The organism is Vreelandella gomseomensis (assembly GCF_031451645.1).
Taxonomy (GTDB): Bacteria; Pseudomonadota; Gammaproteobacteria; order Pseudomonadales; family Halomonadaceae; genus Vreelandella; species Vreelandella gomseomensis.
Genome location: NZ_JARWAI010000002.1, coordinates 115344 through 228717 on the forward strand (window position 1 = coordinate 115344; position 113374 = coordinate 228717).

Below are 113374 nucleotides of genomic sequence, written 5' to 3' on the forward strand. Positions count from 1 at the left end.
CTCGACCGAGCCGAGGGTAAACCCGCCGCCGTGGATAAACAGCACGTAGCCGGGGAGTGGCGACGCCGGCATAAAGCGGCGTACGCCAACGCCCTCGATGATGCTGTTTGCCACCCGCATCCCGGCCGGGTCGGGCGGGGCGAACCCCCGGCAGAGCCTGTCGTAGGCACAGCGGGCCTGGGCCAAGGGCCGGGCTTCCATGGCGGCAAGCCCGGCGTCAAAGCGTCGAATGAAGTCTTCTACGCGCATGGTGTGGGCAGCGCTCAGCGGCGGATGCCGATGGTGCGGCCCGCAAGCTCTGGCCAGGCGTCTTTATCCGCCTGGGGAAGAGTGGCAACCCGATGGGCCACCGGGGAAGGCAGCGGGCTTGGCCGGCCGGTGGTTGGCTGCATGCCCATCAGCATTTGTTCGCTGGTGGCCAGCAGGTTGCCCTCGGCATCGCGCATGGCGAAAAACACGTGCAGGCGCTTGGCATCGCTATCCAGTAGCGTCAGGTCGACGCTAAGCGACTGGCCCTGGTGTGCTTCCCGGCGATAGCAGAGATGGGTTTCCAGCGTATAGAGGGTGTAGCCGAAGTGCTCGCGGCCTGCTTCATCCAGCCCGATGTGGTTGATCAGCGCCTCACAGGCCAGGGAGAAGACGCGGGCATACGCCGCGTCGTTCATGTGACCGTTATAGTCGACCCACTCAGCGGCTACCTGCGTCGCATAGATGTTCATTAGATGCGTCCTTTTAGGCCTTCGGCTTCCGGCCAATATTTATGCACGACGTCGAGCAGTTCAACCAGGAAGTCGTCCCGTCGCCGGTCCAGCGCCGCGACGGAACGTCCCGCCGCCTGATGCTCACAGCCTTCGACGACCTTGTCGATCAGTTCGTCGGTGAGTTCGGGCGCCTCCAGCTTGGTCCAGGGCAGTTTCAGCGCGGGGCCGAACTGCTCCAGCATATGGCGCATGCCTTGATCGCCACCGGCCAGGTGAAAGGTCAGGAAGGTACCCATCAATGACCAGCGCAGCCCGCAGCCGTAAACCACCGCCGCGTCGATCTCTTCGGTGGTTGCCACGCCATCGTTGACCAGGTGCAGGGCTTCCCGCCATAGCGCTTCCATCAGGCGGTCGGCGATGTGGCCCTCGATTTCGCGGCGCACCAGCAGCGGGCGCATGGCGAGCGCCTGATACAGCGCCTGCGCGCTGGCAAGCTGCTCGGGCTGGGTGACGTCACCGCCGACAAGCTCCACCAGCGGCAGCAAGTAGACCGGGTTAAAGGGATGCGCGACGATCACGCGCCTGGGCGCCTGCTGGCAGTGCTTTTGCAGGTCGGTGGGTTTGAAGCCTGAGGTAGACGAGCCAATGATGACGCCGGGTGCGGCAGCAGCGTCAATGGCCGCCAGAATATCCTGCTTGAGGGCCAGGCGCTCGGGAACGTTTTCTTGAATCAGGTCAGCGTCGTTCACCGCCTCTTCCAGCGTATTCGCAAAGGTTAATCGCTCAGGGCTGGCACCGGTGGCTAGCCCCAGCTGGGTCAGCGATGGCCAGGCGTTGTCGACAAACGCGCGTGTGCGGGCAGGGGCGTTGAGGTCTGGGTCGAAGGCAACGACGTGCCAGCCCTGGGCGAGGGCGCGGGCAATCCAGCCGTTGCCGATTACGCCGGTGCCAATCACGGCCAAGCGGTTCATTGATCACCTCCTGCGTCGTGACCCATGAGGTTGCCGGACGCCGGGTCGCGCAGTTTCAGGTGCGCGCGGGTTTCGGCGGGCGTCATCACGCGGGCGCCAAGGTGCTCGATCAGGGTCGAGGCTTTTTCCACCAGCTGGCCGTTGTTGGCCAACACGCCTTTCTCCAGAAACAGGTTGTCTTCCAGTCCGACCCGGGCGTGCCCGCCGAGCAATACCGCCTGCGCCACCATGGGCATCTGGTGGCGGCCAATGCCGAAGGCGGCCCAGTTGGCGTTGCTGGGTAATTTGTTGCGCATGGCCAGCATGGTCTCGGTGTCGGCTTCGGCGCCCCAGGGAATGCCCAGGCAGAGCTGATAGAGCGGGTCGCCGTCGATCAAGCCTTCTTGCTCGAGCTTTCGAGCAAACCAGACGTGGCCCAGGTCAAAGCACTCGAGCTCCGGCTTGACGCCTGCCGCCTGAACCAGGCGAGCGTGTTCGCGCAGCCAGTCGGCGGGGTTGACGTAGACCATGTCGCCAAAGTTGAGGCTGCCGCAATCCAGTGTGCACAGCTCGGGGAGCAGCTCACCGACCGGCGCATGGCGCTCGGCCGGCGTTTGAATATCGGTGCCCGGGCCGCCGCGGGTAGGATCGTTTACATCGGGTATCCAGTCGCCGCCGCCGCCGGCGGTGATGTTCATGACGATATCCACATCCGCCTCGCGAACACGTTCCATCACTTCGCGGAAATGGTCTGCCGAATGGCTGACGCCGCCGGTTTCCGGGTCGCGCACGTGGATATGCGCGATGCTGGCCCCGGCGCGCGCGGCGTCAATACAGGAGGCCGCGATGGCCTTGGGTGTGACGGGCACATTGGGGTTCTTGGCGGTGGTATCGCCCGCGCCGGTGACGGCACAGGTGAGGATGACAGGGCGGTTCATGGCGTGCTCTCCAGCAAGCAGTTTATTCGCCGACCAGTGTGTCGTGATGAGTAGACAAAAGTTGTCACAAGGCGTCACTCGCTATACGCAAGATGCTATTGCGCGTGTCTCTACCCCCGACTTCTGTCGGTGTATTGCCTTTGATGGCCTTTGTGACTGGGTAAAAAGGGTGATTATCAGCGACCAAAGTATAAGCCATCAGGGCTTTCTCCTTTCTGAACTAACTACCATACTAGTCTTGTCAGAGGCGGTTGCGACCTGCCTCATCGATTTGGATCGGGACTCGTTGCTATGCACACCACATTACAGACGCTATGGCAGGAAACGCGTGAAACGGAGGCTGTCCGCCAGCGGCTATTCCAGGTGCTGAGGCAGTCGATCATCCAGATGGTGCTGGCCCCGGGGCAGGCGCTATCGGAAAAGGAGATCGCGGAGACGTTCATGGTCAGCCGCCAGCCGGTAAGGGAAGCCTTCATCCGGTTGTCAGAAGCCGGGCTGGTGGAGGTAAGGCCGCAGCGTGGCACCTATGTCGTCAAGATATCCCAGCAGGCGGTGCTCGAAGCGCGCTTTGTCCGTGAGGCAGTGGAAGTGGCGATCGTCAAGCAGGCCGCTGAGCAGGGACTCGCCCCGGGCATCCTGACGGATCTGCATGATTTATTGGCGCGGCAGCGCCGCTGTGTCGAGCCAAATGATTACGACCGGTTCTACCGCCTCGATGAAGCATTCCATCGGACCCTGTCGCTTGGCGTCAAGCAGCAGGTCGCCTGGAAAGTGATTGAAGAAGTCAGGGCGCAGCTTGATCGCGTCCGCTATCTCAGCGTGCCGGACAGCACGCCGTTATCCCGGCTGGTCGATCAGCATACCCGCATCGTGGCGGCCATTGAGGCGCGCGATGCCGCCCAGGCCGAGCAGGCGATGTCGGTGCATTTGCGCGAGATTCTGGTCTCGATGCCGGATCTGATGCGTCGCTTCCCCGACCTGTTCGACGTACAAGACAAACAACCCATGATGCAGGAGGCGATGCCATGAAGATTGAGCGTGCGTACACCATCGTGACCTCGCCGGGGCGCAACTTTGTGACGCTTAAAATCGTGACCGATCAGGGCGAGTACGGCATTGGTGATGCGACGCTCAATGGTCGTGAAATGGCCGTTGTCGCTTATCTCGAAGAGCACGTGATTCCCGCGTTGATCGGCCGCGACCCTCAACGTATTGAAGATATCTGGCACTTCCTCTATCGCGGCGCTTACTGGCGGCGTGGGCCCGTCACCATGACGGCCATTGCCGCCGTCGACATGGCACTGTGGGATATCAAGGCCAAGCTGGCGGGCATGCCGCTTTACCAGCTGTTGGGCGGTAAGAGTCGCGACCGGGTGATGGTCTACGGGCATGCCACCGGCCGCGATATCGATGCCTGCCTGGAAGAGGTCGCCCGTCATGTGGACGAGGGCTACAAAGCCGTTCGCGTTCAGGCGGGGGTGCCGGGCATTGCCAGCATCTACGGCGTCGCCAAGAAGGACGGTGAGCCCTACGAGCCCGCCGATGCCGACCTGCCCGCCGAACACGTCTGGAGCACCAGCAAATACCTCAACCATGTGCCCAAGCTGTTCGCCGCCGTGCGGGAGCGCTTCGGCGATGACCTGCACGTGCTGCACGATGTGCACCATCGACTGACACCCATCGAGGCGGCCCGGCTAGGCAAGGACGTCGAGCCCTACCGCCTCTTCTGGCTCGAGGACTGCGTGCCGGCTGAAAACCAGGAGGCGTTTGGCCTTATCCGCCAGCACACCACCACACCGCTGGCGGTGGGCGAGGTGTTCAACAGCCTGTTTGACGCCAAGGCGCTGATCGAAAATCAATGGATCGACTATATCCGCGCCACCCTGACCCACGCCGGGGGCATTACCCATGTGCGCCGGATCGCCGATCTGGCCGGGCTTTATCACGTGCGTACCGGCTTTCACGGGCCGACGGATCTTTCCCCGGTCTGCCTGGGCGCCGCGATTCATTTTGACACCTGGGTGCCCAACTTCGGCATTCAGGAATACATGCCGCATACCCAGGCGACGGATGAGGTCTTCCCCCACGATTATCGCTTTGAGGATGGCCATTTCATCGTCGGCGAAACGCCGGGGCACGGTGTCGATATCGACGAACAGCTCGCCAAGCAATATCCCTACAAGCGCGCCAGCCTGCCGGTTAACCGGCTGGAAGACGGCACGCTATGGCATTGGTGAATTCCTGGTACAGGTGAGGAGATTGAAGTCCATGAAGGCATTTCAGGTAAAGGCGCCGCACGACTACCAGGTGGCGGATGTTGAACCGCCCAGGGCGGCTCCCGGTGAAGCGCTTGTCAGGGTGGCCTTTGCCGGCATCTGCGGCTCGGATATGCACATTATCCATGGTGATAACGCCTTCGTGCGCTTTCCACGCGTCACCGGCCACGAGTTTGCCGGTGTCGTGGAGTCGGTGGGGGAAGGCGCGCTCGGCGTCGCCGTTGGCGACCGCGTCTGCATCGATCCGGTCATCAGCTGCGGTCAGTGCTATCCCTGCCGTATTGGTCGCCCCAATGTGTGCAGCTCGCTTGAGGTCATCGGCGTGCACCGTAACGGCGGCTTTGAAGAATTCGTCACCGTTCCCGTGGAGAACCTGCACCACCTGCCCGAGCACATAGGGCTGGATGCGGCGGCGCTTGTCGAGCCCTACACCATCGCCGCCAACGTGCTCGATCGCATGCAGCCCCACCCGGGTGACCGCTTGTTGATACTGGGGGCCGGTGTGATTGGCCTGACGATCCTGCAGATGGCGCTGGCCAAGGGGATCAAGGACGTCATCGTCACCGACGTCATTGACGAGCGCCTGGCGGCGGCAAGGCAGCTCGGGGCGACGCAGGTCTTCAACAGTCGCGAGCAGGAGGTGGAAACAGCGCTGCTTGACTTGACCGGAGGCGAGGGCGTGCCGCTGATTGCCGACGCGGCCTGCGTGCCGGCGCTGCTGCCGCAAATGCTGCGGCTGGCGTCGCCGGCAGGGCGCATTGGGCTGCTGGGCTTCAGCGTGCAGCCCAGCGAGCTCGTGCAGCTGGAGGTGATCAAGAAAGAGCTGACCCTGGTCGGGTCACGACTCAACAACCGCAAGTTTCCGGAGGTGCTCGAGCTCATGGCAAGCGGGCAGCTGGATCCGTTGGCGCTGGTCAGCCATCGGTTGCCGTTAAGTGACATGCCCAGTGCTATCGACATGCTTGATCACCGACCAGAAGAGGCCCGCAAGGTACTGATTCAGATCGGTACTCGAGGGTAACCACGCCAACCCACGCGCGTTAACAATCAACAATACGAAGTGCAGGAGAAAGACAATGATCAAACAGCTTATCACCAGCGCCGTACTGGGCGCCGCCCTCGTCGGCAGCCATTCGGTCATGGCGGCCGACATCACCCTGAAGTTTGGCCATCTGGCGAACGAGGAGAACATCTGGCACCAGGCCGCCGAGAAGTTCAAGGAAGAGGTCGAAGCGAACTCCGACGGGCAGATCGAGGTGCGCCTTTACCCGAGTGAGCAGCTCGGCAACGAAATGGACGTGATCAACAGCATCCAGTTGGGCACTGCGGACATGACAATCACCGGGGAAAGCCTGCAGAACTGGGCACCCAAGGCGGCCATGATGGCGGTGCCCTATGCGTTCAGGGATTCCGAGCATCTGCATGCCGCCGTTAATGGGGAGGTAGGCGACGAGATCGAGGCGCAGATCACCGAGCGAACCAATCTGGTGCCGCTGGCCTGGTTCGAACGCGGGCCGCGCGAGCTGACATCCAATCGACCCATCCGCACGCCCGATGATCTGGATGGTCTGCGCTTGCGCGTGCCTAACGTGCCGCTGTTCGTCGATACCTGGGAAGCGCTGGGCGCCCGTCCTACCCCGATGGCGTTCAGCGAAGTGTTCACTGCCCTTCAGCAAAACACGCTGGAAGGCCAGGAAAACCCGCTGAGCCTGATTGAAAGCGCCAGCTTCAATGAGGTGCAGGACTACGTGAACATGACCGGGCACGTGCGTAGCTGGATCTATGTGGTGATTGGCCGTAATCAGCTGGAGAGCATGCCCGAAGCGCTTCAGCAGGTCGTGCTCGATGCGGCGCAAACCATGCAAACCTACCAGGCCGAGCTGTTCGAAGATGACCAGGCGCGCCTCGAAGATTCGTTGCGGGAGCGCGGCATGGAATTCGTTGACGTCGATGTCGATGCCTTTGCCGAGAAGGCGCGTCCTGCGGTGCTCGAAGCACTTACCGACGAGCAGCGTGAACTCTTCGACGCCATCCAGGACTTGTAAGTTCGTGGATAAGGCGTTTGACGTGCATGGCTGATGAGGTGGGCCGGCCGGGTGTCGGCCCATCGTCTGAAGGCACAGGCAGTTTGCCGATGAGGATACGGTTATGAACGCGGATCACAAAGCGTTGGAACAGCAGGCGCTGGAAAGTCTGGATTCAATGTCGGCGGTGCCCAAGCTGCGGGGTGTCATCGGGCGCCTGATCGGCTGGGTGGATACCTGCTTTCTGAGCCTGGCCGTCGTGGCGCTTGTGGCGATTGCCGGTACGGTGCTGCTGCAAATTTGTTCGCGGCTTTTTTTACCGTTCTCCATTGCCTGGACGGAAGAGCTATCCCGCTACCTGTTCATTTACATGGTGGCGCTGTCGGTCGGCGTGGTGTTGCGCCAGCACCGCAACATCAGCGTCGAGCTTTTTCATCACCTGCTGGGGTTACGCATGAAAGCAGTAATTCACGTCGTGATCTGCTTTTTGATTGGCCTGTTTGCGTTGCTGGTGCTGCCCTACGCCTGGCAATACGCTCAAAATGGCACCTGGCAGACGTCGCCCACGCTGCATATTCCCATGCTGTATATCTTCTTTTCGACGGTCGTCACCTTTGCGCTACTCCTGATTTACAGCGTGCTCGGGTGTCTTGAAGGACTTCTCGCGCTCTGTCGCCCCTCAGCCGCCCGTGAGCAGGAGTCGTAAGCATGGACGTCATTATTCTCTTCAGCGTTTTCCTGGGGCTGCTACTGGTGGGGATGCCGATTGCGTTCTCCCTGGGGCTGGCCTCGCTTTCCTACCTGTTGCTTGCGGACATTTCGCTGACTATCGTGCCGCAGCGCATGTATGCGGGCATCGATACCTTTGTGCTGCTGTGCATTCCCGGCTTTGTGCTGGCCGGTAATCTGATGAACGTGGGCAATATCACGGAGCATATCGTGCGCTTTGCCAACGCCCTGTTGGGCCATATCCGCGGCGGGCTGGGGCTGGCCAATGTGGGCGGCTCGATGATTTTTGGCGGTATCTCCGGCACCGCCGTGGCCGATTCGGCCAGCATCGGTTCGGTGATGATTCCCGGTATGGCGCGCTCCGGCTACGACAAACCCTTCGCTGCTGCGGTAACCGCCGCGTCCTCGACCATCGGCCCCATTATCCCGCCCAGCGTGCCCATGATCATAGCCGGCTCGCTGAGCGGGATCTCGGTCGGGCGCATGTTCCTGGCAGGCGCGGTGCCCGGCCTGCTACTGGGCCTTGCCATGATGGTCACGGTGTATATCCTGGCCGTTCGCCGCGGCTACCCCAAAGAGGAACGGGTGCCTTTCCTGCAGCTGCTACGCGAAGCAAGGACGGCCTTCTGGGCGCTGCTGATGACGGTGATCATTCTTTACGGCATCATCGGCGGCTTTTTTACGCCCACTGAAGCCTCCATCGTTGCCAGCCTGTATGCCCTGGTCGTCGGCATGTATGTCTATAAAGGCCTGACCTGGAAAAAGCTCCCCGCGATCTTGTCGGATACCGTCTTGACCTCGTCGGCACTGCTGCTGATGGTGGGGTTGGCGAACCTGTTTGGCTGGATTCTCACCAGCGAGCAGATTCCCCAGATGATTGCTTCAGTGATTCTCTCGATCAGTGACAATCCCCTGGTCGTGCTGCTTATTCTCAACCTTATCCTGTTGTTTGTCGGCGCCTTCATGGAAACCATCGCCGCGCTGATCATTCTTTTTCCTGCCCTGGTAGGGGTCGCCACTGGCGTCGGTGTCGATCCGGTTCACTTTGCGGTGATCGCGGTGTTGAACCTGATGATTGGGCTGACCACGCCGCCGGTCGGGGTGTGCCTGTTCGTGGTGGCGGGGATTGGCAAGCTGCCGATGCTGACGGTGGCAAGGGCCATCGTGCCGTTCTTGCTGTGCAATCTGGCGGTGCTGATGCTGGTGACCTACGTTCCGGCCATTTCGCTCTGGCTACCCAACCTGCTGATGGGAGAGTAACGACGATGGATCTGCAACGTATTGAAGCCTCAACAAAAAGTGGCCAGATCGGGGTGGTCCATCTGGGCCTGGGCGCTTTTCACCGCGCCCACCAGGCCGTGTATCTGGAGCGCTATCGCCAACGCAGCGGCGATCGTGGGTGGGGTGTCTGCAGCGCGAATTTACGCTCGAGCGTTGCTCTCGTCGACGGGCTACGCGCGGCGCAGCATCGCTATCACGTGGCCGAGTACGCCGACAGCGACACCCTGACGCTGCGGGAAATCGGCGTGATCGAAGAGACGCTGTTTTCAGGCCGTGATGCGGCGGGCCGCTGGGGGCGTGATCGAGACGCGCTGCTGGCGCGGATGGCCGCTGCCGAGACGCGTCTTGTCACCCTGACGGTGACCGAGAAGGGCTACTTTTTGAACCCGGCGAGCGGTGATTTGATGCGTGATGACGCGATGATCATCGGCGATATTGCCGCCCCCCGGCAGCCGCGTACGGCACCGGGGTTGCTGGTGGAGGCGCTAGCCCGCCGGCGAGACGCTGGCATTGCCCCCTTCACCGTGCTGTCCTGCGACAACATGCCGGATAACGGCAAGCGAACCCGCCAGGCCGTGGTGCAACTGGCCGAGCAGCGTGACACTGCCCTGGCTGGCTGGATCGCCGATGAGGTGGCGTTTCCCTGCAGCATGGTGGATCGCATCGTGCCTGCCATGACCGACGCTGACTTCGAGCGTTTAGCGGCGCTGGGCGTTACCGATGCAAACGCGGTGGTGTGTGAAGCATTCACCCAGTGGGTGGTCGAAGACAACTTTCCGCTGGGGCGGCCGGACTGGAAAGCTGATGGCGTCGAGATGGTCGCCGACGTGGCGCCCTTTGAAACCATGAAGCTGCGCATGCTCAACGGCAGTCATTCCCTGCTGGCGTACCTGGGCGCGTTAGCGGGAATTGAAACGGTGTTTGACGGCGTCAATCACGTCGGGCTGCGCGCTGCCTTGCGCCGCTATATGCGCGAGGAGGCGACGCCCACCCTCGAGATGCCCGAGGGCGTCGACCTGGACGCCTACGCGGACTCGCTATTGGCCCGTTTTGCCAACGACAGCCTGCGCCATCGCCTGCACCAGATCGCCATGGACGGCAGCCAAAAGCTCCCCCAGCGCTGGCTCTCCGGCGCCCTGAAGCGCGCAGGCGCCGGGCAGTCATCGCCGTGCGTGGCGTTGGGCATGGCGGCGTGGATTCGCTATACCTCGGGTGTGGATCTGATGGGCAAGCGCCACCCCGTCGACGATCCTCTCGCCCAGCGCTTCGAGTCGGTACATCAAGCCCATGGTCGCGATGCTGGCGCGCTGGTGGCGGCGTATCTGGCCATGGACGATGTGGTGCCAAGCGAACTCGCAACGGATGACGGGTTTGCCCAGGCCGTGGTGTCTGCGTACCAGACGTTGACCCAGGACGGTCTGGAGGAGGCGCTTGCAGCGCTGACGCATAGTTAGAGGCTGACAAAAAAGGAGCTCACCATGGAACATACCTGGCGCTGGTTTGGCCCGAACGATGCGATTCGTCTGGACGAGATTCGCCAGACGGGCGCCACCGGCATCGTGACCGCACTGCATGAGGTGCCCAACGATCAGGTCTGGTCGGTTGAGGCGATCCGTGAGCGTCAGCGGATGATCGAAGCGGCTGGCCTTACGTGGTCGGTGGTGGAGAGCGTGCCGGTTCATGAGTCGATCAAGCAAGGCCTGCCCGAACGCGATGCGCTGATCGCCACCTACTGCCAGACACTACGCAACCTGGCGGCCTGCGGTATCGACACCGTTTGCTACAACTTCATGCCGGTGCTGGACTGGACGCGTACCGACCTGGCCTACGCCTTACCCGATGGCGCCTTGGCGCTGCGCTTCGACCAGGTGGCCTTCGCAGCCTTTGATCTTTACCTGCTTCAGCGTCCCGGCGCCGACGCGGAATACCGCGCCGAAGAGAAAAGAAAGGCGCACCGCTATCTCGACGGGTTGGATAGCGCCGGCCGTGACCAATTGGTCAATACGTTGATCGCCGGGCTGCCCGGGGCCGAGGAGCACTACACCCTCGAGCAGTTTCGTGCGGTATTGGACGAGTACGCTGATATTGATGCCTCCCGGTTGCGGGAAAATCTTGGCTACTTTCTGCAGGCGGTGATTCCGGTCGCGGAAGAGGTAGGCATCCGCATGGCCATCCACCCGGATGACCCACCCCGACCGCTACTCGGACTGCCGCGTGTGGTCTCGACCCGTGAGGATGCCCAGTGGATCGTGGACTGTATGCCCAGCCCCGCCAACGGCCTGACGTTTTGCACGGGCTCTTACGGCGTGCGACAAGACAATGAATTGGTGGCCATGACCCGCCACTTTGCCCCGCATATTCACTTCATTCATTTACGTGCCACCCGCCGCGAAGCGGATGGCCTTTCCTTCCACGAGGCGCCGCATCTGGCCGGCGATGTGGATATGGTGGGCGTGATCCACGCCCTGGTCGACGAAGAGCGGCGCCGCGAGCGTGAGGGCGGGGCGCGTTTACCGCTACGCCCTGACCACGGCCACCAACTGCTCGATGACCGGCAGCGCAATACGGCGCCCGGTTACTCGCTGTATGGGCGCATGCGCGGCCTGGCCGAGCTACGCGGGGTGGAGCTGGCCGTGCGGCAGTTGAGCGAGAGCACGTCGCGACCGTCTGGAGCCTAAAAGCGCGCTGACGCCCGCCTTTTAACGGGCGAGCCAGCCACCGTCCACGGCCAGGGTGTGGCCATGCACGTAGCGGGCGGCGTCGGAGTATAGATATATGGCCGCACCGGCCAGATCCTCGGGGGTGCCCCAGCGTCCGGCGGGAATGCGGCCAAGTATTTCATCATGGCGCTTGGGATCGTCGCGTAGCGCTTGGGTGTTATCGGTGACCATATACCCTGGGGCGATGGCATTGACGTTGATGTCGTGCGCGGCCCACTCGTTGGCAAGCAGCCGGGTAAGGCCGACGATGCCACTTTTGCTGGCGGTGTAAGAGGGGACGCGAATGCCGCCTTGAAACGAGAGTAGCGAGGCGATATTGACGATCTTGCCCGGTGCCTTGCGTTCAGTGAGGTGCTTGGCAACCTGCTGTGCCAGAAAGAACGCCGCCTTCAAGTTGACGTCGATCACCGCATCCCAGTCCCCCTCGGAGAACTCGAGGGCCGGCACTCGCCTCGGCGAGTGCCAGGGCAATCTCCTGACCCAAGCCTTTGTTGCAGCCGGTGCCCATGGCCACCTGGCCTTGCAGTGAAAATAACCTCATCGACATCTCCTTAACGTTATGCTGAGCCCATCATCGCTATACGGCTGCTTTCTGGTTTAACCGAGCTGGGCAATAGCCGCAGGTAGTTCATCGGCGTGGTGAATGCCGATAGCGCCTTCGGGGGTGGTCTCTTCGTCCGGGAAGTGGTTGAGATGTATTACCTGCATGCCCGCTGCCAAGCCGGCTTCTACGCCCACTGCCGCGTCATCGATCACAATACAGGCATGGGATGCATAGCCCATGGCAGCCGCTGCCTTGCGGTATAGTTCAGGGTCGGGCTTCCATACGTTGAGGGTGTAAGCGCTGAATAACTTACCTGCAAAGTGGTGACCCAATTGGGTGCTTTCCAGCGCACAGCGGATTTTGCGCTCAGGGCCGTTAGAAACCACGGCCATGGCATGATGGCTTAACTGGTCAAGTGCGGCGGGTATGCCCGGGATCGCCTTAAGCTGGCTTCGCATGTGGGCCTCCATTCGTGCCCGCATGCCCGCCTCAAGCTGTGTGAAAGCGTCTTCTTCTAACGCCTGAAAACGCGCTTCCAGTGTTTGCACGATGGTCTGGAAACGTACGCCGCGAAACTCATCCATATATTGTCGCGCGGAGAATGGCAGGCCGAATTCGGGGAGAATAGCGCCCATGACGTCGGCGAGCAGGATCTCGCTGTCGACCAGGGTGCCATCGCAGTCGAAGAGTAAGCACCGCAAAGCGGATGACTGGGCAACGCTCATTTCCACAGTTCCTCATTCACCAGGCTGATGGGGCGCTCGCCCTGCAGTGCCAGGCGAATATTATCGACCGCCCGTTGGGCCATGGCGTCGCGGGTTTCGTGGGTGGCAGAGCCAATATGGGGCAGGGCGACCACATTGGGCATCTTCGGCAACGGCGACGATACCGACAGCGGCTCCTGCTCGAATACGTCCAGCCCTGCCGCGTGGATGACGCCGTTTTCCAGGGCGTGTATCAGGGCGTGTTCATCGACCACTTTGCCACGGGCGATATTGATGAAAATGCCCGAGGGCTTCATCCGGGCGAACTCCCGGGCGCCGATCAGCCGCTCGGTGTCGGCGGTGAGGGGCACCGTGACACACACGAAATCGGCTTCGGCCAGCAGCTCGTCGAGCTCGCGGCGCTGGGCGCCCAGTTCGTTTTCAAGCGCAGGTTTGGGCGAGGCGTTCGAGTAGAGCACCTGCATGCCAAACCCTAGAGCACCACGCCTGGCGACGGCCTGACCGATCCGGCCGAAGCCCACCATGCCCAAGGTCTTGCCATGGATATCGCTACCGAACCGATCGGGGCCAATGCTTGCCTGCCAGTGTCCGGCTTTCACCCACTCGGCTAATTCAACGGCGCGCCTGGCCGTGGCCATGATCAGGGTAAAGCCTGTGTCGGCGGTGGTTTCGGTAAGCACGTCGGGGGTGTTGCACAACATGATGCCGCGCCGGGTCAGTTCCTCAACCGGGATGTTGTCGTAGCCCACCGAGATGGTCGCGATGACTTCCAGCTCGGGCGCGGCGTCCAATAACGTCGGGGTAATCGCCAGGCCGGAACCGATGATGCCTTGCGCCCCCGCCAGTACTGCGCGATTTTCAGGCGCATCCAGTGCGGTAGGTTTTGGCAGTACGTCTACCTTGAACAAGTCGTTGAGTGTGTCGAGCTGAGCGTCGCTGAGTCGTCCTTGAACTACCAAACGTTTCTTCACGGTTATCTCCTTGATAAAAGCCTTTTAACGTATCGCCAAGCGTCAGGCATCGGGGTGGTTGGCTTCAAGCGCCTGGAGTTGCTGGCGATTGGGTAGCCCTTCCATATCGCCTATCACCTGAACGGCCTGGGCGCCCACCAGGTTGCCCCGGTTGAGTGCTTGCTTAGGTGACAGGCCGTCGAGTAGCGCGCTGATCAACCCCACGGCGAAGCCGTCACCGGCGCCGACCGTATCCACCACCTTGGCCACGGGCTGACCCGGCACGGTAAAACTCTCCAGTTTGCCGGTAAGCATTCCCCGATAGTAGCTGCCTTCTGGCCCCAGTTTAATCACTACCGCCTTGGCGCCGCGCGCCAGGTAAGCGTCGGCGATGGCGTCCGGGGTCTCCTGCTGGGTTAGTAACTGCCCTTCGGCAAGGCCGGGCAGCACCCAGTCGGCGTGGCTGGCAAGCGCATTCAGGGTGTCGCGCATGGCGTCTTCACTCGGCCAAAGCGAGGGGCGCAGGTTAGGGTCAAAGGAGATGCTGGCGCCTTGGGCACGGGCCTGCTGCATTAAATGGCGCGTTAACTGGCAGGCGCTTTCAGAGAGCGCAGGGGTAATCCCAGTGGCGTGTAGATGGGTGAGCGACGAGAAGTCGATGGTTGATGCGTCGTCGACGGACAGATAACTCGCAGCACTGCCGCGTCGGAAATACTCCGCGCGAGGATCGGCGCCTTCCTCGGCCCGCTCTTTGAACATCAGCCCTGTTGGATGCTGCGTATCGGTATGGAGGTAACGGTCATCGATACCTTCAGCGCTCAAGGCATGCTGGATAAAACGGCCGAGGCTGTCGGTACCGATACGACTCAACCAGCCTACATGAAACCCGAGGCGGGACAGTCCAATCGCCACGTTATTGTCGGCACCGGCCAGCCGGCGATGGAAGTGCTCAATCGCTGACAGGTCACCTTGGTCATCGGCAACGAACATGGCCATTGCTTCGCCGAAAGTAAGCACCTGAGGGGAAGAAGAGCGCCTGTTTTCCATGGGAGTAGTCTCTAGCAAGTGGAATAGGTAACGGTCACGGAGCGGTACTGCCCCGGACGAGCAGTTGAGGTGAGTGACGGCTGTGAAAAGTCAGCGGCGTCGCGCGTCGTTCAAGTTGGTTAACCAGACAGGCGACGGCATCACGGCCGATGCTGTCGGTGGGCTGGGCAAGCGTGGTAATGCCCGGTGTCATCAGTTCGCACCATTCGAGTTCGTCGATGCCCATCAATCCCACGGGGCCCATCGCGACGCCGAGCCGCTTGAAACAGCGCGCCATGGCCAGCGTGGCGTTGCCATTGGCGCACAGCACCGCGCAATGGCCGGGCGCATACGGTTCCACGAACGTGGCCAAGTTTGCACAGGGCGCGTCGATGTCCCAATGGCTGAGCATCAGCGTCTGGTGGGTGAACCCCATTGCGTCTGCCTGTTGCTGAAAACGCTCCAGTCGCGCCTGGCGAGTGCTGGTGTGCTCGGGCGTTTCGCTGACATACAGAATCGAGCGATAGCCCTGCTGCGCCAGGTGCGCCAGGGCCATATCGATCGCCAGGGCATTGTCGAGACCGATCACCTCAGCGTTGAGATGCTTGATGTCACGATCGAGCAGAACCCGGGGCACGCCGCTGTCCAGCAATGTCTGCCCCGACTGCCCGACGGCATTGATAATCAGCCCTTCGACCTGATAGGCCGCGAGCGTCGCCAGGTGGTGTTGTTCGAGCGCCGGGTCGTTATCGGTATTGCAGACGATCAACGAATAACCGAAGTCGCGGCATGCGATCTCCACGCCATGCATTACGGCCACCGAAAAAGGGTTGCGTATATCCGCCACCATCATCCCCAGCAGGCGGGAGCCGCCGCCTTTGAGTCCCCGGGCCATCTGGTTGGGCTGATAGCCCAATGCCGCCGCAGCCTCGGCAACACGCTGCTGCAGCGATTGAGAAAGCTTGTCGCGTTCGGGGCCAAAGAAGCGTGAAACGCTGGACTTGGAGGTGCCCGCTCGCTTGGCAACTTCGATCAAGGTGGCCCGGGTAGGCGGCGAAGGCATAGGTGTCGGTGCGCTGTAATTAAAATGGGAACGTTCCCAACGCTAGTCGGTTTCTATGCGAAAGGCAATGCCAAATGAGCATATAAGGAAGCGGCTACCCGCCAGGCCAGCGGTGGCATTGGTCAAGCCCCAGTACCGATGATCGGGCGACGGCAGGCGTTTCACCTATAAGCAAGGTAAACTAGCCAGCTTTGAGACGACAACTGGCTTGAGGCATGCAGCGAATTGAAGAATTAAGCGAGGAAGGCGATCGGTACTTCGATGGCCTGGTCGACAAGTTTGCCCGCTCGCTTTACCAGGCGCCGCGGGGTGAGCTACGCCTGGCGATGCTCGACCATTTACTGCCGCAAATGCTGGACTTGAGCCAGCAGGCGGTGCTGGACGTTGGCGGTGGGCTAGGTCAGCAAGCCGCATGGTTTGCCAAGCGAGGGCACGCCGTCACCATGACCGAGCCCTCCGCCGACATGCTGGCCTATGCGCAGCACTGGCATGCGGCGTGCGACGAACTTTCCTCGCAGGTGATCACTTATGGGCAGGCCCCGTTGCAGCATTTGGCCGATGAGCACCCCGGCCCCTGGCCGCTGATTACCTGCCATGCCGTGCTGGAATGGCTGGGCGATCCGCGCGCAGCGCTGGCGTCACTGGCGGCGCTTTTGGCGCCGGGGGGGCAGTTGAGTCTGATGGTCTTCAATCGTGATGCGCTGCGTTTTTCCAACGCGCTGAAGGGCAACGTGGACAAGGCGCTGAACGACCGGCTGGAAGGGCAGGGCAAGCGCCAGCGCCTGACCCCAATCTCGCCGGTGACCCACGACCAGATAGCGCAGTGGAGTGCGGATCATCATCTGACGATCGAATCAGTAGCCGGGATTCGTATCTTTCAGGATTATCTTCAGCACCCGCCAACCAGTGACGCCGAGCGTGACAAACTGCTGGCACTCGAAAAGCAGTATTGCCAATACGACCCCCATTGGCGGCTGGGCCGCTACCTGCTTTATACCCTGCGCAAACCGGAGACCGTCATATGAGTGCGCAAGTACCCGCGTGCCAACTGCTTGAGCGGCAATCGCGCCATTCACCCTTCTGGGTAGTGGGGCCGCCTTTGGATCCCTGGCTGGTGGCGCAATCCGCCGGCGTGGTGAGCGCTGACCTGACCGCGCTCGACGCCTGGGCCGCTGGCGGTAAGCCGGCGCGCACCCCGTTTGAGGAGCAAGGCGGCGCGCCTTTGTCCGGCGAGGTGGTGCTGTTCTGGCCCAAAGCCCATCAGTTGGGGCTTTGGTGGCTGCAGTGGCTCTGTGAGGTGCTGCCCGCTGATACCCCTCTGGAGATTGTCGGTGAGCACAACGGCGGCATCAAGCGGGTGCCTAAGGTGCTGGCGGAGCGGGGGATGGAATGCGACAAGCTGGATAACGCTCGCCGCTGCTCGCTGTTTGCGACGCGCACGGTAAAAGAGGCCGCCACGGACGAAGCGTGGCAGCGCTTCGAGGCGCTGGGGCTGACGTTGATCAGCCATCCCGGTGTATTCGGCCATGGCAAAGTGGATGAAGGCACCCAGCTGCTGTTGGAATGTCTGGAAAGCGGGCTACCCCGCACCCCAAAGCGCGTGCTGGATATGGGGTGCGGCGACGGTATTATCAGCGCGTGGCTTGCTCAGCGCGGCCACCATGTCACCGGTGTGGACGTGAGTGCGTTTGCGGTTGAAGCGACCCGGCGCACGCTGAGCGCCAATGGCCTGGAGGGCCGCGTGGTGCAAGGCGATGTTTATGCTGCCTTGCCGGATGAGTCCTTCGACATTATCGTCAGCAATCCGCCGTTTCACCAGGAGCGCGATGTGAGCTATGGGGCAACCCAGCGACTGATCAGCCAGGCGCCGGATTATCTGGCGCCGCAAGGCCAGCTTTTCATGGTCGCCAATGCCTTTTTGCCGTACCCCGATCTGCTACAGCAGGCATTTCAGTCGTTTCAGACGCTGGCGGATAATCGCCGGTTTAGGGTGTACCAGGCGCAAAAGCGTTAGGAAATCACTGATTAACTATTGCGCTTGGCCATACGGCGTTAAAAATCGCCTCGTGCGCGAGTCCGATCAAAATTCTCATTTACAATCAGTAAACTCCGCTTTTTCGTTAATTTTTGCCTTGTCTGGCCTGCGCTCATAACGTTAATCAGAGATTTCTTAGCCCGCACTGGGGGCGGTGTACGCTACGCTTGTCACGGTGTAGAAGGTTTCACCGTCCGGCGTGAGCACGGTGATATCATCGCCGACTTCCTTGCCCAGCAGCGCTTTCGCCATGGGGGCGTCGATGCTGATCCAGCGTTTTTTCGTATCGGTTTCATCGTGGCCGACAATGCGAATCTCGAGTGTGCCGCCTTCTTCGTCCTCAAGCTTGACGAAGGCGCCGAAAAACACCTTGTCGGTATTGGCGGGCAGGCGGTCGACCACCTGGAGTTCCTCCAGGCGCGTGGTGAGGTAACGGATGCGCGCGATAACGCGATTCAGCTCTTTCTTGTTGTAGGTGTAATCGGCGTTTTCGCTGCGGTCGCCCTGGGCGGCCGCTTCGCCCACTTTCGCCGAAATTTGCGGACGTTTCATCCGCGAGAGATGATCCAGAATACCCCGCAGGCGTGCGGCGCCCTCGGCGGTAATCAGGTTGCTTTTGGGTGCCTGGCGTGGATCTTTTGCCGGGTCGCGCCAACGGGACATATTGCGGCCTTTCATTGCCAACTCCTTTGTTTAGGCGGTACCTACTTTAACGTGATTTGCCCCGGCGCGGCCAAACGCCATGGAAATGATTTGCGACTGGCGATTAATTCAAACGTTCGTTACATTGTTTGGGTGGCTGCACCTTGCCACCTGCACGAATCGGACAACAACAATCCAAGGAGTTGATAATGGCCTATCCCCATCTGATGCGCTATCTCGCATTGAGCGCGCTTGGCACCACGCTGACGTTCACGTCGTTGAGCGCGATGGCCTACGAAAGCGAGCTGTTCTCGCTGAAGAATCGTTGGGAACATACCGTCACCGAGATGCCCGAAAGCCAGCGCGAAGAAGCGCTAAGCGGTCTCGCAGACGAAGCCGACCAGCTGGCGGAACAGCATAGCGATCAGGCCGAGGTGCTGGTCTGGAAAGGCGTTGTGCTTGCCGCCTACGCCCGCGAGCGCGGTGGCCTCGGCGCATTGGGCGTTGCCAAGGAAGCCCGCAGCACGCTCGAACGTGCCATCGAGATCGACCTGGACGGCAATAACGGCTCGGCCTACGTAACCCTGGGCGCCCTGTACGATCGCGTGCCCGGTGGTCTGATCAGCTTTGGCGACAGCGATAAGGCGGAGGAAATGTTTCAGCGTGCGCTGGAGATCCGCCCCGATGGCATCGACGTCAACTATTACTATGCAGCCTTTTTGCAGGAAGAAGGCAACACCCAGGCGGCGCGTGAGCATGCCAGGCGGGCGGTCAATGGAACCGCCCGAGAGGGGCGCCAAGCTTCCGACGAAGCCCTGCGCCGAGATGCCCAGACGTTGCTCGATACGCTGTAGCGTTCATTCGACAAATTGGCATTCCCGGTGGCAAGCATTGATAATAGGCCGATTGTTACCACTGGGAGCGCCACATGGCATCCGCCACTCGAACGCCACTACTCGACACGCCGCCGCTGGGGCGAGACGATGTCGAGCTGCTGAAACGCGACACGCTGCATCAGGGCTTCTTCCGGCTTGAGGCACTGGAATTGCGTCACCGGCTTTTTGAAGGCGGGTGGAGTGACGTCATGCGGCGTGAAGTGCATCACCGCTTTGATGCCGTCGGCGTGCTGCTTTACGATCCCGAGCACGATGCTCTGGTACTGATCGAGCAGTTCCGCGCCGGTGCTTTTGACGATCCACAGACCCCTTGGAAGCTCGAACTGGTCGCCGGCCTGGTGGAAAAGGACGAGTCGCTGGAAAGCGTGGCCCGCCGAGAAGCCCTGGAAGAAGCAGGCTGCCGCGTTGGCCGACTCACCAAGCTGCACACCTATTACCCAAGTCCTGGTGCCTGCAACGAACGGGTGACGCTCTTCTGCGGCCTGGTCAACACCCAGGGGCTCGGCGGGATTCACGGCCTGGATGAAGAACACGAAGATATTCGCGTCCATGTGGTGTCTTTTCCCACCGCGTGGGAACTCTTGAGCCAGGGACGACTCGACAACGCCATGTGCTTGATTGGACTGCATTGGCTAGCGGGCCAGCGCGCCTCGCTGCGCGCCGCTTCGCAGTCAATCCCCCCGCAAGGCGAAACCGACGAGGAGTGATCATGGCGAAAATGGCTTATGTCACCGATTTAAAAACGCTCCAGGCCGAGTGCAGCGCCAACTATGTGCGCCTGGTTCGCCTGGTGGGTGACCTGGAAGGCGATCAGCAACGCAACATTGCCTTGCGCAGCGACGATCAGGATTTCGGCGATTTACAACTCAAGATTTTGCAAAACGCCCCTTACACCACCATGCTGGAAGTGTCGCAAAGCAGCCCGATGGATACGCTGTGGGAAGGCCCCAGAATGCGTGTGCATCTTTACCATGACGTCCGCATGGCGGAGGTGACCGATTTCCAGCGTGAGCGCCATTTCAGGGGACGCTATCGCTACCCCAATGCGCGCATGCACCAGCCCGATGAAAAGCTGCAGCTAAATCGCTTTCTTGGCGAATGGCTGGCGCATGGTCTGGCGCATGGACACACTGTCGACGTCCCGGAGCTCCCCTGATGCGCCTGGTGCAAATCACCGATGCCCACCTCTACGCCGACAAGCAGGCGCGCTCCCGGGCCGGCGTGCCTTGGCAGCATCTTGAGCGCGTGCTGGAAGCGGTCATTGCTGAACGACCCGATTTCGTGGTGTTGACGGGCGACGTCAGCCAGGATGAAACGGCGGCATCCTATGCGCTCGCGATGGAGGCCATGTCGCCGCTGACGTGCCCCTGGACCTGGCTGGCCGGCAATCACGATCAGCCCTCCCTCATGCAGGCCGAGCACCCGCTGGTCGACGAAGTCGATCTATCGGCTTGGCGGCTGCTGCTGCTGCATACGCCGGTCGCCGGTGAGCCATACGGTCGCCTTGGCCCAGAGGCGCTGGCCGCGCTTTCCACCACCCTGGCGACGGACGAGCGCCCGACCCTGATCGCGATGCATCACCCGCCCGTGGACGTGGGCGCCGCCTGGATGGACGCCATCGGCCTTCAGGATCGTGAGGCGTTCTGGCAGGTGGTAGGTGCTTGTCCGCAGGTCAAGGTCATTGTCTTTGGTCATGTCCATCAAGCCTACGCCGAGCGCCACCTGGCGGGGGAACACGAGGTGGCCGTGTATGGCTGCCCGGCGATATCCGATCAGTTCATGCCCGGTGCGGAACAGTTCATGATCGATGAAGCGTCACGCCCGGGCTATCGCGTCCTTGACCTCAAAGGCGGTCAGTGGGAAACCTGGCTTGAGCGGGTGTCGGTATAGCCGGCATGGCAACCATTTGATGAGATAGGTAGTAAAAGCATAAAAAGATAGTTATTAATTCTTTTGGGTTATTATTGCCGAAACGTTACCCTACCCACATTCTGGCGCTTAGCGTTTTGCGCAGTGCAACACGTTTGTTTTTGTGAGGTAGTCGGCCATGTCCCAGTTTTCCACGCGCTCAGCCGCGCCGCAGCCTGAGGCGTCAGGTGCGCTCAGTGCCGCCCGCATGACGCACTTGAAACAGCTCGAAGCGGAATCGATCCATATCATCCGCGAAGTCGCCGCCGAGTTCTCCAACCCGGTGATGATGTATTCCATCGGCAAAGATTCATCGGTGATGCTGCACCTGGCGCGCAAGGCGTTCTACCCCGGCACCCCGCCGTTCCCGTTGCTGCACGTCAACACGACGTGGAAGTTCAAGGAAATGATCGACTTCCGCGACCGCATGGCGGCCAACGTGGGCATGGAACTGATCGAGCACATCAACGAGGAAGGCCGCGCGGCGAACATCAACCCGTTCGACCACGGCAGCGCCAAGTATACCGACATCATGAAAACCCAGGCGCTCAAGCAGGCGCTGGACAAGTACGGGTTCGACGCCGCCTTTGGCGGTGCCCGCCGGGACGAAGAAGCTTCCCGCGCCAAGGAACGGGTGTACTCCTTCCGCGACAAATACCACCGCTGGGATCCCAAGCGCCAGCGCCCGGAGCTGTGGAACATCTACAACGCCAAGGTCGACAAGGGCGAATCGATCCGCGTGTTCCCGCTCTCCAACTGGACCGAGCTGGACATCTGGCAGTATATCTACCTCGAGTCGATTCCCATCGTGCCGCTGTACTTCTCTGCGCCACGCCCGGTGGTCGAGCGCGACGGCATGCAGATCATGGTCGACGACGAGCGCCTGCCGCTGGAGCCGGGGGAAGTGCCGGAAGAAAAATGGGTGCGCTTCAGAACCCTGGGCTGCTACCCGCTCACCGGCGCGGTAGAATCCACCGCCGCCACGCTACCGGACATCATTCAGGAAATGCTGCTGACCAAAACCAGCGAACGCAGCGGCCGCGCCATCGACCACGACCAGGCCGGCTCGATGGAGCGTAAAAAGCGCGAGGGGTATTTTTAACATGGCTCACCAATCCAACCTGATTGCCGACAATATCGAGCAATACCTGCAAGAGCACGAAAACAAGGATCTGCTGCGCTTTATCACCTGCGGCAGCGTCGATGACGGCAAGTCCACGCTGATTGGCCGGATGCTCCACGACTCCAAGATGATCTTCGAGGATCAACTGGCGGCGATTACCCAGGCCTCCAAAACCAGCGGCACGACCGGCGATAACGTCGATCTGGCGCTGCTGGTCGATGGCCTGCAGTCGGAGCGCGAACAGGGCATTACCATCGATGTAGCCTACCGGTTTTTCTCCACCGACAAGCGCAAGTTCATCATCGCGGATACCCCGGGGCACGAGCAGTACACCCGCAACATGGCCACCGGGGCCTCGACTGCCAGCCTGGCGGTGATCCTGATCGATGCGCGTTACGGCGTGCAGACGCAAACCCGGCGGCACAGCTTTATCGCCGACTTGTTGGGCATTCAACACCTGGTCATCGCGGTCAACAAGATGGATCTGGTCGACTTCTCCGAGCAGCGTTTCAACGAGATTGTCGAGCAGTACCGTGCCTTTGCGACCAACCTCAAAGCCCCCGATATCCGCTTTGTGCCGATGTCGGCGCTTGACGGCGACAACGTGGTCAACCCCAGCGAACAGACGCCCTGGTATTTCACGGCGGGCTATGAAGGTAAAACGCTGATCGAGCTTCTGGAAAGCGTCGAGGTGACCTACGACCAGAACCTCACCGACCTGCGCTTGCCCGTGCAGTATGTCAATCGTCCCAATCTCGATTTCCGCGGTTACTGCGGCACCCTGGCCGCCGGCGTACTGCGCCCGGGGCAGGCGGTGAAAGTACTGCCGTCGGGCAAGACATCCCAGGTGGCCCGGGTCGTGACCTTTGACGGCGATTTGAACGCAGCCTATCCGGGGCAGGCGGTTACCGTCACGCTGGTCGATGAAATCGACATCTCCCGGGGGGATTGGCTGGTCAGCGCCGAGGCCGACGTGCCGCTTTCCAACACCTTCACGGCGGATATCGTCTGGATGCACGAAGACGCGTTGGCGCCGGGCAAGCTTTATGACTTCAAGCTTGCCACGCGGGATCTGTCCGGTCAGGTCAGCGACATTGACTACCAGATCGATGTCAATACGCTCGAGAAGCACACCACGGATTCGTTGAGCCTGAACGCCATTGCCCGCTGTGAAGTAGAACTGACGGCGTCGATTCCGGTCGACGATTATCGCACCAGCCCCGGCACGGGTAGCTTCATCATTATCGACCGGCTGACCAACGTCACCGTTGGCGCGGGTATGATCCGCGGCGTTGCCAGTGCCTCGGAGGGTCAACCGCCAACCACCGATTGGGCCGCCTTCGAGCGCGACCTCAACGCCCTGGTACGCAAGCATTTCCCCCATTGGGAAGCCAAGGATATCCGCCAGCTGTTGTAACCCAGGAAGGTGTATCGAAGAACGAAAAAGCCCCTCTGGCCGCGCCAAAGGGGCTTTTTTTAGGGTGATCATCTGGGCAGATTATTGGACGTTGGGGAAGCACAGAGGCTGACCGTCGACGTCGTCGGCGGCAATCGCCTGCTGGCCTTCATCGCAGAGCCGCCTTTCATGCCATGGTTCGGTCAGGTCATGCGTCAGAGGCTTGGCAGGCTGATGCGGGATACAATCGCGGTCTTTTTCATGTCATGAGTTTATTGTTGTGACGAGAGGGCAGGGTTACCAAACCAGTTCACCCTGAATAAACGCGCGACCCTCCGCAGAGCGCGGCGCGGCGAAAAAGGTCTCGGCCGGACTATGTTCCAGCAATCGCCCGTTGTGCAGAAACACCACGTCGTCGGCCAGTCGCTTGGCCTGATGCAAATCATGGGTGGTCATCACAATGCGGGTGCCGCTGGCATGGAACGCCATTACGGCATCTTCCACGGCCTTGATCGCCGCCGGATCCAGGGCCGAGGTGGCTTCGTCGAGAAACAGCACGGCCGGGTCAAGCAGCCAGGCGCGCGCCAGGGCCAGGCGTTGCTGCTCGCCGCCTGACAGCACCCGGGCCGGACGGTGGGCAAGGGAGGTTAAACCGAAAGTGTCGAGCGCTTGATAGGCACGCGCTTTACGCTTGGCGCGGGGCGCTTTGTGAATGGCGAGCACATAGGTCAGGTTGTCGAGCGCTGAGCGGCGCAGCAGTACCGGGTGCTGAAACACCATGGCCTGCACCGGTGTCTTGCCCTGCCAGCGCACCTGTCCGCTGGTCGGCACCAGTAAGCCGTGGGCCAGCCGCATTAAAAGACTCTTGCCGGCCCCGTTGGGCCCCATGATGACCGTCCGTCGAGAGCCAGAAAGGGTTAGCGAGGTGGGGGCTAGAAGCGCCTGCCCGCGATGCTCAAAGCTGACGTTCTCCAACTGGAGGTCGGGAATCGGAGTCTGTGTCGAAAAGGGCGCGTTCATCCCAGGCGCCTCTTGGCGGTTTCGCCCATCAAATGGGCGAGCGCATTGATCAGCGTGACCAGTGCCAGCAGAATAATACCCAGACCAAGGGCCAGCGGCAGGTTCCCTTTGCTGGTTTCCAGCACGATGCTGGTGGTCATCACACGGGTGACACCGTCGATGTTGCCGCCGACAATCATTACCGCGCCGACTTCCGCGCTGGCCCGGCCAAAGCCTGCCAGCATGACGGTGATCAGCCCGACCCGCGCGTCCCAGAGCAATGTGGGCATCATGCGCGCCTTTGAGAGCCCCAGTGATTGCAATTGCTCGGCGTATTCGCCGTGCAGCGCTTCCACCTGCTGGCGGGTCAGCGACGCAATGATCGGCAGCACCAGCACCCACTGGGCAACGACCATGGCGGCTGGCGTGAACAGCAGCCCCCATTCGCCCAGCGGTCCGGCGCGGGATAGCAGCAGATAAACGCATAGACCCGCCACTACGGGAGGCAACCCCATCAGCGCATTGAGCACGATAATCACGCCGTTGCGTCCCGGAAAGCGCCACAGCGCCAGGGCGGCACCCAGCGGCAGGCCGACGAGCGCCGCAAGTGACACAGCGACGAGAGATACCTGCAACGACAGCGTCACGATCGAAAACAGATCGCTATCCATATGGAGAATAAGCTGTAGCGCCGTCAGAAAGGCGTTATGGCTATCAGACATAAGCAAGGGTTGGCATGGTGACGTCGATTCATTGTGCAGGAAAGCACAGCATGTAGGTAAAGACGTGCAAATGCACCCTATGCTGAAATTTATGCATTTTTATGCATCATAAAACCTAAGAGGTGGCCAGTGTCGTCGACCGAGATGTATTTAACTACCAGCGAAGTGGCCGCTTACCTGCGTCTCAAGGAGCGCAAGGTCTACGATCTGGTGCGTCAGGGCCAAATTCCCTGCAGCCGGGTCACGGGGAAACTGCTGTTTCCCCGTCAGCAGGTGGATTTGTGGGTGCTCAACCACCTGGAAGGCGATCAAGCGCAGCGCCAGCCGCCGCCTGCAGTCGTGGCCGGTAGTCAGGATCCGCTGCTCGAGTGGGCGATACGCGAAAGCCAGTCGGACCTGGCCAGCCTGTTTCACGGTAGCGGTGACGGCGTGCGTCGTTTGCTGGAAAGTCGCGCCATGGTGGCCGGCGTGCACCTGCTCGACCAAGCAAGCGGTCGCTACAATCAGCCCATACAGCTGGGCCTTGGGGGCGTCAGAGACCTGGTCGTGCTGCGCTGGGCGACGCGCCGTCAGGGGTTGTTGATTGCCGAAGGCAACCCGCTCGGTATTACCGGCATTGCTGACCTTGCGCGCCCTGAGGTACGCGTAGCGCACCGCCAGCCCGGTGCCGGGGCGGCTCAGTTGCTTTCGTATTTGCTGGCGCAAGCCGGTATCGCCGAGACGTCGGTGCGTTGGGTAACGCACCTCAGCCTGAGCGAAGATGATTTAGCGCTCAGCGTGCTGCAAGGCGAGGCCGATGTTGGGCTGGGTGTCGAGGCCGCCGCCCGTCGTCAGCAGTTGGCATTCATTCCGCTCTTTGATGAACAGTTCGATGTGATGATGCATCGGCGCAGCTACTTCGAGCCCAGCGTTCAGTCCCTGCTGGCATTTACCCGCAGGCCCCGGTTTGTCGAGCGCGCCGAGGCGTTGGGCGGCTACGATATTTCCCAGTCGGGCAACGTGGTGTACAACGCTTAGCACACTTGGCTGCGCGGTTCATGGCTTGACGATTATACAGCAGGTGCCACACTGGCAAGATGTTGTTAATGTTTAATCATCACGAAATGGAGAGCATGATGAATCAAGCACTGAACGGTAGTCGTCTGGAGTTCTGGCAGGAAGAGCGTCATTCTGGTCAACACGCGTGATGGGGCTGTTTCGTCAGTGGGCAAGCTTCGTCAAGCGGCTTGTCCACGTGATTGCCAAACCCATGAAGCGCGACTTCGGTAGCGGCGGCATGATGGTGCAGCCCTACCGTGGCTACGGGTCACAGCGTGAAGTGTTTGTGATGGGGCGGGTGTTTCGTCAAGCCGCCCTGGGTCGTGCCATTCCCCGACGCGGCATGCTGCGTGATACGGCGGATGTTGCCCGGCGCATTTTCCGGCGCGGCTTTGCCGGCGCTCGAGTCGAGCTTTCGCTGGGGGGCAACCAACTGTGTGTCACCACCGACCGCGATGGCTATTTTGATGTCCACCTGCCGATCAGCGATGCGCTGCCCATCGACGTGTCCTGGCATGTCGCCGATATCAAGGTCAAGGCTGAAGGCCAATCGACCATTCGAACCACCGTGGAAGTCTTCGTGCCGCCGCCCGAAGCGGATTTGCTGGTAATCAGCGATATCGACGACACGGTGATGTTCACCGGCGTGGCCGAAAAGCTCAAGATGCTGTATCGCCTGTTTGTCCGCAAGCCCCACCGGCGCACCGCTTTCCCCGGCGTTGCCTCGCTTTACCAGGCGCTGCATCGCGGCGGCAGTGATAAAGTGGAACGTCCTATCCTGTATGTGTCACGCGGTCCCTGGGCCATTTATGAAATGCTTGAGGCGTTTTTTCAGCTCAACCGTATTCCGGTGGGCCCCATCCTTTTTCTACGTGAATGGGGGATTTCCTGGCGTCACCCCTGGCCGCGTCGGGCAGAGGCACACAAGCGCGATTTGATCGATCGTATGCTGACCCAGTACGACGACTTGCCGTGCATCCTGATCGGCGATAGCGGTCAGCACGACCCTGAAGTGTACAGCGAGGTGGTCCGCGACTATCCGGGCCGTATCAAGGCCATTTATATTCGTCGCGTTGACCGCAATCCAGACCGTGAAGCAGCGATCCAGGGGTTACGCAACGAGCTCGCAGACACCGACTGTCAACTGGTGCTGGCCGCCGACAGCGTATTGATTGCCGAACATGCGCATGCCGAGGGCTATATCTCGGCGCGTGGGCTTCAGGCCGTCAAACGCGACGTGGCCGAAAGCTATCAGGAAGCTTCCGACGAACGATCCGCCAATTAATCTCGCCTGGTCACCACGTACTGCCAAAATCAGTGTTTAATAGGGGATGGCAATACGTCGATGACTCGGGAGCCGCCATGTTCATTGTGCTGATTATCGCTGCCCTGGCGATCTTTGTGTTACCCAACCTCTGGGCAAAATGGGTGCTTAAACGCCACACTCGGGGACGCGACGACTATCCCGGCACCGGCGCCGAGCTTGCTGATCATCTGCTGCGCCGACTGGGCATAGAGGGAGCAAGCGTTGAGCGCACGGAGTTCGGTGACCATTATGATCCTGAAACGCGCTGCGTACGTCTTTCTCCGGATAACTACGATGGGCGTTCGCTAACGGCCGTCACGGTGGCCGCCCATGAAGTAGGGCACGCTATTCAACATCACCAGGGCTACGCGCCGCTACTTGCGCGTAGCCGCTTAGTAGGCGTTGCGCAAAAAGCCGAAAAGTTGGGCGCGATATTGATGATGGCGGCGCCGTTCTTGTTTTTACTTACCCGGCTGCCGGGCGGGCTGGCGCTGGTGGTCGTCATGGCCGTGATCAGCTTTGGCACCGCCGCCCTGGTGCATCTGGTGACGCTTCCGGTCGAGTTTGACGCCAGTTTCAACCGGGCGCTGCCGCTATTGAAAGAGTACGTCCCGCCCTACGACATGGCCGGTGCCCGACACGTACTGACCGCCTGCGCGTTTACCTATGTCGCTGCGTCGCTTGCCAGCGTCATGAACCTGGGACGCTGGCTGGTGATTTTGCGCAGGTAAATGGTGTTACCCCGGCTTATTCGCCAATATCACCGCCCGTCTTGGGGCCGGGTAGCCTTCAATGGTGCGGGCACGGTCGTCCGGATCGAGGAAATCGGCCAGCGACTGGTATGTCATCCAGTCGGTGGAGCGCTGTTCGTCAAGGGTGGTGACCGCTTCATCCACGACGCGCACATTGGTAAAGCCGCAGCGCGAAAGCCAGTGGCATAGCGCCTTGGAGGAAGGCAGGAAGTAAACGTTGGGCATGGCGGCGTAGCGTTCGCCGGGCACAAATACGGTCTGCTCGTCGCCTTCGACCACCAGCGTTTCCAGCACCAGCTCGCCGCCGGGGGAGAGTGCCCCTTTGAGCTGCTGCAAATGTTCAAACGGCGAGGGGCGGTGATAGAGCACACCCATGGAAAATACCGTATCGAAAAAGCCCAGGTTCTCTGGCACATCTTCTATACCCACGGGTAAAAACTGCGTTCTGCCGCCATCGGCATCGCCGACAAAGTGGCGTATCGCCTGAAACTGCCAGTAGAAGCGCGGCGAGGGGTCAATCACCAGTACGAAGGTGGCGCCTTCACCGGCCATTCGCCAGGCGTGGTAGCCGCTGCCGCCGCCCACGTCGAGCACTTTGCGATACTTGAGGGGAGCGAGGTGGGGGGCGACGCGTTGCCACTTCCAGTCGGAGCGCCATTCGGTATCGATGTGAATGCCGCCCAGTTGAAAGGGGCCTTTGCGCCAGGGCGCAAGCTTTCTGAGCAGGTTGAAGCACTGGCGCTGCTGGCTGTCACTGAGGTCGATATCGACGGTTACGGTGTCGCTCGTCAGATCGACGCGGCGCTCGGCAGGCAGCGCGGGCAGTTTGGCCACGGCTTTTTCCCAGGCGGATAGGTCGCCGTGGCGATTGCGGTTCAGCCCGTGGGCAAGCTGTTCGGGTAGCTTGCCAAGCCAGGGCGTCAGTGAGGCGTCCAGCGTCGCTTGATCTAAAAACGCCTGATAAATCGCGCGATGATCGTCGGGTAGAGGGGCCAACGTTAGCCCTCCTTGAAGGCGATTAGCGAGGCAAAGTTGAGGTACTGGAACCAGGTCATCGAACGCGGGAAGCCGGCCTGTGTCAGGCGACCGTGCAGGGCGTCCAGGGTGTCCGGCACCAGCACGTTTTCGAGGGCGGTGCGCTTCTGGCTGATTTCCAGATCGCTGTAGCCATTGGCGCGTTTGAAGTCGTGGTAGCGCTCGACGCGCCAGGCGTTGTCGCGCTCGTCGGCATCAATGGTTTTTTCGGACAGAATCAGCACGCCACCCGGCTCAAGCGCCGCGTAAAGCCGCTTCAACAGCGCATCGCGGTCGGCGGGGGGTAAAAACTGTAGCGTAAAGTTGAGAATGATCATGCCCGACGGCGCATACTCGAGCGTGCGGATGTCGGCTTCTTCCACCTGCATGGCATGCTCGGGGCACTCGTCGGCAAGGGTTTGCCGCGCCTGCTGCGCCATGGCGGGGGACAGGTCAATCCCGGTGTAGCGAAAGGCGTCCGCAGGCAGCGCACCCGCGAGTGCCAGGCCGGAAGCGCCGAGCGAACAGCCCAGGTCGTAGACATGAGCACCATGGCGCAGGTGGCGCTGGGCGATCAGGCTCAGCATGCCAAGAATCTGCCCGTAGCCGGGCACCGAGCGGCGGATCATGTCGGGGAAGCAGGCCACGACCTGTTCATCGAAGGAGAACCTCGCCACCTTATCCAGGGGTGTCGAAAAGATGGCGTCACGGTAAGATGCATCACTCATGGTCAAGCCAGGATGGTTAATGAGGTTGCGTAGTTTACGCGCCCTGCATAGACGAGAACAGGCTTGATCCGCACACAGCTGTCTAGAACAGATGCCTGCCGCATGGAACGACGCCACAGGAGAGGGCACATGGTTGGATCATCACGGGCGACCCCCGACACGCTACCCGCATGGCAAATGCTCAAGCAGCATGCCCAGGCGCTTGAGCACGTCCATCTGAAAAACCTGTTTGGTACTGATCCCGACCGCTGGACGCACTTCACTCGTCAGGTGGCGGGGCTGACCCTGGATCTTTCCAAGCAGCGTTGGGACGATGACACCCTCGAGCATCTGCTGGCGCTGGCCGAGGAAGCTGGCGTGTCGGGTTCCATCGAGGCGTTGTTGAACGGCAAGCGGGTCAACGTCAGCGAAAACCGCCCGGCCCTCCACACCGCTTTGCGTTTGCCGCCGGGGGCGAGCCTGGAGGTCGAGGGCGAAGACGTGGCCGCGGCGGTACACGATAGCCTCGAGCAGATGGAGCGACTGGTCGCGCGGCTCCACGCGGGGCAGTGGCGCGGCGCTACCGGCAAGCCGATTCGCCACGTGGTGAACCTGGGCGTCGGTGGATCGGATCTGGGCCCCTTGATGGTCACCCGTGCCCTGGGTGACTATCAGCCCGAGGGGATTCACCCGTTGGAAGTGCATTTTGCCTCGACCATGGATGGCTCGCAGCTGGCCGATTACCTGACGCGCTTTAACCCTGAAACGACTTTGTTTGTGCTGTCATCGAAGTCGTTCACCACCATCGACACGCTGTCCAATGCCAATACCGCCCGGGACTGGTTAATCGGACGACTGTCGAAGCACGGCGAGCTGCCAAGCGCCTCGCCGGTAAGCGCCGAGCTGATCATCCGCCAGCACTTCATCGGCGTTTCCGCCAGCCCCGAGAAAATGAGCGAGTGGGGGATTGCCGACGATCATCAACTGATGTTCTGGGAGTGGGTCGGCGGGCGCTATTCGCTGTGGGGGACCATTGGCCTGCCGATTGCGCTGGTGGTCGGCATGGACAATTTCCGCGAGCTATTAGCCGGTGCTCATGCCATGGATCGTCACTTCCGTGAGGCGCCCATGGCAGAGAATCTGCCGGTGCTGCTGGGTCTGGCGGGCATCTGGAACGTCAACTTCCTGGACATTCGTGCCCATTCGATCCTGCCTTATGACGGTCGGCTGGAATATTTTGCCGCTTACCTGGAACAGCTCGAGATGGAGTCCAACGGCAAGTCGGTCACCAGCCAGGGACAGGCGGTCAACTATTCGACCTGTCCCGTGCTCTGGGGGCAGCTGGGGCCTAATGCCCAGCATGCGTTTTACCAGTTGCTTCATCAGGGAACGCAGCTGGTGGTGTGCGACTTTATTGCCCCGCTTAAGCGTTACGACGACGTGGCCGACCCGGACACCCGGCGCCACCTGAAAGCCCAGCATCGCCTGGCATTGGCCAACTGTTTCGCTCAGTCGCGGGTGCTGATGCTGGGTGACGATGCTCTTGAAGAGGATGGGCCACGTCCGGAGCACAAACGCTATCGGGGCAATCAGCCGTCGACCACCGTGCTGCTCGACCAGTTGACGCCCTCGACCCTAGGCGCGCTGATCGCCCTCTATGAACACAAGGTGTTTGTTCAGGCCGTCATCTGGGATATCAATCCATTTGACCAGTGGGGCGTGGAACTCGGCAAGCAGATCGCCACGGATACCCAGAAGATTATCGACCACCAGGGCGACCTGACGCGGATGGATGCGTCCAGCCGTGGCTTGATTGAGGCGTTTTGGGCGGCGGAGCAGGAGTGATAGATCGTTGCCATTAGAGCCGGGGCTAACCCGGCAATAGGTCTACGAGGAGGCGCTGTGAACCCATCCGTGGGCGCTACATTTGCCATCTGACCGCCATGGATGGCGGAAATGCCGGAATTGAAGGGATCATTTTTCCGGCCTTGGCAAATAACTTCCTCTACGACCTGTTTCCGGCGCCCCTGGTGGCAAACACCATGGCTAGATATACAGTTTTTTGCTTTTCCGCTATGCTATTGCCTTTTGCCAGCATGAACACGTGCATGACCCTTCAGGAACCGACGTTACATGACCCAGTTTGATGCCTCCCAGTACGGCGCGAGTTCCATCGAAGTCCTCTCCGGGCTCGAGCCGGTGCGTAAGCGTCCCGGTATGTACACCGACACCTCGCGTCCCAATCATCTTGCCCAGGAAGTCATCGACAACAGCGTCGATGAAGCGCTGGCTGGGCATGCCACCGCCATCAGCGTGCTGCTGCATGGCGACGGTGCGATTGAAGTGCAGGACAACGGGCGCGGCATGCCGATCGATCTGCATCCCGAACATGGCGTGTCGGGCGTCGAGCTGATCTTTACCAAGCTGCACTCCGGGGGCAAGTTTTCCTCTACTAGCTACCGCTTTTCGGGCGGTCTGCATGGTGTCGGCGTCTCGGTGGTCAATGCCCTGTCGCGTCGCCTGGACGTCGAGGTCACCCGCGACGGCGCCCGCCATGCCATGGCCTTCGAGTTCGGTGAGAAGGTCGAAGAGCTGCACGAAATTGGCAAGGCCGCCAAGCGGGCCAGCGGCACCCTGGTGCGTTTCTGGCCGGACGAGAGCTACTTCGACAGCCCCAAGCTGGCGCTGGGTAAGCTTAAACACCTATTGCGCGCCAAGGCGGTGCTTTGCCCGGGGCTTGCGGTCACCCTCGTCGAGCCTGACGGCACCAAAACCGAGTGGGCCTACGCGGATGGCCTGCGCGACTACCTGGCGGAAGCCACCGACGGCTACGAGGTTCTGCCCGGCGAGCCTTTTGTGGGGCACTTCAGCGACGACGAGAACGGCGTGGACTGGGCGATTCAATGGTTGCCCGAGGGCGGCGATGCTTTGCTTGAAAGCTACGTCAACCTGATTCCTACCCCCCAGGGCGGCACTCACGTCAACGGTTTTCGTTCGGGGCTACTTGAGGCGCTGCGCGAGTTCTGTGAATACCGCAGCCTGTTGCCCCGGGGCATCAAGCTCACGGCCGATGACCTATGGGAGCGCGCCTCCTTTGTGTTGTCGGTGAAGATGCTCGACCCCCAGTTTGCCGGGCAGACCAAGGAGCGGCTGTCCTCACGGACCATCGCCGGATTTGTCTCGGGCGTATTGAAAGACGCCTTTTCGCTGTGGCTCAACCATCACGTCGATCAGGGCGAAGCGCTGGCCGAGATGGTGATCAGCGCCGCCCAGCGCCGCCAGAAAAAAGCCAAGAAGGTTGCGCGCAAGAAGGTGACCTCGGGCCCGGCACTGCCCGGCAAGCTGGCGGACTGCTCCGGTCAGGATCCTGCCCAGAGCGAGCTGTTCCTGGTGGAAGGTGATTCCGCCGGCGGCAGCGCCAAACAGGCGCGCAACCGTGAAAGCCAGGCGATACTGCCGCTGCGCGGCAAGATTCTGAATACCTGGGAAGTGGATTCCCACGATATTTACGGCTCCCAGGAAGTCCACGATATTGCCGTGGCCATTGGCGCCGATCCCGGCAGCGCCGATCTTCAAAAACTGCGCTACCACAAGATCTGCATTCTCGCCGACGCCGACTCCGACGGCCTGCATATTGCCACGCTTCTATGCGCACTGTTCGTCAAGCATTTTCCCAGTCTGGTGGACGCCGGGCACGTCTACGTGGCCATGCCGCCGCTTTATCGCATCGACCTGGGCAAAGAAGTGCACTACGCCCTGGACGAAAGCGAAAAGGCCGCGATTCTCAAGCAGCTGGCCACCAAGCGCGGCACCCCGAATGTGCAGCGCTTCAAGGGCCTGGGCGAGATGAGCCCGCTGCAGCTGCGCGAAACCACCATGGCCGTGGAAACTCGTCGCCTGGTTCAGCTTACCCTCGATGAGGGCGACGGCACGCTGGAAATGATGGACATGCTGCTGGCCAAAAAGCGCGCCGGCGATCGCAAGACATGGCTTGAAAATTACGGCAACCTCGCCGATGTCGAGGTGTGATCCCTCTGTCAGAGAAAGGGTGTTGAAGCAACGTCAAGATTCGTAAGTTTACGCCGATAAGAAGTATAAGGTGTTTCGAAAGTAATGCACCTGACAAGAACTCCACTTGAAAAGGGGAACGACGTTGTTCAAGACCATATCCAGGCAGCTCTCACTGGCTGCATTCGTACTGATGTTACTCATGGCGGCCGGTATTTACGGCGTAATGGCATGGCGGGGTCAGCCGCTGGTTATCGAGGCAAGTCAGTCACTGATCGAGCGAACGGGGGGCTCAATCGTGAATGCGCTCAACGGCCAGTTAGCCAGGGTCGAGGGCAATACCTCGAGTTTAGCGGCGCTGGCCGAATCGCTGCCCCGTGAAGAGGGCATCTACCTCGAGGCCTTGCCGAATGTCGTTGATGATAATGGCAATGCAACGGTGGCAGGCGGCGGTATCTGGCCGGAGCCCGGCGCTTTTTCATCGGGGGTCGAGCGTTACAGTTTCTTCTGGGCACGCGATGCACAGGGCGAGCTGGAGTTTCTGGATGACTACAACGCCAGCAACATCGATCCCTACCATGACGAGGCCTGGTACAGCAGCGCCCGTGGCGCGGAGCCGGGGCAATGCGTGTGGTCTGCCGCGTATCGCGATCCGACCACCGGCGTCGCGATGGTGACCTGCAGCGTGCCTTATTATCGCGATAACAGCTTTGCAGGCGTGGCCACCATTGACATGCAGCTGGGGGGGGTCGCCGAGTTTCTCGCCGAAAATGGTGACGGTACTGGCGGCTATGCCTTTGTGCTGGATAAGGATGACAACGTGATTGACCTGCCGGGCGTCGAGCAGGCATCAGGGGAAATGCTGGGCCTGGACGATGTAGTGAATGATATGCCTTGGCTTCAGCCAGTCTTGGACGCCGTTGAGGCTGGTCGCGAGAAGGCCAGTGTAGAAAGTGCCGGCGTGCTGGAGGCGCCGTCGTCAGTGCAGTTGTTCGAGATGCCCGATACGGGATGGACACTTGGCCTGGTAACGCCCCGCGACCAGGTGACGGGCCTGGCCCATACCTTAACGCGCGACTTGTTAGTGTTTATTCTGCCGCTGTTGGCGCTTTTGCTCGCCTTGGGCTGGTGGGGCGGACGTATTTTGTTACGTCAGATTCGCAGCACCACGGAGCAGATCGATCAGTTGGGTCAGGGGGGATCGAGCCGTGAACTGACCATTTATCGCGACGATGAAATCGGCGAGTTGCGCCGTGCCGTGAACCGTTACGCGGATAAGCTGCAGCGTCTGTTTGGAGATGTGCGTAGTGTTGCTGACGCCATTGCCAGTGAATCGACGGAAATTGCGGCGGGCAATACCGAGCTTTCGAGCCGCACCGAGCAGCAGGCATCTTCGCTGCAGGAGACGTCCTCGACGATGGAAGAGATGGCCGCGACGGTCAAGCGCAATGCCGACAACGCCCAGGAGGCCGATCAGCGCGTCAAGGAATCCGCAGAAAAGGTTAAGCAGGGCGGAGAACAGGTATCGCGGCTGGCGCAGTCCATGGAAGCCATCAACGAAAGCTCTGTCGAGGTTTCCTCGATCGTTGACGTGATCGAGAATATTGCCTTCCAGACCAACATACTGGCATTGAATGCCTCGGTTGAAGCGGCGCGTGCCGGTGAGCATGGACGTGGTTTTGCCGTTGTGGCCAGCGAAGTACGCGAACTGGCGTCACGTAGCGCCGCTTCCGCCAGGAATATCAACGGCCTGATCAAGACCACCTCGGAGCAGATCGCGACCGGTAGCGGCTACGCGCAAGCGGCTGAATCCGCCATGCAGGATATCGTCGTCGCCATTGACGAGGTGACCGCGCGAATCAGCGAAATCAGTCAGGCATCCGGCGAGCAGACCAACGGCATTAATGAAATCAACCAGGCAGTGACCCAAATGGATACAGCGACGCAGCAAAATGCTGGATTGGTGAGTCAGGCAGCCAGCGCTGCCAATGAGCTGTCGTTACAGGCTCAGCGCCTGAAAGGACTGCTGGACGAGTTTCACAGCAGCACGCATGAAGCATCCTCCACGGCAGCGTTATCGGATGCATCAAACGAAAGGCATCAATTAACATAGCGCGCCCTAGCGAGTGGCCGCGTGTCCGCTTATAAGCCGCCCCCACGGGGCGGTTTTGTTGTCAAGGTAGGATATGATCGACATGGATATTCAAGTAGCGGAGGGCGACGTCGAACGTCTCTCCCTGCGCGACTACACCGAAAAAGCGTACCTCGACTATTCGATGTACGTGATTCTCGACCGTGCGCTGCCCAATATTGGCGACGGCATGAAGCCCGTGCAGCGGCGAATCATCTACGCCATGCGCGAGCTGGCGCTGCATGCCAACGCCAAGTACAAGAAATCGGCGCGAACCGTCGGCGATGTGCTGGGCAAGTTCCATCCGCATGGCGACAGCGCCTGCTACGAAGCCATGGTGCTGATGGCGCAGCCGTTCAGCTATCGCTATCCGCTGGTGGACGGCCAGGGCAACTGGGGTAGCCCCGACGACCCCAAGTCGTTTGCCGCCATGCGCTACACCGAGGCCAAGCTTTCCAGATTCGCCGATGTGTTGCTGGGTGAACTGGGTCAGGGTACCGTCGATTGGGTGCCCAACTTTGACGGCACCATGCAGGAACCGCTGGTACTGCCAGCCAAATTACCCCATGTGTTGCTCAACGGGGGTACCGGCATCGCCGTGGGGATGGCCACCGATATACCGCCGCACAACGTCAACGAGGTGGTGGACGCCACCTGCCACCTGCTGCGCAACCCCAAGGCCACCACGACCGATCTGATGGAATTTATCCCCGCCCCGGACTTTCCCACCGATGCGGAGATCATTACCCCCAAGGAAGACCTGCGCAAGCTCTACGAAGCCGGGCGAGGGTCGGTCAAGCTGCGCGCCCGCTATGAGCGCGAAGACGCCAATATCGTGATCACCGCCGTGCCGTATCAGGTCAGCGGTGCCAAGGTGCTGGAGCAGGTTGCCGCGCAGATGCAGGCCAAAAAACTGCCTATGGTGGCCGATCTGCGCGACGAGTCGACCCACGAAGCGCCTACCCGTCTGGTGATCGAGCCGCGCTCCAACCGCATCGACGTCGAATCGCTGATGGATCACCTGTTTGCCACCACGGATCTGGAAAAGAACGTGCGGGTGAACATGAACGTGATCGGCCTGGACGGCCGCCCGCGGGTGATGCCGCTGCCCGAGATGCTCGGCGAGTGGCTGCGCTTTCGGCGCGCCACGGTGCGCCGCCGGCTGGAACACCGCCTGGGTAAGGTCGAAGACCGCCTGCATATTCTGGAAGGCCTGCTGACCGCCTACCTGAATATCGATGAGGTCATTCGCATTATCCGCGAGGAGGACGAACCCAAGCCTGCGTTGATCAACGCCTTTACCCTTTCCGAGCGCCAGGCGGAAGCCATTCTGGAGCTGCGCCTGCGCCACCTCGCCAAGCTTGAAGAAATGAAGATCCGTGGCGAGCAGGACGAGCTGGAAAAGGAACGCAAGTATCTTGAAGGCCTGTTGGGCAGCGAGGCCAAGCTCACCACGCTGATCGAAAAAGAACTTCGCGCGGCGGGCAAGGAACATGGCGATGCGCGTCGTTCGCCGCTGGTCGCGCGTGCCGATGCCAAGGCGTTGTCCGACGTCGAGCTGCTGGGGGCCGACCCCATCACCGTGGTGCTGTCGGATAAAGGCTGGATTCGCGCCGCCAAGGGGCACGATATCGACCCCGAAGGGCTTTCCTACAAGGCCGGGGATAGCTTCCAGCTGGCCGCTCGGGGCAAGACCAACCAGCCACTGGTACTGTTGGACGACACCGGCCGAGCCTATACGCTCAGCGCCCACAATCTCCCTAGTGCAAGGGGACAGGGCGAACCGGTGACGGGGCGGGCCAACGTCGCCGCCGGCGCGCGCATGGCCGGGGTGATGCTGGCACCGGGCGAGCGGCGGTTTATACTGGCCAGCGACGGCGGCTATGGCTTTGTTGCCCGTCTGGAGGCGCTGACCGGCAAGAACAAGGCGGGCAAGGCGGTATTGAGCGTGCCGAAAGGCTGTAGCGTCATGGCGCCTGTCGAAGTGCCCGAAGGTGACAACCTCTGGGTGGCGTCGGTATCCAACGAGGGGCGCTTGCTGCTGTTCCCCCTGGAACAGCTCCCGGAAATGGCCAAGGGTAAGGGCAACAAGATGCTCGACATCCCTGGCCCGCGCGCTGCCCGGCGGGAGGAGTTTGTACGCGGTATCGCCGTGATCGGCGACAGTGAACCGCTGGAGCTGCACGCCGGTAAGCGCAAGCTTACCCTGAAGGCTGAGGATCTGGCGTATTATCGTGGCGAGCGGGGACGTCGGGGCAGTAAACTGCCCCGCGGCTTCCAAAAAGTTGACTGGCTTGGAGCAGGGAACTAGACAATGGCAGGCGGTGACTTGATTTTAACCGTATTAGCAGCGCGTATAACCGCTGACATCCAAGCCCAGATAGACGCCCTGGTGGCGCAGTTCGGCTTGCAAGTAACCAACACCCGGAGGCTTGCCGACGCCGCAGGGCAAAGCGCATCCATCGACTGCCTGGAGCAGCGCCTAGCCGGTGCCGGGGGAGCGGTTGAGGCAGTGCGCCATGCCGCCTTGGTGCTGAGTGAAACCCTGGACGTCGATATTGTCATCCAGGACGCTGCTCGCGACCAGGTTCAGCCCCGCCTGGTGTGCTTCGATATGGACTCGACGCTGATCAAGACGGAAGTGATCGATGAGCTCGCGCGGCGGCACGGCGTGGGTGAAGAAGTGGCAGAGGTCACCGAGCGGGCGATGCGCGGTGAGCTGGACTTTCAGCAAAGCTTCCGCGCGCGCATGAGCAAGCTTGAGGGACTCGACGAATCGGTGCTGGCCGAGATTGCCGCCGAACTGCCCTTGATGGACGGCCTCGAACGCCTGATGGTCAATTTGAAACGGCTTGGCTACCGCACCGCCATTCTGTCCGGCGGCTTCACCTACTTTGCCGAGTATTTGCAAGCGCGGCTTGGCTTTGACGAAATTCACGCCAACGAGCTGGTGATCGAGAACGGCCTGGTGACCGGCGAGGTAAGCGAGCCGATTGTCGATGCCGAACGCAAGGCGGAGCTATTGGAGCAAATCGCCCTGCGCGAAGGGTTGACCCTCGACCAGACGATCGCCGTGGGCGATGGGGCCAATGACCTCAAGATGCTCGCCAAGGCTGGCATGGGCATTGCCTTCCGTGCCAAACCCATGGTTCGCGCCCAGGCCCGGCAGGCGATTTCAACCCTGGGCATTGACGCGGTGCTGTACCTGATCGGCTACCGGCAGAGCGATTTGATCGACGCGCCCTGATGCCCCTCGGGCCCTCGTTTACTCGCTTGAGCGGTCGTCCATTACGCCGTACTCATCGCGCAGGGCCTCGAGCCGTTCAATCTGGCGCTCACTCAGCGCCGGGGCATCCCATAGCGGGTTGCCTTCCTCGTCGTGAATCGCCTCGATGGTGACGTCGAATTGCGCACCGTCGGGAATGTCGCGATTCCCCCAGGGGCCAAAACGGTTGGGCGCCAGGCGCCACTCGGCGCTTTCTCCCGGCGCCAAGCCGTCGGGAATCACGTAATAGAAGGCCTCGTCGACCCAGGGCGCTTCGCGTCCGGGGGTGGTGATGACACCGCTAAGCGATAGCTGGGAGAGCCGTTCATCGGAGCCGTTGGTCACGGCAAGTTCAATCACCGGCTCCAGCGCCCCGTAGGGGCTCGTGCTCATGTAAAACTCGGCGCTGTCGAGGGTAACGCGCTCGCGTTGCTCACGGTCGTGCTCGGCCCTGGCCTGTTTCTCTTCCAGCCGCGACAGGATGTTCAGCGCCTGCTGACGCTCGCGCGCGCGGCGGTTGCGCAGCATCTCATTGGCTTTCTCGATCACCTCATCGCCGGTCAAACCATGCATATGGGCATTGGCCGACTCGGCAATTTCAGCGGCGTTCAGCGGTTGCGGGTTGAGAATATCGATGCCGTCAAACGATGACATCGCCATGATGGTCAGGGCTTGATCGAATTCGTCGCGCTTGTAGGTAGGCAGCGACTCGCGCACTTTCTCGACCGATACCACGGCCGCGGGCATCGAGCTGGTATCGACCCGGGGTTCAGAGCAACCCGCCAGCACTACCACCGACAGCGACAACGCCGATAGCCGGAAAAGGCTCCACATACGCTTTCCTTAACGAAACGAGATCATTAACCATGCCCCTTGTCGGGGTGGGGAACAGGCTTCTTACCCACTTCCTCCGGGCGAAGCTCCACGGGCTGCCCCTGGGTTTTATCAATGTGCTTGAGGCGCATGTGCAGGCCGGTCTTGGCCAGCAGATGGGCGCTGACCGGCGCGGTGATAAACAGAAACAGCGTGATCAACATTTCCTGAATATCGGGCTTACCGTCAAGGCTCCAGAAATACGTCATGGAAGCCGCCAGCATGCAGCCGATGCCCAGCGTGGTGGCCTTGGTGGGGCCATGCAGGCGCATATAGAAGTCCCGCAGGTGGGCCATCCCCAGGGAGCCGATAAACACGAAAATACCGCCCGCAATCAGCAGCAGTGAAATCAAGGACTCTACCCAAAATGACATAAGTGCACCTGTGTAGCGGCAAGAAAGATAACCGGCTTCATTCGATGATATCCCCGCGTAGTATGTACTTACAGACGGCCACTGTACTGATAAAGCCGAGCATGGCGATGAGCAGCGCCGACTCGAAGTAGGTCTTGGTGTTCAGCCACAGGCCGAGCAGCACGATCAGGGCGATGGAATTGACGTACATGGTATCCAGGGCCAGCACGCGGTCGGGTAAATCGGGGCCGATGGTCAGACGATAAAGGTTGAGCAGCAGGGCCATGACGACCAGCGCCAGGGTGATATACAGCGCAATGCTCAGCATTCGTAGATCTCCTTTAGCGGGCGTTCGTAGCGTTCGCGTATCTGATGGATCAACGCCTCTTCGTCATCGGCATTCAGGGCATGAATGAGCAGCGTTTTACCGTCCATACGCAAGTTGGCGGACACGGTTCCCGGCGTCAGGCTGATCGTGCTGGCCAGCAGGGTAATGGTAAAGCGCTCTTCCAGCATGAGCGGATATTCCACAAAGTGGGGATTGAGCTTACGCCACGGATTGGCAATCAGATAGGCCACTTCAAAGTTGGCAGTGATGATATCGCCCAGCACGCGGAGCACAAAGCGCAGCAGCACCAGCGGCTTCTTGATACGTGGCCGGGAATCCCAGAAGCGGTGGGTAAGTAGCGGGATGACAATGGCCAGGAACCCGCCCAGCACGATGTGACCGGGGGAGACGCTGCGTGCCAGCAGGAGCCATACCACGAGTAATAAAATGGAAAATACCGGGGTCGGCAGCCAGGCGCGTGATCGAATCATGGGGTGTCTCCGGCGTCAGGAATTAACCTATCGATGACCAGGCCTGGATTGGCCAATTGCTCGGCCGTGGCCTGGGTATAATCGCTCACGGGGTTCGCAAACACGACCAGCAGCAGCGACGCGCTCAGTAACCACAACATGCCAAACCACTGATAACGCGATAGCGGGCTGCCGCTCAGGTTGCCGCGGTGGCTGCGCCAGAACAGGGTGGAGCCGGCGCGGGAAAGCGCAATCAGCGATGCCAGGCCCGCCAGCAGCAGCAGCGGCCACAGCCAGAGTCGCTGGGTGCCTTCTGCCGCGTTGAGCATCAGCGCTTTGCCGAAAGCGCCGGACAGTGGCGGCATACCGGCCACTGCAATCGCCCCGAAAAAGAAGGCCAGTGCCAGGGCCGAGCCCTGAACCATGGGGCGCCCCTTGACCAGGCGGGTGCCTGGTTTGCCGCGTTGCAGGCCAATCATCTCGGCGAGCAGGAACAGGCCGCCGGTAATCAGCGTGGTGTGAATCAGATAGTAGAGCAGCGCCGAGGTAGCGGCAGGGCTGCGCATGCCGACGCCCGCGAGGAGCGTACCCACGGAAATCAGTACCAGATAGGCAATCAGCAGGCGAAGATCCCGGGCGGCCATGACGCCCACCCCGGCAGCGACCAGGGTGGCTAACGAGAGCCACCATACCCAGGACTGCTCAATGGCCTCCAGGTTGCCGGCCTGATCGCCAAAGATCAGGCTATACACCCGCAGAATCGCGTAAATGCCCACCTTGGTCATCACCGCAAACAGGGCGGCAACCGGGGCCGGCGCGGCTGCGTAAGCCCGGGGGAGCCAGAAATACAGCGGTAAAATGGCCGCTTTAAGCCCAAACACCACCAGCAGGATCAGGGCGCCCGCGACCACGAGGCCTTCGCGCTCGGCGGGCAGCTCGGCCATGCGCGAGGCCATGTCCGCCATGTTGAGGGTGCCGGTGGCGCCATACAGCACGCCTACACCAATCAGGAAAAGCGATGACCCCGCCAGATTGAGCACCACGTAGTGCACGCTGGCCTGAATCCGCGCCTTGCCGCCGCCGTGGAGCAGCAGGGCATAGGAAGCCAGCAGCAGCACCTCGAAGAACACGAACAGGTTAAACAGATCGCCGGTCAGGAAGGCGCCATTGATGCCCATCAACTGCCACTGAAAGAGCCCGTGGAAGTTGCTGCCTTTCTCATCATCACCGCCGCAGGCAAAGACCACCGCGCCGACTGCAAGAAGCGCGGTGACCAGCAACATCAGCGCCGACAAGCGGTCGAGCACCAGCGCGATGCCGAACGGCGGCTGCCAGTCCCCCAGCGCGTAATAGGTCACGTCGCCGGAGTTGGCCTGGCTGACCAGCCCCATGGCGACGAACAGCAGGCCGACCGTGGACACCACGCTGACGGTTCGCTTGTACCAGACCATTCCCTGGCGTTGGTAAAGCAGAAGAATCCCCGCGACCAACGGCAGGACGACCGGTAACACAATCAGATGCTGGATCATTCGCGATCTTCCTTCTTGCCGTCCACGTGGTCGTTACCCACCTCACTGCGCGCGCGCATCGCGAGGATGACCACAAAGGCGGTCATGGCGAACCCGATCACGATGGCGGTCAACACCAACGCCTGGGGCAGCGGGTCAGCAAAGTTATCGCCCTGATTGACGAGGGCGGCGCCGTCGGTGGTCAGTCCGCCCATGGAAAACAGAAACAGATTGACGGCATAGGAGAGCAGGGTTAACCCCACCACCACTGGGAAGGTGCGTCCGCGCAGCGTCAGATAGAGCCCGGAGGCGGTCAGTACGCCGGTCGTGATCGCGTAGAGCAATTCCATTAACGAGGCTCCTTGCTTGAGGGGGCGGAGGGTGTCTCGGCATCTTTTTCGGCCTGTTCGGGCACCGGGCGATGGGCGGTGGTGACCTTGCCCAGGTTGGCCAGGATCATCAGCGTGGCGCCTACCACGGCCAGGTAAACCCCAAGGTCGAAGAGCAGCGCGGTGGCCAGCTCGAATTCACCGACGATGGGAAGGGTGAAGTAGCCAAACGATGAGGTCAGGAACGGATAGCCGAACAGCCAGCTGCCAAGCCCGGTAAGGGTGGCGATGGCTACACCCACCACGGCCACTGGTTGGAAGGGGAAGTTGAGGCGTTCCTGGGCCCATTCCACGCCACGTGCCATATACAGCAGAATCAACGCTACGGCGGTAATCAAACCGGCAATAAAGCCGCCGCCTGGCTGGTTGTGGCCGCGCAGGAAGATAAACGCCGATACCAGCAGGGCAAGGGGCAGAATCGTCATGGAAATAGACGTCAGGATGGCGGGGTAGCGATCCGGTGACCATACCCGGCCTTCCCCGTCGCTGTGCGGAATAAACAGGCGCAGGCGGTTCAGCAGCTTGAAGATGGCAAGCCCGGCGATGGCGAGCACGGTGATTTCACCCAGCGTATCGAAGCCACGGAAATCCACCAGGATGACGTTGACCACGTTGTAGCCGCCGCCGCCGGGCTTGCTGTTCTCGACAAAAAAGCTCGAGATCGACAGCGTGTCGCGGGTCAATACCGCATAGTTAAGGCTGGCGATGACCAGGCCAAGCGAACCCGCGAGCAGCATATCGCGCAGGTTGCGCAGCGGACTGGACTCCTGGGGCGTTTTTTGCGGCAGGAAGAACAGCGCCAGCATCAGCAGAATCATCGTGACCACTTCCACGGATAGCTGGGTCAGGGCCAGGTCCGGTGCCGAAAAGCGCGCAAAGGTGAGGGCGACAAACAGCCCCACGATCGACAGCATGAGCAGCGAGATCAGGCGGTAGCGATGGGTGGCAGCGGTGGCAATGCCGCCGAAGATGAGCATCACTGCGCCGAGAATCACGACGCCGTCGACCGGCTGATTGCCGGCCGCGCCGGTAAGGTCCGTAATCTGGACAAGGCCGATCAAGCCCATTAAAAAGGCCGCGAATAGCAGCAAGGTCATGTAGCGCTGCAGCGAATGCCCTTCGAATCTCGCCACCAGCTTCTCGGCCTGGTAGCCAAGCGTTACCACCAGGCGCTCGAACACGCGTCTTGCATCGACGCTGGCAAATTGCCGGGTGAAGAGGCGCATCTCGTGGTGACGCCAGTAGAGAGCGGTGCCTATCACCAGCGCGGCGATACTCATCATCAGCGGCAGGTTAACGCCATGCCAAATGGCCAGCTTGAACGCCATGGGCCGCTGCAGCACTGCTTGAGTGGCAAGGTCGAGCAGGCCCGTTGCCATCAGGGCGGGGAACAGGCCCACCACCACGCACAGCACGACCAGAATTTCCACCGGCAAGCGCATGAGGTGGGGTGGCTCGTGGGGCGTCTTGGGTGGCGCTTCGCGCGCGGGTTTGAAGAACACCGCGTGCACCAGGCGTAACGAGTAGGCGACGGAGAGAATGCCCCCCAGGGTGGCAAGCGCCGGTAGTAACCAGCTCAAACCGCCGAGTACCGGGGTTTCCAGCGTTTCGGTAAAGAACATCTCTTTGGAGAGGAAGCCATTGAACAGCGGCACCCCCGCCATGGCAGCGGCGGCCAGGGTGGTCAGTAACGCGGTCACCGGCATGGCCTTTCGTAGTCCGCCAAGTTGCTTCAACTCCCGGGTGCCGGTTTCATGGTCAATGATGCCGGCGCTCATGAACAGCGCGGCTTTGAAGGTGGCATGGTTGAGAATGTGAAACAGCGCGGCGAGCACGGCCATGGGGCTGCCGATACCCAGCAGAACGGTGATCAGGCCCAGGTGGCTGACCGTTGAAAAAGCCAGAATGCCTTTCAAGTCGGTTTTGAACAGCGCAAACCAGGCGCCGTACAGCAGCGTGACGGTACCGACCAGCGAGACGACGACGGTCCATAGCTCGCTGTCGGCAATCGCGGGATGCAGCCGTGCCATGAGAAAAATCCCCGCCTTGACCATGGTGGCCGAATGCAGGTAAGCCGACACGGGTGTGGGAGCCGCCATGGCGTGGGGAAGCCAGAACTGGAAAGGAAACTGGGCCGACTTGGTGAAGGCGCCGAGCAGTACCAGACCCAGCATCAGCGGGTAGCGCGAATCGGCAACAATTACCTCGCTGCTGGCCAGCACGTCGCCCATGCTGAAGCTGCCGGCCATATCGCCCAGCAGGAGTAAACCTGCCAGCAGCGCCAGACCGCCGGCCCCGGTAACCGTCAGCGCCATCCGCGCCCCTTTGCGGGCTTCCGACTGGTGCGACCAGAAGCCGATCAGCAAGAACGAGGAGAGGCTGGTGAGCTCCCAGAATAGCCACAGCAGGATCAGGTTGTCGGACATGGAAATGCCGACCATGGAGGCCATGAACAGCATTAGAAAAGCGTAGAAGCGGCCCACGGGTTCGTCGCTGGCAAGATAAAAGTGGGCATACAGCAATATCAAAAGCCCGATGCCAATAATCAGCAGGTTGAACAGCAGCGACAGGCCATCCAGGCGCAGTGCCAGTTCGAGGTTGAGCTCGGGCAGCCAACCGACGGCGAAGCGCAGTGTTTCGCCGTCGAGCATTGCCGGTATCTGCATCAGGGTGAGCAGTAGGGCAACGGCGGGCAGCAGGGCGGTGGCCAACGAACAGGCCACGCGGCTGCGTTGAGCGTTGAGGACCGGCACCAAGACGCCCAGTAAAGGCAGTAAGGCTATCCACAGCAGTGTCATGGGAGTCATCCAGCGCAGTGATCAAAAAAAGCCCGCGAGCCGCAATAACGTCGGCTGAGGCATCGGCAGTACAGCAAATGACACAGGAGGATATCACTTGTAGTGCCGTTGTGAAGTTTTAGTATAAAGTGGCGCCGTCCACCGGAGCGAGTCTGTTTACCCTATGAATCAACCTTTCGACACCTGGCAAGCGCGTTTCGAAACGCTGCGTTCGAACAAGTTTTTTGAAGCGTTCGTGATCGCGATTATTGTGGTCTCGGCGCTGGTCATCGGTGCCAAAACCTACGAAGAAGAAACCTCGCGGTTTGAGCAGTGGCTGTTATATCTCGATATGGGAATCACGGTGTTCTTCCTGGTGGAGATCCTCATCAGGATTGCCGCCGAAGGCAGTCTGGTGCGCTTTTTCAAGCGCGGATGGAACATTTTCGATTTCGTCATCGTCACCGCCAGCCTGATCCCCATGGACGATTCCGAGATGGTGCTGCTGGCACGTCTGCTGCGGATCTTCCGCGTGTTGCGCCTGGTCTCCATGATCCCTGAGCTGCAGATGCTGCTCTCAGCCTTGGTGAAGTCCATTCCACGCATGGGCTATGTGGTGTTGCTGATGTTCATCATTTTCTACATCTATGCCGCGATTGGTAGCTTCCTGTTTGCCGACATCGATAGCTTCCTGTGGGGCAATATCTCCATATCGATGCTGACGCTGTTTCGTATCGCCACCTTTGAAGACTGGACCGATATTCTCTATGCCACCCAGGAGGTTTACGCCTGGAGCTGGATTTACTACCTGACGTTCATCTTTCTGACGGCGTTCATCTTCCTCAACATGATGATCGGTATCGTGCTGGACGTGATGCAGAAAGAGAGTGCCGCGCTCGACCTGCTGAATAACGAAGGTGAGGTCGACGAGACGAAGGCGTTGCGCAGCGAGGTGAGCGAGATGCGCAGCCAACTGAATCGAATGGAGGCGGCCTTGTTGGGTGAGTCGACCGACAATACGCATTCGTCAGTTGACAAACCTCGTCAGGACTGATTTTCTAGAGGCATGAATACATCCATGATCATCTTTGCGCTAGACCTACGACTACTAATCGCCCGTCTCTGAATCTCAGGGTCGGGCAGTGCTGCTGGCATTGTCGTTGGGTTACACTAGTTGCGAGGAAGACATGGATATGAACACTGGATTTATTGAATCAATTCGATTTGGACGCCGCATCCCCGTGGATTGCGCACGTTCTGTTATTGACCGTTTTCTGCGCCCCATTGCCTGTACTGGCGATGGGGCGTTTTTCGTTGGCACGCCCGCCGTCAATCCAATCATCCATTACCCGCCTATTTGCCCAGGAGAGCCGTCATGATGTTGTCTGATCCCGCCAAGAAATATCGTCCGTTCGTCGCGGTAGACTTACCCGACCGTCAATGGCCCAGTCAGCGCATTGAAATGCCGCCGATCTGGTGCAGCGTCGACCTGCGCGATGGCAATCAGTCGCTGATTGACCCCATGGACCAAGAGCGCAAGGAGCGCTTGTTCGACATGCTGCTCAAGGTGGGTTTCAAGCAGATTGAAGTCGGCTTCCCCTCCGCCTCGCAAACCGACTTCGACTTTGTGCGCACCTTGATCGAGCAGGACAAGATTCCCGAGGACGTGACCATTCAAGTGCTGACCCAGGCGCGCCCGCACTTGATTGAGCGCACCTTCGAAGCCTTGAAAGGTGCCAAAAACGCCATCGTGCACGTTTACAACGCCACCGATCCGATGTTCCGTCGCGTGGTCTTCAACGTGGATAAAGCTGAATGCGTGAAGATTGCCACCGACGCCACCGCGCAGATCCGCGCGGCCATGGACGCCGCGCCCGAGACCAACTGGACGTTCCAGTACTCGCCGGAGCTGTTTACCACCACCGAAATGGACTTTGCGGTCGAGATTGTCGAAGCGGTGATGGAAACCTTCAAGCCCACCGCCGACAACCGGATGATCGTCAACCTGCCGGCCACGGTGGAAATCGCCACGCCCAACAACTATGCCGACCAGATCGAATGGTTCTGCCGCCACGTCAATAACCGTGACCATTTGATCGTCAGCGTGCATCCCCATAACGATCGGGGGACCGGGGTAGCCGCGGCCGAGTTGACGCTGATGGCCGGCGCCGACCGCGTGGAAGGGACGCTGTTTGGCAACGGCGAGCGCACCGGCAACGTGGATATCGTCACCCTGGCGATGAACATGTACACCCAGGGCGTTCACCCGCAGCTCGATTTTTCCAATATCACCCCGGTCATGCGCGAAGTGGAGTACTGCAACCAGTTACCGGTGCATCCGCGCCATCCGTACGTGGGTGACCTGGTGTTCACGGCGTTCTCGGGCTCTCACCAGGACGCCATCAAGAAAGGCATGCTGGAGCGCCGCGCCAACCCTGACGCCACCTGGGACGTGCCTTACCTGCCCATCGACCCGCTGGATGTCGGCCGCAGTTATGAAGCGGTGATTCGCGTCAATAGCCAGTCCGGCAAGGGCGGGGTGTCTTATCTGCTGGAGCAGGAGCACGGTATCGAGCTGCCGCGTCGTCTTTCCATCGAATTCAGCCAGGTCGTGCAGGAAGTGGCCGAGCGCACCGGGCGTGAGATCACCTCGCAGATGATCTATCAGGCGTTTGCCGATGAGTACCTCGAACAGCGCGCGCCTTTTGCGCTGGTCAATCACCGTCTGTCGTCAGAGCCCGACAGCCCCAAAGTCACGCTGGACGCCGTCATCGAGCAAAACGGCGAACGGCAGTCGCTCAGCGGCGAAGGGAACGGCCCCCTGGCGGCGTTTATCAAAGCGCTGGCCGCTGCCGGGCACGATGTGGAAATCATCGACTATCATGAACACTCTCGGGGTCAGGGCGCCGATGCTGAAGCGATCGCCTACGTGGAAGTGCGTATCGACGGCAAGGCGGTCTTTGGGGTAGGCAACGATGAAAGCATTACCAGCGCGTCGATGAAGGGAGTGCTGAGCGCCATCAACCGCCATCACTCCGATCAGGAGCCTGCGGCCAACGTGACGGCGGAAACGCTGGCGTAATCAGGCGGCCTGAAGAATGAGGTGGCGAGCAATGCGACCCTGGCAGAGGTTGGTGGTAGCTGCGATCGTCCTGGCCGGGTTCGCATCAGCGCTGGCCTCACACGAGCCGTTTGAGTCGAAACTGGTGCGCCTGGAGGCTCAGCGGGCGCTACCCCCGCTAGAAGCATCGCTTAAGCAGGAAACGCCTGAGGTCAACGCGCTCTTTCTCACCTACGCCGACGATCAAGCGTTATGGATGAGCGCGGCGCTGGCAATATGGCAGCACGGCGACGTGGCGCGTGACGTTCTGGTGGAGTACGGTTTGCTGCCTGATTTTCAGCGAGTGCTGGTGCGCTTCGGTGCCGATGCCGTGCTGCCGATTCATTTTTTTCATCGCCACGATGTTGCCTCGCTGCGTGCGCAACACTGGATAGGCGAGCGCTATCAGCAGCTCAGCCGTTTGTGGGGTGAGGAAAAAGGAGAGGCTGGCTCCGTGCTCACCTCCTTTCGTCGCGGTCAAATGGGCATTGCCCTGCTGGATGCCAACGGCCACGCGCTGCTCAATCAGTTTGTAGTCAGTGAACAGGGCGAGGTCGAATGGCTACAGGGTGAGCGGGTGGTGGCGGGCCTGGGCGATTTCTTTACCAGCGGGCTGCGTGATCTCGAACGCCAGTGGCGGCGGGGCGACGGCATTGACGCCGCCTATCTAGGCTGGGCCGGTGTCGATCTACTCGTGATGGCCAGCACCGTCAAGGTGCTGCGGGCGGGTAAGGCCGCTCGTGCTGCCCGGGTGGGCAGTGTGGAGGCCCAGGGCGCTCGGGCTGGCTTGCGCCAGGGAATGGTTGCTTCAGGCGGACGTTTTGCGAGCCTACCGCGCATGGCCAAGGTTGCCGCGGTCGCAGGTACCGCCTATGTGGTGGTTCGTCACCCAAGCCTGGTCAGCGCGCTGGGCGCCAACCTGTCGAGCTGGCTTGGATGGCCGGTATGGCTGGGTCAGTTTCTGGTCTGGCTGGTCGTGCTGCTACCGGTGCTGATAGTGGTGCGATTTGCTTATCGCTGGCTGTTGACACCGCTGCTGTGGCTGCTGGTGCCTTTGATGCGGCTATGTTTTAGAACAGCTAACCATGCGTTAGCGAGGCGTACTCAAGAACAGAAAAAGAGCCGTGATGAAAAAGCGTCTAATTGCAAATCTTTACATCCAGACTAAACTAAGTCTAGTTGGTTAAGCCTTGTTGGGTAGAGGGCATTATGGAAGCGATCAATATACATGAAGCCAAAACGCGGTTATCGCAGCTAGTTGCAAGGGCTGCAGAGGGCGAGGGGTTCATTATCGCCAAAGCGGGTAAGCCGATGGCGCGCGTGACGGCGATTGACAGCCCCGCTTCAGGGCAGCAAAAGCGCCTGGGATTTTTGGCAGGGCAGTTTAGCGTACCTGATGATTTTGATCGTATGGGGCAGGAGGAAATAGCCGAGATGTTTGGAGGCTGATGTGAATCTGCTGCTGGACACGCATATTTTGCTGTGGGCGGCGGTGTCGCCCGAGAAGCTCTCTGCTGATGCGCTATCGCTGATCAACGATGATAACAACAGGCTTTATTTTAGCGCCGCCAGCATTTGGGAAGTGGTCATCAAAAACGGCCTACAACGCCCTGACTTTCACGTTGACCCGCATTTGTTACGAAGAGGGCTGGTTGATAATGGTTATTTAGAGCTCCCCATCAGTGCATTGCATACTCTCAACGTTGCTCATTTACCAACCATCCACAAAGATCCTTTTGATCGAATTTTGGTGGCCCAGGCCGAAGCCGAGGGATTTTTGCTGCTTACTGCGGATGAGATGGTGGCTCAGTACGCTGGGCCTATCCGTAGGGTATAACTAACTTCTGGCTTAAGGCGTTAGCACTGAGCCATTCAAGCGTCTCAGTGGCGCTGTTTCTTCAACATGCGTCACAATGGCGTTTTACTCCCTTTGCCGGGAATTTCCCGCACCAGGCGTGGCATCAAGAACCCCGGCAACAGGTCGCGAAGTGAAGCGACAAGCTTGCGAGCTTCTTCATCCGAGACATCAAAGTGTGCTGCCCCTTGAACTGGGTCCAGCACGTGCAGATAGTACGGCAGAATGCCTGCTTCAAAGAGCCGTTCCGACAGTGTGGCGAGAGTTGTCACATCGTCGTTAACATCTCGCAGCAGCACACTTTGGTTGAGCAGGGTCACGCCGGCCTGCTTTAATCTGTCGCAGGCGTCGGCGACCGACTGGTCGATCTCGTTGGCGTGGTTGATATGCAACACCACGACTTTTTGCAGGCGGGTGGCAGATAGCCAGTCGAGTAGGGCGTCATCGACGCGGTCGGGGATGACCACCGGCAGACGTGTGTGAATGCGCAGTCGTTTAAGGTGCGGAATGGCTTCAAGCTGCTCCACCAGCCAGGCCAGTTGGCGATCATTGGCGGCAAGCGGATCCCCCCCGGAGAGAATCGCCTCGTGAATGGAGGTGTCGGCGCGCAGGTAGTCGAGGGCTTCCTGCCACTGCGCCCTGGAGGGCGAATTCTCGCTGTAGGGAAAATGCCGTCTGAAACAATAGCGGCAGTTGATCGCACAGGCGGGGCTCGCGATCAGTAACACGCGGCCTGCATACTTGTGAATCAGGCCGCTGGCGGGCTGATGGTCGGCTTCCTCAAGCGGGTCGGCGACGAACCCGGGCAGGGAGAGGGCTTCGTTTGCGAGCGGCAGCACCTGGCGCAGCAGTGGATCCCCAGGGTCGCCTGGCGCGATGCGCGACACATAGGCGTCGGGCACGCAAACCTCGAACAACTGATGCCCGGTGCGAGCGCCGGGCAGCCATTTGTCGCTCAGTCCCAGGCGCTGGCAAAGGACCGCCGGGTCGCGAACCGCTTGCGAAAGCTGTTGTTGCCAGGTCCCTGTTTGGCTCGCGGGGCCCTTGTCAGCAATAATGATGTTCTCCTGCAAAAAGCCCTCCTTCGGGTTATCATGCGCGCACTTATTCCACAACGTTCATTAGAGGCAAAGCGACACGTGGCGCCTCACGTTACTGAAACGCATCATTGAGAGGCAATATGGCGAACTATTCTACCAACGAATTCAAGGGCGGTCTGAAAGTAATGCTCGACGGCGATCCTTGCTCGATCATAGAGAACGAGCTGGTGAAGCCGGGCAAAGGCCAAGCCTTTAACCGTGTCAAGCTGCGCAATCTGATGACCGGCCGCGTGGGGGAACGCACCTTTAAATCGGGTGATTCGTTAGAGGGTGCCGACGTCATGGAATTGGAGATGGAGTATCTCTACAACGATAGCGAAATGTGGTATTTCATGAAAACCGACGGTTCCTTCGAGCAGTATGCGGTCGAGAAGAAGGCGCTGGGCGATACGGAAAAGTGGCTGAAAGAACAGGTGCCTTATACCGTTACCTTGTGGAACGACAACGCCATTCACGTGGCACCGCCGAATTTCATTGAGCTTGAGGTGGTGGAAACCGATCCCGGTTTGAAGGGCGATACAGCGCAGGGCGGCTCAAAGCCGGCCACGCTTTCGTCGGGGGCCGTGGTGCGCGTGCCGCTGTTTATCAATGAAGGCGAAGTCCTGAAGATTGATACGCGCAGCGGTGAATACGTTTCGCGTGCCTGATCACGCTGCCTTGAGCATAGCTACCAAGAGCCACGCACCCTGCGTGGCTTTATCGTGTTAGGGAGGCGTTAATGAGCGCTAGCTGGCGGCCGACGGCGGATATCGAGACGTTGCGAGAGCGGGCGCGATTGCTGGCCAAGGTGCGCGCGTTTTTCACCGAGCGCGATGTACTCGAAGTGGAAACGCCCGTCCTGGGCCAGGGGGGGAGCACCGACGTCCATCTTGTCTCGCTTTCCACCCTGGCGCGAACCGATCGTGGTCAGCGCCGACTTTGGCTGCAGACCTCGCCGGAATTTCATATGAAGCGCCTGTTGGCTGCGGGCAGCGGACCGATTTTTCAACTGGCCAAGAGCTTTCGCGATGGCGAGGTAGGGGCTCGGCATAACATCGAATTCACCATGTTGGAATGGTATCGACCTGGGTATTCCCTGGCCGCGTTGATCGATGAAACCGCCACGCTGGTGGCCAGCATTCTGCCGCGTTTCCATGGCTCGGTGGTGCATTACGCTTACCGCCGTCTGTTCCATACTCATCTGGCGGTCGACCCCTTCACTTCATCGCTCGAGACGCTTCGGCGACTGGCCGCAAAGCACGGCCAAATGCCCGCCACGGCATTGGCGAACGACGGGCGTGACACTTGCCTGGATTTGTTGATGAGCATGGTGATTGAGCCTTATCTTGGGCGCAATGAATTAAGCGTGGTCGTCGATTACCCGGCGAGCCAGGCGGCGCTGGCGCGTCGCCATCAGGACGCTGATGGTGAGTGGGTCGCGTCGCGCTTTGAGCTTTACCTGAACGGCATTGAGCTGGCAAACGGCTACGATGAGTTGACCGACGCCGCCGAGCAGCGTGCCCGTTTCGCCGACGACAACGCCGAGCGGCGCAAACTGGGGGTTGGCGAAGTGGATGTGGACGAGCACTTGCTGGCGGCGCTGGATGCGGGGTTGCCGCCAGGCTCGGGGGTGGCCCTGGGCGTCGACCGCCTGATTCAGCTGGCGCTGGGCAAAGCACGCCTGGAAGACGTGCTGACCTTTTCGACGCCGAACTGTTAGGCGATTACGCCATGCCCAGCGTCTGGCCCATCTGCACCATGCTGCCGGTGGGGATGGCTTCAAACGCCACCGGATTGGCGAAGCACATTACCACGGTGGAGCCGAGCTTGAAGCGGCCCATCTCGGCGCCTTTTTCCAGCGTAATCGGTTGGTCGAAACGCATGCGCTGAGGGTGACCGGACAGCGGCGTGACTTGGCCGGACCAGACGGTCTCGATGGCCGCGACGATCATGGCGCCGACCAGTACCATGGCCATGGGGCCGTGCTCGGTATCAAAAATACACACTAAGCGCTCGTTGCGGGCAAAGAGGCCTGGCACGTAGTTAGCGGTGGCTTGGTTGACCGAGAAGAGCCGCCCCGGCACGTAGATCATTTCCCTAAGCGTACCCGTCACCGGCATGTGCACCCGGTGGTAGTCCCGAGGGGAGAGGTAAACGGTGGCAAAGCTGCCGCCTAAGAACTCTTCTGCCAGCGCCGTATCGCCACTGAGTAACGTCTGTGCGGAGTAGGTGTGGCCCTTGGCTTGCACCAACTGGCCCGCCTGCAGGCGGCCGTATTGCGACAGGGTGCCATCCGCCGGGCTGAGAAGCCCATCGCCCAGCGGGCGGGCGTCGGCTTTCAAGGCGCGGGTAAAGAAGTCGTTGAACGTCGCGTAGGCGCTGGGGTCGGGCTCCAGCGCCTGGCTCATGTCCACTTCAAAGCGCTTGATAAAAGCGTTGATCAAGGTGTTTTTGACCCAGCGGTTGTCGCACTGGGCAAAGGTCCCTGTCAGCCGCGATAGGGCATGATGCGGCAGCGGGTACTGAAGCCGGGAAAAGGCTTTTTGGGCAATGGTCACAGTGGTGTTTTCACTTCTCGATCGGTGTGTCGTCGCGGTTGCCCCATTCACCCCAGGAGCCTGGATAGCCACGCATGTTGAAGCCCAGCGCCTTGCCTACCAGCCAGGTAAAGCTGCTGCGATGATGGCTTTGGCAATGGGTGGCAATTTCCATCTCGGGCGTCAGGCCGAGTGCGCCCAGCTCGGTGACCAGCTCGGCGTAGTCGCGTATGCGTAATGCCCGATGGCGATCCATGGCGTTGACCCAGTCCATGTTGACCGCGCCGGGAATGTGCCCCAGGTGCTTGTTATTACCTTTTTCGCCATCGTACTCGGCCTGGGAGCGCGCATCCCACACGGCAAACTGCTTGTCGTCGAGCTTCTGCTTGATCTCGTCGGCGCTGATCATCGCCTGGGGATTGAGGATCTCGGCCTGATAGTCGCTGGGCACCGGCGCGGTGGGCTCGCTGCTTTCTTCAATACCGGCGTCCCGCCAGGCGTGAATGCCGCCGTTAAGATAGGAATAGCGTTGATGGCCAATCAGGTCGAGCGTCCAGAGCAGGCGCGCGGCCCAGCCGCCGCCTTCGTCATCATAGGCCACAACGTGGGTGTCACGGGTGAGCCCCAGGGCGCTGAACAGGCGTGATAGCGCCTCGACGTCGGGCACGTCGTTCGGTACGGGCCCCTCGCCGCGCATCAGGTAGCGGAAATCGAGGAAAATGGCTCCCGGCACGTGCCCCTGACGATAGCTGTCGGAATTGGCTGGCACGTCGATAATCAGCAGTTGCGGGTCGTCCAGGCGTGCTTGAAGCTGTTCGGGTTCGACGATCAGCGGCAGCACGTTGGTTTCAGACGAGGTGCTCATGGGCAGCTCCTTATCGGTTAGGCGTCCAGACTATCAAGGATACGCCGATAGCTGGCAAAACGTTCTGGATGGATCTTGCCTGCCTCGACGGCATCGAGTAAAGCACAACCCGGCTCAGCGCGGTGGCGGCAGTCGCGAAAGCGGCAGTGGCCGATAAACGGACGCAACTCGATAAAGCCCTCGGTGACGTCCTGTTCATCAAGATGAATCAGGCCGAACTCCCGGATTCCCGGCGAGTCGATCAGCTCGCCGTTGGCCACCTCGTCGCTGCGCATGGCGTAAAGCCGCGCCGTCGTGGTGGTGTGGGTGCCTTTACGCGAATCCTCCGACAGCGCGCCGATACGCAGGGTTTCATCGGGCAGCAGCCGGTCGATCAGCGACGATTTGCCCACGCCGCTCTGGCCGACAAAGACCGACGTCCGGCCTTCGAGCTGTTGGCGAAGTGCGTCCAGCCCGGCATCGTTTGCCGTGGTGGTACGTACCACCGGGTAGCCCAGCGCGCGGTAGCGCTCGAGCAGCGTCCCCAGCTCGCCGCCATCGTCGGGGAGCAGGTCGGTCTTGTTGAGTACCAGCACCGGGGTAATTCCCGTGGCCTCGGCGGCGACCAGGTAACGGTCGATCAAGTTGGGGTGGGGAGCGGGTTCGACGGCAAACACGATCAGCAACTGATCGATATTGGCGGCCACCGGCTTGAGCTGGCCGCGGGCGTCGGGGCGCTTCAGGACGCTGTCGCGCTCTTCGCGCGCCACCACCACGCCGGAGCCCTCCTGGCCCGCTCGCCAGATGACCCGGTCGCCGGTCACCAGGCCGTCCAGGTTGGCGCGCAGATGACAGCGCACCGGCTGGTGGCTTGTGTCGCGCACCTCCAGGGTGCGGCCGAAATGGGCCATGACGCGGCCCGGCTGTTCGGCGCCGTATTCCCCTGCGGCCAATTTCTCGGCATCCTGCACGTCGCGCTTTTCAGCGCGCTGGGCCCGCTCAGCCTGCACCTTTTCGACCCGCCAGCGTTGCTGACGGCTTAATTTACGTTTGCTCATGACCACCCGATACTCGGTACAATGGCCCCCATTGTACCTGTTAACTGCCGCCGGGTAACTTGATCTACCCACCTGATTGGAGAGCACCATGAGTGAACATGCCGCGCCGCGCGATGACCTGCTGGTCTGGATTGACCTGGAAATGACCGGGCTGGACCCCAACAAGGAGCGCATTATCGAAGTGGCGACCCTGATCACCGACGCTCACTTGAACGTGATCGCCGAAGGCCCGGTGATCGCCGTGAAACAGCCTGATAGCCTGCTGGCCAGCATGGATGACTGGAACCAAAAGACCCATGGCGAATCGGGCCTGGTGGCGCGGGTCAAAGCCAGCGACGTCGGTGTGGCCGGGGCTGAACAGCAGACGCTGGACTTTTTGCGCCAGTACGTCGTGCCGGGGTCGTCGCCCATGTGCGGTAACAGCATTCACCAGGACCGGCGTTTCCTGGAGCGCGAAATGCCGGCGTTGTGGGCGTTCTTCCACTACCGCAACCTGGACGTTTCAAGCGTCAAGGAACTGGCCAAGCGCTGGAACCCCGGCGCCCTGGCCGGGTTTAAAAAGCAGAATGTCCACCTGGCCATGGACGATATCAAGGAATCGATTGCCGAGCTTTCCCATTACCGCAATACGTTCTTGCGCCTCGAGGCACAGAGCGACGAGGAAGAGTAAACGCGCCTAGGACGCCTCGGTGGCAATACGCGTGGCGCGTTTCAGACGCTGTTCCTCAAGCGCCCAGGCAACGTGCTCGCGTACCAGGGCGCTGGGGTAGGCCCGTCGTGACCAGAGTGCGGCCTCCAGCGCCTCGCTCCAGGGCGCGTTGCCCAGGCCCACGGCGATATTACGCAGCCAGCGCTCGTAGCCGATGCGCCGGATGGGGCTGCCTGCGGTCTTGGCCAGAAACTCGTCTTCGCCCCAGGCAAACAGGCGGATAAGCGAGGCACGATCAAGGTCGTGGCGCGGGGCGAAGTCGTCTTCCTGCGTGACGCGGGTAAAGCGGGTGAACGGGCACACCAGTTGGCAGTCGTCGCAGCCGTAGATACGGTTGCCCATGGCGCGGCGGTATTCAACGGGAATCGCGCCGTGCAGCTCAATGGTCAGGTAGGAGATGCATTTGCGCGAGTCGACCACCTTGTCCTCGACGATGGCGCCGGTAGGGCAGGCGGTGCGGCAGGCGTTGCAGCTGCCGCAGTGCTCTCCCTCAAAGGGGGCGTCAACGGGCAGGGGCAGGTCGGTGTAAAGTTCGCCCAGGAAAAACAGCGAGCCGGCCTTGGGGTTGAGCAGCATGGCATTTTTGCCGAACCAGCCAAGGCCGGCTTTCTGTGCCAGGGCGCGCTCCATCACCGGGGCGGAGTCGACAAAGGCGCGATAGCCGAACGCCCCGACCTCGTGCTCGATCTGCTTCGCCAACTGCGCCAGGCGTTTGCGCATCAGTTTGTGGTAATCCCGGCCGAGGGCATAGCGCGACACGTAGGCACGTCTGGGCTGGCCGAGCACCTTGGTGCTTTCCACTTCGGCGGGGAGGTAATCCATGCGCACGCTGATTACCCGCCGGGTGCCGGGCTCGAGTTCGTCCGGGCGGGTGCGCTTGGTGCCGTGCTTGGCCATGAAGCCCATGTCGCCGTGGTACCCTTTGTCCAGCCAGGCGTTAAGATGCGCTTCATGGTCGCCCAGTTGGGTGTCGGTGATGCCAACCTGCTGAAAACCAAGCTCGCGACCCCAGGTTTTGATGAGGTCGGCAAGGCCGGCAAGGGTGTCGTCTGAAAGCATGGGCGCGCGCCGCTTCGTCGCAAAAATGAAAAGCTCGAGGAATTGGGTGTCGATACTCAACGGTAAGCCGTAAGCCGCGCTATGCTAACGCATTGCTGGCCGTCACAACATGCGAAAGGAGAGATCGTGTCTCGCTTAACAACGTCTTCGTTACGTCCTCTTTATAAAGCGGCTCAAGTACGCGAGCTCGACCGGCGCACCATTGCCGGGGGGATCGATGGTTTCGCGCTGATGCAGCGCGCAGCGTCCAGCGCCTGGCACAGCTTTCGCTCCCGCTGGCCCCAGGCTCGCAGCGTGACGGTACTCTGCGGTAGTGGCAATAACGGCGGCGACGGCCACGTGCTGGCGGCGCTGGCGATGCAGTCGGGGCTTAAAGTGCAGCGTATTTCGCTCAAACCGCTGGAGGAACTCAAGGATGACGCCTATCGCGCCGCCCAGCTGGCCAGCCAGGCCGGGGTGAGCTGCGAAGAATGGCATCCGGCGACGGTGTTGTCCGGCGAAGTGGTGGTCGATGCGCTGCTGGGAACCGGCTTGAACGGCGAGGTGTCGGGGCGCTACCGGCGCACCATCGAGGCGATCAATGCGGCCCCTCAGCCCGTCCTGTCGATCGACATTCCCTCGGGGCTGGCCGCCGATACCGGCGCGGTGCTCGGCGTGGCGGTGGAAGCCGCCTGCACGGTAACCTTCATTGGCGACAAGATCGGTCTGCACACCGGCGATGCGCCGGCGTATACCGGTGAAATCGACTTCCGTCCGTTGAGCGTTAAAGCCCAGGCGTTTTTTGATATCCCGCCTACCGCGTGGCGCCTTGACGATGCTCTGCTGGGTGAGGCATTTACGCCACGGTCGCGCACCAGCCATAAAGGCCGCATGGGGCATGTGCTGGTCATGGGCGGCGCCCCCGGCTTCGGCGGGGCGGCGCTGTTGGCGTCCCAGGCGGCGGCGCGTCTTGGTGCGGGCAAAGTCAGCCTGGCGACCGCTGCCGACCACATCACCGCCAGTCTGGTACGTTGCCCGGAAGTCATGGCTCATGCGGTTCGCGGCGGCGCGGACGCCAGCGAGCTGCCGCATCAGGCCGATGCCGTGGTGGTGGGGCCGGGACTTGGTCAGGCGGCCTGGGGGCAGGCGGTGCTGCAGAGTGCGCTGCAGGCGAGCGTGCCACTGGTCGTCGACGCCGACGGGCTGACGCTGCTGGCGCGCCACTGGCCGGATATGCGCCGTGATGACTGGGTGCTCACCCCGCACCCCGGCGAAGCGGCTCGCCTGCTGGGCTGCACCGTTGAGGAAGTACAGGCGGATCGGCCCGAGGCCGTCCAGGCCCTGCAGCGCGCCCGTGGCGGCGTCGTCATCCTCAAGGGCGCGGGCAGCCTGGTTGCGGGGCCGGGCGGGCTGATGGTGTGCCCGTACGGCAACCCCGGCATGGCCAGCGGCGGCATGGGCGATGCGCTCAGCGGGATGCTCGGCGCGCTGATTGCCCAGCGCGGCGATATCGAAACCAGCGCCTGGCTGGGCACCCTGGTGCATGCGTTGGCCGCTGATCGGGCGGCAGCAGCGTGCGGTGAGCGTGGCTTGCTGGCGAGCGATCTGGCATCCTATGCGCGAGAATTGATCAACCCGTGAAGGCAGCCCACATGCAGGTGCAACTGGATAATGAACAGGCTCAGGTCGCCTTTGGTGAAGCCCTGGGTAACGTATTGCAGGGACGCGGGCGTGTTTATCTGGAGGGCGACCTGGGCGCGGGCAAAACGACGTTGACACGTGGGGTGTTGCGGGCCTATGGGTATCAGGGGGCGGTCAAGAGTCCCACCTATACGCTGGTGGAGCCCTATGAGCTGCCCGGCCAGCGGCTTTATCATCTGGATCTTTACCGCCTGTCCGACCCTGAGGAACTTGAGTTCATTGGCGGTCGTGAGGTGCTGGCCGACGATGCGCTGTGCCTGATCGAGTGGCCTGGCCGAGGGGAAGGCTGGCTGCCGGCGCCGGATATCCGCCTGCAGCTGGAAGTGGTTAATTCCGGCCGTCGAGCGCGACTGAGCGCCGGCAGCGACTTCGGTCACGGGGTGCTGGCTACCTTGCAGAACCGTCTGTCGGACTATCCCCAGCAGGATGGTGTTTTTCAATGGTCGTAACCGCAATGGTCACAAGGGTAAAGGCGATAAACAGACGCTCGATACGCCGGCGGGTATGTTGCGTCGTGGCGGTTCTGTCAGCGAGTTTTGGCACGTCGCTTCAGGCCGCCACCGTCGAAGGCATGCGGCTCTGGGCAGCGCCGGATCACGCGCGGCTGGTGCTTGATCTGTCCGGCCCGGCGTCGGCCAATGTGTTTTCCCTGGAGAGTCCTGACCGCTTGGTCATCGACCTTGACGAAAGTCAATTGGAAGCCGACCCGGACAGCCTGGCGTTGGACGACAGTGCCATCAGCACCGTGCGTACCGGTACCCGTAACGGCAACGGACTGCGGGTCGTGCTCGAGCTCAACCGCGAGGTGGCACCGCGCCACTTTACCCTGACGCCCAACGATCAATACGGCCACCGGCTAGTGGTGGATCTGGAGTACCCCGGCGAAAGTGCGGTCGAAAACCCCATCGATCCCATCGAGGCCATGATTCGTGATCAGGAGATGGAGGCACAGCGTGCGAGCGCCCGGTTGGGCGACCGTCAGCAGGCGTCGCCGCCAGCGGACGCGCCGAGGGGCTCTGAAGAAGCCAAGCCGCACCCTAGGCGCGATATCATTATCGCGGTGGACGCCGGGCATGGGGGCGAAGATCCTGGGGCAATCGGCCCATCCGGCACCCGGGAAAAAGACGTCGTGCTGGATATCAGTCAGCGTCTGGCCAACACCATCAACGCAGTGGACGGCTTCAAGGCGGTGCTGATCCGCGACGGCGACTATTACCTGGGGCTGCGACAGCGTACCCAGCTCGCCCGGGAGCAGAAAGCCGACTTCTTCGTGTCGATTCATGCCGATGCCTTCAACAGCCCGCGTCCCCAGGGAAGCTCCGTGTATGCGCTGTCCCAGCGGGGCGCGACCTCGGAAACCGCGCAGTGGCTCGCCGATAGCGAAAATCGCTCCGACCTGATCGGCGGGGTGGACGGCAACCTGTCGCTGCGCGACAAGGATCAAGTGCTTCGCGGCGTACTGCTGGACTTGACCATGACGGCCACGCTCAACGATTCGTTGTCGATTGGCGGGCAGGTGCTGGATCAGCTCGGTCGGGTCAATCGGCTGCATAAATCGCGGGTCGAACAGGCGGGCTTCATGGTGCTCAAGTCGCCTGACATCCCCTCGCTGCTGATCGAAACGGGGTTTATCTCCAATCCCGATGAAGAGCGGCGATTGCGGGATCCCGTCCACCAGCAACAGATCGCCGAGGCGGTCTTCAGCGGCTTGCAAAGCCACTTCGAACGCTATCCGCCGCCGGCAAGCCTGCTTGCCTGGCAGCGGGATAACCAGCGCCGCCCGAGTGGCGACGAATACCGTATTCAGTCCGGCGACACGCTCTCGGCGATTGCGGTGCGCCACGGGGTGCCGATCAACCAGCTCAAGCAAGCCAACGACCTCAACGGCGATGTCATCCGCGTGGGGCAAGTGTTGCGTATTCCCAGTTCATGAGGTGCCGTGTTGTCTGAAACAACGTCCGCTATGCCGCGCATACACGTCCTGGATCCCCGGTTGGCGAACCAGATTGCGGCCGGGGAGGTGGTCGAGCGTCCGGCATCGGTTACCAAAGAGCTGATCGAAAACGCCATCGATGCGGGCAGTCAGCGCATCGAGGTGGATATCGAAGCGGGCGGCGCGCGGCTGATCAAGGTGCGCGATGACGGTGTCGGCATTGGCGAACAAGACCTGCCGCTTGCGCTGGCGCGCCATGCCACCAGCAAGATTGATAGCCTGGAAGACTTGGAGGGCGTGAGCTCGCTGGGCTTTCGCGGCGAGGCCCTGGCCTCGATCAGTTCGGTGTCGCGTCTGGAGCTCATCTCCAACGCGGCGGACGACCCGCGCCAGGGCTGGCGCGTCGTGGCCGAGGGGCGGGGCATGGAAACACGCGTCACGCCAGCGCCGCATCCACGCGGCACCAGCGTTGCCGTACGCGACCTGTTTTTCAACACCCCGGCGCGGCGCAAGTTTCTGCGTACCGAAAAAACCGAATTCGCCCACGTGGAAGAGGCGTTCCGCCGCCAGGCGCTGTCGCGCTACGACATCGCCTGGACATTGCGCCACAATCAAAAGGTGGTGCATCAACTGCCCGCAAGCCATTCGTCTTCCGCCAGCGAGCGGCGCATTGCCTCGCTGTTGGGCAACAACTTTATCGAGCACGCGCGCTATATCGAGCGCGAAGCCGGGGCGCTGCGCCTGAGCGGCTGGGTGGGGTTGCCCACGCATTCCCGCGCCCAGGCGGATCAGCAGTATTTTTTCGTCAACGGTCGCGTCGTTCGCGACCGACTGGTGGCCCATGCCGTTCGCCAGGCCTACCGCGACGTCCTGTATAACGGCCGCCATCCGGTCTTTGTGCTGTATCTGACCCTTGACCCCGATGTCGTTGATGTCAACGTTCACCCTACCAAGCACGAAGTGCGTTTCCGCGATGGCCGCATGGTGCACGACTTTCTGTATTCGAGCCTGCATCACAGCCTGGCAGACGCACGGCCAAACGACGGCGATACCCCGGAGGTGGCAGCATCCGAACCCGCGACCGCCGAGGAAGCGCCGACGGACACGGCGCGCTGGCAGCAACAGGGCATGGCACTCGCGCCTTCCAGTGATCGCCATCCGGGTGGTGAGCGGGTGCGTCGCTTCATGCAGGGCTACCAGGCGTTACACCCTGACCACGAAGAGACGCTGCTGACGCCGCAAACCGGCGCGTCTCACAAGGCATCCGATGAGGCGCACGGAGCGGTGCGCGAAGCGCCCGTGGCCATGCCGGAGGCAGATCCGGCCAGCGCGCCGCCGTTGGGCTTTGCTCTCGGTCAGCTTCATGGCGTCTATATATTGGCGCAGAACGTCCACGGCCTGATCCTGGTGGATATGCACGCCGCCCACGAGCGGATTGTCTACGAGCGCATGAAAACCCAGCTGGCGGCGACCCGCGGGATCGACACTCAGCCGCTGTTGGTGCCCGTGTCGTTAGCCGCCAGTCACGCCGAAGTGGCCACGGTGGAAAGCGAACGCGATGCCATCGCCAAGTTGGGGGTCGAGCTGGATGTTGCCGGCCCCGAGACCTTGCTGGTTCGCCAGCTACCGGCCATGCTGGCCCAGGCAGACCCGGAGGCGCTGGTACGCGAGATGCTCGAGGAGTTGGCGCGCTTTGGTCGCACGCATCAGGTCGAGGCACGGATTCACGAGCTGCTTTCCACCATGGCGTGTCATGGTAGCGTTCGGGCCAACCGGCGGCTGACCCTGGACGAAATGAACGCGCTGCTGCGCGATATGGAACGCACCGAGCGCAGCGACCAGTGCAATCATGGACGACCCACCTGGACGCAGATGGATATGAACGCCCTGGATCGCTTGTTCATGCGTGGCAAATAGCCCTGTCAAGTGGCAAAGCAAGGCGTGGCTTTTTGATTGTTAGTGGAGTTTTACCAGCGCATGGCTGATACACGCCCTTGGGCGATTTTTTTGATGGGGCCGACCGCCGCGGGCAAAACCGACACGGCCATCGCGCTGCACGAGCGGCTGGGGCACCAGCTGATCAGCGTTGACTCGGCGATGGTTTACCGCGGGATGGATATCGGCAGCGCCAAGCCCAGTGCCGATGAGCTGGCCCGCGCCCCCCACCGCTTGATCGACATCCGTGACCCGGCAGAGCCGTATTCAGCGGCCGATTTTCGCTTTGAGGCGCTTGATGAGATGCGACAAATCAGCGCGGCGGGTCAGGTACCGCTGCTGGTCGGCGGTACCATGCTTTACTACAAGCATTTGATTGAAGGCGTCGCTAATCTGCCTCCGGCCGACGCGGCCATTCGCCAGGATCTCGATGCGCGCTGGCAGAAAGAGGGGCTGGTGGCTCTGCACCGAACGCTTTCCGAGGTCGATCCGTCCTCGGCCCAGCGTATTCACCCCAATGACCCGCAGCGCCTGATGCGCGCCCTGGAAGTGTATTACGCCAGCGGGCGTCCGATGAGCGCCCTCTGGGCGGAGCAGCAGCCTGAAACCTTTCCCTGGCGGGTGCTGTCGATAGCGCTGTTGCCCGCAGAACGTTCGGTATTGCACCAGCGCATCGCACGCCGTTTTGAAACGATGCTGCAAGAGGGCTTGATAGATGAGGTCGCCGCCCTCAAACAACGAGATGACTTGCATGGCGATCTACCCGCGATGAAAAGCGTTGGCTACCGACAGGTATGGGAATACCTGGAAGGCCGCTATGATGACGATACACTGGCAGAGCGCGGCATCATTGCCACCCGCCAGCTCGCCAAGCGGCAGATTACCTGGCTCAGACGTTGGCCGTCGCTGCACTGGATCGATACGCTGCAGCCCAACGCCCTGGATAAGGTGCTGAAAATCGTGCGTGAAAGCAGCGCTTAGCGTAAGATAGAAGGCTCGTAAGTGATGTTTTCGAGTGGCCGAGTGAGCAGGCCTTTCGGGCAACGAGATGTCGGCGTAGCACCAGTTGGGCACGCCATCCATAACCAACCCCCAACGACAGTTTTAGGGAGAGCAACATGTCCAAAGGGCAGTCCCTTCAAGACCCGTACCTGAACATTTTGCGCAAGGAGCGCATTCCGGTCTCTATTTTTCTGGTCAACGGCATCAAGCTGCAGGGCCAGATCGAATCCTTTGACCAGTTTGTCATCTTGTTGCGCAATACCGTCAGTCAGATGGTTTATAAACATGCGATTTCAACCGTTGTGCCGTCGCGCAACGTACGGTTACCTGTACAGGATCCGGCCGCTCCGGACGCTGATGAGTAATCCGTTGGGATATGCAGAACAGTCCATGAGGTATTGATTGTTTTTTGAACGCCCCGAAGCCGGAGAGACGGCTCTCCTTGTTCACGTTGATTTTCAAGATGAACAAGCGCGTGAAGACCCGGGTGAGTTTCTGGAACTCGTGCGCTCTGCCGGTGCAGAGCCTGCGACGTTGCTCACGGCTAGCCGACATCGTCCTGACTCGCGCAGCTTTATAGGGTCAGGCAAGTTGGAGGAGCTGCGGGCAATGCTCGCAGCGCACGAAGCCGAACTGGTGATCTTCAATCATGGTCTGAGCCCCTCGCAGCAACGTAATCTGGAACGTGATCTCAAATGCCGTGTGCTGGATCGCACGGGGTTGATTCTGGATATCTTTGCACAGCGGGCGCGTACCCACGAAGGCAAGCTGCAAGTCGAACTTGCCCAGCTCGAATATGTATCCACGCGCCTGATACGCGGGTGGACGCACCTGGAGCGCCAGAAAGGCGGTATTGGCCTGCGCGGTCCGGGTGAAACCCAGTTGGAAACCGACCGGCGTCTGCTGCGTGGGCGTATCAAGTCGATTCATAAACGCCTCGACAAGGTACGCAGCCAGCGTGAGCAGAATCGCCGTGCCCGTGCGCGGGCCGAAATTCACAGTGTCTCGTTGGTCGGCTATACCAACGCAGGCAAGTCAACGCTCTTCAATGCGTTAACGCAATCAAACGTGTATGCTGCCGACCAGCTGTTTGCAACGCTCGACCCAACGTTGAGGCGCCTGGAAATCGAAGACGTGGGGCCTGTGGTGATGGCTGACACCGTCGGCTTTATTCGGCATCTCCCCCACAAGCTCGTTGAGGCTTTTCAGGCCACGCTGCAGGAGGCCGCCGAAGCCACGCTGCTGGTGCACGTCATCGACGCGGCAGACCCTGATCGGGATCTCAACGTGGAGCAGGTCGAGCGCGTGCTTGAAGAAATTGGCGCCGATGACGTGCCGGTGCTGAAGGTCATGAACAAGATCGACATTCTGGACAGCGCCCCGCGTATCGAGCGTGACGGCGAGGGGCTGCCTGAGGTTGTGTGGCTTTCGGCCCAGCAGGGCAAGGGCCTTGATCTGCTTCACGAAGCGCTTACCGAGCGCCTTGCCGGTGATGTCATCGGCTTTTCGCTGACGCTGTCCCCCGAGCAGGGCAAGCTGCGGGCAGGCCTCCATGAGCTCAACGCTGTGCGTGAAGAAGCCTTTGATGAGCAAGGGCGCTCGGTGCTGGATATTCGCCTGCCGCGGCGTGACTTCAATCAGTTGATGGCGCAACTCGGCGAGCGCGCCAACACCTATCTGCCCGCCGAGCTGCGCGAAACGAAAGAGTGGTGACGCTTCGAGACAGTATCCGGAGTGCTCGGTTCGTGACCCAGCAAGCGCCGTATTGCAATAATACTAAATACGCGCTGCGGCCCTGTGTTAACGTCGGGGCAAGCGTGTGAGTGAATACCTCAGTGGAGACGAAGTATGGCCTGGAATGAGCCTGGTGGTGGCAACCAGCATGACCCCTGGAGTGGTGGTGGCCGACGTGGCGGTAGCGACGGCGGTGGCAACCGTGGCGGAAACAACGACGGTGGTAACGGCAACAAGGGAGGCAATAATCAAGGCCCTCCAGATCTTGATGAGGCCCTGAAAAAGTTTCAGGACAAGCTCAGCGGCGTGCTGGGCGGCGGCAAGAAATCAGGCGGCGGTGGCAAGAAAGGCGGTGGCGGCGGCAAGCCTCGCAACGTCTTCGCGCTACCTGGGCTGCTGATTATCGTCGCGCTGGCGATCTGGGCCGCGATGGGCTTTTACGTAGTGGATCAATCCGAGCGTGGCGTGGTGCTTCGCTTTGGCGAATACCAGAATACGGTCACCCCGGGCCTGCAGTGGAACCCGCCGTTGATTGACGAAGTGCGCATGGTCAACGTCACCCGCGTACGCTCGCTGACCCAGACCCAGTCGATGCTGACCCGCGATGAAAACATCGTCGAAGTCGAAATCTCCGCTCAGTACCAGGTGGCCGATCCGCGTAATTTCGTACTTAACGTCCGCGACCCGGAACTGTCGCTGGATAACGCGCTCGATTCCTCGCTGCGGCACGTGGTCGGCGGCACCGACATGATCGATATCCTGACCTCGGGCCGTGAAATCCTGGGTAGCTCGGTAGCGAGCCGCCTGCAGTCCTACCTGGACAACTACGGCGCCGGCATTCAGCTGCAGACCATCAACATCGAGTCCACCACTGCGCCTGAGCCGGTCATCGATGCCTTTGATGACGTGATTCGCGCCCGTGAAGATCGTCAGCGTACGATTAACCAGGGCATCGCCTACGCCAACGCCATCATCCCTGAGGCTCAGGGGCAGGCGCAGCGTTTGATCGAACAGGGCCAGGGTTATCGCGAATCGGTCGTGGCTGAAGCCCAGGGTCAGGCCAACCGCTTCAATTCGCTGCTCGCCGAGTACCAGAACTCGCCCGATATCATGCGCGAGCGTATGTATATTGAAGCCATTGAAGACGTCTTTGGCGAAACGCCCAAGGTGCTGCTGGATGTGAGTGATAACGCGCCGATGATGTATTTGCCGCTAGAGCAGCTGAATCGTCGCCAGGGTGCCGCCGCCTCGCAGCAGGGCAACAGCGACGGCGTTGACCCCCAGGTGCTGGAAAGCCTGTCCAGCAGTAACAGCAGTAGCCAGAGTAGTTCCTCATCCAACAGCAGCGGCATCCGCAGGGAGGGCCGGTAAATGATCAATAATCGTTCCCTGCTAATTGTCGGCGGCATCGCCGCCGTTGCGTGGCTTGCCAGCAACAGCCTGTATGTTGTCGATGAAACAGAACGTGCGGTCAAACTGCGCTTCGGTGAGGTCATCGAAGAGAACATTCAGCCGGGCCTGCACGTCAAAATGCCGATTGCGCAGACCGTGCGCACCTTCGATACCCGCCTGCTGACGCTGGATACCGACACCAGCCGCTATCTGACCCAAGAGCAGAAAGCGGTCATTGTCGATTCCTACGTGAAGTGGCAAGTGGTCAATCCGACGCGCTATTACGAGGCCACCGCAGGGGATGAAATGATGGCGACGCGCCTGATTCAGCCCCGCGTTGACGAAAGCCTGCGCAACCAGTTTGGTCGCTTGAACCTTCAGCAGATTATCGCCGAGGAGCGCGACGACCTGATGGATGGTCCGACCGAAGAGCTCGACGCGCTGATGCGTGAAGAGCTCGGCGTGGCGATTCGCGATATTCGTATCAAACGTATCGATCTGCCGGACGACGTGTCAGCTGCGGTCTATGAACGGATGCGCTCAGAGCGTGAGCGTGAAGCCCGTGAGTGGCGCGCTCAGGGTCAGGAAGAGGCTGAACGGATCCGGGCCAATGCGGATCGTCGTCGTCAGGTGCTGCTTGCTCAAGCCAGCGAACGCGCCGAGACGCTGCGTGGTGAAGGTGATGCCCAGGCCGCTGCGATCTTCTCGGAAGCCTATGGTCAGGATCAGGAGTTCTTTACGTTCTGGCGTAGCCTGAATGCCTATCGCGAGAGCTTCGCGGGCGATGACAACCTGCTGGTGCTCGAGCCGGATAGCGACTTCTTTCGCTACCTGCGCAGCGCCATGCCCGACGAAGACAGTTAAGCCATTGGCGTAGGCCCCGTCGGACACCGGCGGGGTTCAACGCGTCACAAAACGTGGTAGACTTTATTAACCGGGCGCAGCCCGGTTTTTTTGTGGCCCTACGTTATTGGGCCTTCATTATTGTCGTCTCGCAGGATTGTTTACATGACCATCGCTGACCGCTGGCTATTGCCCGACGGCATGGACGAAGTGCTGCCGCCTCAGGCAAGCCGTATGGAAGAGCTACGCCGGACGTTGCTGGACCTATACCATGGCTGGGGCTATGACCAAGTCATGCCGCCCCCGGTCGAGTTTCTGGACTCGCTGCTTACCGGCACGGGAACCGATCTGGATCTCCAAACCTTCAAGTTGACCGATCAGTTGACGGGGCGGATGATGGGCGCATCGGCGGATGTCACGCCGCAGGTAGCGCGGATGGATGCCCACTCGCTCAAGCGTCAGGGGCCAGTACGACTGTGCTACTGCACCAACGTACTGCGCGCCAAGGCCGACCAGCATCAAGGTGGCCGCAGTCCGGTGCAGGTAGGCGTCGAGCTGTTCGGCCATGCCGGGCTAGATGCCGACAAGGAAATTATTCACCTGGCATTGTCGAGTCTCCAGGCGGCCGGCGCCCAGGAAATCCACCTGGCGCTGGGGCATATCGGCATTTATCGCAGTCTGGTGGAAGCCGCCGACTTGAGCGCCGAGCAGGAGGCGTCACTGTTCGACGCCCTGGCCCTCAAGTCCCCGGGCCTGTTGGCCGAGCAGGTCAGCGCCAGCGTCAGCGATCCGGCGCTTGCCGACATGCTGCTCGCCCTTGGCGACCTGCACGGCGATGCTGATATTCTGGTGCAGGCGCGCGAGCGGCTGGCAGGTGCGCCCGCCTCGGTAGCGGCGGCGCTGGATCAGCTGGACGCCCTCTACCAAGGAGTGTTGGCGCAGTTTGACGTGTCGTTGTATTTTGATCTGGCGGAGCTGCGCGGCTATCAATACCATACCGGCATGATGTTTGCGGCCTATGTGCCGGGCTATGGTCATGCACTCGCAAAAGGCGGGCGCTACGATGATACCGGGCGTGCCTTTGGACGTGCGCGTCCCGCCACCGGTTTCTCGATGGACTTGAAGCAGTTAGCTTCACTGGACGTGGCCGCACCGGCGAAAGGCGCGATCTGGGCGCCTGCCGAGCAGGCGGCGTCGCTGGATGCAGCCATCGTCGCCTTGCGCGCGCAGGGCGAGCGGGTAATTCAGGCGCTGCCAGGGCAGCGTACGGGACCGGCGGAGCATGATTGTGACCGCCGTCTTGAGTTTATCGATGGCCGTTGGCAGCCAACGGCCCTGACACAAGAGACGAGTGCATAATGGGTAAGAATGTCGTAGTCCTGGGAACCCAGTGGGGCGATGAAGGCAAGGGCAAGATCGTTGATTTGCTGACCGAGTCGGCATCGGCGGTGGTGCGTTTCCAGGGTGGCCATAACGCTGGCCATACGCTGGTGATCGACGGTGAAAAGACCGTATTGCACCTTATTCCGTCCGGCGTATTGCGTCCCGACAAGACCTGTGTCATCGGCAATGGCGTGGTGCTGTCGCCGGAAGCACTGATCAAGGAAATTCGAGAGCTCGAGGCCAAGGGCGTGCCGGTTCGCGAGCGGCTGCGTCTGTCACCTGCCTGCCCCTTGATCCTGCCGTATCACGTGCGCCTGGATCAGGCCCGTGAAAAAGCCCGTGGCATCGCCAAGATCGGCACCACAGGTCGCGGTATTGGTCCGGCCTACGAGGACAAGGTTGCCCGCCGTGGCTTGCGTCTTGGCGATATGCTGCACCGCGAGCGCTTTGCCTCCAAGCTTGGTGAAGTGCTTGACTACCACAACTTCGTGCTGGTGAATTACCACGGCGAGCCGGCCGTCGACTTCCAGGAAGTCCTCGATAGCGCCATGCAAATGGCCGACGAGCTGCGTCCCATGGTCGCCGACACGGTAAGCATGGTGCACGACCTGCGCAAAGCCGGGGAAAATATTCTCTTCGAAGGCGCCCAGGGCTCGCTGCTGGATATCGACCACGGCACCTACCCGTTCGTGACCAGCTCCAACACCACGGCGGGTGGCACGGCGACGGGCTCCGGCGTCGGGCCGCTGTATCTGGACTACGTGCTGGGCATCACCAAGGCCTACACCACGCGCGTCGGGTCGGGGCCGTTTCCCACCGAGCTGTTTGACGACCACGGTCGCCATCTGGCCGAAAAGGGCCACGAGTTCGGCGCCACCACCGGTCGTGCCCGCCGCTGTGGCTGGTTCGATGCCGTGGCGCTGCGCCATGCGGTGCAGATCAACTCGGTGTCGGGCATCTGCCTGACCAAGCTTGATGTCCTCGATGGGCTGGAAAACATTCGCGTCTGCGTGGGCTATCGCAGCAAGGACGGCGACGTTCTCGACGCTCCTGTGGACTCGGAAGGCTACGAAGCCATCGAGCCGCTTTACGAAGACCTGCCGGGCTGGAAGGAGTCGACGCTGGGCATCAAGAAGGTCGAGGATCTGCCTGCCAATGCGCGCGCCTACATCAGCTTCCTGGAAGAGCAGGTCGGCACCAGCATCGACATCATTTCGACCGGGCCGGATCGCATCGAAACCATTGTACTGCGCAATCCGTTCGACGAATAATCGCGATATCGACGCCCATGGCGTGTTGGGCTTTTAGGTAGCGAGTGAAAGAGAGGGGGCGACGGGGTCGCCCCTTTTTGCATCCGTTTGCTTCTTGTGTCCGTTAGTGCTCAGCCCGGTTTAAAAATCGATGCCTCGACGCGCCTGAAGGCCGTTGTTGAAGGCGTGGCGAACTTCCTGCATTTCGGTCACCGTATCGGCCATGGCAACAAGGTCGCGGTGAGCGTTGCGTCCGGTGACGATCACCGTCTGTTCACGGGGACGGTTCTCGAGCGCCTTGATCACCGTGGCAATATCCAGGTAGCCAAATTTGAGCATGTAGGTGATTTCATCGAGCACCACCAGGTAGGTGTCGGGGTCGGCCAGCATTTTCTCGGCGTCCTGCCATACCGCCTGGCACGCCTGGGTATCGGCCTCGCGGTTTTGTGTATCCCAGGTAAAGCCGGTGGCCATGATGGCAACGCTCAGGTTGGAATCTTCTTCCAGACGATTGCGCTCGCCGCACTCCCACAGACCCTTGATAAACTGCACGACGCCGACCTTGTAACCGTAGCCAAGGGCTCGGGTCACGGTGCCCCAGGCGGCGGTCGTCTTGCCCTTGCCGTTGCCGGTGTTGATCAGCAGCAAGCCGCGCTGCTCGGTCGCCTCGGCGACCTTTTCATTGACACGCGCCTTGAGTTTCTCCATTGATGCCTTGTGGCGTGTACTGCGATCTGTCATGCGATTTCCTCAGTGTCAAACAGCCATCTTGGTGTCCTAGCCTAAGCGATTCATTGCGTCTTGAACATCGAGGCGACCCCGCTTTTATTTCATGGTGGTGAGGGGAGAGGAAGCAATATTAGGCGATTTGGGCGAAGAGCATTGGCCGGTAGGGGGCTGGCTGCTCTAGAATGGGTAGCTATGTCTTGTCAGGAATCTGTCTATGCCGTCATTTGATATTGTTTCAGAGTTCGATCAGCACGAAGCGGCGAATGCCGTCGATCAGGCCAATCGTGAAGTCCAGTCGCGTTTTGATTTCAAAGGGGTGGATGCCTCGTTCAGCCTCGAAAAGGACACGGTTCAGTTGGAGGCAGAGGTTGACTTTCAGCTCAAGCAGATGCTGGACGTGCTGCGTAATCGGTTAATTGCACGTGGCATCGACGCGCGCTGCATGGATATCAAGGATCCCGTTCTTTCCGGTGTCAAAGCCCGCCAGGAAGTCGCTCTCAAGCAAGGCCTGGATCAGACCGAGGCCAAGGACATCGTCAAGCGTATCAAGGCCAGCAAGCTGAAAGTCCAGGCACAGATCCAGGGCGAGAAAGTGCGTGTGACGGGTAAGAAACGCGACGATCTGCAAAGCGTCATGGCGTTACTGCGCGGTGAAGAAGGGCCGGAACTGCCTCTGCAGTTCGATAACTTCCGCGACTGAGCCCACGCGCTTACCGTTTCCTTAACGCCGATAACAACAGCACCGACCATAGGAGTTTCGCATCATGTCTGATCCGCAGCCGGTTTATTTAAGCGATTACCAGCCCCCCGCCTATCGGGTGACTCATACCGAGCTGACGTTTGATCTTGACCCTGCCAATACCCTCGTCACCGCGCGGCTGCATATCGAGCGGCGGGCCACCGCCGATGCCGATACGCCGCTGATCCTTGACGGTGAGCAACTCACCCTTCGCTCGCTGTCGATTGACGGCACGCCGCTTGCAGAGAACGTCTATCAGGTCGGCGACGAAGGCCTGCGGATCGAACGGGTACCGGCGTGCTTCGTGCTGGACAGTGAGGTGGTGCTGGCCCCAGAGGACAACACCGCGCTGGAAGGCCTCTACCAGTCCAATGGCATGTTCTGTACCCAGTGCGAAGCCGAGGGGTTTCGTCGCATCACCTTTTACCCGGATCGTCCGGACGTCATGTCGACGTTTACCGTGACGGTGATCGGCGATCGCCGGCGCGAGCCGATTCTGCTTGCCAACGGCAACCCGGTCGAGCAGGGCGAGCGTCCGGATGGCCGCCACTATGCCATCTGGGAAGACCCGCACCCCAAGCCCTGCTACCTGTTTGCCCTGGTCGCCGGGGATCTGCATAAGGTGGAAGACCATTTCACCACCCAGTCCGGGCGAGACGTCACCCTGCAGCTGTGGGTGGAAGAGGAGAACCTGCAGAAAACCGACCATGCCATGGGCTCGCTCAAGCGTGCCATGGCGTGGGACGAGCAGGTCTACGGACGCGAATACGATCTGGACCTGTTCATGATCGTGGCGGTCAACGACTTCAACATGGGGGCCATGGAGAACAAGGGCCTCAATATCTTCAACTCGGCGGCGGTGCTGGCCCACCCGGATACCGCCACCGACGCCGCCTTTCAGACCGTCGAAGGCATCGTGGCCCACGAGTACTTTCACAACTGGTCGGGGAACCGGGTGACCTGCCGGGACTGGTTTCAGCTGTCCCTGAAAGAGGGCTTTACGGTTTTTCGTGACCAGTGCTTCTCGGCCGAGACCAACTCTGCCCCGGTGAAGCGGATTCAGGACGTGTCGTTTTTCCGTACGGCGCAGTTCGCCGAGGACGCGGGTCCCACGGCCCATCCGGTGCGCCCCGATCATTACATTGAAATCACCAATTTCTACACCCTGACGATTTATGAAAAGGGCGCCGAGATCGTCCGAATGCTGCGCAACCTGGTCGGCTGGGACGCCTTTCGCCAGGGCGCAGACCGCTACTTCGAGCGCTTTGACGGACAGGCGGTCACCATTGAGGATTTCGTCGACTGCATGGCGGAAGCCTCGGGGCTTGACCTGAGCCAGTTCATGCGCTGGTACGATCAGGCCGGGACGCCCGAGATCGATGCCCACGGCGAGTACGACTACGCCCACGGCGAATACCACCTGACGCTGCGTCAGCGAACCCCTGCCACGCCCGGACAGGTGGACAAGCAGCCGCTGCATATCCCGGTCGCCATGGGGCTGGTAGGCACCAAGTCAGGACAGGATCTGAGGCTTACCCTGGACGGCGAAAAGCTCGGTAAAGACGCGGTGATTCACCTCCGCGAAGACGAACAGACGTTTGTGTTTACCGATGTGGCCGAAGCCCCGGTTCCCTCACTGCTGCGCCACTTTTCTGCCCCGGTAAAGCTGCATTTCCCTTATTCCCGTGAAGATCTGGCCTTTCTGCTGACCCAGGACAGCGACGGCTTCAACCGCTGGGATGCCGGGCAAGGCCTGGCAATGTTAGCACTTGACGACCTGATCGCCGCTCACCGCAACGGCGTCGAGAAGGTCATGGATGGCCGTGTGGTCGATGCGTTCCGCGCGCTGCTGGCCAGTGAGCCGGCGGACAAGGCGGTGCTTGCCGAAATGCTCACGCTGCCTTCCGAGGCGTACATCGCCGAGCAGCAGCCGATTGTCGACGTCGACGCCATTCATGCCGCGCGGGAGTTCGTGCGCCAGTCGCTGGCGATGGCGCTGCGCGATGAGTTCATGGCGACCTTTGAGGCCAATCGCTCCAGTGAGCCTTATGCACCGACGCCGGAGCAGATTGCCCAGCGAAGCTTGAAGAATGTAGCGCTCAGCTACCTGATGTCGATTGAAGATGAGCAGGGCGTGGCGCTGTGCGAAGGCCAGTTTGCGGCTAACCACAACATGACTGACGTGCGCCACGCCCTGACATTGCTGGTGCACAGCGACCGCGATGATCTGGCGACGCCGGCGCTCAAGACCTTCGGTGAAAAGTGGGCCCATGACCCGCTGGTCATGGATCAGTGGTTTACCATCCAGGTGTCCCGGCCGCAGGCGGATGTGCTCGAGCGGGTGAAATACCTGATGGCGCATCCCGCCTTCTCGCTGAAAAACCCCAACCGCGTACGCGCACTGATTGGTGCCTTTGCGCAAAATCGGGTGAATTTCCACCGTTTGGACGGCGAGGGGTACGCCTTGCTCGCCGATGTGGTGATCGAGCTGAATCGCCTGAACCCGGAAATTGCCGCGCGTTTGATCACGCCGCTCACCCGCTGGCAGCGTTTCGATGAAACCCGCCAGGATCTGATGCGGTCACAGCTGGAGCGTATTCAACGCGAACCGCTATCAAGCAACGTTTACGAGGTGGTCGAAAAGGCGCTGGCATGATCAGCCCGATGGAGCGATAACCAAAAGGACATCTTAGTGACGACACCACAAAAGCGTTTTTTACTTATCGTCAATGGTAAATCCGCCGGTAATGCGGCGCTACGTGAAGCAGTGGTTGAGCAGCGCAAGGCAGGGGTTCCGATCAGCGTCCGGGTAACATGGGAAGCAGGCGATGCCGTCTACTTTGCCGAGGCGGCCGCCGGCATGGAGATCACCCATGTGATTGCCTGCGGCGGGGACGGCACCGTCAATGAGGTGATGAACGGGCTAATGCGCCTGGTGCCGTCGCGGCGGCCCGCCCTGGGGATTGTGCCCATGGGGAGTGCCAATGACTTTGCCACTTCGGTGGGCTTGCCGCTGGAGCCGCATGACGCGCTCGCGGCGGCGTTGACGCTGGCTGACTATCCCATTGACGTCGTCAAGCTGAGTGCCGAGCGCGACAGTGATGCGGTGACTCGCTACTACGTGAACATGATGACGGGTGGCTTTGGCGCCGAAATTACCTCGTCGACCCCCAAAATGCTCAAGCGCATGTTGGGCGGCGGGGCCTATTCGTTGATGGGGGCGGTGAAGGCATGGCGTCATCGCAGCTATCGTGGCACGCTACACTGGGCCGATCAGGAAGAATCCGCCTCGCTGCTGCTGCTGGCGATTGGCAACGGCCGCCAGTCCGGGGGCGGCCAGGTGCTGGCGCCCAACGCTAAACTGGACGATGGTCTACTGGACGTGCTGGTCGTAAAGGATTTTGTCACCGCCACGGCGGTGCCTGACCTGGTCAGCGAGCTGCAGGATTTTCCAGGCGCTGGACGCTTTGTCCGCTACGTATCGGTGGAGGCGCTCAGCGTCACGACGCTGCCCGATGACCCACCCTGGCCGCTGACGCTGGATGGCGAAGCGTGCCACTACCGACGCTTCTGCGCCGAGATCGTGCCGTTGGCGATCCGCGCGGTACTGCCCGATAACTGTCCGCTGCTGTCGTCGGCGGATCAGGACTGAGGCAGCATTGGCAAACGGTTATGGATGCAATGAGGAGCAAACATTGAGGAGACAACATTAATGGCTAACCGCGTTTGGCTACCCGTACTCGCCGCTGCCATGCTGGTCATCAGCGGCTGTGGCGACAGCGCAGAGACATCTGACGTCAATCAGGAGGAGGCGGCGTCATCGTCAACCGATACCGAATCAGCTGCAGTGTCGAACAGCGACGATGACAATGCGCCTGCGGTGTCCTCAGACAGCGACACTGACAGCAGCGCAGCGGATAGCGACGCGGTCGAGTCCCGTCAGGCGGAAGAGGAACTGGCGCGCGCCGAGGCGCTGGAAGGTGAAGACGCCGAGCAGGAAACCGCGCCGCAACCCGAAGAGGTCGAGGCCGATGAAGAGACCCTGGCAGCAGATCCTGAAGACGTGCTGGAAGAGGGCGGAGCCATGCCCGGTGAAGCGACGCGCTCGGATGTGGATGACATCATTGCCGAGACCGAACGCCGCTTCGAGGAGGCGCAGCAGCGACTGGAAGAGCAGTTTCAGGAAGTCGAACAGCAGGCGCCCATCACTGACACCATCAGCGAAGAAGAGATGGACGAGCGCTGGGAATTCGACAGCAGCCTGCCGGAATCGGCGCGCAGTGAAGAAAGCAACCGCGGCAGCGATGTCGATGCGCTGATCGAAGATACCGAACGTCGTTTTGAAGAGGCCGAGCAGCGTCTCAATGAACAGTTTGAGGCGATCGAAGAGGAGCGACCCGAGAGCCTGAGCGAGGCTGAGTAGTCGGCAGGGCGGAGAAAAGCAGACGCCGGGAAATTAAAAAGGCCCGCTGTGAAGCGGGCCTTGTGCGTCGAGGCGATTACGCAACGCGGATGTTGGAAGCCTGAAGGCCTTTCTTGCCCTGAGTCACCTCAAAGCTGACTTTCTGACCGTCCTGCAGGGACTTGAAGCCCTCCGCTTGAATTTCGGAGAAGTGGGCAAACAAATCATCACCGCCGTCATCGGGAGAGATGAAGCCGTAACCTTTGGTATCGTTGAACCACTTGACAGTGCCAGTTGCCATTTTCCATTTCCTTAACGAGCTTAATGATCAGACGGGATGCATTTCGAACCCGTCAATTTCACTCTAGATGCAAAAAAACCGATCGTCCAGTCATAATGCACGGATTCTTTTCCACTTCATGAGCGCTTGAAAATGATGCCTTTTAGCCTGATCGATGCACAGTTTCTGCCGTTTGTCGTCGCCATTACGCTGCTATCGGTGACCCCTGGAGTCGATACGCTGCTGGTGATTCGCAATACGGCCCGAGGCGGCTTTCGCGATGGGGTGGTCACCAGCATGGCGATCTGTAGCGGACTGTTTGTGCATGCCACCATCTCGGCGATGGGGATCTCGCTGATCCTGCTGCAGTCCGCCTGGGCGTTTCATGCCTTGAAGCTGGTGGGGGCAGGGTATCTGATCTGGCTGGGCGTAGGCAGCCTGTTGGCAGCGAGACGCGGGCAGCCGCTGCCGGTCAAGGGAGTAATGACCGATGCCGCCGCCGTACCGCTTTGGCAGTCGCTCAAGGAGGGCTTCCTGTCCAATGTGCTCAACCCCAAGACGGTGGTGTTTTACATGGCTTTTCTACCGCAGTTCATTGCCCCGAGCGACCCGGCCCTGGTCAAGTCGTTGTGGCTGGCGGGCGTGCACTTCGTGATCGCCAATATCTGGCAGATCGGCGTGGTGGTGATGGTCGGCAGCGCCGGTAAATGGCTGGCCAGTGCACGTTTTGCGCAGACCCTTAATGCCATGACCGGCGCTGTCTTGGTCGTGCTGGGGATACGCCTGGCGTTCTCCCAACGCCCGCTCTAGTGGTTCGTGATAGACGCAACGCTGTTGAGCGATGGCTTTATCCCGTCGGTATCAGTTGCGCGCTACCAGGGCGCGGTCGTAACGCACCTGCTTTTCACCCTCACTCAGCAGGGTGACGCCGTCACTCGAGCCGTTGGCAAGGCTTTCAAAGATGGCGCGATAGGCTAGCACGGCCTGGACGTAGTTGCGGGTTTCGCGGTACGGGATACGCTCCACAAAGAGGTCAAAAGCCTCGATGCTATTGTCTCCCAGCCAGCGATCCACGCGCCCGGGGCCCGCGTTATAGGCGGCGGTCGCGGCTAGCCGATTGCCCTGGTAGCGCTGTAGCTTGTCGCGCAGGTAAGTGCTGCCCAGACGAATGTTGAGTTCCGGGTCCAGTACGCCGTAGGGGCCGGGGTCTTCGAGCCCGATCTCACGGCTCACCTGGGCCGCGGTACCTGGCATTAGCTGCATCAGCCCACGGGCGCCGGCCGGCGACAGGGCATTGGCGTTATAGGCGCTTTCACGGCGCGTGATGGCCATCAGCAGGTAAGGGTCAACCCCGCTGAGGCGCCCCCAGTGGATGAAGTCATCGTGATAGGCCTGGGGGAAGCGCCATTCGAGAGCGTCCCACATGCCCGCTGCAATGGTGGTCTGCACCAGCCGGGCATGCCAGTCTTGGGCGGCGGCAAAGTCCGCCAGCGCCCGGGCTTCTTCGGTGGATGCCTGCTGCACCGCATGCAGCCATTCGCTGTTGGCCAGGCCGTCTTCGCCGATGCGCATCAACGCCTGGGTGCGCTGGACGACCGGCAGTTCGGCAATACGCTGCCGTGAGGCCTCATCGAAATAGAAGCGTTCGTTGTTCAGGGCCAGGGGCTGACCCAGGCGCTCTGCGGCGGCAAAGCCGTAAAAACTGCGTTCGTCGGCGGCCTGTTGAAAATGCGTTGCCGCGGCGTCCTGATTGCCTAGCTGATCGTTGGCGCGGGCCAGCCAGTATTGCCAGCGAGCCTCCTGCTGCTGGTCGCCGGGCATCCGGGTAATCCACTGGCGTACGTTCTCCCACTGGCGCGCCTGAAGCGCGCGGCGAACGCGCAGCTCGAACACCCGCTCGCTGTCGAGACGAGGCAGCACGCTGTCCACCCAGGCCATCGAATCGGGGACTTCACGCACCAGCACATAGTAGGCCAGTGCTTCCTCGATGCGTTGCTGATCACTGGGTAGCAGGCGCAAGCGATCATCCAGAGTGCGCCAGTAGGCGAAGGCCTGCGAGGTATCTTCCTGGATAAGACGCTGCATGCCTGCCTGATAAAAGGGGCTGGTTGCGGCGCATTCGGGGCCCAGGCAGGTGGGCGAGCTCAACAGTTTCTCGGGATCGCTGTCGGCCGCTTCATAGGTATCGATAGCGGTTTGCCAGGCGCCGCTCAGTTGGTCACTCAGGTAGTCGGCCAGGCGGGTGTTGTCCGCCTGCCAGGCGAGCATCAGGCGATCCCAGACCGCTTCATCGTCGATGGTGCCATTGGCTCTCAAGCGCTCAAACAGTGTGTCGCAGGCGCTGGGCTGCGATTGTGCCACCGTCCACAGGCGCAGGCCCGCGTCTGCTGCTTGCTGCGGGGCGCTATCAAAGTGCGCCGTGTGATAATAGCACTGCCTGGCGGTCCCGCTGGGCTCGCCGTCGCTGACCGCGCGAACATCGCCAAATTGGCCGGCGTCGCCGTAGCGTTCGATCGCCTGGCCGCGCAGCCATTCACCCAGCGGCGAATCGCGATGAACATCGACGTAGCGGTTGACCGCGTCGGGTGACAGATCCGGCAGCTGGCCGCGCAGGCGGTGGTAAGTCACATAGCCGCTTAACGGGTGGTCTGCGATCGCGGCCATGTCGATGCGATCCCACTGCTGATTGCGCGCGGCCTCGAGTGCGTCGCGCAATGCGCTGTCGGCAGCCCAGGACAGGTTCGGCAGGCAAGCCATGAAAGCGATGGAGAATACGCGGGCGGTGCGGGGCATGATGCTTCCTCGATACGGCGTTCGGCCACCTGGGGAGAATGAGCTATTCTAACGCGAGCGATTCTGACAACCGAACGCCTTAGAGGATTCACTACTGATGGCTCCATTATCCACGTGGTGGTTGCTACGTCGACTTAAATCCCGTGCCTGGGCAGTCAAGCGCATTGTACGGGCCTTGAAGCTGTTTTTACCGATGACCCGCGATGTCATCAAGGGGCGTTTTCGCCCGGTGCCCTGGTCGGCGTTTGTGCTGATGGCGGGGGCGCTGTTTTATCTGGTGTTGCCGTTTGACCTGATCCCCGATTTTCTGATGTTGATCGGCGTGGTTGACGATGTGGTGATCGTCGGATGGCTGCTCAATCGTATCGACAAGCGGCTGGCCGACTATCGCGCCTGGAAATACCCGCAAAGCGAGCCCTCATCGTCGCCCCCTGCCGCTTGAAAAATCATCCCTCAGCCCCATATCTCGTTCACACCTGATTTATGCCTTTGCCAGCGTGGCAGGGCCCCTTATGCAACGAGATCAACGAGGGCTAAGCGCATGTCCAATACGAACCACGAAGAAACCCTTGGCTTTCAGACGGAAGTTAAGCAGCTGTTGAATCTGATGATTCATTCGCTGTACTCCAACCGGGAAATTTTCCTGCGCGAGCTGATTTCCAACGCCGCCGACGCCTGCGACAAGCTACGCTACGCGGCGTTGGACAACGATGCGTTGTACGAAGGCGATAGCGAACTGCGGGTCGAGATCGAACACGACGCCGAAGCGGGCACGGTAACCCTGCGCGACAACGGCATCGGCATGAATCGCGACGATGTGATTGCCAACCTCGGCACCATCGCGCGCAGCGGCACCTCCGAGTTCCTCAAGCAGCTGTCCGGCGAGCAGCAGAAAGACGCCAAGCTGATCGGTCAGTTCGGCGTCGGCTTCTACTCCAGCTTCATCGTCGCCGACGACGTCACGGTGCGCACGCGCAAGGCGGGAGAGGACGCCAGCACCGGCGTCGAGTGGCGCTCCAAGGGCGAGGGTGAATTTACCGTTGCCGATATCGACCTTGAGAAGCACGGCACCGAAATCATCCTGCACCTCAAGGACGATGCCAAAGAATTTGCCGACGATTTCCGTCTGCAGAACCTGGTGCGCAAGTACTCGGATCATATCGAAGTGCCGGTGCGCATGCCCAAGACCGAAACCGCCAAGGACGACGACGGCAATCCCATCGAGGGCAGTGAAGTCACCACCTGGGAAACCGTCAACGAAGCCACGGCGCTTTGGGTGCGCCCCAAGAGCGAGATTTCCGACGACGAGTACAAGGCGTTCTACAAGCACGTTGCCCACGACTTCAGTGACCCGTTGACCTGGAGCCACAACAAGGTGGAAGGCAAGCTGGAATATACCAGCCTGCTGTACGTGCCCGGTCGCGCGCCCTTCGATATGTTCGACCGCGACGGCGCCCGTGGCGTGAAGCTGTACGTCCAGCGCGTCTTCATCATGGACGACGCCGAGCAGTTCCTGCCGCTTTACCTGCGCTTCATCAAAGGGGTGCTGGATACCCGTGATCTGTCGCTCAACGTCTCCCGTGAGCTTCTCCAGCAGGATCCCAAGGTCGACAAGATCAAGGGGGCGCTGACCAAGCGCGCGCTGGATATGCTCAAGAAGCTTGCCAAGGACGACGAGCAGTATCAGACCTTCTGGAACACCTTTGGTAGCGTGCTCAAGGAAGGCCCGGGGGAAGACGCCGCCAACCGCGAAAAAATCGCCGGCCTGCTGCGCTTTGCCTCGACGCACACCGACACGGCCGCGCAGGAGCATGCGCTTGCCGACTACGTCGGGCGCATGAAAGAAGGTCAGCAGAAGATCTATTACGTGGTGGCCGACAGCTTCAACGCCGCCAAGCACAGCCCCCACCTGGAAATCTTCCGCAAGAAGGGCATCGAAGTGCTGCTGCTTTCCGACCGCATCGACGAGTGGCTGATGAGCCACCTGACCGAGTTCGATGGCAAGTCCTTCGCGGACGTGGCCAAAGGCGAGCTCGATCTGGGTGACGTGGAAGACGAAGCCGAGAAAAAAGAGCAGGAAGAAACCGCCAAGGCCAAGGAGTCGCTGGTCAAGCGGGTCAAGGAAGCGCTGGGCGAAGGCGTGCAGGACGTCAAGGTCACCCATCGTCTCACCGACTCGCCGGCCTGCGTGGTGCTGCCGGAGCACGAAATGGGCTACCAGATGCGTCGCATCATGGAAGCGGCAGGGCAGCCGCTACCTGAGGTGAAGCCGATACTCGAGCTGAACCCCAGCCACTCGCTGGTAGCGCGCCTGGAAGAGGCCGATGACAGCCTGTTTGCCGACCTGGCTCACATCCTGCTGGATCAGGCGATTATCGCCGAAGGCGGCCACCTGGATGACCCCGCTGCCTACGTGAAGCGTCTCAACGGCGTATTGGCAGCGTAACGCCACCTGCCGCGCACAACGGCCCCTTGGCAGCCCCAAGCGGGCCGTTTGTTTTTGTCGTACGCTTAACTCTTTGTTAATCAAATCCAGGAACCCCCATGGCTGAGCAGCAGATTCGTGTCGCCGTGCTAGGCGGTGGCAGTTTTGGTACCGCCCTGGCCAGTATTGCCGCCGACAATGGCGCTCAGGTGCGCCAGTGGATGCGCGACGAGGCGCTGGTGGAGCAGATCAACCGGGAGCGCCGCAACGGTCGCTACCTGCCGAACTACCCCATTAACCCCGCCGTCCAGGCGTCTACCGACCTTGCAACGGTGCTGCACGACGCGGAGCTGGTGCTGATTGCGATTCCCTCCAAGGCCTTTCGCAGCGTTGTCCAGACCGCCAAACCCTGGCTAAAGCCCGAGCAGATTCTGGTCAGCACGACCAAAGGGATCGAGCAGGACGGCTTTCTGTTGATGAGCCAGGTCCTTGAACAGGAAACCGGGTTTGCGCATATCGGGGTGATTGCCGGCCCCAACCTGGCCTCGGAAATTGCCGACAAGCAGTTGACCGCCACGGTGATTGCCAGCGCCGATGCGTTGACCCGCACGCGGGTTCAGCAAGCGCTGGGCTGCCGCTACTTTCGCGTTTACGCAAGCAACGACCGCCACGGGGTGGAGCTCGGGGGGGCGCTGAAGAATATCTATGCGATTGCCGCCGGCATGGCGGCCGCGCTGGGCATGGGCGAAAATACCCGCAGCATGCTGATGACCCGGGCGCTGGCGGAAATGAGCCGCTTTGCCGTTGCCCAGGGGGCCAACCCCATGACGTTTCTGGGCCTGGCCGGGGTGGGGGATCTGATTGTTACCTGCTCGTCGAATCTGTCGCGCAACTACCGCGTGGGTTTTGCCATCGGCGAGGGCCGCACCCTGGACGACGCCGTCGAGGCCCTCGGGCAGGTGGCAGAGGGCGTCAATACCGTCAGGCTGGTCTGCACCAGGGCGGCCGAGATAGGCGTCTACATGCCCCTTGCCGAAGGGCTGTATCACGTGCTGTTCGACGGCGTGCCGCCACAGGACATGGCGAAGACGCTGATGATGGGCGAGCAAAGCAGTGACGTCGAATTCATTCTTCCCCGCGAAGATGTCCAGCAAGCCCATCGCGATACAGGAGGGTGGCATGACTGACCAAACGCAGCGACTCTGGCTGATGCGCCACGGCGAAGCGGGCCCCGGCCGCCCCGATGAGCAGCGCACGTTGACGCCGCATGGCGAGCAGGAAGTCGCCAAGGTGGCGGACTGGCTTGCCGCGCGTTACACGGCACAGGGATGGCCAACGCCGAGGCTGCTGGCAAGCCCTTTTCGTCGCGCCCAGCAGTCGGCCGCGCGGCTTGCCCAAGCGCTCGCCGTGCCGGTAGAAACCCTGCCGCTGATCACCCCCGACGATCCACCCGAGGCGGTGGTGGAGTGGCTGCTTGAGCAAGCTGACGCGCCGCTGATTCTGGTCAGCCATATGCCGCTGGTGGGCGCACTCACTGAAACCCTGGTGGAAGGCCGCACGGCTCGCGGCATGGGGTTTCCCACTGCGGGCCTTGTCGAGCTGACCGCACCCGTGTGGGCGTCAGGTTGCGCCCAGCTGCAACGCTTTGTGCATCCGGGGCAGTTAACGTAGCGAAAAAAACGGCCGCAAGTGCGGCCGTTTCAGGTTGGCAAGGGGTATGCCTAGAGCAGCGCATCCAGCTTGTCTTTCAACAGGCCATTGACCTGCTGTGGATTGGCGGTTCCCCGCGAGGCCTTCATGACCTGGCCGACGAAGTAACCAATCATCTTGCCGCGCTTTTCGGGCTCGGCGTCGCGATACTGCGCAACCTGGGCGGGGCTGTCGGCGATGACCTGGTCGATCATCGTTTCAATGGCTCCCGTGTCGGTGACCTGCTTGAGGCCTTTCGCCTCGATGATCGCATCGGCGCTTGCGCCTTCGCCGTGCCACAGCGCCTGGAAGACCTGCTTGGCTGCTTTGCCGTTGATGGTGTCGTCGAGCACGCGCTGAACCAGCTCGCCCAGCTGCACGGCCGAGACCGGGCTGTCGGCGATGCTCAGGCTTTCGCGGTTGAGCGCGCCCGATAGCTCGCCCTGCACCCAGTTGGCCGCCTGCTTGGCATCGCCGCACACGTGATGGACCTCCTCGAAATATTCGGCCATGTCGCGGCTGGCGGAAAGCACAGATGCATCGTAGGCCGACAGGCCCAGCGCCTGCTGAAAGCGCTCGCGTTTTTCAGCAGGCAGCTCCGGTAGCTGGCTGCGCAGATGGTCCAGATAGGCCTGGTCGAGTACCACCGGCAGCAGGTCGGGGCAGGGGAAGTAGCGGTAGTCGTTGGCTTCTTCCTTGGTGCGCATGCTGCGGGTTTCGTCGCGCTCGGGGTCGAACAGGCGGGTTTCCTGGATCACCTTGCCGCCGTCTTCGATCAGCTCGATCTGCCGCTCGACTTCAAAGGCAATGGCCTTTTCCACGAAGCGGAACGAGTTGACGTTCTTGATCTCGGCGCGGGTGCCGAAGGCTTCCTGGCCCTTGGGGCGCACCGAGACGTTGACGTCGCAGCGCATCGAGCCTTCGGCCATGTTGCCGTCGGAAATGCCCAGGTAGGTGACGATCGAATGGATCGCCTTGAGGTAGGCAGCCGCCTCTTTGGCGCTGCGCATGTCCGGCTCGGAGACGATTTCCAGCAGCGGCGTGCCGGCGCGGTTCAGGTCAATGCCGGTCATGCCGTGGAAGTCTTCGTGCAGCGACTTGCCCGCGTCCTCTTCCAGGTGGGCATGGTGAATGCGGATCTGCTTGGTGGTGTCGTCGTCCAGGGTGATCTCCACCTCGCCGGGGCCGACGATGGGGTGATACATCTGGCTGGTCTGATAGCCCTTGGGCAGATCCGGGTAGAAGTAGTTCTTGCGATCGAAAACCGATACTTCCGGGATGTCGGCGTGCACCGCCAGGCCAAACTGCACCGCCATGGCCACCGCCTGCTCGTTGAGCACCGGTAGTACGCCGGGTAGACCCAGATCGACCGCGCATGCCTGGCTGTTCGGCTCGGCGCCAAACGCCGTCGAGGCGCCGGAGAAAATCTTCGAGTGGGTGGCGAGCTGAACGTGGACTTCAAGCCCAATCACGGTTTCCCATTGCATCAGGCGCTCTCCTCGGCGGTGGCAGGACGTTGCAGGTGCCAGTCAGTGGCTTGCTGGAACTGGTGGGCGACATTCAACAGTTGGGCTTCGGCAAAGTGGGTGCCGAGTATCTGCAGGCCCACAGGGCGGCGGCCAACGAAACCGGCCGGTACGCTGATGCCGGGAATGCCCGCCAGGTTCACCGCGATGGTGTAGATGTCCTGCAGGTACATGGATACCGGATCCTTCTTGGCCCCCAGGTCGAAGGCCGGCGTGGGCGACGCGGGGCCCATCAGCACATCGACGTCTTCAAAGGCGTCCAGGAAGTCCTGGCGAATCAGGCGGCGAACCTTCTGCGCCTTGGTGTAATAGGCGTCAAAGAAGCCTTCCGACAGCGTGTGGGTGCCAATCAGGATGCGGCGCTGGACTTCTTCGCCGAACCCTTCGGCCCGGGAACGCTTGTATAGGTCGATCAGGTCGCTTGGGTTCTCGCAGCGGTGGCCAAAGCGCACGCCGTCAAAGCGCGACAGGTTGGAGGAGGCCTCGGCCGGGGCGATCACGTAATACGCGGGGATGGCGTAGTGGGTATGCGGCAGGCTGACGTCGCGCACCGTGGCGCCCAACGACTCGTACACGCTAACGGCTTCACGGATGGCTTTTTCTACCTCGGGATCCAGGCCATCGCCGAAGTATTCCTTGGGAAGGCCGATTTTCAGCCCGGACAGCGGCGCATTGAGCGTTTCCGCGTAGTCGGGCACCCCGCGGGCCACGCTGGTGGAGTCGCGCACGTCGTGGCCGGCCATGACGTTCAACAGGTGGGCGCAGTCGGAGGCCGAGCGCGCCATGGGGCCCGCCTGGTCAAGGCTGGAGGCGTAGGCGATCATGCCGTAGCGCGACACGCGGCCGTAGGTCGGTTTGAGGCCGGTAATCCCGCAGAACGCGGCCGGCTGGCGAATCGAGCCACCGGTGTCGGTACCCAGTGCCGCCGGCGTCAGGCCTGCGGCCACCGCCGCCGCGCTGCCGCCGGAACTGCCACCCGGCACTGCGCTAAGGTCCCAGGGGTTCTTCACCGGTCCGTAATAGCTGTTTTCGTTGGAGGAGCCCATGGCAAACTCGTCCATGTTGGTCTTGCCAAGGCTGACGGTGCCCGCCGCCTTGAATTTTTCCACCACGGTGGCGTCGTAAGGCGCCGTAAAGTTGTCCAGCATCCTGGAGCCGCAGCTGGTTTTAACGCCCTGGGTGCAAAAGATATCCTTCAGGGCCAGCGGTAGGCCGGTCAGCCATCCGGCATTGCCGTTGGCACGCGCCTGGTCGGCGGCATCGGCCTGGGCCCGGGCCTGCTCGGCTGTCACGGTAATGAAGCTGTTCAGCGAAGCATCGGCCTGTTCGATGCGTTGCAGGTAGTGGTCGGTCAACTCGCGGCTGGACAGCTCACCGCTGTCCAGCGCCTGGGCGAGTTCCGTCAGTGTCTTGTCGTGCATGACCTGAGAGCTCCGTTCGAAGCGAAAAATAAGGGTGAAAAGTCGGCGAAAGTCGCGGCGTCGGGTTACTCGACCACGCGCGGGACGAGATACAGGCCGTTTTCCACCGCTGGCGCGCAGCGCTGAAAGGTGTCGCGCTGGTCGGTTTCGGTGACCTCGTCGGCACGCAGGCGCTGGGTGGCGTCGAGCGGGTGGGCCAGCGGCGCCACGCCATCGGTATTGACGCCTTGCAGCTGGTCAACCATGTCCAGAATCCGGCTCAGGTCTTCGACGAAGTCGCTGGCCTGGTCATCGCTGACGGCGAGTCGGGCTAGGTGGGCGGCCCGGCGTACATGGGAGTCTTCAAGCGCCATGATCGGAAATTCCTCGCGAAGGTGATGGAACATATCCCGCGTCACGCGGTATACAGTCAGTCATCTTATTAACGTCTTGTGTTGTAGACGTGGAAAATAGCCGCAAAAGGTACCACATCTTGGCGCGAACGGGCAGTGTTAGCCGCGACTCGTGCTTGCTGCCAGGGGGTTGCGGTGATACCGTTTGCATCCGCACAGGGTTCCCAGTCTGCACTAGGTAACAACATCCATGTTCAAACGTCTGAGGGGGCTGTTTTCCAGCGATCTGTCGATCGATCTGGGTACGGCCAACACACTGATTTATGTACGCGGTCGTGGCATTGTCCTTGACGAGCCGTCCGTCGTTGCCATCCGTCAGTCCGGTAATATGCGCAGCGTCGCGGCGGTAGGTGCCGACGCGAAACGCATGCTGGGACGCACGCCGGGCAACATTACGGCCATTCGTCCGATGAAAGACGGCGTCATTGCTGACTTTACGGTCACCGAGCAGATGCTTCAGCACTTCATCCGTAAAGTTCATCAAAGCACCTTCATTACGCCCAGTCCGCGGGTATTGGTCTGTATTCCCTATATGGCGACGCAGGTTGAGCGTCGCGCCATTCGCGAATCCGCCGAAGGCGCTGGCGCGCGCCGGGTCGACCTGATCGAAGAGCCAATGGCCGCCGCTATCGGCGCTGGGCTGCCCGTCGAGGAAGCGCAAGGCTCCATGGTCGTGGATATCGGTGGGGGGACAACCGAAATCGCGATCATTTCGCTTAACGGCATCGTCTACTCCGAATCCATCCGCGTGGGCGGCGACCGCTTTGACGAGGCCATTATCGCCTATGTGCGCCGTCATTACGGCAGCCTGATTGGTGAAGCCACCGCCGAGCGCATCAAGGAAGAAATTGGCTGCGCCTACCCCGGTGGCGAGCTGCGTGAAATTGATGTCCGCGGTCGCAATCTGGCCGAGGGTATCCCCCGCAGCTTCACGCTCAATTCCCACGAAATCCTCGAAGCCCTGCAGGAAACCCTGGGATCTATTGTATCGGCGGTGAAAAACGCGCTGGAACAATCGCCTCCCGAGCTTGCGTCCGATATCGCCGAGCGTGGATTGGTGCTGACCGGCGGCGGTGCGCTGCTGCGCGACATCGACAAGCTGATCGCCGAGGAAACCGGACTGCCCGTGATCGTGGCGGAAGATCCGCTGACCTGCGTGGCACGCGGCGGCGGCAAGGCACTGGAAATGATCGACCAGCATACCTTTGAGTTGTTGTCGAGCGACTGATCGCAGCGGTTAACCGCGGGGGATTTGCCTATTAAACCGCTGTTCTCGCACGGGCCATTACCGGGATATCGGCTGTTTTTCTGCTTGCTGATCGCCGGCGCGCTGATGTTTGTCGATCAGCGTTTTACGCGGATGGAAAACGTGCGTGCCCAGATGTCGATGGTGGTCGCTCCGATTCAGTGGGTGGTGGGCGTCCCTAGCCGAGTGCTGGACTGGGGGGCGCTGGCCCTGTCGGATCAGCAGGCACTCGTCGATGAAAATCAGCGGCTGCGCGAGCAGATCCTGACGCTGTCCCATCGCGGCCAGCAGATGGCGAGCCTGGTCAAGGAAAATGCTGAACTCCGGCGGTTGCTCAACGCCGCTCAGCGGCGCGATATCCCGTACATGTCCGCTGAGCTGCTTTCGCTGGATAACGATCCCTTCAGCCATCAGATGGTGGTAGATCGAGGGCATCGCCACGGTGCCTATGTGGGCCAGCCGGTGATCGATGCCACCGGGCTGGTCGGTCAGGTAACGGCGGTGTCGGCCTACTCGAGTCGCGTGCTGCTGCTGGCTGATGCCAGCCATGCCTTGCCCGTGCAGGTCAACCGCAACGGGTTGCGCTTTATCGTTCAGGGCGCTGGCCGCTACGGTCGGGTTAACGTCCTGCATGTGCCCAATACGGCGGACATCCGTGAAGGCGATCTGCTGACCACCTCGGGGCTGGCCGGGCGCTTCCCGCCAGGCTACCCCGTTGCCCGAGTCACCGATGTCGACCATGACCCGGGTCAGCCATTCGCCCAGGTGACCGCAGAGCCCACGGCGCAGTTGAAACGCTCGCGCCATTTCCTGTTACTTTCGCCGCCGCCGCGTTTGTCGCCTGACGAGCAACAGTGGGACGATACCCTGCGGATATCGGTGGAAGCACTTCGCAGTGCGCGTCAGGTGGTCGACCCTGATGACACATCGTTTTCCCGGGAGGTGCCTTAATGCCCCGCGTGTCGGTGACGCCCCTCGTGGTGATTTGGCTGACGCTGCTACTGGCGCTTTGCCTGCAGGTCATGCCGCTGGCGGACGGGTGGCAGGTATTTCGCCCGGACTGGCTGGGCCTGATGCTGATTTACTGGTGCATGCGCGAGCCGGATCAGGTGGGCGTCTTCCACGGTTTTGTGCTGGGTATTTTGCTCGACCTGATCGAGGGCACCCCGCTGGGACAGCATGCGATCCTGTTTTCCCTGCTGGCGTTCCTCTGCGCCCTGGTGTATGCCCGGTTCCGCGCCTATTCGCTGCTCCAGCAGGCACTGCTGGTGCTGGTGCTGCTGGGGATTGTCCAACTGGTCGACCAGTGGCTGCGCAGCCTGGTGGGTGACTTCTCCATTCATCTGGCGTTTTTAATCTCGTCGGCGGTCAGTGCGGTGTTGTGGCCGTGGCTGGCGACGATGTTTGCCGCTTTGCAGCGCCGTTTTGCCCGCTGACAGACAAGCTGCCCTGAATAATCGACCTGGAGGGGACATGACCGAATCAGTGCCGGTGTTGTGCCTGGCGTCGGCGTCGCCCCGACGCCGTGCGCTGCTTGCCTCGATCGGCGTGGCGGTTCAGGTGCAGCCCTGTGACATCGATGAAACGCCGCTGGCCCATGAGTCCGCCGAGCGCTATGTGGAACGCCTGGCGCAGGCCAAGGCCCGGGCCGCCGCCCCGATGACGTCGCTACCCATCTTGGGCTCGGACACGGCGGTGGTGGTGGACGGGCGGATTCTAGGCAAGCCTGGTAGCCAGCAGCACGCCGCCTGGATGTTACGCCAGCTATCGGGGCGCGAGCACCAGGTGCTGACCGGCGTCGCGGTGATTGGCCCCCGGGGCATGTTGTCGACCTGTGTGACCACTCGGGTGACGCTGCGCGACCTCAGCGAGGCGGAGATAACCGCTTACTGGCAGACGGGTGAGCCAGAGGACAAGGCCGGCGGCTATGCGATACAGGGGCTGGCGTCGGTGTTTGTGGCCGGCATAGAAGGCAGCCACTCGGCCGTGGTGGGATTGCCCTTGTTTGAAACAGCGTGCTTGCTGCGTCGTCAGGGGGTACCGTTATGGGATGGATATTTACCCGCGTAAACCCACAAGGATTTTTGCATGAGCGGTGAGGTTCTGATCAATTTGACGCCGATGGAGACCCGCGTGGCGCTGGTCGAAAACGGCGTGCTGCAAGAGGCGCTCATCGAGCGTTCCCGCCGACGCGGTATTGTCGGCAATATCTACAAAGGCAAGATTGTCCGCGTACTGCCTGGCATGCAGGCTGCTTTTGTTGATATTGGCCTCGAGCGCGCCGCCTTTATCCATGCCCATGAAGTCATGCCGCCCGGCACGCCCGTCGACGAGCAGCAGACGATCGGGCAGCTGCTTCATGAGGGCCAGGCGCTGGTCGTGCAGGTCACCAAGGATCCCATCGGGACCAAGGGCGCGCGCCTGACCACCCATCTGTCGGTGCCTTCGCGCTACCTGGTGTACATGCCCGATACGCCGCATAACGGTGTCTCCCAGCGTATCGAAGACGAGCGCGAGCGCGACCGGCTGAAGGCGTTGCTGGACAGCAGCATCGGCGAGCAGACCCTGGATGTCAACGGCGGCTTCATTGTGCGCACCGCCGCCGAAGGGGTGGGCGATGAAGAGCTGATTGGCGACATGCACTTTCTGCTGCGTCTATGGCGCAAGGTCAGCGAGCGAAAAATTACTGCGGCGCCCTCCACGGTCATCTACGACGACCTGCCGCTGTTCATGCGCACCTTACGCGACGTGATGCGCGACGATATCGAAAAGATCCGCATTGATTCCCGGGAGAACTTTGTCAAGCTCGTCGAGTTTGCCCGGGAGTTCATGCCCGAAGCCGTCGACCGTATCGAATACTACCCTGGCGAGCGGCCGATTTTTGATCTGTACAGCGTCGAAGATGAGATTCAGAAGGCGCTCGGTCGCAAGGTTCAGCTGAAATCGGGCGGCTATCTGGTCATTGACCCCACCGAGGCGATGACCACCATCGACGTCAATACCGGGGGCTATGTCGGCCATCGCAACCTTGAAGAGACGATTTTCAAGACCAACCTGGAAGCCGCGACGGCGATCGCCCGGCAGCTTCGCCTACGCAATCTGGGCGGCATCATCATCATCGACTTTATTGATATGGAGGATGTCGAACACCAGCGGCAAGTGCTGCGTGTGCTTGAAAAGGCCCTGGAGCGTGATCACGCCAAGACCAAGTGTACCGGTGTCACCGAGCTTGGTCTTGTCCAGCTGACCCGCAAGCGCACCCGCGAAAGCCTCGAGCAAACCCTTTGCGAGGCGTGTCCTACCTGCAGCGGCAGGGGCACGCTGAAGACGCCGGAGACGGTGTGCTACGAGATCTTTCGCGAGATTCTGCGCGAAGAGCGGGCCTACAGCGCCGAAACCTACATGGTGCTGGCCTCGCAGCCGGTGGTGGATCGCCTGCTGGATGAAGAGTCCGCCGCCGTGGCGGACCTGGAAACGTTCATCCACAAGACGATACGTTTTCAGGTAGAGCAGCATTATTCCCAGGAGCAGTACGATATCGTGTTGATGTGATCCATGACGACTCGCTCGGTGGTGCGTACGGCATTGAGGTTGGCGGCCTGGTGGCTGGGGGCGCTGGCCATCGTGCTGCTGTTGTTGCGTTTGGCCATGAGTCAGGCGGATGCGCTGACACCGCGCATCGAGGCTTGGCTTGAGACCCAAGTCGGCGTGCCGGTCACCATCCAGCGCCTGACGCTGGCGTTTGAACGCAATGACATCCAACTGATGGTTGGCGAGGTCAGTGCCCAGACCCCCGATGGCTACCCCCTTTTCAAGCTGGATCACGCCAAGCTGCGGCTGGACGTCTGGGCCTCGCTGATCGCGCGCGCGCCGATTTTCAACGACGCAGACGTGCGCGGCACCGAATTTCACCTCTACCGCTTATTCAGCGATGAATGGCAATGGCCGGCCCCCGCCAAACTGCCGGTGGTAGACCAGCAGCCCGCCATCAACCTCGAGGCGCTGGATCGTTGGGCGGGCATCCTGCTGCGTCAGCAATTGAGCGTGGAGGATACCCGCCTCGTGCTGCACGGCGAGCGCAATACCGTCGATTTGCACGCCCCTACCTTACTGCTGGGCGGCGACAATCAAGGCACCCAGCTTGAAGGCAGCATCAATCTGGTCAGCCGCTCGGAGGATACGCCATCCCGACCGTTGCCCACGGTGCATTTGCAGGCCGAGATCGCGCCGGGCGACCAAGGCTACCGGGACTTCTCCGGCGCCCTGAACGTCGAGATACAGCTGGATCACCTGGCGCTTTTGGCGGATGTGCTACGCCCCGACTACGTACCGCAGATTACCCAGGCCGGCGGCGACGCCAAGCTTTGGGGGCGCTGGTACCGGGGCCAGCTGGATCAGGCACGCGTCGGGATCGAGATACCCCAGCTGACGCTGCGCCACGATGTGCAGCGCGCCATTTTGCGCGATGTTGAAGCGCTGGGGCAGTGGGAGCGCGAGGGCGAGGGCGGCGAAGCCTGGTTGAGCGGTAATGCGCAGAACGTGGAGTGGGCCCAGCCGGCGGGCGTCAGCGAAGGCCCCGCGCTTCCCCGGCATTGGTACCTGACGCACCAGCCCGATAGCTGGGAGCTGCGCACCAGCGCGTTTGAACTGGCCTCCCTGGCCGCCTGGCGGGATTATATTCTGTTGCCGGAGTCGGTTACCCGAGTGCTGCAGACGCTCTCCCCGCGTGGTCAGGTGGAAGGCTTGAGTCTTGGTCAGCGCGCAGGTGAGTGGGGCGTCGACGCGGCCATCAGCAACCTTGAAGTATTGCCCTGGGAGCAGGCGCCCGGGGGTGGGCCCCTGGATGCCTGGGTTCAGGCGCGGGATTTCAGAGGGCGCGTACAGTTTGCCAATCATCGCGAGAGCACACTCTACTTTCCCGAACTCTTCGCTACCCCCATGCAACTGCAGCATGCCACCGGGCAGGTCGAATGGGTCTACGACGGCCCGCGGGCGCTGGTCAGCGGGCGCGATATCGCCCTTGATTGGGACGGCGCCCGGGTGACCGGAGGCTTTGGCCTGGTCACCGATGCCGAGCGCGGGCACTTCGGACTGGATATTGATTTTCAGGACGTCGATGCCGCCGAGCGACCGCTTGCGCAGTGGGTGCCCATGAAAATCCTGGCCCCCGAGCTGCGCGAATGGCTAAGCCGCGATGTGGGCGGTTATGTCACCCAGGGTGCATTGAAGCTAAGCCAGCCGCTGGGTGACGATGTGTCCAGTGAGGAAGTGGTCACAACCCTTGATCTTGTGCTGCGCGATGGCTACCTGCCAATTGCGCCGGGCTGGCCGCAGCTCAGCGAGTTGGCTGGCCGATTGACGTGGCAAAATAACAATCTGCTTGCCGACATCGAGCGCGGCCAGAGTCAGGGGGTCGTGCTCACCCAGGGCGCGCTGCGCATGCAGGATGAGATGCTGGCGCTATCCGGCGATTGGCAGTCAAGCGGCCAGGACGCCCTGGCGTTTCTGGCCGCGATGCCCGATATCGATATGCCGTCCCTCGGGGCGCTCGACCTTCGCGGCGATATAGACGGTGACCTGGCGCTTGCCATGTCGCTGCACAATGAAAACGACCTTGCGCTGGAAATCAACGCCGCACCGCAGGGCATGCAGCTCGGCTACGGCGACCTTGGCGAGCGTCTTGACGTACTTGACGGCGACCTTACCTGGCAGCAGCAGGGCAAGCGAAATGCGCTTGTCGGCCAGTTGAATGGCCGGTTGATGGGTGGCCCGGTGTCGGCGGTGATTGATACCCGGCGCGATGGCATTGCGCTGCAGGGTCAGGCCGCAGCCGAAAGGCTTTTGGGCCTGGCTGATTTGTCGGGCGACGTTGCCGCCTCGCTTGCCGAAGGACGTACGGCCTGGCAGGGTCAGCTCGCGCTGGCGCCTTCGCCGACGCTATCGCTTGAGAGCGACTGGCAAGGCGTGGCGGTCAAGCTGCCGGCACCCTTCGCCAAGACCGCCCAGCAGGCATGGCCCTGGACGTTGAACGCGTCGCTATCACCCTTGCGCATCGAAAGTCGGCTGGGCGATATTGCCGATCTGCATGTCCACGCCCCGGAAGGGGAGCTTGCGGGGAATGTGCGCCTGGGGTCGGGTTCGCGGCGTACCCCCGACTGGCGACACACGCCCGGTTGGCAGGTGTCAGCGGATGTCGAACGGCTGGATATCGCCGCCTGGCAGGCCGCGATATCGCCTATCCTGCCGGCGCCCGGGGCACAAGATAGCGACGCCGCGTCGGATGTGCCCCCGCTGGCGCTGGATGTGGCGACCGATTGTGTGGTCTTCCGCGGGGATTGCTTGGGGGGCGGCACGGCGGAGGGCAGCCTGGGCGATGACCAGCTGTCGCTGCTGATCGACAGCGACGTGCTCATGGGGCGGGTCGACTATCGGCCCGCCCAGTCGATCCCGCTGGATATTGCGCTATCTCGGCTATCGCTGGATCCCATTGTCGAGGCGTTCTCCACAGAGGATTCCGAGGGCGATGTCACGCCACGCAGCGGAGACGCTGCCTCGACGCCGAGTTCGTGGCGTCAGTCGGTAGATACGGATGCACCCGCCCCGACGGCGCCGATGGGACTGCCGGACTGGCTTGCTGATATCCCCGATGGACGTTTCCGCCTGGCCACCATGCTCCTGGAAGGTAAGCGAATAGGGCCCTTGACCGCGTTCTGGCACACGGATGAAGCGGGCTTTACACTTGACCCGGTCGGGCTGACGCTGGGGCAGTTGACGGCATCGGGGTCGCTTCACTGGCAGGGCAGCAGCGCCAACAGTCAGACACGCGCCGAGATGTCGATCAGGGGCGGCGATATCGCCTCGGCGCTTGAACATCTCGACCAGCCGGTGGCCATGCGCAGCCGCAGTACCCAGGCGGACGCCAACCTGGCTTGGCCCGGTGCCCCCTGGCAGCTGAACCTTGCCCGGGCGGGGGGAGAGCTGACCGCCGACGTGCGCGATGGCCGCTTTTTGACCCTGGAATCGGCACCGGCTCGCCTGGTGGGGCTGTTGAATCTGGACAATATCCTGCGCCGTTTGCGGCTGGACTTTTCGGACGTAACGGGGCAAGGCACGGCGTTTGACCGTGTCCACGGCGCGGCGGATGTCGCCGACGGACGGATGATGCTGCGCGGTCCATTGCAAATTGAGGCGCCAGCCACCACGCTGACCCTTACGGGCGATGTTGACCTGGTTCGCCGAGAACTCGATCAGCGTCTTGGCGTCGCACTACCGGTAAGCCAGAGTTTGCCCATGGCGGCCATCGCCATTGGGGCACCCGTCGTGGGCGGCGCGCTGTTTTTAGCCGACCAGATGTTTGGCGATGCCTTGGATCAGGCGACCACGATTTATTACCGTGTGGAGGGGCCCTGGGCCTCGCCGCAAGTTACCTTAGAAGGCTCTCGATGACCGATCAGACAAGCGACTTACAGACGGCCGTTTCGATTTTGCTCACCCCCGGGGGGCTGGATCTTGACGCGCTGGACAGCGGCCTTGGTTATGCCATGGGGGCCGGTGTGGACTATGCCGACCTGTATTTCCAGCGCACCTGGCAGGAAGGCTGGGTGCTGGAGGACGGTGAGGTCAAGGAAGCAAGTTACAATATCGATGGTGGCGTCGGCGTGCGTGCGCTTGCCGGCGAGAAAACCGGCTTTGCCTATTCCAACCAGGTTACGGCGGATGCGCTGGTGGATACCGGGCGCACGGCCTCCGGTATCGTGCGCAGCGGCAAGCGTCTGCCCGGCCAGGCGGTCAAGCCGGTCGCGGTGGCGTCATACTACGCGGGCATCGACCCGCTTGCCGGCCTGAGCGCCGATGAAAAAGTCGCCATGCTGAAAGACGCCGACCGCATTGCGCGCGCCGCCGACCCCAGCGTCAGTCAGGTCAGTGCTTCGCTTTCCGGCACTTACGAAGTCGTCCTGGTGCGTGCCAGCGACGGCACCCTGGCTGCGGATATTCGTCCGCTGGTGCGCTTCAACGTGAGCGTCATTGCCGTTAAAAACGGCCGTCGCGAGCGCGGCAGCGCCGGTGGCGGCGGGCGTTATTCCATGTCACGGCTGCGCGACGAACAGGTTGCCGAGCGTTACGCCAAGGAGGCAGTGCGCCAGGCCCTGGTCAATCTTGACGCGGTCGATGCCCCCGCCGGCCAGATGCCGGTGGTGCTGGGGGCTGGTTGGCCGGGCATTCTGCTCCACGAAGCCGTCGGGCACGGTCTGGAAGGCGACTTCAACCGCAAGGGAAGCTCGGCCTTTGCCGGGCGCATGGGCCAGCGCGTGGCCTCGAAGGGAGTGACCGTCGTGGATGACGCCACCTTGAGCGACGGACGCGGTTCGCTGAGCGTTGACGACGAGGGCACGCCGGGGCAGTACACCTCGCTGATTGAAGACGGCGTGCTGACCGGCTACATGCAGGACAAGCTCAACGCCCGGTTGATGGGCATGGCGCCCACCGGTAACGCGCGCCGCGAGTCGTTTGCACATCTGCCGATGCCGCGCATGACCAACACCGTCATGCTGGCAGGTCAGGACGCGCCGGACGACATCATCAAGAGCGTCAAGCGCGGCATTTACGCGGTGAGCTTTGGCGGCGGCCAGGTCGATATTACTTCCGGCAAATTCGTGTTCTCCGCCAGCGAAGCCTATCTGATTGAAGATGGTCGCGTGACGGCGCCGGTGAAGGGCGCGACGCTGATCGGTAACGGTCCTGAGGCGATGAGCCAGGTGTCGATGATCGGCCACGACATGGCGCTGGACACCGGCATCGGCGTGTGCGGAAAAGAAGGCCAGGGCGTGCCGGTCGGCGTCGGCCAGCCGACGCTGAAAGTCGACGAGCTGACCGTAGGCGGCACGCAGTCCTGAGCCAGGATTAAAGCTGGACGGTATCGCGCAGGAACTTGAACAGCTTGCGGGCGCTGGCCGGTGGCTTGTCTTGATCGCGCTCCCGCTGGGCATTGCGGATCAATTGGCGCAGGGTCTGGCGGTCGGTGTCCGGGTGCTCGGTAAGCCACTGCTCCGCTGCCGGGTCGCCTTCATCGATCAGGCGGTCGCGCCATTTTTCAAGGCGATGGAAAGCGTGGTCGCGCTGCTGCTTTTCCTGTTCGATGCCGTCGAAGACGGCCTGAATGGCGGCAAGGTCTTCCTTGCGGATCAGCTTGCCGACGTACTGCATGTGACGACGGCGCCCCTCATGGGAGCGGATGCGGGCGGTTTCATCGATGGCGCGCAGCATGTCATCGGATAGCGGGAAGCGCGCCCGCTCGGCGGGCTGCATGGCAATCAGTGTTTCCCCCAATGCCTGAAGCGCATGCATTTCGCGCTTTAACTGGGATTTGCTGGGGCGCTCTGTCAGCTCGTCGTCTAGGGGCTCGGGGCGTTGTTTTGGCATCGTGGGTTCTCATCAACAGAATTCGTGGCCCTATTATATCAGGCTGCGATGCTCAATATGGATCTACCGGCAATGTCGGTGGTTAAGGAGATTGTATGGCTCAAGCGTTCGACGCATCAGCCCAGCAGGCACTGCTCATCCAGCGTGCCGAAAGTGCCTTGGCGATGGCTAAACAGATGGGCGCCGACGCGGCCGAGGTCGGCGCCAGCGTTGACCAGGGGATCGGCGTCAGCGTCCGTCAGGGGGAAGTGGAAACGGTAGAGCTTTCCCGCGATCAAGGCATTGCCATTACCGTCTATGTCGGTCAGCGCAAGGGCAGCGCTTCGTCGACGGATGCCGGTGAAGCCTCGCTGCTGGCCACCGTTGAGAAAGCCCTGGCGATTGCCCGCTACACAGGAGAGGACGCCGCGGCAGGCCTGGCCGATGCGGCCTTGATGGCCACCGACCTGCCGGATTTGAAGGTTCATCATCCCTGGGCGCTCACCACCGATCAGGCCATTGAGCTGGCCCTGGCCTGCGAACAGGCGGGACGCGACGTGGCGGGGATTACCCAGTCGGACGGGGCGTCGCTGTCCAGCGGTGAAGGCGTGCGCGTGTATGCCAACAGCCACGGTTTTGTCGGCACTCAGAAAGGCAGCCGCCACTCGCTGTCCTGCATGCTGATCGCCGAGGACGCTCAAGGCATGCAGCGCGACATGGATTACACCTCGGCACGGGATCCCGCAGAGCTAGCCGACCCGGCGATGGTGGGGCGCGAAGCGGCGCGGCGGACACTGCGGCGGTTGGGTGCCAAGCGGCCGCCCACAGGCACGTATCCGGTGCTGTTCGACCCCAGTCTGGCAAGTGGTCTGGTAGGCCATCTGATGGGTGCCCTGGCGGGCGGTGCGCTTTATCGTCAGGCATCTTTCCTGTGTGATCGGCTCAACACACCGCTGTTTCCCGATTGGTTCAGCCTCGAGGAGCGGCCAATGGAGGTCGGCGCGACGGCCAGCTCGCCCTTTGACGGCGAAGGCGTGCAAACCCGCGACAACCGCTTTATCGACCGTGGCCGGATTGCGAGCTACATGCTGTCGTCCTACAGCGCTCGTCGCTTGAACATGACCACCACCGGTAATGCAGGCGGTGCCCGCAATATGCGCATTACCGCGCCGTTAACCCGTCATGCATCGCTGCTGTCGCAAATGGGCACCGGGGTCTGGGTGACCGAGCTGATGGGGCAGGGCATCAATGGCGTGACCGGCGACTACTCGCGCGGCGCTGCTGGGTTCTGGGTAGAAGACGGCGTGGTGCAATACCCGATCGAGGAATTCACCATCGCCGGTAACCTGGAGCGCATGTTCGGGAGCCTGGTGGGCGTCGGCGATGACATCGACCGCCGGGGCAGTATTCATTCCGGCAGCTGGCTTATCGATGGCATGACCGTCGCCGGCAGCTAGGCAGCTAGCGCAGGGGTCTTTAAGGCTTACTTGTCCTCATCGAAGCGCGCGTCGAACAGCGCCTGGATCGCCTCCAGCGCCTGTTCGGCGTCATCGCCCTCGGCTCGGATGCAAAGCTCGGTGCCGCAGGGCGCCGCCAGCATCAGGAGAGCCATGATATTGGCCGCATCGGCTTCCTGCTGCTGTTTCACGACCCGTACGCTGGCGTTGAACTGCTGGCAGCACTGTACGAGTTTGGTGGCAGCCCGCGCGTGCAGCCCGCGCTGGTTGGTGAGGGTAAGTGTACGTTCTGGCACCCTGGTTCCTTTTGGCTATTAGGGGTGTCGCGGTGGATAATGACCCGGCTTCCGCCAGGCGTAAACGTTTAGTGCGCAGCATTGACCGTGTACTGCAAGCCCAGCTCTCGGTGGCGTAGCTGCACTTCATCCATATGCCGGATGAGGCGCTGGGCCAGCTGTTCCACCATGTAAACCGAGCGATGCTGCCCGCCGGTACAGCCGATTGCCACGGTCATGTAGCTGCGCTGGCTGTTCTGGTACTCAGGCAGCCAGCGTTCAAGCCATGCCTGAATATCGTTGGCCATGGCGTCGACCAGCGGGTAGTTGCCCAGAAAGGCAATGATATCGGCATCGCGACCGGTGGACGAGCGCAGCGAGGGATCCCAGTAGGGATTGGGCAGGCAGCGCACATCGAAGACAATGTCCGCATCGAGGGGAACGCCGCGCTTGTAGCCAAAGGACTCAAAAGTCAGCGTAAGCTGGTCGCGCCGCTGGTGGGCCACCTGGTCGGTGATGCGTCGGCGCAGGTCGTGGGCCGAAAGCCGAGACGTATCGATGGTCAGATCGGCAAGGTCGCGTATTTGGTGCAGCGTCTGCTCTTCCTGATCGATGGCTTCTTCAAGCGTCAGCGAGCTGTTGCGAGTCAGCGGATGTCGCCGGCGGGTGGCCGAGTAGCGTTCCAGCAGTATGCGGGCATCGGTGGTCAGATACACGATCTGACACTTGATAGTGCGTTGACGCAGTGCCTCGAGAAGCTTGGGCAGCTCGGCGAGGGCCGCAGGCAGGTTGCGCGCATCAATGCTCACCGCCAGATGGGTACGTCCCCCTTGTTCACGCAGCTCATCAATCAGCGCGTCCAGAAGCATGGCTGGCAGGTTATCAATGGCGTAATAGCCTAGATCTTCCAGCGCCTGCAAGGCAATGGATTTGCCTGACCCGGAGCGGCCACTAATGATGACGAGTTGCATGGAAAGCTCTCTTGCTTGCGCTCAAGCGACGTGGGTAATCAGCCAGATGGCGATGTTAACGCATTGTGTGTCCGCCAGGCTCGCCAGCGGGTTACTGGCTGTTAGCCTGGTCGCGTATCTTGGCCGTGATGAGATCCAGCAGCTCCCGTTGGCTCTCGGTTTTGCGAAGCTGCTGGCGCGTGTCGGCATCGTTCATGATCGAGGCGACCTGACCAAGCAGAGCCAGATGGGTATCATCGGCTTCTTCGGGCACCAGCAGGACAAACACCAGATCGACCGGATCGCCGTCGATGGCGTCGAAATCCACCGCTTCGTTGAGCTTTAAAAAGCCTGCGATAGGCGATTCGCAATGCGGGCTGCGGGCATGGGGAATGGCAACGCCGTTGCCGATCCCCGTGCTGCCCAGGCGCTCTCGACCGATCAGCCGGCTGAACACTTCCTGGCTGTCGAGACTGGGGATATTTTGCGCGATAAAGGTGCTGAAAAACTCCAGCACCCGTTTTTTGCTGCCCCCGGGCACGTCGTAAAGTACGCGCTCCGGGGGGAGGATAGTGGCTAACGTCATTGAATTAACGCACGCCTGCGCCCTGGGCGCGGGCTTGTGCTTTTTCCTTGTGCTTGACGAGTTGCCGATCAATTTTGTCCGCCAGTGCATCAATGGCTGCGTACATGTCATTGTCGAGGGCTTCGGCGTGCAAGTCGGCACCGGCGGCGTGCAGCGTACAGGCCGCCTGTTGACGCTCTTTCTCGACCGAGAGCGTGACCTGCACGGTGGTGATGTTGTCGTAATGGCGCTCAACGCGTTCCAGCTTTTCGTTGACATAGTCACGCAAGGCGTCAGTCAGTTCTACATGATGACCGGTAATATTGACTTGCATTGACGTACTCCTTATCCGTCGGACTGTCCTTCGATTGTAACCCTTTTTGCCGTTAAGCAAAGCCCTTGTGACGAGTTTCCGTCTTTCTAACGCAAACGGCGTCGTTCGCTGGAGGACGGGATACCCATGCCTTCGCGATATTTGGCCACGGTACGCCGCGCCACGTGGACACCGGCGTCTTCGAGCAGGGTGACAAGGCGGCTGTCTGACAGGGGTTTGCCGGGCGGCTCTTCCTGGATCAGCTTCTTCAGCCGTGCCCGGATCGCGGTGCTCGAATGGCTGTCGCCGTCCTGGCCGCTGATCTGGCTGGAAAAGAAGTATTTAAGCTCGAAAATGCCCCGCGGCGTGTGGATGAACTTCTGGGTGGTGACCCGAGAAATCGTCGATTCGTGCATCTCGACCGCCTCGGCGATGTCGGCCAGGATCAGCGGCTTCATGGCTTCTTCACCCCGTTCCAGAAAGTCGATCTGGCGGGTGACGATTTCGCGGCCGACGCGTAGCAGGGTGTCGTTGCGGCTGGACAGGCTCTTGATCAGCCAGCGGGCTTCCTGAAGATGGTCCTTGAGAAACTGGTTGTCCTGGCTCTTGTCGGCGCGTTTGATCAGGCTGGCGTAATCGGGCTGAATCCGGAGTTTGGGGAGCGCTTCCGGGTTGAGCTCCAGGTGCCAGCCCTCGCTATCGTGACGAACCACCAGGTCGGGAATCACGTAGCTGTCATCGGTGACGGTGTACTCGCTGCCGGGACGCGGATCCAGGCTCCTGATCAGTTGGATGACCTCATCGAGCTGCGCCTCGTCCAGGCCGAGCCGCCGTTTGAGCAGGCGCTGATCATTCTTGCTCAGGGCTTCCAGGAACTGGCGAACCAGTCGCCGGGCAGGCATCAGCAGCGGGGTGTCGTCGGGCAGGGCGGCAAGCTGCAGCATCAGGCATTCGCGCAGGTCGCGAGCGAACACGCCGGTGGGCTCGAACTGCTGGAGTCGCATGAGGATGCTTTCGACCTCGCGCTGGCTGAGGCCTTCCACGCCCTGGGCGCGCAACCCCTCGCGGATATCGTTGAGCGGTTGGGTCAAGTAGCCGTTCGTATCCAGGGCGTCGATCAGGCTTTCGGCGACCAGCTGCTCGCGGCGGCTCAAATCGGTCATGGCGAGCTGCCACAGAAGATGGCCGTGGAGGCTTTGCCCGGCCGCCTGGCGTTCAAAGTCCGGGCCCTCACTGCTCGAGCTGCCGCTGCCTGCCATGTCTTGGTAGGTATCCGACCAGTCGCTGTCGACGGAGAGCTCCGTGGGGATGCTGTCGGCCCACTCGGTTTCCTCGGGCTCGCTGGTGGCCTGCTCGCTGAACTCGTCTTCCTGCTCGAGCATCGGGTTGGCGTCGAGGGCCTGCTGAATTTCCTGGCGTAAATCGAGCGTGGATAGCTGCAGCAGGGCAATGGCCTGCTGCAGCTGGGGTGTCATGGTGAGCTGGGTGCCGATCCGCAGTTGAAGAGAAGCTTTCATGACCATCTGAGAACCACTCGTTATCGGAAAGCATCCACCCTAGTGTGTGTTGTGTTTTGGTGCAAGTGCAATAAGTATGCCACAGGCAATAAATATGCCATTGACAGCTTTACAGACGGAAATCAGCACCTAGGTAAACGTCGCGCACTTCCTGATTGTCAAGAATAGCGCTTGGCGTGCCGCTGGCGATGATATGGCCGTCGCCCACGATGTAGGCCACGTCGCAGATATCCAGCGTCTCGCGCACGTTGTGGTCGGTAATCAGCACACCGATGTCACGTGCCTTCAAAGCGCGAATGATCGACTTGATATCGCCGACAGAAATAGGGTCGACGCCGGCGAAGGGCTCGTCAAGCAGGATGAACGCGGGCTCGGTGGCCAGCGACCGGGCAATCTCGACGCGGCGGCGCTCGCCGCCGGACAGGCTCATGCCCATGTTATCGCGGATATGGGTGATGTGGAAATCTTCCAGCAGTGCTTCCAGGCGTGCTTCGCGACCGGCGCGGTCGAGGTTCTTGCGCGTTTGAAGGATTGCCATGATGTTGTCGGCGACGGTCAGCTTGCGAAAGATCGACGCCTCCTGGGGGAGGTAGCCAATGCCCGCCTTGGCGCGCTCGTGCATGGGCGCGCGGGAAAGGTCGAGGCTGTCGATGGCGACGCTGCCCGCGTCGGCCTTGACCAGGCCGACGATCATGTAGAACGAGGTGGTTTTGCCCGCGCCATTGGGACCTAGCAACCCCACGATGCTGCCCTGGGATATATCCAGGTTGATGTCTTTGACCACGCGCCGGCGCTTGTAGCTTTTGGCCAGGTGGCGGGCGTGTAGCGTGCGGGTGGCAGGGTCGGCGGCGGCCATCGGGCTCTCCTTACTCTTCGGGCTGCAGCGTCATGCGAATTCGCTGCGGTTCTTGGTTCTCCACGTCGGAACGCGCCTGGACGACCTCCCGGTCGATGAAGTATTCCAGCCGCCCGCCGGTGAAACGGTCGCCTTGCTGGATGATCTCGGCCTGGTCGATCAACTCCACGCGGCGCTCGGCGACGTGATAGATCACCCGGCGTCCCCAGCCTTCCAGCGGGCCTTCCTGATTCTCGGGTTGCTGACGCAAGTAGGCGCGCTCGCCCAGAGCGGTGGCACGCGACAGCTCGCCTGCCTCGTTGCGCTGAATTTCGACTGTGTCGCCCTTGATCAGCATATCGCCCTGGCGAACTTCCACGTCACCGGTATACACCGCCGTGCCGGCGCGCTGGTCGAGATCCAGCCGGTCGGCTTCAACCTCAACCGGTTGCTGGTGATTGTCGGCCGTGGCGTAAAGCGGAACCAGGCAGACGGCGGCCAGGGCCGTGTAAATAAGCGCTTTCATGTGTTATTCCTGTCCAGGTTGCGTCTCGGGAGGGTGGTAGCCTTGCACATTCTCTTCAAGGCGCACTTCCTCGTCGTTGAGCCATGCATCCATCCGTTGCGCCGTCATGCGCTGGGGTGGCTGCTGGAGGAGTACGGGGGTATCGCTCCAGGCGTGGGCGGTCTTGCCATCATAGTGCAGGACATCCGTGTCCAGCTGCCAGCCTTCTTCGGGCGCTATCAGCCGCGCATTGCCCGAGAGCGTCAGCGCTTGCGCGTTGGTGTCGAGCGTACCTACCTCGGCGGTGGCGTTCCACACCCGGCGTTCGCTGTCATACAGCGTGGCGCGGGGCGTTTCCGCCTGGGTGGAGGCCGTCTGGGGGGTGTGCACCAGGCGCGGCGTGGTCAGTCCCTGCTGGATGTTGCCCTGCGCGTCGAACAGCGTCAGCTCGGCGTTGTGCAGCACATGGCCGGGCTCTTCCGCCCGCGCGTCGGGATCGGGTGTAACGGTTCGCGGGCCGCCGGGATCCAGCCATACCAGCAGGCCGCCGAGCGCCAGTACGATCAGGGCGAGGCCCAGGCGCGTGCGTAGTCGCTTCAGCATCATGCCTCAGCCGTGTAGGTAAGTATCGACGACCGCGCCCCAGTGGCCCTGGGCATCCAGCATCGCGTCGCACACTTCGCGCACGGCCCCGTGGCCACCCAGGCGCTCGGTAACCCAATCGGCATGGGTGTGCATGTAGTCGGGGGCGTTGGGCACGGTGATGCCTACGCCCGAGCGCTTGATGCTGGCCAGGTCGGGCAGGTCGTCGCCGCAGTAGGCCACCTGGGAAAGTTCGATGTCCAGGCGCTGGCAGAGCCCGCGCAGGGTGGCCAGTTTGTCCTCGCAGCCCTGGTAGACGTGAGCAATGCCCAGGGCGGCGGCACGTTGGCTGACCATGGGCGAATCGCGTCCGGTAATCAGGGCGACGGAAATGCCGGCGCGCTTGAGCAGCTTGAGCCCGTGGCCATCCTGGGTGTGAAAGGCCTTGATCTCGACGCCGTCGGCCTGAAAGTAAAGCCGACCGTCGGTCAGGACGCCATCGACATCCAGGGCAAATAAGCGCACGCGGCGGAGTCGGTCGAGTAGGTCAGCGGAAAGGGTCATTGAGCCTCCGAATTCAGTTAAATGACGCCGCTGGCAAGCAGGTCATGCATGTGTAGCGCCCCTACGGGGCGCTGCTGTTCATCCACTACCGCCAGCGCGGTGATGCGATTGTCTTCCATGATGCGCACGGCTTCGGCGGCCAGCAGGTCGGGAGAGATGCGCTTGCCGGGGCGAGTCATCACCTCGTCCACCCGTACGTCGCGCAAGTCATGGACGCTATCCAGGGTGCGGCGCAGGTCGCCATCGGTGTACACGCCGGCCAGTTGGCCGTCCGGGGCGACCACGCAGGTGAATCCCAGTCCCTGGCGGGTGATTTCCAGTAACGCATCGCGCAGCGGGCTGCCCAGCGGTACCTGGGGCAGGCGGTCGCCTTCATGCATCAGGTCGCGTACGCGCAGCAGCAGGCGCCGGCCCAGGCTGCCGCCGGGGTGCGACAGGGCAAAGTCTTCGGCGGTGAAGCCGCGTGCTTCCAGCAGGGCGACGGCGAGTGCATCGCCGAGCGCGAGCGCGGCTGTGGTCGAGCTTGTCGGCGCCAGGTCTAGCGGGCAGGCTTCCCGGTCGACGCTGCTGTTCAGGTGGGCGTTTGCGTGTTGCGCAAGGGTCGATGTGGGCCTGCCCGTCATGCTGATCAGCGGCGTGCCGAGCCGTTTGAGCAGCGGCAGCAATGCCGTGACCTCGGCGGTTTCGCCGGAGTTGGAAAGCGCGATCACCACGTCGCTGCGGGTGATCATGCCAAGGTCGCCATGGCTGGCCTCACCGGGGTGAACAAAAAAAGCCGGTGAGCCGGTGCTTGCAAGCGTCGCGGCGATCTTGCCGGCAATGTGGCCCGATTTGCCCATGCCGGTGACCACCACGCGGCCCTGACAGTCCAGAATCAGCTCGCAGGCATGGTCGAAGTGCGCATCCAGCTTGGCGGCCAGGCCGGCAATGGCGGCCTGCTCGATGTTCAGCGTGCGTAATGCGCTTTGACGAAAGGGCGTAGTAGCAGTGGTCGCGGGCATGGGTGTTGGCGTGGCTCGTTAAAAATGACAAACAGGGTGCAAGAGTAACATTGACGGCGAGCAGTTTGCCCTATCGTTTTGTATCGTGGGCAACCTATACTCGCTTGTCGTTGTCGGGGTGGGTTAGAATACGTTGTTCGATAATCCTTTTTAACCACTGTTTTTACGCTGTGTGGAACGAAGCGCCCCCCGCCGCTTGGCGTAAGGCGTTTGCACGGCGCGCCAGCGCTGAGCCGCCGGCGCATGTCAACCTGAGAGTCGATGGTTCCATGAGCACTGAGCCTTTTATTGAAGTCGAGAACCTGTATTTCTCCCGGGGTGATAGCGAGATCTTTCGCGGCGTGAACATGATCATTCCTCGCGGCAAAGTGACGGCGATCATGGGGCCAAGCGGAACGGGCAAGACCACGCTGCTGAAGCTTATCGGCGGGCAGCTGACGCCGGATCAGGGGCGTGTGCTGATCGACGGCGACGACGTTCATCGCCTGTCGCGGAAGGCCTTGTTCGCCCTGCGTAAACGCATGGGCATGCTGTTCCAAAGCGGAGCGCTGTTCTCGGACCTGGATGTCTATGAAAACGTCGCCTTTCCACTGCGTGTCCACACCGACCTGCCCGATGCAATGATTCGCGACCTGGTGCTGCTCAAGCTTCAGGCGGTGGGGCTGCGTGGTGCGCGCCATCTGACGCCGGCCGAGCTTTCCGGGGGCATGGCCCGGCGCGTTGCGCTTGCCCGGGCGGTGGCCCTGGACCCCGAGTTGATTCTCTACGACGAGCCGTTTGTGGGTCAGGATCCCATCTCCATGGGCGTGCTGGTGCAGCTGATCAAGCGGCTCAATGAGGCGTTGAGTCTGACCTCGGTGGTAGTCTCCCACGATATCAAGGAGACGCTGACCATCGCGGATTACCTCTACTTTATTTCCGAAGGCCAGGTGGTGGCGCACGGAACGCCCGCCGACCTCGACGTCAATCAGGATGCGCGGGTGAAGCAGTTCATTCACGGGGAGCCCGACGGGCCTGTTCCCTTCCATTACCCGGCGTCGGCGTTTTATCCCGATATGTTGGGTGACGCGGTAATTCAGAGGGGTGCCAAATGACCACCAAACAGGGGACGGTCGTCTCACGCATTACCCGCCTGGGGCGGCGGGGCTGCGACGTGGTCGAGTCGCTTGGCCGCGCCGGGGTGTTTCTTGCCCAGTCGGCCGTGGGCGTGCCGTCGGCCGAAGGCATTCGGCTGTGGGTTCGTCAGCTGCATTTTGTCGGTGTGCTGTCGCTGGCGATCGTGCTGGTATCGGGGCTGTTCATCGGCATGGTGCTGGCGCTTCAGGGTTATACCATTCTGATCGACTTTGGCGCCGAGGACGCTCTGGGGCAGATGGTGGCGCTGTCGCTGCTGCGCGAGCTGGCCCCGGTGGTCGCCGCGTTGTTGTTTGCCGGTCGTGCCGGATCGGCGCTTACCGCCGAAATAGGCCTGATGAAAGCCACCGAGCAGTTGACCAGCATGGAAATGATCGGCGTCGATCCCTTGAGGCGGGTGGTGGCACCACGCTTCTGGGCAGGAGTCGTGGCGCTGCCGATCCTCACCGTGGGGTTTAGCGTAGTGGGTATCTGGGGCGGCTATCTCGTCGGCGTCGAATGGCTGGGTGTCTTCGAAGGCTCCTACTGGAGCAACATGCAGGCGAGCGTTGGGTTCATCAACGATATCGGCAACGGCATGATCAAAAGCGTCGTGTTTGCGGTGGTGGTCACCTGGATTGCCGTGTTCCAGGGGTACGACCTGATGCCGACCTCTGAAGGGATTTCCCGGGCTACTACGCGCACGGTCGTCTACTCGTCGCTTGCGGTGCTGGGGCTTGATTTTATATTAACCGCCGTGATGTTCGGCGGCCTCTGAATAGCGGGAGCAGTTCATGAAGCGAAGTAGAGCCATGGAGTTTGGTGTGGGCCTGTTTATCCTGGTTGGAGTGCTGGGAATGGTGTTTCTGGGCCTGCGCGTCAGCGGCCTGAGCTTTTCAGGGCCTTCGAACACCTTCCAGCTGGACGCGCACTTTTCCAACATCGGCGGGCTCAAGCCCCGCGCCCGCGTCTCCATGTCGGGCGTGACCGTCGGGCACGTCGAGTCCATCGAGCTGGATACCGAGTGGTATGACGCGCGGGTGACGCTGAGTCTTGACAGCGAGCTGGAAGGGCAGATCTCCCGCGATTCCACCGCCGCCATTCTGACGTCGGGCCTGCTGGGCGAGCAGTACGTTGGCTTGAGCATGGGGGGTGACCCCGAAATGCTGGAACCCGGCGACACCATTCGCGATACCCAATCCGCCCTTGTGCTTGAAGAACTTATTCAGCAATTTATATCCAATATGGCAAGTAACTAACCGTTGTGATGGCGAAGGGGTTGCCGCGTTTCGTGCCCGTTGCTCAGGATGAGAAAAAGCGAGGGGGCGCGTTCGCCGTCGATAAAAGGAGAAAATGATGTTGGTAAAAAAATGGTCGTCAATGACAGGGGTGGCCCTGATCGCCGTGTTATTTGTCGCCCTGACGCCGCTGTCGGCAAGCGCGCAGCCCGAGCCACCCGAGGCAATGATCCGCGATAACATCAACGATTTCATGGAACAGCTCGAAGGCCGGGAAGCGTATTACGAAGACAATATTGACGAGCTGAAACAGCAGGTCGACGAGAGCCTTGAAGAGGTAGCGGACTTTCGTTATATCGGTGCCAGCGTCATGGGCAGCTATTTCCGCAATGCGTCCCCGGAGCAGCGCAGCCGTTTTGCGGATGTCTTCCGTAAGACGCTCATCGATACCTACACACGGGGGCTTGTGACCTTCGATTACGACGAGATCCGTGTGCTTGATGACCAGCGTCCGCAGCGCGAAGAGGATCGCGCCAGCGTGGCCATGGAGGTCGTCGGCACCAACGGCGATGTTTATCCGGTCAACTACAGCCTGCGTTTATCCGACGGTGAGTGGCGCGTGGTCAACGTCATCGTCAACGGTATCAACCTGGGACTGACTTTCCGCAACCAGTTCGATCAGGCCATGCGCGACAATAACCGCGACTATGACGCGGTGATCGAGGGTTGGTCGCCAGACGTCGGTGTCGATGAGATGGAAGAAGGGGGCAGTGAGTGACGGTAATCTATACCGATCGCGAGGTGTCGCTCCACCATCAGGCCGAGGGTCTGAGCGTGCAGGGTGACGTGGACGTGACGTCGGCAGCGGCGCTGGCCGCCGAGGGGTCGCGCTGGCTTGTCGATCAGCACCCGGCGACGGTGGCGCTCGATTTCAGCGCGGTGGCCACGCCCCGTAATGTGGCGCTGAGCGTTCTGCTCCAGTGGCTGCGAACCTGTCACGAGCACCGCATCAGCGTCGTTTCAATCGCGCTCTCAGCGCCGCTAATGCGGCTTGCCGAGCTTGCCGAACTTGAGGCGCTGATCAAGGCGCCGGATGAAAAGCCCGCCCACTGAACTGCGGGCGTCGCCAAACCGCAGGCTTTTCTTTATGATGGCTTTCCCTTGATGTCCATCCATTCGTTACACAACGTCCTTTAAGGAGTTTCGAACCTATGCAACCCCATGAAGTGAAAGCCCTGCTCGAATCACGTATCGACGGATGTGAATTCCATATTCAGGGCGAAGGCTGTAATTTTCAGGTGATTGCAGTGGGTGATGCTTTTGAAGGGTTGTCCCCGGTCAAACGCCAGCAGCTGGTTTACGCCGCCTTGAGTGATGAAATTGCATCGGGTGCCTTGCACGCGATCAGTATCAAGACCTACACACCGGCACAGTGGCAGACGGCCGCTGAAAACGCTCAGTAACGGGTATTCCATGGACAAGCTGATCATTACCGGCAACGGGTCGGTCGATGGCGAGGTGTGGGCCAGCGGTGCCAAGAACGCAGCGCTGCCCATCCTGTGCGCCAGCCTGTTGAGCAAAGGCCCTGTTGTCATCGGTAACCTGCCGCATCTACAGGACATCACGACAACGCTGGAGCTGCTCGGACGGATGGGCGTCGAGCCGGTCATGGGCGACAATCTTACCATCCAGTTGGATGGTTCGCAGGTCACTCATTGCCATGCGCCCTATGAACTGGTCAAGAAAATGCGCGCCTCCATTCTGGTGCTCGGGCCGTTGCTTGCGCATTTTGGCCAGGCCGACGTTTCCTTGCCGGGCGGCTGCGCGATTGGCTCGCGCCCCGTCGATCTGCATATTCGCGGGCTGGAGGCCATGGGGGCCGACATCCGGGTCGAAAGCGGCTATATTCGCGCCCAGGTGGACGGTCGTCTGAAAGGCGCGACCATCTACTTTGATACGGTAACGGTCACCGGTACGGAAAATCTGTTGATGGCCGCTACGCTCGCGGATGGTGTCACCGTGCTCGAGAACGCCGCCCGGGAGCCCGAGGTAGTGGATCTGGCCGAGTGCCTGAACAAGATGGGCGCACGTATCAGCGGTCACGGTACCGATACCATTACCATCGAAGGGGTAGAGGCACTCAGCGGCTGCCACCACGATGTCATGCCCGACCGCATCGAGACCGGCACCTTTCTGGTGGCGGCGGCCATGACCGGCGGTCGCGTGAAAGTCAAGCGCACCCGTGCGGACATCCTTGAAGCGGTGCTCGCCAAGCTCGAGGAAGCTGGTGCCGAGATCTCCATCGGCGATGACTGGATCGCGCTGGACATGCACGGCAAACGCCCGCGTGCGGTCAATATCCGCACCGCGCCTTATCCGGCTTTTCCCACCGATATGCAAGCCCAGTTCGTGGCCATGAATGCCGTGGCTGACGGCTCGTCGAGAGTCGTCGAAACGATTTTCGAAAATCGTTTCATGCACGTCCAGGAGCTCAACCGCATGGGCGCCAATATCGTGCTGGAAGGCAATGCAGCGCTGATCACCGGCGTCGACAAGCTGTCCGGGGCGCCGGTGATGGCCACGGATCTGCGCGCTTCGGCGTCGCTGGTGATTGCCGCCATGATGGCGGAAGGTGAAACCCTGGTTGACCGCATCTACCATATCGACCGTGGTTACGAGTGCATCGAGGAAAAGTTACAGCTATTGGGTGCGCGCATCCGGCGCATTCCCGGCTGAGCCTGGCCCCCAACCATTGGCAGATAAAATGAGCAATCAGTTAATTGTCGCGCTCTCCAAAGGGCGCATACTCGATGAAACCCTGCCGCTACTGGCCGATGCGGGTATCACCCCTATCGAGGATATCCGTAAGAGCCGCAAGCTGCTGTTTGATACGAATTTGCCCGACGTCAAGTTCGTCGTCATCCGCGCGACAGACGTGCCGACCTATGTACAGCTGGGAGCGGCTGATCTGGGCGTGGCGGGCAAGGATGTGCTGCTGGAGCACGGCGCCGAGGGGCTTTATGAGCCGCTGGATCTCGACATCGCCCGCTGCAAGCTGATGACCGCAGGTGTTACCGGCAAGCAGCCAACGCTGGCGCGGCGTCGGGTGGCGACGAAATTCGTCAATATTGCCCGCCGTTACTATGCCGAGCAGGGCATCCAGGCCGAGGTCATCAAGCTTTACGGTGCGATGGAGCTGGCGCCGCTGATGAACCTGGCCGATGAAATCGTCGACATCGTCGACACCGGCAACACCCTGCGCGCCAATGGCATGGAGCCCCGCGAATTGATTGCGCCGATCAGCACTCGCCTGGTGGCCAACAAGGCGGCGATGACCATGAAGCACGCCCGCATCAAGCCGCTGCTGGCCCGCCTGGAGCGCGCCGTTGCCGAACGCAAGACTCCATCGCCCGCCGATTAACGTGAGGTTGCCATGAACGACAACGCCACCGCGACGA

At 61.3% G+C, this 113374-nt stretch carries 112 protein-coding genes (2 of these 112 only partly in view); 69 read left to right on the plus strand and 43 right to left on the minus strand.

What is annotated here, in order from left to right; all coding sequences use genetic code 11:
* The 4 genes in view from QC815_RS02655 to QC815_RS02670 are tightly spaced (at most 14 nt apart) and all read right to left on the minus strand, a layout consistent with a single transcriptional unit that may run on beyond the window.
* Positions 1-249, minus strand: partial view of an alpha/beta hydrolase gene (locus QC815_RS02655; RefSeq protein WP_309766826.1) — the 5' end (the start) only. The gene continues 573 nt to the left of window position 1, outside the view; 249 of the gene's 822 nt are visible here — the first part of the coding sequence; its start codon is at positions 247-249; its stop codon lies off the left edge, out of view.
* A gap of 14 nt (positions 250-263) precedes the next feature.
* A complete protein-coding gene (locus tag QC815_RS02660) occupies positions 264-719 on the minus strand; it encodes a thioesterase family protein (RefSeq protein ID WP_230446523.1) in 456 nt (151 codons plus the stop codon).
* Positions 719-1672 carry an L-carnitine dehydrogenase gene (locus tag QC815_RS02665; RefSeq protein ID WP_309766829.1) on the minus strand — a complete coding sequence of 318 codons (954 nt, stop codon included), beginning with the start codon at positions 1670-1672 and terminating at the stop codon, positions 719-721. The genes QC815_RS02660 and QC815_RS02665 overlap by 1 nt, the downstream gene beginning before the upstream one ends.
* A complete protein-coding gene (locus QC815_RS02670; protein WP_230446525.1) occupies positions 1669-2589 on the minus strand; it encodes a beta-keto acid cleavage family enzyme in 921 nt (306 codons plus the stop codon). The genes QC815_RS02665 and QC815_RS02670 overlap by 4 nt, the downstream gene beginning before the upstream one ends.
* 291 nt (positions 2590-2880) lie before the next feature.
* Between QC815_RS02670 and QC815_RS02675 the strand changes: the two genes are divergently transcribed.
* From QC815_RS02675 to uxuA, 8 genes are all read left to right on the plus strand, one after another.
* Positions 2881-3618 carry a GntR family transcriptional regulator gene (locus tag QC815_RS02675; RefSeq protein ID WP_230446526.1) on the plus strand — a complete coding sequence of 246 codons (738 nt, stop codon included), beginning with the start codon at positions 2881-2883 and terminating at the stop codon, positions 3616-3618.
* Positions 3615-4826, plus strand: a complete 1212-nt coding sequence (gene manD, locus QC815_RS02680; protein ID WP_230446527.1) for a D-mannonate dehydratase ManD — start codon at positions 3615-3617, stop codon at positions 4824-4826. Before QC815_RS02675 ends, manD begins: the two co-directional genes overlap by 4 nt.
* 31 nt (positions 4827-4857) lie before the next feature.
* Positions 4858-5886, plus strand: coding sequence for a Zn-dependent oxidoreductase (locus QC815_RS02685; RefSeq protein ID WP_230446528.1), 1029 nt, complete (start codon positions 4858-4860; stop codon positions 5884-5886).
* Positions 5887-5941: 55 nt separating this feature from the next.
* The gene (locus tag QC815_RS02690; protein WP_309766832.1) at positions 5942-6910 is read left to right on the plus strand and encodes a TRAP transporter substrate-binding protein; all 969 of its coding nucleotides are present in this window, start codon (positions 5942-5944) and stop codon (positions 6908-6910) included.
* A 103-nt stretch (positions 6911-7013) separates the two neighbouring features.
* Positions 7014-7595 (plus strand): TRAP transporter small permease, encoded by a 582-nt coding sequence (locus tag QC815_RS02695; protein ID WP_230446530.1) that lies wholly within the window; start codon positions 7014-7016, stop codon positions 7593-7595.
* Positions 7596-7597: 2 nt separating this feature from the next.
* On the plus strand, positions 7598-8878 hold the full coding sequence (locus tag QC815_RS02700) for a TRAP transporter large permease (protein WP_230446531.1): 1281 nt from the start codon (positions 7598-7600) through the stop codon (positions 8876-8878).
* A 5-nt stretch (positions 8879-8883) separates the two neighbouring features.
* The gene (locus tag QC815_RS02705; RefSeq protein ID WP_309766836.1) at positions 8884-10353 is read left to right on the plus strand and encodes a mannitol dehydrogenase family protein; all 1470 of its coding nucleotides are present in this window, start codon (positions 8884-8886) and stop codon (positions 10351-10353) included.
* Positions 10354-10377: 24 nt separating this feature from the next.
* A complete protein-coding gene (gene uxuA, locus QC815_RS02710) occupies positions 10378-11577 on the plus strand; it encodes a mannonate dehydratase (RefSeq protein WP_309766838.1) in 1200 nt (399 codons plus the stop codon).
* A 21-nt stretch (positions 11578-11598) separates the two neighbouring features.
* Here uxuA and QC815_RS02715 read toward each other — a convergent pair whose 3' ends face one another.
* The 5 genes from QC815_RS02715 to QC815_RS02735 form a co-directional block, all read right to left on the minus strand.
* Complete coding sequence (locus QC815_RS02715; protein ID WP_422828266.1) at positions 11599-12066, minus strand: SDR family oxidoreductase; 468 nt, start codon at positions 12064-12066, stop codon at positions 11599-11601.
* 150 nt (positions 12067-12216) lie between these two features.
* Entirely contained in the window at positions 12217-12888 is a 672-nt protein-coding gene (locus tag QC815_RS02720; protein ID WP_230446534.1) for an HAD family hydrolase, read from the minus strand.
* The gene (locus tag QC815_RS02725) at positions 12885-13859 is read right to left on the minus strand and encodes a 2-hydroxyacid dehydrogenase (RefSeq protein WP_230446535.1); all 975 of its coding nucleotides are present in this window, start codon (positions 13857-13859) and stop codon (positions 12885-12887) included. Before QC815_RS02725 ends, QC815_RS02720 begins: the two co-directional genes overlap by 4 nt.
* 42 nt (positions 13860-13901) lie before the next feature.
* Positions 13902-14885, minus strand: a complete 984-nt coding sequence (locus QC815_RS02730; RefSeq protein WP_309766843.1) for a sugar kinase — start codon at positions 14883-14885, stop codon at positions 13902-13904.
* Between the two features lie 34 nt (positions 14886-14919).
* Entirely contained in the window at positions 14920-15927 is a 1008-nt protein-coding gene (locus QC815_RS02735) for a LacI family DNA-binding transcriptional regulator (protein WP_230446537.1), read from the minus strand.
* A 215-nt stretch (positions 15928-16142) separates the two neighbouring features.
* On the opposite strand from QC815_RS02735, the gene QC815_RS02740 reads away from it, so the two are divergent.
* A complete protein-coding gene (locus tag QC815_RS02740) occupies positions 16143-16952 on the plus strand; it encodes a methyltransferase domain-containing protein (RefSeq protein WP_230446538.1) in 810 nt (269 codons plus the stop codon).
* On the plus strand, positions 16949-17941 hold the full coding sequence (locus tag QC815_RS02745; RefSeq protein WP_230446539.1) for a class I SAM-dependent methyltransferase: 993 nt from the start codon (positions 16949-16951) through the stop codon (positions 17939-17941). Before QC815_RS02740 ends, QC815_RS02745 begins: the two co-directional genes overlap by 4 nt.
* Positions 17942-18097: 156 nt before the next feature.
* On the opposite strand, the gene greB is transcribed toward QC815_RS02745, so the two are convergent.
* Entirely contained in the window at positions 18098-18640 is a 543-nt protein-coding gene (gene greB, locus QC815_RS02750; RefSeq protein ID WP_309766846.1) for a transcription elongation factor GreB, read from the minus strand.
* Positions 18641-18813: 173 nt separating this feature from the next.
* Between greB and QC815_RS02755 the strand changes: the two genes are divergently transcribed.
* The 6 genes from QC815_RS02755 (at position 18814) to cysN (ending at position 23948) form a co-directional block, all read left to right on the plus strand.
* Positions 18814-19458, plus strand: a complete 645-nt coding sequence (locus QC815_RS02755) for a tetratricopeptide repeat protein (RefSeq protein WP_309766848.1) — start codon at positions 18814-18816, stop codon at positions 19456-19458.
* A gap of 74 nt (positions 19459-19532) precedes the next feature.
* Positions 19533-20207 (plus strand): NUDIX domain-containing protein, encoded by a 675-nt coding sequence (locus QC815_RS02760; protein ID WP_230446542.1) that lies wholly within the window; start codon positions 19533-19535, stop codon positions 20205-20207.
* A 2-nt stretch (positions 20208-20209) separates the two neighbouring features.
* Positions 20210-20656: a DUF1249 domain-containing protein gene (locus QC815_RS02765; protein WP_230446543.1), complete on the plus strand. Its 447-nt coding sequence runs from the start codon at positions 20210-20212 to the stop codon at positions 20654-20656.
* On the plus strand, positions 20656-21390 hold the full coding sequence (locus tag QC815_RS02770) for a metallophosphoesterase (RefSeq protein ID WP_309766850.1): 735 nt from the start codon (positions 20656-20658) through the stop codon (positions 21388-21390). Before QC815_RS02765 ends, QC815_RS02770 begins: the two co-directional genes overlap by 1 nt.
* 157 nt (positions 21391-21547) lie before the next feature.
* Positions 21548-22510: a sulfate adenylyltransferase subunit CysD gene (gene cysD / locus QC815_RS02775; RefSeq protein WP_309766852.1), complete on the plus strand. Its 963-nt coding sequence runs from the start codon at positions 21548-21550 to the stop codon at positions 22508-22510.
* A 1-nt stretch (position 22511) separates the two neighbouring features.
* Positions 22512-23948, plus strand: coding sequence for a sulfate adenylyltransferase subunit CysN (gene cysN, locus QC815_RS02780; RefSeq protein ID WP_309766854.1), 1437 nt, complete (start codon positions 22512-22514; stop codon positions 23946-23948).
* 276 nt (positions 23949-24224) lie between these two features.
* Here the strand turns inward: cysN and QC815_RS02785 are convergent, their stop codons facing one another.
* Positions 24225-24947 (minus strand): ATP-binding cassette domain-containing protein, encoded by a 723-nt coding sequence (locus QC815_RS02785; protein WP_230446547.1) that lies wholly within the window; start codon positions 24945-24947, stop codon positions 24225-24227.
* Positions 24944-25648 (minus strand): ABC transporter permease, encoded by a 705-nt coding sequence (locus tag QC815_RS02790; RefSeq protein ID WP_230446548.1) that lies wholly within the window; start codon positions 25646-25648, stop codon positions 24944-24946. The genes QC815_RS02785 and QC815_RS02790 overlap by 4 nt, the downstream gene beginning before the upstream one ends.
* A 129-nt stretch (positions 25649-25777) precedes the next feature.
* On the opposite strand from QC815_RS02790, the gene QC815_RS02795 reads away from it, so the two are divergent.
* From QC815_RS02795 to QC815_RS02805, 3 genes are all read left to right on the plus strand, one after another.
* On the plus strand, positions 25778-26665 hold the full coding sequence (locus QC815_RS02795; protein ID WP_230446549.1) for a helix-turn-helix transcriptional regulator: 888 nt from the start codon (positions 25778-25780) through the stop codon (positions 26663-26665).
* Between the two features lie 169 nt (positions 26666-26834).
* Positions 26835-27971 (plus strand): App1 family protein, encoded by a 1137-nt coding sequence (locus QC815_RS02800; RefSeq protein ID WP_230446550.1) that lies wholly within the window; start codon positions 26835-26837, stop codon positions 27969-27971.
* A 77-nt stretch (positions 27972-28048) separates the two neighbouring features.
* Positions 28049-28723, plus strand: a complete 675-nt coding sequence (locus QC815_RS02805; protein ID WP_230446551.1) for a zinc metallopeptidase — start codon at positions 28049-28051, stop codon at positions 28721-28723.
* Positions 28724-28729: 6 nt separating this feature from the next.
* Here QC815_RS02805 and cmoB read toward each other — a convergent pair whose 3' ends face one another.
* A complete protein-coding gene (gene cmoB / locus QC815_RS02810) occupies positions 28730-29740 on the minus strand; it encodes a tRNA 5-methoxyuridine(34)/uridine 5-oxyacetic acid(34) synthase CmoB (protein WP_309766855.1) in 1011 nt (336 codons plus the stop codon).
* Between the two features lie 2 nt (positions 29741-29742).
* A complete protein-coding gene (cmoA, locus tag QC815_RS02815; protein WP_230446553.1) occupies positions 29743-30486 on the minus strand; it encodes a carboxy-S-adenosyl-L-methionine synthase CmoA in 744 nt (247 codons plus the stop codon).
* Between the two features lie 129 nt (positions 30487-30615).
* On the opposite strand from cmoA, the gene pgi reads away from it, so the two are divergent.
* The 5 genes from pgi to serB all read left to right on the plus strand — a co-directional run bounded on the left by pgi (position 30616) and on the right by serB (position 39851).
* A complete protein-coding gene (pgi, locus tag QC815_RS02820) occupies positions 30616-32310 on the plus strand; it encodes a glucose-6-phosphate isomerase (RefSeq protein WP_309766856.1) in 1695 nt (564 codons plus the stop codon).
* Between the two features lie 288 nt (positions 32311-32598).
* Entirely contained in the window at positions 32599-34494 is a 1896-nt protein-coding gene (gene parE / locus QC815_RS02825) for a DNA topoisomerase IV subunit B (RefSeq protein WP_230446555.1), read from the plus strand.
* A gap of 124 nt (positions 34495-34618) precedes the next feature.
* Complete coding sequence (locus tag QC815_RS02830) at positions 34619-36586, plus strand: methyl-accepting chemotaxis protein (RefSeq protein ID WP_230446556.1); 1968 nt, start codon at positions 34619-34621, stop codon at positions 36584-36586.
* Positions 36587-36659: 73 nt separating this feature from the next.
* Positions 36660-38915 carry a DNA topoisomerase IV subunit A gene (parC, locus tag QC815_RS02835; RefSeq protein WP_309766857.1) on the plus strand — a complete coding sequence of 752 codons (2256 nt, stop codon included), beginning with the start codon at positions 36660-36662 and terminating at the stop codon, positions 38913-38915.
* 3 nt (positions 38916-38918) lie between these two features.
* Positions 38919-39851 carry a phosphoserine phosphatase SerB gene (gene serB / locus QC815_RS02840; protein ID WP_230446558.1) on the plus strand — a complete coding sequence of 311 codons (933 nt, stop codon included), beginning with the start codon at positions 38919-38921 and terminating at the stop codon, positions 39849-39851.
* 18 nt (positions 39852-39869) lie between these two features.
* Here serB and QC815_RS02845 read toward each other — a convergent pair whose 3' ends face one another.
* The 7 genes from QC815_RS02845 to QC815_RS02875 are packed head-to-tail and all read right to left on the minus strand — an operon-like array spanning position 39870 to position 46588.
* Positions 39870-40703: a DUF6694 family lipoprotein gene (locus QC815_RS02845; protein WP_230446559.1), complete on the minus strand. Its 834-nt coding sequence runs from the start codon at positions 40701-40703 to the stop codon at positions 39870-39872.
* Between the two features lie 26 nt (positions 40704-40729).
* Entirely contained in the window at positions 40730-41116 is a 387-nt protein-coding gene (locus tag QC815_RS02850) for a Na+/H+ antiporter subunit G (protein ID WP_230446560.1), read from the minus strand.
* 37 nt (positions 41117-41153) lie between these two features.
* Positions 41154-41423: a K+/H+ antiporter subunit F gene (locus tag QC815_RS02855; RefSeq protein WP_027335316.1), complete on the minus strand. Its 270-nt coding sequence runs from the start codon at positions 41421-41423 to the stop codon at positions 41154-41156.
* On the minus strand, positions 41417-41914 hold the full coding sequence (locus QC815_RS02860) for a Na+/H+ antiporter subunit E (RefSeq protein ID WP_230446561.1): 498 nt from the start codon (positions 41912-41914) through the stop codon (positions 41417-41419). Before QC815_RS02860 ends, QC815_RS02855 begins: the two co-directional genes overlap by 7 nt.
* Positions 41911-43422, minus strand: coding sequence for a monovalent cation/H+ antiporter subunit D (locus QC815_RS02865; protein WP_309766863.1), 1512 nt, complete (start codon positions 43420-43422; stop codon positions 41911-41913). Before QC815_RS02865 ends, QC815_RS02860 begins: the two co-directional genes overlap by 4 nt.
* Positions 43419-43751, minus strand: a complete 333-nt coding sequence (locus tag QC815_RS02870) for a Na+/H+ antiporter subunit C (RefSeq protein WP_230446563.1) — start codon at positions 43749-43751, stop codon at positions 43419-43421. The genes QC815_RS02865 and QC815_RS02870 overlap by 4 nt, the downstream gene beginning before the upstream one ends.
* Positions 43751-46588: a monovalent cation/H+ antiporter subunit A gene (locus QC815_RS02875; protein WP_309766866.1), complete on the minus strand. Its 2838-nt coding sequence runs from the start codon at positions 46586-46588 to the stop codon at positions 43751-43753. Before QC815_RS02875 ends, QC815_RS02870 begins: the two co-directional genes overlap by 1 nt.
* A gap of 163 nt (positions 46589-46751) precedes the next feature.
* On the opposite strand from QC815_RS02875, the gene QC815_RS02880 reads away from it, so the two are divergent.
* The 5 genes from QC815_RS02880 (at position 46752) to QC815_RS02900 (ending at position 51504) form a co-directional block, all read left to right on the plus strand.
* Entirely contained in the window at positions 46752-47621 is an 870-nt protein-coding gene (locus QC815_RS02880) for an ion transporter (RefSeq protein WP_230446565.1), read from the plus strand.
* Between the two features lie 321 nt (positions 47622-47942).
* Positions 47943-49649 carry a 2-isopropylmalate synthase gene (leuA, locus tag QC815_RS02885; RefSeq protein ID WP_309766868.1) on the plus strand — a complete coding sequence of 569 codons (1707 nt, stop codon included), beginning with the start codon at positions 47943-47945 and terminating at the stop codon, positions 49647-49649.
* A 31-nt stretch (positions 49650-49680) separates the two neighbouring features.
* Positions 49681-50835 (plus strand): hypothetical protein, encoded by a 1155-nt coding sequence (locus QC815_RS02890; RefSeq protein ID WP_230446567.1) that lies wholly within the window; start codon positions 49681-49683, stop codon positions 50833-50835.
* A 41-nt stretch (positions 50836-50876) separates the two neighbouring features.
* Positions 50877-51116: a type II toxin-antitoxin system Phd/YefM family antitoxin gene (locus QC815_RS02895; RefSeq protein WP_092825449.1), complete on the plus strand. Its 240-nt coding sequence runs from the start codon at positions 50877-50879 to the stop codon at positions 51114-51116.
* A gap of 1 nt (position 51117) precedes the next feature.
* The gene (locus QC815_RS02900) at positions 51118-51504 is read left to right on the plus strand and encodes a type II toxin-antitoxin system VapC family toxin (protein WP_230446568.1); all 387 of its coding nucleotides are present in this window, start codon (positions 51118-51120) and stop codon (positions 51502-51504) included.
* Positions 51505-51575: 71 nt separating this feature from the next.
* On the opposite strand, the gene epmB is transcribed toward QC815_RS02900, so the two are convergent.
* Positions 51576-52595, minus strand: coding sequence for an EF-P beta-lysylation protein EpmB (gene epmB, locus QC815_RS02905; protein WP_230446569.1), 1020 nt, complete (start codon positions 52593-52595; stop codon positions 51576-51578).
* Positions 52596-52702: 107 nt separating this feature from the next.
* Between epmB and efp the strand changes: the two genes are divergently transcribed.
* Both efp and epmA read left to right on the plus strand, forming a co-directional pair.
* Positions 52703-53269, plus strand: coding sequence for an elongation factor P (gene efp / locus QC815_RS02910; RefSeq protein ID WP_230446570.1), 567 nt, complete (start codon positions 52703-52705; stop codon positions 53267-53269).
* Positions 53270-53340: 71 nt separating this feature from the next.
* Positions 53341-54321, plus strand: coding sequence for an EF-P lysine aminoacylase EpmA (gene epmA / locus QC815_RS02915; protein ID WP_309766871.1), 981 nt, complete (start codon positions 53341-53343; stop codon positions 54319-54321).
* Between the two features lie 4 nt (positions 54322-54325).
* Here the strand turns inward: epmA and asd are convergent, their stop codons facing one another.
* Genes asd through rsgA form a run of 3 tightly spaced genes read right to left on the minus strand, consistent with a single transcriptional unit; the run spans position 54326 to position 57040 of the window.
* Entirely contained in the window at positions 54326-55159 is an 834-nt protein-coding gene (asd, locus tag QC815_RS02920) for an archaetidylserine decarboxylase (RefSeq protein ID WP_309766873.1), read from the minus strand.
* A gap of 10 nt (positions 55160-55169) precedes the next feature.
* Positions 55170-56003 (minus strand): sulfurtransferase, encoded by an 834-nt coding sequence (locus QC815_RS02925; RefSeq protein WP_230446573.1) that lies wholly within the window; start codon positions 56001-56003, stop codon positions 55170-55172.
* 17 nt (positions 56004-56020) lie between these two features.
* Positions 56021-57040: a small ribosomal subunit biogenesis GTPase RsgA gene (rsgA, locus tag QC815_RS02930; RefSeq protein ID WP_309766875.1), complete on the minus strand. Its 1020-nt coding sequence runs from the start codon at positions 57038-57040 to the stop codon at positions 56021-56023.
* A gap of 88 nt (positions 57041-57128) precedes the next feature.
* On the opposite strand from rsgA, the gene orn reads away from it, so the two are divergent.
* Complete coding sequence (gene orn / locus QC815_RS02935) at positions 57129-57710, plus strand: oligoribonuclease (protein WP_309766877.1); 582 nt, start codon at positions 57129-57131, stop codon at positions 57708-57710.
* 6 nt (positions 57711-57716) lie between these two features.
* Here the strand turns inward: orn and queG are convergent, their stop codons facing one another.
* Positions 57717-58808: a tRNA epoxyqueuosine(34) reductase QueG gene (queG, locus tag QC815_RS02940; RefSeq protein WP_230446576.1), complete on the minus strand. Its 1092-nt coding sequence runs from the start codon at positions 58806-58808 to the stop codon at positions 57717-57719.
* 126 nt (positions 58809-58934) lie between these two features.
* Between queG and QC815_RS02945 the strand changes: the two genes are divergently transcribed.
* From QC815_RS02945 to QC815_RS02995, 11 genes are all read left to right on the plus strand, one after another.
* Positions 58935-60428, plus strand: a complete 1494-nt coding sequence (locus QC815_RS02945) for an NAD(P)H-hydrate dehydratase (RefSeq protein ID WP_230446577.1) — start codon at positions 58935-58937, stop codon at positions 60426-60428.
* Between the two features lie 11 nt (positions 60429-60439).
* Entirely contained in the window at positions 60440-60937 is a 498-nt protein-coding gene (gene tsaE / locus QC815_RS02950) for a tRNA (adenosine(37)-N6)-threonylcarbamoyltransferase complex ATPase subunit type 1 TsaE (protein WP_230446578.1), read from the plus strand.
* Between the two features lie 122 nt (positions 60938-61059).
* Entirely contained in the window at positions 61060-62421 is a 1362-nt protein-coding gene (locus QC815_RS02955; RefSeq protein ID WP_230446892.1) for an N-acetylmuramoyl-L-alanine amidase, read from the plus strand.
* Positions 62422-62451: 30 nt separating this feature from the next.
* Positions 62452-64338, plus strand: a complete 1887-nt coding sequence (gene mutL / locus QC815_RS02960) for a DNA mismatch repair endonuclease MutL (protein WP_309767066.1) — start codon at positions 62452-62454, stop codon at positions 64336-64338.
* A gap of 60 nt (positions 64339-64398) precedes the next feature.
* Positions 64399-65337 carry a tRNA (adenosine(37)-N6)-dimethylallyltransferase MiaA gene (miaA, locus tag QC815_RS02965; protein WP_230446579.1) on the plus strand — a complete coding sequence of 313 codons (939 nt, stop codon included), beginning with the start codon at positions 64399-64401 and terminating at the stop codon, positions 65335-65337.
* A gap of 137 nt (positions 65338-65474) precedes the next feature.
* Complete coding sequence (hfq, locus tag QC815_RS02970) at positions 65475-65723, plus strand: RNA chaperone Hfq (protein ID WP_230446580.1); 249 nt, start codon at positions 65475-65477, stop codon at positions 65721-65723.
* Positions 65724-65760: 37 nt separating this feature from the next.
* Positions 65761-67071, plus strand: a complete 1311-nt coding sequence (gene hflX / locus QC815_RS02975; RefSeq protein ID WP_309766882.1) for a ribosome rescue GTPase HflX — start codon at positions 65761-65763, stop codon at positions 67069-67071.
* A gap of 135 nt (positions 67072-67206) precedes the next feature.
* A complete protein-coding gene (gene hflK / locus QC815_RS02980; RefSeq protein WP_230446582.1) occupies positions 67207-68463 on the plus strand; it encodes an FtsH protease activity modulator HflK in 1257 nt (418 codons plus the stop codon).
* Positions 68464-69348, plus strand: a complete 885-nt coding sequence (gene hflC / locus QC815_RS02985; RefSeq protein WP_230446583.1) for a protease modulator HflC — start codon at positions 68464-68466, stop codon at positions 69346-69348. It begins immediately after the preceding gene.
* Positions 69349-69492: 144 nt separating this feature from the next.
* Positions 69493-70686, plus strand: a complete 1194-nt coding sequence (locus QC815_RS02990; protein ID WP_230446584.1) for an ATP phosphoribosyltransferase regulatory subunit — start codon at positions 69493-69495, stop codon at positions 70684-70686.
* Entirely contained in the window at positions 70686-71981 is a 1296-nt protein-coding gene (locus QC815_RS02995) for an adenylosuccinate synthase (protein WP_230446585.1), read from the plus strand. The genes QC815_RS02990 and QC815_RS02995 overlap by 1 nt, the downstream gene beginning before the upstream one ends.
* A gap of 120 nt (positions 71982-72101) precedes the next feature.
* Here the strand turns inward: QC815_RS02995 and cobO are convergent, their stop codons facing one another.
* Entirely contained in the window at positions 72102-72701 is a 600-nt protein-coding gene (gene cobO / locus QC815_RS03000; RefSeq protein WP_309766886.1) for a cob(I)yrinic acid a,c-diamide adenosyltransferase, read from the minus strand.
* Between the two features lie 202 nt (positions 72702-72903).
* Between cobO and QC815_RS03005 the strand changes: the two genes are divergently transcribed.
* The 4 genes from QC815_RS03005 to QC815_RS03020 all read left to right on the plus strand — a co-directional run bounded on the left by QC815_RS03005 (position 72904) and on the right by QC815_RS03020 (position 77851).
* Positions 72904-73389 (plus strand): YajQ family cyclic di-GMP-binding protein, encoded by a 486-nt coding sequence (locus QC815_RS03005; RefSeq protein WP_309766888.1) that lies wholly within the window; start codon positions 72904-72906, stop codon positions 73387-73389.
* Between the two features lie 64 nt (positions 73390-73453).
* Positions 73454-76084 (plus strand): aminopeptidase N, encoded by a 2631-nt coding sequence (pepN, locus tag QC815_RS03010; RefSeq protein ID WP_309766890.1) that lies wholly within the window; start codon positions 73454-73456, stop codon positions 76082-76084.
* A gap of 36 nt (positions 76085-76120) precedes the next feature.
* Complete coding sequence (yegS, locus tag QC815_RS03015) at positions 76121-77080, plus strand: lipid kinase YegS (RefSeq protein WP_230446589.1); 960 nt, start codon at positions 76121-76123, stop codon at positions 77078-77080.
* A gap of 60 nt (positions 77081-77140) precedes the next feature.
* The gene (locus QC815_RS03020; protein WP_309766893.1) at positions 77141-77851 is read left to right on the plus strand and encodes a hypothetical protein; all 711 of its coding nucleotides are present in this window, start codon (positions 77141-77143) and stop codon (positions 77849-77851) included.
* A 76-nt stretch (positions 77852-77927) separates the two neighbouring features.
* On the opposite strand, the gene QC815_RS03025 is transcribed toward QC815_RS03020, so the two are convergent.
* Complete coding sequence (locus tag QC815_RS03025) at positions 77928-78131, minus strand: cold-shock protein (RefSeq protein WP_066321172.1); 204 nt, start codon at positions 78129-78131, stop codon at positions 77928-77930.
* A gap of 132 nt (positions 78132-78263) precedes the next feature.
* Here QC815_RS03025 and QC815_RS03030 point away from each other — a divergent pair, with 132 nt between their 5' ends.
* On the plus strand, positions 78264-78920 hold the full coding sequence (locus QC815_RS03030) for a LysE family translocator (protein ID WP_230446591.1): 657 nt from the start codon (positions 78264-78266) through the stop codon (positions 78918-78920).
* A gap of 51 nt (positions 78921-78971) precedes the next feature.
* Here the strand turns inward: QC815_RS03030 and QC815_RS03035 are convergent, their stop codons facing one another.
* Positions 78972-80903, minus strand: a complete 1932-nt coding sequence (locus QC815_RS03035; RefSeq protein WP_309766897.1) for a transglycosylase SLT domain-containing protein — start codon at positions 80901-80903, stop codon at positions 78972-78974.
* A gap of 97 nt (positions 80904-81000) precedes the next feature.
* On the opposite strand from QC815_RS03035, the gene QC815_RS03040 reads away from it, so the two are divergent.
* The 4 genes from QC815_RS03040 to sixA all read left to right on the plus strand — a co-directional run bounded on the left by QC815_RS03040 (position 81001) and on the right by sixA (position 84999).
* Positions 81001-81345 (plus strand): YkvA family protein, encoded by a 345-nt coding sequence (locus tag QC815_RS03040; RefSeq protein WP_230446593.1) that lies wholly within the window; start codon positions 81001-81003, stop codon positions 81343-81345.
* Positions 81346-81444: 99 nt separating this feature from the next.
* Positions 81445-83349, plus strand: a complete 1905-nt coding sequence (gene htpG, locus QC815_RS03045; protein ID WP_309766900.1) for a molecular chaperone HtpG — start codon at positions 81445-81447, stop codon at positions 83347-83349.
* A gap of 98 nt (positions 83350-83447) precedes the next feature.
* Positions 83448-84515: an NAD(P)H-dependent glycerol-3-phosphate dehydrogenase gene (locus tag QC815_RS03050; protein ID WP_309766902.1), complete on the plus strand. Its 1068-nt coding sequence runs from the start codon at positions 83448-83450 to the stop codon at positions 84513-84515.
* Positions 84508-84999 carry a phosphohistidine phosphatase SixA gene (sixA, locus tag QC815_RS03055; RefSeq protein ID WP_230446596.1) on the plus strand — a complete coding sequence of 164 codons (492 nt, stop codon included), beginning with the start codon at positions 84508-84510 and terminating at the stop codon, positions 84997-84999. The genes QC815_RS03050 and sixA overlap by 8 nt, the downstream gene beginning before the upstream one ends.
* A gap of 50 nt (positions 85000-85049) precedes the next feature.
* Here the strand turns inward: sixA and gatB are convergent, their stop codons facing one another.
* From gatB to gatC, 3 genes are all read right to left on the minus strand, one after another.
* Complete coding sequence (gene gatB / locus QC815_RS03060) at positions 85050-86504, minus strand: Asp-tRNA(Asn)/Glu-tRNA(Gln) amidotransferase subunit GatB (RefSeq protein ID WP_309766904.1); 1455 nt, start codon at positions 86502-86504, stop codon at positions 85050-85052.
* On the minus strand, positions 86504-87964 hold the full coding sequence (gene gatA, locus QC815_RS03065) for an Asp-tRNA(Asn)/Glu-tRNA(Gln) amidotransferase subunit GatA (protein ID WP_309766907.1): 1461 nt from the start codon (positions 87962-87964) through the stop codon (positions 86504-86506). Before gatA ends, gatB begins: the two co-directional genes overlap by 1 nt.
* 65 nt (positions 87965-88029) lie before the next feature.
* The gene (gatC, locus tag QC815_RS03070; RefSeq protein WP_230446599.1) at positions 88030-88317 is read right to left on the minus strand and encodes an Asp-tRNA(Asn)/Glu-tRNA(Gln) amidotransferase subunit GatC; all 288 of its coding nucleotides are present in this window, start codon (positions 88315-88317) and stop codon (positions 88030-88032) included.
* 229 nt (positions 88318-88546) lie between these two features.
* Here gatC and QC815_RS03075 point away from each other — a divergent pair, with 229 nt between their 5' ends.
* From QC815_RS03075 to tldD, 7 genes are read left to right on the plus strand one after another with little or no spacing between them, the layout of a single operon-like run.
* The gene (locus tag QC815_RS03075; protein WP_230446600.1) at positions 88547-89584 is read left to right on the plus strand and encodes a rod shape-determining protein; all 1038 of its coding nucleotides are present in this window, start codon (positions 88547-88549) and stop codon (positions 89582-89584) included.
* Positions 89585-89608: 24 nt separating this feature from the next.
* The gene (gene mreC / locus QC815_RS03080; RefSeq protein WP_230446601.1) at positions 89609-90553 is read left to right on the plus strand and encodes a rod shape-determining protein MreC; all 945 of its coding nucleotides are present in this window, start codon (positions 89609-89611) and stop codon (positions 90551-90553) included.
* A complete protein-coding gene (gene mreD / locus QC815_RS03085; RefSeq protein ID WP_230446602.1) occupies positions 90553-91038 on the plus strand; it encodes a rod shape-determining protein MreD in 486 nt (161 codons plus the stop codon). Before mreC ends, mreD begins: the two co-directional genes overlap by 1 nt.
* 37 nt (positions 91039-91075) lie before the next feature.
* Complete coding sequence (locus tag QC815_RS03090) at positions 91076-91672, plus strand: Maf family protein (RefSeq protein ID WP_268902712.1); 597 nt, start codon at positions 91076-91078, stop codon at positions 91670-91672.
* 18 nt (positions 91673-91690) lie between these two features.
* On the plus strand, positions 91691-93154 hold the full coding sequence (gene rng / locus QC815_RS03095; RefSeq protein WP_230446603.1) for a ribonuclease G: 1464 nt from the start codon (positions 91691-91693) through the stop codon (positions 93152-93154).
* 3 nt (positions 93155-93157) lie between these two features.
* Complete coding sequence (locus QC815_RS03100; RefSeq protein ID WP_309766911.1) at positions 93158-97048, plus strand: YhdP family phospholipid transporter; 3891 nt, start codon at positions 93158-93160, stop codon at positions 97046-97048.
* On the plus strand, positions 97045-98496 hold the full coding sequence (gene tldD, locus QC815_RS03105) for a metalloprotease TldD (RefSeq protein ID WP_309766913.1): 1452 nt from the start codon (positions 97045-97047) through the stop codon (positions 98494-98496). The genes QC815_RS03100 and tldD overlap by 4 nt, the downstream gene beginning before the upstream one ends.
* A gap of 7 nt (positions 98497-98503) precedes the next feature.
* On the opposite strand, the gene yjgA is transcribed toward tldD, so the two are convergent.
* Positions 98504-99022, minus strand: coding sequence for a ribosome biogenesis factor YjgA (gene yjgA, locus QC815_RS03110; protein ID WP_230446606.1), 519 nt, complete (start codon positions 99020-99022; stop codon positions 98504-98506).
* A 95-nt stretch (positions 99023-99117) separates the two neighbouring features.
* Between yjgA and pmbA the strand changes: the two genes are divergently transcribed.
* Entirely contained in the window at positions 99118-100458 is a 1341-nt protein-coding gene (gene pmbA, locus QC815_RS03115; protein WP_309766915.1) for a metalloprotease PmbA, read from the plus strand.
* 26 nt (positions 100459-100484) lie between these two features.
* Here the strand turns inward: pmbA and QC815_RS03120 are convergent, their stop codons facing one another.
* The 10 genes from QC815_RS03120 to QC815_RS03165 all read right to left on the minus strand — a co-directional run bounded on the left by QC815_RS03120 (position 100485) and on the right by QC815_RS03165 (position 107565).
* Entirely contained in the window at positions 100485-100754 is a 270-nt protein-coding gene (locus QC815_RS03120; protein ID WP_309766917.1) for an HPr family phosphocarrier protein, read from the minus strand.
* A gap of 68 nt (positions 100755-100822) precedes the next feature.
* Positions 100823-101704, minus strand: coding sequence for an RNase adapter RapZ (gene rapZ, locus QC815_RS03125; protein WP_309766919.1), 882 nt, complete (start codon positions 101702-101704; stop codon positions 100823-100825).
* A 91-nt stretch (positions 101705-101795) separates the two neighbouring features.
* The gene (locus QC815_RS03130) at positions 101796-102269 is read right to left on the minus strand and encodes a PTS sugar transporter subunit IIA (protein ID WP_230446610.1); all 474 of its coding nucleotides are present in this window, start codon (positions 102267-102269) and stop codon (positions 101796-101798) included.
* A gap of 4 nt (positions 102270-102273) precedes the next feature.
* Positions 102274-102582 (minus strand): ribosome hibernation-promoting factor, HPF/YfiA family, encoded by a 309-nt coding sequence (gene hpf, locus QC815_RS03135; protein ID WP_027335376.1) that lies wholly within the window; start codon positions 102580-102582, stop codon positions 102274-102276.
* Between the two features lie 86 nt (positions 102583-102668).
* A complete protein-coding gene (locus tag QC815_RS03140; protein WP_230446611.1) occupies positions 102669-104084 on the minus strand; it encodes an RNA polymerase factor sigma-54 in 1416 nt (471 codons plus the stop codon).
* A gap of 103 nt (positions 104085-104187) precedes the next feature.
* Positions 104188-104934: an LPS export ABC transporter ATP-binding protein gene (gene lptB / locus QC815_RS03145; protein WP_230446612.1), complete on the minus strand. Its 747-nt coding sequence runs from the start codon at positions 104932-104934 to the stop codon at positions 104188-104190.
* 10 nt (positions 104935-104944) lie between these two features.
* Positions 104945-105439 (minus strand): lipopolysaccharide transport periplasmic protein LptA, encoded by a 495-nt coding sequence (gene lptA, locus QC815_RS03150; protein WP_230446613.1) that lies wholly within the window; start codon positions 105437-105439, stop codon positions 104945-104947.
* Between the two features lie 3 nt (positions 105440-105442).
* Complete coding sequence (gene lptC / locus QC815_RS03155) at positions 105443-106021, minus strand: LPS export ABC transporter periplasmic protein LptC (RefSeq protein WP_309767068.1); 579 nt, start codon at positions 106019-106021, stop codon at positions 105443-105445.
* Positions 106022-106027: 6 nt separating this feature from the next.
* Positions 106028-106564, minus strand: a complete 537-nt coding sequence (locus QC815_RS03160) for a KdsC family phosphatase (protein ID WP_230446614.1) — start codon at positions 106562-106564, stop codon at positions 106028-106030.
* A gap of 17 nt (positions 106565-106581) precedes the next feature.
* Positions 106582-107565, minus strand: coding sequence for a KpsF/GutQ family sugar-phosphate isomerase (locus tag QC815_RS03165; RefSeq protein WP_230446615.1), 984 nt, complete (start codon positions 107563-107565; stop codon positions 106582-106584).
* Between the two features lie 269 nt (positions 107566-107834).
* On the opposite strand from QC815_RS03165, the gene QC815_RS03170 reads away from it, so the two are divergent.
* From QC815_RS03170 to hisD, 9 genes are all read left to right on the plus strand, one after another.
* The gene (locus QC815_RS03170) at positions 107835-108659 is read left to right on the plus strand and encodes an ABC transporter ATP-binding protein (protein WP_230446616.1); all 825 of its coding nucleotides are present in this window, start codon (positions 107835-107837) and stop codon (positions 108657-108659) included.
* Positions 108656-109456, plus strand: coding sequence for a lipid asymmetry maintenance ABC transporter permease subunit MlaE (mlaE, locus tag QC815_RS03175; protein WP_230446617.1), 801 nt, complete (start codon positions 108656-108658; stop codon positions 109454-109456). Before QC815_RS03170 ends, mlaE begins: the two co-directional genes overlap by 4 nt.
* Before the next feature lie 16 nt (positions 109457-109472).
* Positions 109473-109937 (plus strand): outer membrane lipid asymmetry maintenance protein MlaD, encoded by a 465-nt coding sequence (gene mlaD / locus QC815_RS03180; protein WP_066321123.1) that lies wholly within the window; start codon positions 109473-109475, stop codon positions 109935-109937.
* A 94-nt stretch (positions 109938-110031) separates the two neighbouring features.
* Positions 110032-110694, plus strand: coding sequence for an MlaC/ttg2D family ABC transporter substrate-binding protein (locus QC815_RS03185; protein ID WP_309766930.1), 663 nt, complete (start codon positions 110032-110034; stop codon positions 110692-110694).
* Entirely contained in the window at positions 110691-111029 is a 339-nt protein-coding gene (locus tag QC815_RS03190) for an STAS domain-containing protein (RefSeq protein WP_230446619.1), read from the plus strand. The genes QC815_RS03185 and QC815_RS03190 overlap by 4 nt, the downstream gene beginning before the upstream one ends.
* 98 nt (positions 111030-111127) lie before the next feature.
* A complete protein-coding gene (locus QC815_RS03195) occupies positions 111128-111379 on the plus strand; it encodes a BolA family protein (RefSeq protein WP_230446620.1) in 252 nt (83 codons plus the stop codon).
* A 10-nt stretch (positions 111380-111389) separates the two neighbouring features.
* Positions 111390-112652: a UDP-N-acetylglucosamine 1-carboxyvinyltransferase gene (gene murA, locus QC815_RS03200; protein WP_230446621.1), complete on the plus strand. Its 1263-nt coding sequence runs from the start codon at positions 111390-111392 to the stop codon at positions 112650-112652.
* 28 nt (positions 112653-112680) lie between these two features.
* A complete protein-coding gene (gene hisG / locus QC815_RS03205; RefSeq protein ID WP_230446622.1) occupies positions 112681-113337 on the plus strand; it encodes an ATP phosphoribosyltransferase in 657 nt (218 codons plus the stop codon).
* Positions 113338-113349: 12 nt separating this feature from the next.
* On the plus strand, positions 113350-113374 hold the start of the coding sequence (hisD, locus tag QC815_RS03210; RefSeq protein WP_309766934.1) for a histidinol dehydrogenase. The gene runs 1295 nt beyond the window's last position; the window shows 25 of its 1320 coding nt (coding positions 1-25); its start codon is at positions 113350-113352; the stop codon falls past the right edge of the window.

What these genes read in the sequence shown, in the direction of transcription:
- pepN (WP_309766890.1), top strand. Translation starts at nt 73,454, where the DNA reads ATGTCTGATCCGCAGCCGGTTTATTTAAGCGATTACCAGCCCCCCGCC.
- QC815_RS02755 (WP_309766848.1), top strand. Translation starts at nt 18,814, where the DNA reads ATGGCCTATCCCCATCTGATGCGCTATCTCGCATTGAGCGCGCTTGGC.
- QC815_RS02790 (WP_230446548.1), bottom strand. Translation starts at nt 25,648, where the DNA reads ATGTCTGATAGCCATAACGCCTTTCTGACGGCGCTACAGCTTATTCTC.
- QC815_RS02845 (WP_230446559.1), bottom strand. Translation starts at nt 40,703, where the DNA reads ATGTGGAGCCTTTTCCGGCTATCGGCGTTGTCGCTGTCGGTGGTAGTG.
- htpG (WP_309766900.1), top strand. Translation starts at nt 81,445, where the DNA reads ATGTCCAATACGAACCACGAAGAAACCCTTGGCTTTCAGACGGAAGTT.
- QC815_RS02730 (WP_309766843.1), bottom strand. Translation starts at nt 14,885, where the DNA reads ATGGAAAACAGGCGCTCTTCTTCCCCTCAGGTGCTTACTTTCGGCGAA.
- epmA (WP_309766871.1), top strand. Translation starts at nt 53,341, where the DNA reads ATGAGCGCTAGCTGGCGGCCGACGGCGGATATCGAGACGTTGCGAGAG.
- leuA (WP_309766868.1), top strand. Translation starts at nt 47,943, where the DNA reads ATGATGTTGTCTGATCCCGCCAAGAAATATCGTCCGTTCGTCGCGGTA.
- QC815_RS02785 (WP_230446547.1), bottom strand. Translation starts at nt 24,947, where the DNA reads ATGAACGCGCCCTTTTCGACACAGACTCCGATTCCCGACCTCCAGTTG.
- pmbA (WP_309766915.1), top strand. Translation starts at nt 99,118, where the DNA reads ATGGCTCAAGCGTTCGACGCATCAGCCCAGCAGGCACTGCTCATCCAG.
- QC815_RS02865 (WP_309766863.1), bottom strand. Translation starts at nt 43,422, where the DNA reads ATGATCCAGCATCTGATTGTGTTACCGGTCGTCCTGCCGTTGGTCGCG.
- gatB (WP_309766904.1), bottom strand. Translation starts at nt 86,504, where the DNA reads ATGCAATGGGAAACCGTGATTGGGCTTGAAGTCCACGTTCAGCTCGCC.
- yjgA (WP_230446606.1), bottom strand. Translation starts at nt 99,022, where the DNA reads ATGCCAAAACAACGCCCCGAGCCCCTAGACGACGAGCTGACAGAGCGC.
- mlaE (WP_230446617.1), top strand. Translation starts at nt 108,656, where the DNA reads ATGACCACCAAACAGGGGACGGTCGTCTCACGCATTACCCGCCTGGGG.
- QC815_RS02860 (WP_230446561.1), bottom strand. Translation starts at nt 41,914, where the DNA reads ATGATTCGATCACGCGCCTGGCTGCCGACCCCGGTATTTTCCATTTTA.
- hfq (WP_230446580.1), top strand. Translation starts at nt 65,475, where the DNA reads ATGTCCAAAGGGCAGTCCCTTCAAGACCCGTACCTGAACATTTTGCGC.
- QC815_RS02770 (WP_309766850.1), top strand. Translation starts at nt 20,656, where the DNA reads ATGCGCCTGGTGCAAATCACCGATGCCCACCTCTACGCCGACAAGCAG.
- QC815_RS03100 (WP_309766911.1), top strand. Translation starts at nt 93,158, where the DNA reads ATGACGACTCGCTCGGTGGTGCGTACGGCATTGAGGTTGGCGGCCTGG.
- QC815_RS02670 (WP_230446525.1), bottom strand. Translation starts at nt 2,589, where the DNA reads ATGAACCGCCCTGTCATCCTCACCTGTGCCGTCACCGGCGCGGGCGAT.
- QC815_RS02870 (WP_230446563.1), bottom strand. Translation starts at nt 43,751, where the DNA reads ATGGAATTGCTCTACGCGATCACGACCGGCGTACTGACCGCCTCCGGG.
- parC (WP_309766857.1), top strand. Translation starts at nt 36,660, where the DNA reads ATGATCGACATGGATATTCAAGTAGCGGAGGGCGACGTCGAACGTCTC.
- hisG (WP_230446622.1), top strand. Translation starts at nt 112,681, where the DNA reads ATGAGCAATCAGTTAATTGTCGCGCTCTCCAAAGGGCGCATACTCGAT.
- QC815_RS03140 (WP_230446611.1), bottom strand. Translation starts at nt 104,084, where the DNA reads ATGGTCATGAAAGCTTCTCTTCAACTGCGGATCGGCACCCAGCTCACC.
- mreD (WP_230446602.1), top strand. Translation starts at nt 90,553, where the DNA reads ATGCCCCGCGTGTCGGTGACGCCCCTCGTGGTGATTTGGCTGACGCTG.
- QC815_RS03020 (WP_309766893.1), top strand. Translation starts at nt 77,141, where the DNA reads ATGGCTAACCGCGTTTGGCTACCCGTACTCGCCGCTGCCATGCTGGTC.
- tsaE (WP_230446578.1), top strand. Translation starts at nt 60,440, where the DNA reads ATGCAGGTGCAACTGGATAATGAACAGGCTCAGGTCGCCTTTGGTGAA.
- efp (WP_230446570.1), top strand. Translation starts at nt 52,703, where the DNA reads ATGGCGAACTATTCTACCAACGAATTCAAGGGCGGTCTGAAAGTAATG.
- QC815_RS02695 (WP_230446530.1), top strand. Translation starts at nt 7,014, where the DNA reads ATGAACGCGGATCACAAAGCGTTGGAACAGCAGGCGCTGGAAAGTCTG.
- QC815_RS02995 (WP_230446585.1), top strand. Translation starts at nt 70,686, where the DNA reads ATGGGTAAGAATGTCGTAGTCCTGGGAACCCAGTGGGGCGATGAAGGC.
- hpf (WP_027335376.1), bottom strand. Translation starts at nt 102,582, where the DNA reads ATGCAAGTCAATATTACCGGTCATCATGTAGAACTGACTGACGCCTTG.
- QC815_RS03040 (WP_230446593.1), top strand. Translation starts at nt 81,001, where the DNA reads ATGGCTCCATTATCCACGTGGTGGTTGCTACGTCGACTTAAATCCCGT.
- cysD (WP_309766852.1), top strand. Translation starts at nt 21,548, where the DNA reads ATGTCCCAGTTTTCCACGCGCTCAGCCGCGCCGCAGCCTGAGGCGTCA.
- hflK (WP_230446582.1), top strand. Translation starts at nt 67,207, where the DNA reads ATGGCCTGGAATGAGCCTGGTGGTGGCAACCAGCATGACCCCTGGAGT.
- QC815_RS03170 (WP_230446616.1), top strand. Translation starts at nt 107,835, where the DNA reads ATGAGCACTGAGCCTTTTATTGAAGTCGAGAACCTGTATTTCTCCCGG.
- QC815_RS02760 (WP_230446542.1), top strand. Translation starts at nt 19,533, where the DNA reads ATGGCATCCGCCACTCGAACGCCACTACTCGACACGCCGCCGCTGGGG.
- greB (WP_309766846.1), bottom strand. Translation starts at nt 18,640, where the DNA reads ATGAAAGGCCGCAATATGTCCCGTTGGCGCGACCCGGCAAAAGATCCA.
- QC815_RS02890 (WP_230446567.1), top strand. Translation starts at nt 49,681, where the DNA reads ATGCGACCCTGGCAGAGGTTGGTGGTAGCTGCGATCGTCCTGGCCGGG.
- QC815_RS02880 (WP_230446565.1), top strand. Translation starts at nt 46,752, where the DNA reads ATGAATCAACCTTTCGACACCTGGCAAGCGCGTTTCGAAACGCTGCGT.
- QC815_RS02720 (WP_230446534.1), bottom strand. Translation starts at nt 12,888, where the DNA reads ATGAGCGTTGCCCAGTCATCCGCTTTGCGGTGCTTACTCTTCGACTGC.
- QC815_RS02660 (WP_230446523.1), bottom strand. Translation starts at nt 719, where the DNA reads ATGAACATCTATGCGACGCAGGTAGCCGCTGAGTGGGTCGACTATAAC.
- rng (WP_230446603.1), top strand. Translation starts at nt 91,691, where the DNA reads ATGAGCGGTGAGGTTCTGATCAATTTGACGCCGATGGAGACCCGCGTG.
- QC815_RS03165 (WP_230446615.1), bottom strand. Translation starts at nt 107,565, where the DNA reads ATGCCCGCGACCACTGCTACTACGCCCTTTCGTCAAAGCGCATTACGC.
- QC815_RS03130 (WP_230446610.1), bottom strand. Translation starts at nt 102,269, where the DNA reads ATGACGTTAGCCACTATCCTCCCCCCGGAGCGCGTACTTTACGACGTG.
- QC815_RS02765 (WP_230446543.1), top strand. Translation starts at nt 20,210, where the DNA reads ATGGCGAAAATGGCTTATGTCACCGATTTAAAAACGCTCCAGGCCGAG.
- QC815_RS02705 (WP_309766836.1), top strand. Translation starts at nt 8,884, where the DNA reads ATGGATCTGCAACGTATTGAAGCCTCAACAAAAAGTGGCCAGATCGGG.
- parE (WP_230446555.1), top strand. Translation starts at nt 32,599, where the DNA reads ATGACCCAGTTTGATGCCTCCCAGTACGGCGCGAGTTCCATCGAAGTC.
- QC815_RS02850 (WP_230446560.1), bottom strand. Translation starts at nt 41,116, where the DNA reads ATGTCATTTTGGGTAGAGTCCTTGATTTCACTGCTGCTGATTGCGGGC.
- orn (WP_309766877.1), top strand. Translation starts at nt 57,129, where the DNA reads ATGAGTGAACATGCCGCGCCGCGCGATGACCTGCTGGTCTGGATTGAC.
- gatA (WP_309766907.1), bottom strand. Translation starts at nt 87,964, where the DNA reads ATGCACGACAAGACACTGACGGAACTCGCCCAGGCGCTGGACAGCGGT.
- uxuA (WP_309766838.1), top strand. Translation starts at nt 10,378, where the DNA reads ATGGAACATACCTGGCGCTGGTTTGGCCCGAACGATGCGATTCGTCTG.
- QC815_RS03185 (WP_309766930.1), top strand. Translation starts at nt 110,032, where the DNA reads ATGATGTTGGTAAAAAAATGGTCGTCAATGACAGGGGTGGCCCTGATC.
- pgi (WP_309766856.1), top strand. Translation starts at nt 30,616, where the DNA reads ATGGTTGGATCATCACGGGCGACCCCCGACACGCTACCCGCATGGCAA.
- mutL (WP_309767066.1), top strand. Translation starts at nt 62,452, where the DNA reads ATGCCGCGCATACACGTCCTGGATCCCCGGTTGGCGAACCAGATTGCG.
- sixA (WP_230446596.1), top strand. Translation starts at nt 84,508, where the DNA reads ATGACTGACCAAACGCAGCGACTCTGGCTGATGCGCCACGGCGAAGCG.
- QC815_RS02925 (WP_230446573.1), bottom strand. Translation starts at nt 56,003, where the DNA reads ATGAGCACCTCGTCTGAAACCAACGTGCTGCCGCTGATCGTCGAACCC.
- QC815_RS02675 (WP_230446526.1), top strand. Translation starts at nt 2,881, where the DNA reads ATGCACACCACATTACAGACGCTATGGCAGGAAACGCGTGAAACGGAG.
- cobO (WP_309766886.1), bottom strand. Translation starts at nt 72,701, where the DNA reads ATGACAGATCGCAGTACACGCCACAAGGCATCAATGGAGAAACTCAAG.
- lptB (WP_230446612.1), bottom strand. Translation starts at nt 104,934, where the DNA reads ATGGCCGCCGCCGACCCTGCCACCCGCACGCTACACGCCCGCCACCTG.
- QC815_RS03035 (WP_309766897.1), bottom strand. Translation starts at nt 80,903, where the DNA reads ATGCCCCGCACCGCCCGCGTATTCTCCATCGCTTTCATGGCTTGCCTG.
- lptC (WP_309767068.1), bottom strand. Translation starts at nt 106,021, where the DNA reads ATGCTGAAGCGACTACGCACGCGCCTGGGCCTCGCCCTGATCGTACTG.
- miaA (WP_230446579.1), top strand. Translation starts at nt 64,399, where the DNA reads ATGGCTGATACACGCCCTTGGGCGATTTTTTTGATGGGGCCGACCGCC.
- QC815_RS03025 (WP_066321172.1), bottom strand. Translation starts at nt 78,131, where the DNA reads ATGGCAACTGGCACTGTCAAGTGGTTCAACGATACCAAAGGTTACGGC.
- gatC (WP_230446599.1), bottom strand. Translation starts at nt 88,317, where the DNA reads ATGGCGCTTGAAGACTCCCATGTACGCCGGGCCGCCCACCTAGCCCGA.
- murA (WP_230446621.1), top strand. Translation starts at nt 111,390, where the DNA reads ATGGACAAGCTGATCATTACCGGCAACGGGTCGGTCGATGGCGAGGTG.
- lptA (WP_230446613.1), bottom strand. Translation starts at nt 105,439, where the DNA reads ATGAAAGCGCTTATTTACACGGCCCTGGCCGCCGTCTGCCTGGTTCCG.
- serB (WP_230446558.1), top strand. Translation starts at nt 38,919, where the DNA reads ATGGCAGGCGGTGACTTGATTTTAACCGTATTAGCAGCGCGTATAACC.
- cmoA (WP_230446553.1), bottom strand. Translation starts at nt 30,486, where the DNA reads ATGAGTGATGCATCTTACCGTGACGCCATCTTTTCGACACCCCTGGAT.
- QC815_RS03075 (WP_230446600.1), top strand. Translation starts at nt 88,547, where the DNA reads ATGTTCAAACGTCTGAGGGGGCTGTTTTCCAGCGATCTGTCGATCGAT.
- QC815_RS02745 (WP_230446539.1), top strand. Translation starts at nt 16,949, where the DNA reads ATGAGTGCGCAAGTACCCGCGTGCCAACTGCTTGAGCGGCAATCGCGC.
- QC815_RS02665 (WP_309766829.1), bottom strand. Translation starts at nt 1,672, where the DNA reads ATGAACCGCTTGGCCGTGATTGGCACCGGCGTAATCGGCAACGGCTGG.
- mlaD (WP_066321123.1), top strand. Translation starts at nt 109,473, where the DNA reads ATGAAGCGAAGTAGAGCCATGGAGTTTGGTGTGGGCCTGTTTATCCTG.
- QC815_RS03090 (WP_268902712.1), top strand. Translation starts at nt 91,076, where the DNA reads ATGACCGAATCAGTGCCGGTGTTGTGCCTGGCGTCGGCGTCGCCCCGA.
- QC815_RS02685 (WP_230446528.1), top strand. Translation starts at nt 4,858, where the DNA reads ATGAAGGCATTTCAGGTAAAGGCGCCGCACGACTACCAGGTGGCGGAT.
- cysN (WP_309766854.1), top strand. Translation starts at nt 22,512, where the DNA reads ATGGCTCACCAATCCAACCTGATTGCCGACAATATCGAGCAATACCTG.
- QC815_RS03195 (WP_230446620.1), top strand. Translation starts at nt 111,128, where the DNA reads ATGCAACCCCATGAAGTGAAAGCCCTGCTCGAATCACGTATCGACGGA.
- QC815_RS02895 (WP_092825449.1), top strand. Translation starts at nt 50,877, where the DNA reads ATGGAAGCGATCAATATACATGAAGCCAAAACGCGGTTATCGCAGCTA.
- QC815_RS02800 (WP_230446550.1), top strand. Translation starts at nt 26,835, where the DNA reads ATGGGGCTGTTTCGTCAGTGGGCAAGCTTCGTCAAGCGGCTTGTCCAC.
- QC815_RS02990 (WP_230446584.1), top strand. Translation starts at nt 69,493, where the DNA reads ATGACCATCGCTGACCGCTGGCTATTGCCCGACGGCATGGACGAAGTG.
- QC815_RS02700 (WP_230446531.1), top strand. Translation starts at nt 7,598, where the DNA reads ATGGACGTCATTATTCTCTTCAGCGTTTTCCTGGGGCTGCTACTGGTG.
- QC815_RS03050 (WP_309766902.1), top strand. Translation starts at nt 83,448, where the DNA reads ATGGCTGAGCAGCAGATTCGTGTCGCCGTGCTAGGCGGTGGCAGTTTT.
- QC815_RS02875 (WP_309766866.1), bottom strand. Translation starts at nt 46,588, where the DNA reads ATGACACTGCTGTGGATAGCCTTACTGCCTTTACTGGGCGTCTTGGTG.
- QC815_RS02690 (WP_309766832.1), top strand. Translation starts at nt 5,942, where the DNA reads ATGATCAAACAGCTTATCACCAGCGCCGTACTGGGCGCCGCCCTCGTC.
- rsgA (WP_309766875.1), bottom strand. Translation starts at nt 57,040, where the DNA reads ATGAGCAAACGTAAATTAAGCCGTCAGCAACGCTGGCGGGTCGAAAAG.
- tldD (WP_309766913.1), top strand. Translation starts at nt 97,045, where the DNA reads ATGACCGATCAGACAAGCGACTTACAGACGGCCGTTTCGATTTTGCTC.
- QC815_RS03160 (WP_230446614.1), bottom strand. Translation starts at nt 106,564, where the DNA reads ATGACCCTTTCCGCTGACCTACTCGACCGACTCCGCCGCGTGCGCTTA.
- QC815_RS02805 (WP_230446551.1), top strand. Translation starts at nt 28,049, where the DNA reads ATGTTCATTGTGCTGATTATCGCTGCCCTGGCGATCTTTGTGTTACCC.
- QC815_RS03030 (WP_230446591.1), top strand. Translation starts at nt 78,264, where the DNA reads ATGATGCCTTTTAGCCTGATCGATGCACAGTTTCTGCCGTTTGTCGTC.
- QC815_RS02740 (WP_230446538.1), top strand. Translation starts at nt 16,143, where the DNA reads ATGCAGCGAATTGAAGAATTAAGCGAGGAAGGCGATCGGTACTTCGAT.
- hflC (WP_230446583.1), top strand. Translation starts at nt 68,464, where the DNA reads ATGATCAATAATCGTTCCCTGCTAATTGTCGGCGGCATCGCCGCCGTT.
- queG (WP_230446576.1), bottom strand. Translation starts at nt 58,808, where the DNA reads ATGCTTTCAGACGACACCCTTGCCGGCCTTGCCGACCTCATCAAAACC.
- manD (WP_230446527.1), top strand. Translation starts at nt 3,615, where the DNA reads ATGAAGATTGAGCGTGCGTACACCATCGTGACCTCGCCGGGGCGCAAC.
- QC815_RS02735 (WP_230446537.1), bottom strand. Translation starts at nt 15,927, where the DNA reads ATGCCTTCGCCGCCTACCCGGGCCACCTTGATCGAAGTTGCCAAGCGA.
- QC815_RS02855 (WP_027335316.1), bottom strand. Translation starts at nt 41,423, where the DNA reads ATGCTGAGCATTGCGCTGTATATCACCCTGGCGCTGGTCGTCATGGCC.
- QC815_RS03005 (WP_309766888.1), top strand. Translation starts at nt 72,904, where the DNA reads ATGCCGTCATTTGATATTGTTTCAGAGTTCGATCAGCACGAAGCGGCG.
- QC815_RS02955 (WP_230446892.1), top strand. Translation starts at nt 61,060, where the DNA reads ATGCGGCTCTGGGCAGCGCCGGATCACGCGCGGCTGGTGCTTGATCTG.
- rapZ (WP_309766919.1), bottom strand. Translation starts at nt 101,704, where the DNA reads ATGCAACTCGTCATCATTAGTGGCCGCTCCGGGTCAGGCAAATCCATT.